The following is a 112,994-nucleotide window of genomic DNA, read 5'->3' as shown; positions in this document are numbered from 1 at the left end:
TCCCCGAGGTTGGCCTGCTCCAGTGCCCGCACCGCGTAGAACTGGAAGCGCAACGCCAGGCGAAAAGCACCATCAGCGGTCTGGTCGAGCAGACCGGCGTCGACCAGCGTCCGCAGCCGCTGATAGACGGCCGCGCGCTGGTCCCCCGTCGCGCGCACTACGTCCGGCAAGCGCATCGGTTTGGGGGATGCCGCGATGACATCGCAGACAGCCAAGGTCTTGAGCGTGGAAGAAAGTGCGCGAACTGGCATTGTATTCTATATTTATACAACGTATTCTATTATGATCGTGACGCACAGCGAGTCAAGCCGCCTGGCCTGCTCGTCAGGAGGGGTTGCGGTTAGCCAGCGGGACGGAGCGAGACGGGCGCTTCACGCACCCAGGTAGGCCTTGCGGACGTAGTCGTTGTTGCGCAGTTCGCTGGCTGATCCTGTCAGCTTGACGTGACCCACTTCGATGGTCAGGCCGCGTGAGGCCAGCTTCAGCGCCCAATTGACATTCTGTTCGGCCAGGATGACCGCCAGCTGCTCGCGCGACTGGATCTCGCGCAGCAGCTCGCCGATGCGCTGCACCATGACCGGCGCCAGGCCCAGCGACGGCTCGTCCAGCATCAGCAGCTTGGGCCGCGACATCAGGGCGCGTCCGATCGCCAGCATCTGCTGTTCGCCGCCGCTGAGGCTGCCCGCCATCTGCCGGAAGCGCTCGCGCAGGCGCGGGAAATAGGTCAGGACCTGCTCGAGCCGTTCCTGGATGTCGGCTTTGCGCAACGTGTGGGCGCCCGCCATCAGGTTCTCGTGCACGCTGGTGGCGGCGAAGACCCGCCTTCCTTCCGGCGACAGCGCGATGCCCTGCCGCACGATCGCGTGCGGCGCCAGCCCCGTGATGTCGTTGCCGGCAAACCGGATGCGGCCGGCGATCAGCCGCACCATGCCGAGGATGGCCATCAGCGTGCTGCTCTTGCCGGCGCCGTTGGCGCCCACCAGCGCCACGATTTCGTTGGCCTCGACGGTGAAGCTGACGTCGTGCGTCACCGCGACCGTACCGTAAGTGGCGCAGGTACCGTCGACCTCAAGCAGGCTCATGGTCGGCTCCCAGATACGCCTCGATCACCAGCGGGTTGGACGTCACCTCGCGCGGCGTGCCGATGCAGAGTGCGGTGCCGTGATGCAGCACCACCACGCGATGGCAGAGCTGGGCGATGAAACGCATGTTGTGATCAATCACGATCACGCTGACGCCGGCCTCCTGGATTCTCTTGATCATATCGGCGACCCGGTCGGCCTCTTCGGCGCTCAGTCCCGCCGCGGGCTCGTCGAGCAGGATCAGCTTGGGCGCCGACGCCAAGGCGACGGCGATGCCCAGCGCCTTCTGTCGGCCGTACGGCAAGTGCCGCGCCCGGGTGTCGCGCACATCGGTGAGCCGCAGGTCGCGCAGCAACGTCTCGACACGCTCGATCGTGCGTTCGCGCTGCCGACGATGGCCGGCGCCGCCCAGCACCGTCGACCAGAAGCCGGTGTAGGATTGCGTGAAGGTGCCGCGGTAGATGTTCTGCCACACCGTCCGCTCGCCATAGACGGTGGTCGACTGAAAGGTGCGTACCAACCCGCGCTGTACCAGCCGGTGGGCCGCCATGCCGGTCACCCGCTCCCCGGCAAACCGCACCTCGCCCGCGTCGGGCCGGGTCGTGCCACTGATGAGATTGACGGCGGTGGTTTTGCCGGCGCCGTTGGGGCCGATCATGCCCAAGATCTCACCGGCATTGACCGCAAAGGTCAGGTCGTGAACGGCCTTCAGCGCGCCAAAGGACTTACAGATGCCGCTGGCCTCCAGGATGGACGGCATCAGCGCCCTCCGCGGCGGCGGATTTTTCCAACCAATGTCGGCACGTCCAGCAATCCGCCCGGCAGATATTTCATCAGCAGGATCAGCACGACGCCGTAGAGCACCCACTGGTAGTCGACCCAGCTGCGCAACAATTCCGGCAGCGCCACGAGGAAGGCGGACCCGATGATCGGGCCCCACAGCGACCCCAGGCCGCCGATGACATTGATCACCACGAAGCGCAGCGACTCCGGGAAGGAATAGGAGATCGGCGAGACATAGTGCACGAAGCTCGCCTCCAGTGCGCCCTGCATGCCCACCAGGCCACAGGAGATCGTGAAGGTGATGACCTTCATGGCGAAGACCGGCATGCCGTTGCTGCGTGCCAGCGTCTCGCTTTCGCAGATGGCATCGATGGCATCGCCGAACTGCGAGCGCAGCAGCTGGCCGCACACCACGGCCGTCGCCAGTGCCGCGGCCAGCACCAGATAGTAGAAACTGGTCGGCGTGGTGAAGCCCGCGGGCGCGGGAATGGCGGAGATCCCTTCGGAACCACCGGTGATGGCAATGGCGTCGACGAAGATCTGGCGGGCGAATTCGCCGAACGTGAAGGTGAACAGCACGAAGAACACGCCCTTCAGGCGCAGCACCAGCGGTCCCACGAGCAGGCCCGTCGCGGCTGCCAACAGCGTGCCGGCCGCCGCCGCCAGCCACCAGTTCACCCCCAGCGATGTCGCGAGCAGCACGCTGGTGTAGCCGCCGATGCCCATGAAGGCGGCATGGCCGAGCGAGAACTGGCCCAGCCGCAGCACCAGATGAAGGCTCATGGCGCCGATCGCATACAGCGCCACCAGGGTCGCGATGTAAAGCAGGAAGGTCTCGCCCGTGACGTAGGGCAGGACCAGCGCCAGCGCCGTGACGATCACGGCCGCCCGCGGAATCCGCCACAACGTGAAGGGGCGCGCCGGCGTGTGGGTGTCGACGGTGGTCGTCATGCGACGCGCTCCGACCGACCCAGCAAGCCCTGCGGCCGCAGCAACAGCACCAGCATGATCACGGCAAAGGACGAAAGCTGCGCCGTCGCGGCACCGAAGTAAGTGGTGAGAATGCTCTCAGCCATGCCGAGGATAAGGCCGCCGACCGCGGCACCGGCGATGCTGCCTAGGCCACCCAGGATCACGACGGTGAAGGCCTTCACCAACGGCGCCGCACCCATGAACGGCGACAGCGAATAGAGCTGCCCGATCAAGCCACCGGCCAAAGCCGCCAGCGCCGTGGCAGCGAAGAAGGCGGCGCGATAGTGCGCCTTGGCGTTGATGCCCTGCGCCTCGGCAATCGGCAGGTCCTGCGCCACGACACGCATGGCAAGACCCGTCTTGGTGTAACGCATGAACAGGAAGAAGGCAGCCAGGGTCAGGCCCGCGACGGCCAGAACGACCAGCCGGTCGGCCGGCATCCGCAGCGGCCCGATCACGAAGACATCGGAATAGGTGGGCGGAATCGAGCGCTGGCTGACACCGAAGATGATGATGCTGAGATACATCATGACCATCGACAGCCCGAGCATGGCGACCATGCCCTGGTGCTCCTTCTGGTAGAAGGAGCGCAGGATCAGCTTCTCGACCACCAGCGACAGCGCACCGACGACCAGGGCACTGAGCGGCAGGGCGATCAACGGCGGCAGCGGCGTGAACTGCAGCAGGTAGTACATGACGAAACCGCCCAGCATCGCGAATTCGCCGTGGGCGAAGTTCACGATCCGCATGATCCCGAAGATGAGCGTGAAACCCAGCGCCATCAGGATGTAGATGGCGCTGACGTTCAGCCCGTTCACGAAGATCTGTGACAGAACAGGCAGTGAGAACATGCGGCAGGCTCCGAGCCGGTTTCCGGCACCCTGTCAGGGACGACAGCGCGGTTCAGTTGGCGGAAACCCGGGCCACGATCTCGGCCTTGCCGTTTTTGACCTGCTTGATCAGGAAGTTGATCATCAGCTGGTGGTCGATGCCGTAGGCTTCCTTGCCGCCCCATTTGACCGGCCCGAACAAGGTCGCGTAGTCCTCCATCTTGGTGAACTGGGCCTTGACCGCATCGACCTCCAGCGAGTCCGCGCGCCGCATCGCCTCGAAGATGATCTTGGTGGCGTTGTAGACCAGCGGTGCCCACGGGCTCATCGTGCCGGTGTATTTCTTGCGATAGGCCGCCAGGAACGCCTGGCCGGCGTCGGTGGTCGGATCGAAGAAGTCCAGCGAGATGAAGTTCTCGGCATGCACGCCGGCGATGGCGACGTTCTCCTCGATCGAGGGACCGCCGAGCTGCACGATCTGGCCGGTGAAACCGAGCTGGCGCGCCTGTTTCATCAGCAGGCCGGAGTCGGCCGGGACATTGGAGTCCAGATCGAGGATGTCGACGCCCTGCACCATCATGCGAGTCAGCAACGGCGCGAAGTCGGCGGTGCCGCGCTCGAATTTCTCGACGAAGGCGACGTCGAAACCGCCGGCCTTGTAGGCCTCGGTCAGGATCTGCACGACCTGCTGTCCGGTCGCATCGGTCGGCCCGATGATCGCGACTTTCTTGGCCGCCGGGAACGTTTTCTTGAGCCAGGCCACCATCGGCGGCGCGAACTCCTTGGTCGTGAGCGCCATGCGATAGTTGTAGGGCCGATCCGGTGAGAGAACCTTGGGCGAGAAGCCCGACGTCAGCGCCAGCACTTTCGATGGCGTCGTGATCGGCAGCATGCCGAGGATCGCCGCAGTGGCCAGGGGGCCAACGATGAACTTGACCTTGTCGGCATTGACCAGGCGCGTGGCCGCGGTCGCGCCGCCCTGGCCGGAATACTGGTCGTCGTACATGATCAGGCGCGGTTTGTAGATCTTGCCGCCGATCTTCAGCCCGCCGGCCTCGTTGATCTCATCGATCGCCAGCTGGATGCCGCGCTGAGTGGCGACACCCCAGTCCGTGGCACCGCCCGAGAGCGTCGAGATGCCACCGATCGGCAGATCCTCCTGGGCGACGGCGGGGCTTGCCGCTGCCGCGACGAACATCGCCAGCAGAAGCCGTCTGAGCATGATGGTCATGATCGTCCCTTGATCGTTGTTGCTTGATGGCCGCGTCTTTTCGCGATCGCGGCGGCCGCGCAGGTATGCTTCGGATCCCTAGAAAAGCTTCTAGCGGTGTTTTTTGCCGATCATGTCATAATGATTTTTTAGTCGCGGCATCATCGAGGTTTATTGTCACCGCGGCGCGCGGCGCCATGGAAACCGGTGCGTTGCGCATAACCAAGGCTGATGATCGTCATAAAAACATACTAATCGCGCCGCCCCGCAGCACGGTGCAAAGAAACCCGATCAGGATATGCTGCGGGCGGCCCGACTTCGGGAGACAGCCGTGCTGCACCGCACTTCGTCATCCAAGAGTGGATCCATGGACATCTTCACAATGGTCGTTCTCCGACGGCGGTTCGAAGCCATCATCGGAGAGATGATAAACGCGCTGTTCAAGTCCGGGCGATCGGGCGTCCTGAACACGGCGATGGATTTCTCGTGCAGCGTGACGGACAGCAAGTTCCAGTCCATCAGCCTGGCCATGGGTATCCCGGTCCATGTCGGCGCGATCGACCTGATCCCGCGCGTGATCGCCGCGAAGTTCGGCGACGACATCAAGAAGGGTGATTGTTTCGTCAACAACAGCGGCTATCTCGGCAACACGCATTGCGCCGACTTCACGGTGTGCGCGCCGGTGTTCGTCGACGACGCGATCGCCTTCTACGTGATCGCGCGCGCCCACCTGGGTGACATGGGCTTCCCGACGCCGACGACCTATGGCCCGCGCTCGCGCGACGTCTATGAAGAAGGCCTGATGCTGCCCTGCGTGCGCATCCAGAAGAACTATGTCGATGTTCCCGAGGTCATCGACATCTGCAAGGCCAACATCCGGGTGCCTGAGCAGTTCTACGGCGACTACCTCGCCGTGCTGGCCGCGGTGCGCACGGGCGAGGCGCGGCTGACGGCGTTGTGCGGGAAGTACGGCACCGACACCGTCAAGAATTTCGTCGACGAATTTCAGAACTATGCCGAACGCATGGCCGACCAGGCCATTCGTACCCTGCCCAAGGGCAAGGTCAGCAAGGAGGCGATGTACGATTCGGAGACCGACCTCTATCCCGACGGCATTCCGATCCGCGCCACCGTGGAGGTCGATCCCGACGCCGGCATGATCACGGTCGATCTGCGCGACAACATCGACAACCTGCCGCTGGGCATCAACATGACGGAGGCCACCACCACGGCCGCCTGCATGACGGCGGTGCTGAACGTGCTGGGCGCCGACGTGCCGCGCTGCACCGGCTCGTTCCGCCGCGTCAAGCTGCTGCTGCGCGAGGGCGCCGCGATCGGCAAGCCGCGGTTCCCCGCCGCGACGTCGGCGGCGACCACGAACCTGTGCCATGCGCTGATTCCCCACATCCAGTCGATGTTTGCCGAATTGCGCGACGATCTGGGCACCGCCTACGGCACCATCGGCCTGCCGGCGTCGTGCTCCGTCGTCAGCGGCGCCGACCATCGCCGCGGCGGCGCGCCGTTCGTCAACCAGGTGATCATGGGCTACTGGGGCGGCCCGGCCCTGCACGGCCACGACGGCTGGCTGACCTACGGCAGCGGCGCATCGCAGGGCATCCTCTGGCAATCGAGCGTCGAGGTCGTCGAGCAGCAGCAGCCGGTCCTGGTCGAAACCCTGGAGGTGCGCGAAGACTCCGGCGGTGCCGGCCAGTGGGAAGGCGCGCCCGGGGCGTACTGCATCATCCGGCCGCGCCAGGCGCCGGTGCGGTTCATGACGACGTCGGCATCGCGCCAACATCCGCCGGCTGGCGTTCGCGGCGGCCATGCCGGCGCGCCGATGCTGATCACGCGGGTGACGGCGTCAGGCGAGCATGTCTCGCTGCCGATCTCGGCGGACGAGACGCTCGTTCCCGGCGACCGGCTGCTGTCGGAAGGCTGCGGTGGCGGCGGCTTCGGCAACCCGCTCGATCGCACGCCGGCCGCCGTGCTGGCGAGTTTCCTGGCCGGGCGTATCTCGACGGCGCGGGCCCACGATGTCTATGGCGTGGTCTTTGCGGAAAACGGCTCCGATATCACCGTCGACGATGCCGCGACACAGGCGCGGCGCGGCCACCTGCGTGAAGGAATTGCCCGATGACCTGCCAGATCGCCGTCGATGTCGGCGGGACCTTCACCGATATCGTGCTGCAGGACGGCACCGGGCGCGTGCGCACCTACAAGGCACCCACGACGCCGGGCCGCATCGTCGACGGCATTCTCGACGGCGTCGAGCTGGTCGCGGCGGATCTCGGGCTCACGCGCAAGACGCTGCTGGCCGACTGTGCCAAGTTCACCTGCGGCACGACAGCGGCGACCAACGCGATCCTGGAAGGCACCTACGCCCGCACCGGCCTGATCTGCACGGCGGGCTTCCGCGACACGCTGCTGATCCGCGAGGGCGGCAAGCAGGACACCTATAACATCGCGATCGACTATCCGGCGCCGTTCATCCCGCGGCACCTGACGGCTGCCGTCACCGAGCGGATCAATGCCGAAGGCGGCATCGAGACGCCGCTCGACGAGACGAGCGTGCTGGCAGCGATCGACCGGCTGAAGGCGCAAGGCGTCGAGGCGATCGCCGTCGCCCTGCTGTGGTCGATCGCCAACCCGCAGCACGAGCGGCGCATCGGCGCTCTGCTCGACCAGCACTGGCCCGACGTTCCCTACAGCCTCAGCCACCGCACCAGCCCGACCTTGCGCGAATACCGCCGCACGTCGGCGACGGCGATCGACGCCTCGCTGAAGCCGCTGGTGCGCCGCACCGTGAACGAGCTCGAGGGACGGCTGCGCCAGGCGGGCCTCGCCGGCGTGCTGACCCTGGTGACATCATCCGGCGGCCAGACCGACGTCGATGAGGTCATGGACCGGCCGATCAACCTCTGCCTGTCGGGTCCGTCGGCGGCGCCCGAGTCGGCCCGCAGCACCATCCGCGCCGAGGGCGAAGCGGCGTGCAACGCCGTCGTCATCGATATGGGCGGCACCAGCTTCGACATCAGCATCATCAACGACTGGCAGATCCCGATGCACCGCGAGGGCGTGATCGACGGCCACGTCTTCGGCGTCGCCTCGGTGGCGATCAAGACGATCGGCGCCGGCGGCGGCAGCATCGCGCGCGTCGATGCCGGCGGCTTCATCCATGTCGGACCGGAAAGCGCCAAGTCGGTTCCCGGACCGGCCTGCTATGGCCGTGGCGGCATGCGCCCAACGGTGACCGACGCCAACCTCGCACGCGGCTTCCTTGACGCCGACAACTTCGCCGGCGGCACCATGACCTTGGCACGCGACCAGTCGGTGGCAGCGATCGAGGCGCACGTGGCCAAGCCGCTGGGCCTGTCGGTCGAAGAAGCGGCCGGCCTGATCGGCCTCACCGTCGAGCAGAACATGGTGGCGGCGATCGAGGACATCACCATCCGCCAGGGCATCGACCCGCGCGAGTACGTGATGGTGGCCGGCGGGGCGGCGGCCGGCCTGCACGTGGTGCCGATGGCCCGCGAGCTGGGTATCCGCAAGGTCTTCGTGCCGCCGGTAGCCGGCGTCCTCAGCGCCTTCGGCATCCTGGTCAGCGACATCAAGTCGACCTTCTCGCTGAGCGCGCCGACGGCGACGGACACGTTCGACTACGACAGGATCAACACCACGCTGGCTACGTTGAAGGCGCAGGCCGACAGCTACCTCGACCGCATGAAGGTCGCGGCCGACGCGCGCGAGATCCAGTTCTCCGCCGAGGCACGCTATCGCGGCCAGGTCTGGCAGCTGTCGCTGGATGTCGACATGGCGCAGATCCCTGACGCCGCCGCCCTGAGTACGGTGGCCGAGGCGTTTCACCGCCTGCACCAGAAACTCTATTTCGTGACCAGCACCGATCCCATCGAGTTCACCGAATGGACCGCCACGGCGATCGGCAAGCTGCCGGCGACCGCGGTCGATCACGGTGTCCAGGGCGGCGCTGGCGACGCACGGCCGGCCAAGGGCACGCGCGCGGTATTCATGCGCGAGCTGGGCGGCCGCAAGAGCATCCCCGTCATCGACGGCACGCGCCTGCGCGCCGGCGCCAAGGTCGAGGGCCCGGCCATGATCGACCAGCCGCTGACGACGATCGTCCTCTACCCGTCCACGACGGCAACGATGTCGAAGAACGGCGGCGTGTGGATCGACCTGCTGTGAACGCACGCGCACGGTGGTCGGGCCAGACGCTGGGACCGCGCGACTCTGTCGCGCGTCTTCGTCTGGGTGGGCACATGACGCGCCACGGAGTGGCGCGCCCCCAGCGTATGAACGAACTGCCTTAGCCAGCTTCTTCTGCCGGGAGCGCACCGCTATTCAGTCCTTGCCTACCATCAGGTCGGCGGCATCGGTCAGCCCACGCTGGCGCGCGGCTTGCTCGGCGGTCAATCCCTCGCTGTTTCTGATGGTCGGATCGGCGCCCTGTGCCATCAGGAACTCGGTCATCCGGACCGCCTGATCCTCGTCGTCGGGCAGCGCAAAAAGCGGCGTCTTCCCGGACTTGGGATGCACGGCATTCACCAGCACCGGCTCGGCCGCGAACAACGCCCGCAGCCTGTCTTCCATGCCGAGATAGACGAGAGCCGGCACATCGCGGCTGAGCGGTGCCAGGAATGCCGCCATGTCGTGCTGCCCGAAATGGCCGGCGAAGCTCAGGGCTCCGCCATATTGGGTCGTCGGTCGATCGACGTCGGCGCCGTGCGCGATCAGCAGCCTGGCGACCTCGATCGCGCCACTGCCGGCGGCGTTGTGAAGTCCACGCTGCTGCGTGGCGTCCGCGACATCGACCTCCATGCCCAGCTCGAGCAGCAGAGCGACGACGTCCGTCCGCCCCTGCTCCGCCGCCCGCAGCATGAGCGGCGCATGGCGCAGGTAGCCCGGATCGAGCGCCGCCAGCGCCCGGGCGTCGTCGCGATCCAGCCGCATGCAGGCCGCCTGGAACGCCGCCAGACCCTGCAGCGGCACCACGGGCGCGCCATGGCGCACCAGCAGGTCGGCCATGGCGACGTTGCCCGACACCAGTGCCTGTTCGCGCAGCGGACGCGCCGAGTAGGCGTGCACGCCACCGGCATCGGCGCCATGCGTCAGCAGCCACTGCGCGCGGCGCAGGTGGTTGTTCTCAACCGCGTTGCCCAGCAGATAGTCGAGCGCGCTGAGCGGCACCCGGCCGCCGATCTTGTCGGAAACGGCCCGCCACGGCGCCACCGCCCCACGCTGCTCGGCCAGCGCCCACAGGATATCCAGCCACGCGCTGTCATCGTGCCGCAGTGACGTGTTGTAGAGCGCCTGCGTGTCGAACGGATTGGCGCCGCGCTCGACCAGCAGGGTGACGAGCGCGACGGCGTGCGGATGCGGCGGCTGATCGCCCTCCCCCTCGCCGATCACGCCGGTCAGGACGGTGAACGGATTGTCCCAACCGTCGTTGAACGACACGTTGGGATCAGCGCCGGCATCGAGCAGCAGGCGCGCCACGTCGAGGGCATGCGCCGCGCTGCCGGGCAGCCGGGCATAGGCGAGATAGAGCAGCGGTTCCCACGCCAGAGGCCCGCCCCGGCGCGTGGCGGCCGCTGGATCGGCGGCAAGGCGGCGGCGACATTCATCGAGGTTGCCGGCAGCGACCGCCGCGTAAAGACTGTCCGCCGCGATGTCGGGCGACCGTGCCAGGATCCGCGCCGCCGCCGACGGATCGCCCTGCCACGCCGAACGCAACACGATCTCGAGGCGCTCGGCGCGCGAACGACGCGCCAGCGCCAGATCATCGAGTGCCGCCTTGAGGTCGGCCCATCCGGCAAGCCCATGCTCGCGCGCCAGCGCCAGCTGTACGTGGCGCAAGCCGGGCGTCGAGGGTGCGTTGGGCAGGACGGCCCGCAGGCGGTCGCGGGCACCGACGTCGCCGGCCTGCAGCATCCGAAGCCAGCGCTTGGCTTCTTTCTTGAGGGTCTCGAGCGTGGAAGCTGACGTGAGCGCGCGGCTCATGGAAACCTTCCTTCCGTATCGCCTGGCGTCCGCTGAAGCAGGCCGGAAGAAGGGCTTGAAAGAATCGCGTCCTTCGAATGGGTGGGAGCAGGCTCCCTTGCCGCGGACAGGTGGCGCCCCACAGCGCACTGGCCGGCAGACTGGGTGATGCTGCACACGTTGTCAACGACGCCGCCCGATACACACGATACGGCCGAAGCGAGCGGCGGCATCGCCGCGATACAGACCAACGCTAGGGTCTCGCCATCGGGCACCGGCGCCCATCGGATCGCGAGCATCACATGAAACGGTTCCTTGAAACGCTACTGGCCGTGGCTCTCTGTGTCGTCGCGCTGACCCTGGCCGTGACCCGATGGGACTTTGCAGCAGGCAGGCACCCATCCCAGCAACCGACGCCGGCCGATGCCGCAGCGGGTCGATGAAAGTGGCGACTTGAAGGCCGGCGACGCGAATTCGGTGCTGCCGATTGCAATATTCGCTTTGACCGTGATTGCATAATGCAATAGAAAGCCGGCCGCCGTGGCGTAGACAACGGTTACTTCGTCTGGATAACGACGGGGCTTCGGCCCCACTCCGTGGTCGAGTGTTCCCGGCACTGGTTTCAGGTGGATGGCGTCGACCATCCTCCATCATCGCTTCCGGCAGGTGGCGTAGTACGCGGATACTTCGTAACCAGAAGGTTGTGGGTTCGAGTCCCACTGTGCGGGAAACCGCATGTAGCTCAATTGGATAGAGCATCCGGCCCCCCGCATACGGTTGTTCCCCTGCCACATGGCGAGACGGATGACGACAATGGCCCGCACCAACCGCAAGCCGACGATCGCCGCCTTCACCGCCGAGGGCGCGCAGGCCTATGCGCACCTGACGCCGGAGCAGGCACTGCGGCGCAGCGTGCTGTCGTGCCTGCTGTGGGAGAAGGCGTTCTATTGCGACGGCGTCGAGATCTTCAAGCGCATCACGGATCTGGCCGCCCAGGTCGCCCCCGAGACACTGGCCGCGCTCGCGATCGAGGCACGCCAGCGCTTTCACCTGCGGCACGTTCCCCTGCTGCTACTGACCGTGCTGGCCCGCACCGGCGCCGGCTCGACCCTGGTCGCCGACACGATCGACGCCGTCATCACGCGCGCCGACGAGCCGGGCGAGTTCCTGTCGCTGTACGCGGTGCAGAACGGCGTCGCGCCGGATGCGCTGAAGGCCAAGCTGTCGGCACAGGTCAAGAAGGGCCTGGCGCGCGCCTTGCGCCGCTTCGATGCCTATGAGCTGGCGAAGTACGATCGCGCTGCGGAGATCAGGATCCGCGACGTGATGTTCCTGGTGCATCCCAAGCCGCGCGACGCGGAACAGGATCGCCTGTGGAAGCAGCTGATCGCCGGCGAGCTGCAGGCGCCCGACACCTGGGAAGTGGCGCTATCGGCCGGCCAGGACAAGCGCGAGACCTTCGAGCGGCTGATCCGTGACGGCAGGCTGGGTTACCTCGCCCTGCTGCGCAATCTGCGCAACATGGTCGCCGCCGGGTGCGATGCCACGCTGGTGCAGGATGCGATCACCGCTCGCAAGGGCGCCCAGCGTGTCCTGCCGTTCCGCTATGTCGCGGCGGCGCGCGCCTGCCCGCAGATGGAGCCGGCGCTGGACACCGCGCTGCTGGGCCACCTGTCCCAGGCGTCGAAGCTTCCGGGCAAGACCATCGTGGTGGTCGACGTCTCCGGCAGCATGGGCGCCCGCCTGTCCGGCAAATCGGACCTGGCGCGCTATGACGTGGCATCGGCACTGGCTGCGATCGCGCGCGAGGTGGCCGAGCAGCCGGTGATCTACGCGACGGCCGGCAATGACCACACGCGGGTCCACGCGACCCAGTTGGTGCCGGCGCGCCGCGGCATGGCGCTGGTCGATGCGATCTGGGCGATGTGCCAACCGCTGGGCGGCGGCGGGATCTTCCTGAAGCCGGTCATCGACTTCCTGCGTGCGCAGGAGAAGACGGCCGACCGGATCATCGTCATCACCGACGAGCAGGATTGCGCGATCGATGCCGGCGATTCGCCGCTGCTGGCCAAGCCGTTCGGCACGCACAACTACCTGATCAACGTGTCGGTGGAGAAGAACGGTATCGGCTACAAGCCGGCCTGGACCCACATCGACGGTTTCTCGGAGGCCGTCTTTGACTTCATCCGGGAACACGAAGCCACCCACGCCTGAAGAGCTGGTGCGGCTCGCCCGACAGGTGCTCGGCGGGGACGGCTGGGAAGGCCGCCTCGCCGCGCTGATGATCGTCGACAGTGCCACGGTCTGGCGCTGGAAGGTCGGCCGCTCGCCGATCCCCGGCGCCGTCCTGGTGGCCCTGCGCTGCATGGCCCGCGAACGCCAACGCCTCGCAGCCGAAGCGAAGCGGTCGCCCCTGAAGCGACCATAGCCGGACCTGGCACAGCACCGGTTGGTCACTTTCGAGAACCGGGGACAGACACCGACACGCTACCATGTTGTGGGCACGCGTGTCGGGGTGGCGATGAGCCCCGGATTGACGCTGCGCAAACAATCCCCAGCCCATAGCATCCCGGCTGCGCTGCAGGCTGTCACCCGGGTCCACCACGGGAATAGACTCCTGATTACAAGCCAAAGCGGTGGAGGATTCGATGGCGCTTGTTCAGTATAAGAACGACGCGGTTGAGAGCAGCCCGTCCGCACGGCGCGCCGAGCTCCTTGCGCGCTATCGCCAGCTGCGGGACATCAGCAAACAGCTTCATCACGACATCATCCGTTTTATGTCGGGAGACACCGTGCTGGATCGCGCGCGTCGACTGGGCCTGGCGCGAGGAAAGACGCTGCTCCTCGAAGAGATCGACGAGATGAACTACGTGTATGATCTTGCGATCCACACAGCAGTGCCGGGCCGCTCCCGGACAATCGATCGTTATGCCAGATCGACGTCGCTTGCCGCCGGTTCTGACGAGGCGCTGGTGCTTGAAGCGATGCGCACAGCCCGTTTCTCCATTCTCTCGATTGAACAGCCCCACGAGGTGGCCGGGCTGATCGCGACCGATCTGGTCCGCAAGACGACGGTATGGTTGGTCGATGTCGGACTCGAGCGCTCCCTTCCTGCTGGCTCGGCGCTTATCACCAGACTCTATACCTTGGGCGAATTCGCGATGACAGCCGGCGTCAGTGTGCCGCTCGACCCTGCCATGTTGCTGAACGTTCGGGCCGCACTGCCGTATCGGCTGGCTGAAACGCCGCTCACGGAATTGATCGACAGCCCGCGCTTTGCTGAAACGGTTTACCGCGCTGCTCTTCATGACGGGGTCATGGATCGCGTTCGCTATGAGGACGTATCCCGCGATCCCTAATCGCCAATAGAAGCGGCCGCCGCGTGGAACGGCCCCATCGCAAACGGCGACGACCTAACGACGTATGACCAGCGGCTGCGGATGCGGATGCGGATCAGGCCAGCGGTCGGCGGCCTGCTGGGCCCGGTGCAGGCCGAGAAAGCCCGACGCGAGCAGCATCGCGAAGATGAGTGCGATTGTCAGCCGCTGCGAGGCCATGGATATCTCGTCGTCATCGGAGAGCCATACGTCGGCATAGCCAGTACCATCCCCACGCGACAAGCAGCTGACAGCCAGCCACCATCCCAGGGCACCCGCCCCCGTCATGCCGACGTCAGCGGCCGGAAACGTCCTGGAGGGTTTGTCGGAATCCGGTCCGGTCGTTCGTCTACTCTCGACGACGTCACGCAACCGCCCGGAGCCGCCCCATGACACCCACCATCACCGCCTTCGCGCAGTCGCCCGACCGCGGCCGAGGTCTGGCGCGTGACATGGCAGTCCGCTGGGCACTTGAAGAAGTGGGTCAGCCCTACGACGTTCGTCTTCTTTCGTTCAGTGCGATGAAAGAACCCACGCATCGCGCGATTCAACCGTTCGGGCAGATTCCGACCTATCAAGAAGGCGATCTCACCCTCTTCGAGTCGGGGGCAATCGTGTTGCACATCGCCGAGCGTCACGCCGGCCTGCTGCCCGACGATGCGAATGGCCGGTCCCGTGCGATCACATGGATGTTTGCGGCGTTCAGCACGGTGGAGCCGCCGATCGTCGAGCGCTCCATGGTCCAATACCTTGAGCATGACAAGACCTGGTACGAGGAACGCCTGCCGCTTCTCGATGATCGCATCCACTACCGGCTGGGCGATCTTTCCAACCACCTTGGCGGTGCCGACTGGCTCGATGGCGCGTTCAGCGCCGGCGACCTGGTGATGGTGGCAGTGCTGCGCCGGCTGGGCAGCCTGGACATCCTGCAGAAGTATCCGAACCTCTCCGCCTATGTCGCCCGCGGCGAAGCGCGGCCGGCCTTCAAGCGCGCTTTCGCCGCTCAATTGGCGGTATTCACCGCCACATTGACCGGTTGATCCGTTTTCAACCCCTTCGCGGGTCGGAGCCGGCCCCCTTTCCGTCGTTGGAACTCACGCCGACACCGTGCGTATTCACCACGCTGGTCGGCGCGACCCGTAGCGCCGAAAGCTCGGCCGGGCACCCGTTGAGTTCGGATCCTCCGCGACGGGCCGCCCGGCCAACGCTTCGATCCAATGTCCCTGTCTCACGTTGTGCGCGCGTTCACCGTGGCGAGCCATGAACGCTGAGGATTGTCCCGCGCCAAGCTCCGGAACTCCCCTCTGCACTTGCCCGTTTCCCTGCCGGTCGGACGTCTGGACGGTCCCCAACCGGGCGCGCTGACCTGGTCCTGGCGCCCCATCTGCGAACAGGGGCGCTGGGACCAACTCCTGGGAGGCCTTCAGCCCGGCGTAACACCGCGCCGCGGCAACTTGAGCGGGGCCTCAAACCCGTTGCGCAATAGCGGCTCCGAGGGCCTGTACAATGGCCTTCTCGGAGGTCGGCTTCTCGATCAATGGGCGCGTGCGATGGCGTTCAGGAATGTGCTCCGGACGGTAGGCTGTCAGGAACACGAATGGAATACCGGCGTCTGCAAGAGCATCGGCCACCGGAAATGACAGGTCAGAACCCCGCAAACTGACATCCAGCAACGCTACAGTTAGTAGTGTCTGCTGGATTACCTTTAGCGCCTGGTCCACGCGCGTCGTGAGTAGTACCTGCCCGCAGCCTTCATCGTATAGAAGTCGCTCATAGGCCATGGCGAGCAACAGTTCGTCTTCAAGAACGAGAACCCGGGCATCGTGCAGCTCACTCATAGCAATGCCCGGCGCCGCTCACGCACGGGCATCCCTGGGTTAAGCGCAATCGTGCCATCGACTATCTACGGTATTGAGCCCTTGAAGTTCCATGGCTGGACCTCGGCAGCCAAACTGCCGGCCGATTCCGGAATGGCTTCGTGTCGGCGCAGCACTATAGAGCGTTGATGCCGATGATCGTGGCCCACACCGTGGCTGCCGTGAGGCCGAGCGAGAGGATGGCAGCAGCGATAGCCACCGTCAGTGCAAGGCCGTCCTCTTCGAGATAGGCCAGGGCGATCAGAATGATGACGAGGGCGGGAAGCACCTGGCTAAATGGTACAGGCGCCAGCAGCGTCAGACCCAGCAACAGAACGACACCGCCAACCACACGCTTGGTGGTTTGAGAGGGCGTGCGCCACCTCGGCTGGAGAATGGTTTCCAGCCAGCGCAAGACAGGCACCACACGATTCGTGAACAATGCCAAGCGGGCTGTCGGCACCCGCCGGCATGATAGCCACCGTGGAAGTGTTGGCGCTTCTCTCGCGGCAAGCATTTGAATTGCCGGCCATAACAGAAGCACGCCCGCAACGGGAGACAGGGCCGGGACGAGAGCAACGACTCCCAGCACCAGCATCACGAAACCAAACGACCGCCCCCGCAGCCGGCTCAGGAGCAATGTCAGCGGCATACTGCCGTCGGGCGTTCCAACGACAAGATCCTGCAGGACAACAGAAGTCGGGTGGCGGCCCCCGTCCCTCGCTTCATTTTCCATCTTGTGGTCAGCTCAAAGCCGGCTATCGACGCCCGGCCGGTTCTGCCCATACAACGGCGTCAAAGCCGCTTTGTTTCATACAAGGGCTACCGCCGCCGTCCATCATGAGGTCGGGCGTTCTGTCGGCCGTTGCGACCTCAGGGCGCGTCCAGGCCTTTGCAATCGTCGACAGCGACGCTCAGCGACGCAGCATGAGCAGCTGGGGACGGGGGTCGGGCCAGCGGTCGGCGGCCTGCTGCGCCAGATGCAGGCCGAAGAAGCCGGACGCCAGCATCAACGCGAAGACCAATGCGATTGTCAGTCGTTGCGCGCGCATCGATTGCCTCACAATCCCGGCAGCAATACGCGTGCTAAACACACACCATCCCTCGAAAGGGAGATAGAGGAGCAGCGTGGCGACCCGAAGCAATGCGCTATCAAGCAGCATTCGCTGCTTCGCTCTCTTTCTAGCACTTGTATTTCGTTAAGGAAACTGCGTTCCGCTCGAACGCTCGGATACTGCGACAGTCAGGATCGAAGAGCCCGCCGGGAATTCCCACGGCGAGCCAGATCTACACGCTTCTCCTGCTGCCTCGGCGCGGCGGAACTCGCGGTCATCTCGCCTGTTAGCTCCTTCGACCAATGCCGACCCAGGCGATTCGACATGAGGAGTTTCCAATCATGTGCCAAGCGGTCCGTCGACGACTTCGACTATCGGGTGGCACGGAATTGTCGTTCATCACGGCGGGTGAGACGTCTAAGCCGGCGGTGGTGCTCCTGCACGGCTTTCCCGGTTCGGCGAACTATTTTCGTGAGGTTGTACCCGCGTTGTCGCAGGCCGCGTACGTGATCGCGCCGGATCTGCCCGGTTTCGGTGAGTCGGACGTCCTGCCGTTGCCCTCGTTTCCCGCCATTGGCGAGGCCATCTCGGCGTTGCTGGACCGGCTCGCGGTCGGGCCGCGCTATATCTATCTCCATGACTTCGGCGCGCCGGCAGGGTTTCACGTCGCCATGCAGGCGCCGGAGCAACTCCTGGGCCTCATCGTTCAGAACGCCAACGCTCATCGAAGCGGACTCGGGTCGCAATGGGACCCGGTGATGGCCTTCTGGTCGCATCCAGACCCGGAAAACGAGGCGGCTTCGACCGCGCATCTGACACTCGAGGGCGTGCGCAACGGGTATCTCGGCGGGATGCCGCCGGATGTCGCGGCGCGAATCCCGGCCGCGATCTGGGAGGAGGACTGGCGGGTGATGCAGTTGCCGGGCCGGATGGAGACACAGCGAGCGCTCGTCAAGGACTATGGGAACTATGTCGCCCGGTTCGACGAAATCGCCGACTATCTCGTGCGCTGGCAGCCGCCTTCTCTCCTGGTCTGGGCGCGACACGACCCCTTCTTCGATCTCGCCGAGGTCCTGTCATGGATGCAGGCGCTGCCGAGAATGGAAGCTCATGTTCTCGATGCCGGCCACAAGCTGCTCGAGACGCACGCGGCCGCGGCCGTGCCGCTCATGCTCGATTTCATCAAAGAATACCCCGCGCGATAACAGGCGAGCCGCCTGGGTAACCAACTCAGATCTCCTCTCAGACGCGCCGATGGACCCGCTTCAGGAAATCGCGTGTCAGATCGACCGCCTCTGCGAGATTGGTCTCAAGCAGCCAGTGCCCGGCATCGAGCAGGTGGAGTTCCGCCTCGGGCACGTCGCGCAGATAGGCGCGCGCTGACTCCGCCGGCATATAGCCATCCTGTGGGCCCCACAGGATCAGCGTCGGCGGCGAGTGCTGTCGCAAGTAAGCCTGATAGCGCGGAAACCACGCGAGATTGTCCTTGAGGTCATAGATGATGCCCGCGGCAATCTCCCGGCGCCGCTCCGTCATGAGCGGCCAGTGCAGTTCCCAAAGGTCGGGGGAAATACGCTGGGCCAGTTCGGGACGGACGTCGTTCAGAAACTCATCCCTGAAATGATCCTTGGAGATGAACTCGCGCAATTTGCGAAGTCCCTGCGGCCGCTCCATTTTCCAGATGTCCTTGAGCCCGGCATACTTCGCCCCGAGCACGTCGTCGTAGATGTCGCCATTCTGGATGATGACCGCAACGATGCGACGTGGATCGCGCATCGCGAGCCGCAGGCCGATCTGTGAACCGAAGTCGTGCAGATACAGCGCAAAACGCTTCACGCCGAGCGTAGCGACAAAGTCCTCCAGAAAGGAGGCGAAGCCGTCGAAATCATAGGCGAACGCTTCGGGCGTGGCGCTATAGCCGCTGCCGGGGAAGTCCGGCGCGAGCAGCCGCCAGTCTTCGCCAAGGTGACGCATATAGTCCCTGAATTCGTATGAGGAGCAGGGATAACCGTGGGGAAGCAACACGGCGGGGGCGTCCGCCGGCCCCGCCTCGCGATAGAAGATATCGACGCTGCCGACGGTCGTTCTGCGATGGAATACGGGAACGGGCATTTTTGGCTCCGTGCTGCATCCACCGGCACAACGGCGGGCGCAACCGGCCGTTCCCTTGAGATGGTGCGCGCCCTCACCTAGCCAGGGTTGACCGGTGCTTCCGGCTGAAACCGTTTGCGATATTCGCCCATGGTGATGCCCGTCGAATCCTTGAACAGGCGGCAAAAGGAACTGGCATCGACATAGCCCACGTCGAAAATGATCTGCTGGATCGGGGCATCGCTCGCAACCAGCCGGTCGCAGGCAGCTGCGATCCGTGTGCGTTGGAGGTAGCTTGTCATGGGCTCGCCGCAGGCCGCTTTGAACCGGCGTTTAAAGTTGCGCGAACTCATGCCCAGAAGGCCGGCCATCGATTCGACGTCGATGTCGCGCCAATAGTTGGTTTCAAGCCATTCCTGCGCCCTCAGAACAGTCTTGTCGCCGTGGCCCTTGTGCGGTTCGAACGCCAGATAGGGTGACTGGCGGTCGCGGCCGGGATCGAAGACCAGCATTCGGGCGCACTGAAATGCGAGCGATGGATCGGCGAAACGCCGTATGAGGTGAAGGGCAAGATCGATATAGGACAAGGCACCACCGCTGCACACAAGGTTGCCGTCCTGCGTGACGAGTTCGCTCTCGCGCAGCACAACCTCGGGATAGCGCTCGCGAAACGCCTGCGCCGCGCGCCAATGGGTGGTCGCCACCTTGCCATTCAGAAGCCCCGCTTCGGCGAGCAGGAAGCTGCCGGTGCATGATGTCGCGATGCATGCGCCTCTTTCCGATTGCGCGCGCAACCATGGGCTCAACGTGTCCAGAGGCTCGATCCTGGAAGAGATGGCCGCGCGCGATAGGGTCGCGGGCATCACGGGGGCGAGCAGGATGACGTCCGCATCCGCTCCTGGCCCCAGACCGCCGCCGACAGTGATTGCCTGACCATTATAGCTGCGCACCGGCTTGCCATCCGCCGAGATGACGCGGACGGCAAACGGCACGGCCGATGCCGCGCGTTCGGAAGCGCAGGCATTGGCGCATGCAAAGACGTCCAGCAGGCCATGGACGGTCGAGCCGATGCAGCCGTCGACCGCCAGAATGACGACATCCGTTGCTTGGTCCATCATGGCCCATTCCACACATAATATGTCATATAGGCCACTATCGTCATCAAATGGACGCCGTCAAGTTGCGCCCCGACCTGACAGGAGATGCCCATGACGACGACCGATCACCCCACGCCGGCCCCTGAATCCTCTCCCCCTCCTGCCGAGATGATCCGGATCGCCAATGCGCTCGCCACGGCCAAGAGCCGCCAGGATATCGAGGCGGCGATGGACGTCTATCACCCGGATGGTGTGCTCGAAGCGCCTCCCCTGGGCTCGCGCCGCGCCGGCGCGACACAGATCCGGGCCGCACTGAAAGGCTTCTTTTCGCTCTTCCCCGACTATTCCGTGACCCTGGATGATCAGGCCGTCAGTGGCGACACGTTGATTGCCTGGGGGACGATCCACCTCACGCTTTCAGGCAATCCGGGAGGACAAACCCCCAATGGCGCGCGCGCCAGTGTTCCCGTCTTCATCCTGTTCCGCTTCAGGGACGGCCGCGTGATCTGGGAAAGCTTCAACTTCGACCTGGCAAGCCTCTGCCGTCAGTGCGGCGTTCCGCTCGCAGCCTTCCACCCCGCCCACTAAGCCCCCATCGTGCAGAAGGGCGCAGCCGATGATCGAATTCTATACCTGGAGCACCCAGAACGCGCGCAAGGTTTCCGTGATGCTGGAGGAGTGCGAACTTCCATACGTCATCAAGCCGGTAAACCTCCTCAAGCATCAGCAAAAGGATGATGCCTTTCTCAAGATCAATCCCAATGGGCGCATCCCGGCCATCATCGACCCTGAGGGTCCGGGCGGACCGGTCGTGGTCGCCGAAAGCGGCGCAATCCTCATCTATCTCGCCGAAAAGACCGGACGGTTCCTGCCGGCATCCGGGCCTGATCGTTATCGCGGCCTGCACTGGCTGATGTGGCAGATGAGCGGCGTTGGGCCGACATTCGGCAACCTTGCTCATTTTGTCGCGGCAACCAACCCCGAGAGCCCGCGCGTCAATGCCTACCTTCGCGCGACAATGGCGCCTGAGGTCTATTCCTATCCGCTCCGGCGCTTCACGAAAGAGACGGCGCGGTTGGTGTCGGTGCTTGAGTCACTCCTTGAAGGCCAGGCGTTCATGGCGGGTGATCTCAGCATCGCCGATTTTGCAACCTATGCCTGGTTCGAAAGCATATGGCCCGGTCTTCAGGCCCGTCAGCCCGCGATCGACAAGGACAACCCCAATATCGTCGCCTGGATGGAGCGCCTCGCCGCACGTCCGCGCGTGCAGCGCGGCATGGAATGCCTTGCATGGGGTGTCGACCTCGAGGCCGGCCCGTGAGCGAGCACGTTATGGCCGCTGCGAGAGTCCATTGATCAGGTGGTCGGCAACCACCCGAACGGAGGGCAGCTGCCCGCGACGATGCGGCATCAGCAGCGTCGTGATCACGCCACGCGCCGTCCAGCCTGGTAGAATGCGGACAAGCGCTCCGGATTCAATCAGCGGCGCGCAGAAGCTGCCCGCCAGGCAAGCCACGCCGAGCCCCGCCCTGGCGGCTTCCCGCAGGGACACGGTTTCGTTCGCGACATAGCGCGGCGATGGCGTGACCTCAGCAACCGCGCCTTCGCCGTCGCGAAGCGTCCAGACCCTGTCCGACGACGATGCCATGAGCCCATCGAGCCCGTTCGCTTCCTCGGGTCGAGACGGCATGCCCTTTTCCCCAATGTAATCGGCCGACGCGACGAGCCACGCGGGGTCGTAATGGATGCGACGCTGGACCAGATCCGTATCGGGCAACGGAGCGAAGTGGTTGCGGATGGCGATGTCGAAGCCTTCCTGCACGATGTCTACGAATCTGTCGGAGACGTCGAGCATGATACGAACCTTCGGATAGTCCATGGCGAGACGTGGAAGCAGGGGCGCCAAACGGAATTGAGCGATTGGCAGCGATGCCGTGATCCGCACGGTTCCGCTTGGCTCCGCCAGACGCCCCTTGATGACATGCTCCGCCGCCTCGGCTTCGATGAGCATCGCGGCGGCATGGCGATGAAAATCCTGACCGATCTCGGTCACGATGAAACTGCGCGAGGTCCTCTGGATCAGGCGCACGCCGATCGCCTTTTCCAACTCGGAGAGCCGTTTGCTGAGCGTGGACTTGGAGATGCCCAGCGCGCGACCAGCCGCAGCGAACCCGCCATGGTTCACCACCTGAACGAAAACGTGGAGATCATTGAGATTCAGCATCTGTCGCTCATCGTTCATATATATGGACGATAGGTCCACAGATAGCCCTCTACTGCTTCATCGTCCAATACTGCATCTCTTGGCGACCCACCACCATAGGGTGGGCCCAGAAAACGCCGACCACAGGAAGATGCACACGGACATGACCAACATCTCGATCCTCGGCCTCGGGGCCATGGGACAGGCACTGGCCGCCCGCTTTGTTCAACAAGGCCACACGGTCACGGTCTGGAACCGCACACCCGGCAAAGCCGCCGCCCTGGCAGCCCAAGGGGCGCGCGAGGTGACGTCCGCCGCTCAGGCCATCGCCGCGAGCGACGTCACCGTGATGTGCGTGCTGGACTACGCCGCGTCGGATTCGGTGATCAACGGCGCGGCTTCAGCGCTCTCCGGCCGCGCGCTGGTCAATCTCACGAACGGCACGCCGGCGCAGGCCCGCGCCGCAGCCGAGCGAACAGCGGGACTGGGCGCTGCCTATCTCGACGGCGGCATCATGGCGACACCGCCGATGATCGGCGGCGAACACGCGCTCATTCTCTACAGCGGATCGAAGGCGACCTTCGATGCGCATGCCGGTGCGCTCGAGGGGCTTGGCGTCGCGACCTATCTGGGTGCGGATGCCGGACTGGCGTCGCTGCATGACCTCGCGCTTCTCAGCGGCATGTATGGCCTTTTCGCGGGCTTCTTTCACGCCAGCGCGCTTGTCGAGTCCGAAGGCATCCGCGTGGGCGCGTTTCTCAAGCTCCTGGGCCCATGGATGACCGCGATGATGGGCGAGCTGCCCGGATACGCGGAGAAGATCGACAGCGGCAACCACGGCGTCAATGTGGTGTCGAACCTCGGCATGCAGGCCGCCTCTCTCACCAACATCCTCACTGCCACCAGCGAGCAGGGCGTCGCCACCGATCTGCTCGCGCCCATGCTGGACCTCTTCCGCAAGCGGCTCGGCGCCGGATTGGGAGACGAAGATATTTCAGGTGTCTTCGAGTTGATCCGGCGCAAGCGCGTTGCGGGCGGCTGAGTTGCCGTGGCACGGCCCGGCAAGCGTTGCGGCCCGACACAATACTAAAGGAACTGCTTGACTATTCACTGCGGCGACGATACTAAAGCGCATGCTTTACCAATCGCCGCAGCTCGACCGCGTCTTCCACGCGCTTTCCGACCCGACGCGGCGGGCGGTTCTTGATCGGCTCACACAAGGTCCCGCGTCAGTGAGCGAGCTGGCCGCGCCCTTCGAGACGACGCTGGCGGCGATCGTCCAGCACGTGCAGGTCCTCGAGGCGAGCGGCCTCATCTCCACCGAGAAGGTTGGCCGAACGCGGACGTGCTGCGTCTCCGCCGAGGCGATCGCGCGCGCCGAGCAGTGGCTCAGCGCGCGCCGGGCACTCCTGGAAGCACGACTCGATCGGATGGAGGCCTATGTCCTCAAATTGCAAGCAACGGAGAAAAAGCGTGGCAAGAGAGCGCACCGGAAGTAATTCGCCCCTCGAGTCGTGGGCACTCGATCGCGAGATCGTTCTCTCGCGTGTCATCGCCGCTCCGCGCGAGCTGGTGTTCAAGGTATGGACCGACCCGCAGCATTTGCCGAAGTGGTTTGGGCCAGAAGGCTTCAAGGTCGAAACGCACGAGATCGATATTCAAGTCGGCGGCCGGTGGCGATTCGTCTTCGTTGGTCCCGACGGCACGCGCTATGACAACCGCGTGGTGTTCCTGAAGATCGAACCGCCGCACCTGCTCGAAATGAACCACGGCGCCGATATCGATGACGATCCAAACCTGTTCAGAACGATCGTTACCTTCGACGAGCAGAGTAACGGGAAGACAGTCGTCACGTTGCGTCAGCTGCATCCGACCAAGGCGCATCGCGCTGGCGCGATCGGATTCGGGGCCGTCGAGTTCGGTTATCAGACCCTCGACAAGCTCGCAGGATATGCCGAAGCCCTGAAAGGCTGAACGGGGCCAAATCACCCCGGACCAACGCGCGCCTGCCCGCGCCGACGTTTCTGCCGTCGCGGGCTGGTGCGTCTGATCGCGAGAATCGCGGGTTGGGCGGCGTTTGGCACACCAGCGGAGGAGAGATGCCATGAGACGCTTGGTGGTTTGGAACGCGATGACGCTCGACGGTTACTTCGAGGGCAAGAGCCCGTGGGACCTCGGCTTCCATGAGACGGTCTGGGGGGACGAGTTGGAGGCGTTCTCGCTCGAGCAGGGCCGAGAGATCGGCACGCTGCTTTTCGGGCGGCGGACCTATGAGGGCATGGCCAGCTACTGGGCCACGGCGACCGGGGCGGTGGCCGACATGATGAACGCGGTCGAAAAGGCGGTAGCGACCCGTACGCTCGACACGGCGACGTGGAACAACACGCGGCTCCTGAAGGGTGATGCGGTCGAAGCGGTCAGGGGTCTCAAGGCGGAAGACGGCAAGGACATCTACGTGTTCGGCAGCGCGGATCTGCTCGCCGCGCTCCTTTCCGCCGGGCTCGTCGATAATTATCGCGTTTGCGTCGCTCCGGTGGTGCTGGGCGGCGGCAGTCCCCTCTTCAAGCCACAGGACCAGCAGGTCAAGATGTGCCTCGAAAGCACGCGATCGCTCAAGACCGGCGGGGTGATCCTGACTTATGCAGTGGGCGGGTAGCGAACGGGCCGCGACAGATCGGGCGCCATCACTTTCACGCGCAAAACCTCAGTGTCTCCACCAGAAGCGTAAAGGCCGACGAGGCGTGGCGCCGGTGCGGATAGTAGAGGTGGTAGCCCGGAAGATCGGGTGTGAACTTGCCGAGCACCCGCACCAGCCGTCCCCCGTCCAAGTGATGCTGGACCTGATCGAGCGGGAGATAGGCGAGCCCGTGGCCGTCGAGCGCGGCGTCGAGGATAAGGTCGATGGTGTTGAGAATCAGCGGCCCTTCGACCCGCACGCGAACATCGCGGCCGCCACGCTTCAGCCGCCAGCTATTGAGGGTGCCGGACGTCGGCAGCCGCAGATTGATGGCACGATGATCGATCAGTTGCGCTGGCGACGCGGGAACGGGGTGCGTGCGGAAATAGTCCGGCGCGCCGACGATCGCCATCGGGATGTCAGGCCCAATGCGCATGGCGATCATGTCCTTCGCGATCTCGCCGCCGAGGCGGACACCGGCGTCGAAGCGATCGGCCACGACGTCCGCCAACCCGTAGTCGATGATCATCTCGACCGTAATGTCGGGGTTGTCGGCAAGCAGCCGCTTCATCGCCGGCACGAGGATAGTCTTTGCCGCGTGTTCGACCGTCGTGAGGCGGATGGTGCCGGACGGCCGGTCGCGCAACCCGCCCAATGAGGCGATCGCGGCATCGAGATCATGCAGCATGGGACCGAGAGTCGCGATCAACCGCTCGCCGGCGTCGGTGGGCGCCACGCTGCGCGTCGTGCGCGACAAGAGCCGCAGCCCCAGCCGCTCCTCAATCCGCCGCACGATCTGGCTGAGCGCGGACTGCGCCATGCCGAGGCGGACGGCCGCCTTGGTGAAGCTGCGCTCTTCGGCGACCACGACGAAGGCGGCCAGATCGGCGATTTCGTCCCGCCTCATTTATCACCTCAATGATAAACCCAAGACAAATTGCCTGTCTAATCGACACAATCGCTGTGGCCTAGATTGCTGGCATCAGCAAGGGGGACTTCCCCCGCAATGGCGGCAGCGAGCCGCGAGACGGCGAACGAAAGGAACCGGAAATGGGCAAGATCAGCTTCGCCAATTCGAACAACAAGACCATCGCCATGTCAGCGGTGATCAATTTCCCGGCAGGCTTCGACGAGAAGAATAGCTATCCCGCCATTGTCGTCTCGCATCCCGGCGGCGGCGTGAAGGAACAGACGGCCGGCATCTATGCCAAGAAACTCGCCGAGCAGGGCTTCGTCACCATCGCCTACGACGCTTCCTATCAGGGCGAGAGTGGCGGCGAGCCGCGCCAGCTTGAAAATCCGTACATTCGTACCGAAGACGTCAGCGCGGTGATCGACTATCTGACTATGCTGCCTTACGTCGACAAGGGCCGCATCGGCGCGATGGGCATCTGCGCCGGCGCTGGTTACACCGCCAACGCCGCAATCCAGGATCGCCGCATCAAGGCGATCGGCACGGTCAGTGCCGTCAATATCGGCTCCATGTTCCGCAACGGCTGGGAGAACAACATCAAGTCCATCGATGCGTTGTCGCTGGTCGAGGCCGGCTCGAACGCTCGCACGTCGGACGCCAGTGGTGCGGCGGTCGCCATGATGCCGCTCGCGCCGCTGACGGAAAAGGACGCGCCGAACGAAGAACTGCGTCAGGCCTGGGAATACTACCATACGCCGCGCGCCGAATGCGCCACCGCGCCCGGCGTCGCGACATTGCGCAGCCTGAACCAGATCATCACCTACGACGCCTATCACATGGCGGACGTTTATCTGACCCAGCCGATTCAGATCGTGGCCGGTAGCAAGGCTGGCAGCAAGTGGATGAGCGACGACCTGTTCGATCGCGCCGCCAGCACCGACAAGTCCTTCCATATTGTCGAGGGCGCCAATCACATGGACCTTTATGACGGCAAGGCGTTTGTCGATGAGGCGGTGTCGGTACTCGCACCGTTCTTCAAGGCGAAGCTGGCGGGAGTCGCCGGCAGGGCACAGGCCGCGGAATAACGGAGCCATGCTTCCATCCCGACAGAAAAGGAGAACCTCATGGAAACCGTGAAGATTCGCAATCCCGGCATGTACTGGGACATTGCCGCCAACATCCTGCTTCCACCCGACTTCGACGCCGGCAAGCGCTATTCGGCGGTGGTTTCGAACCACCCCATCGGGAGCTGCAAGGAGCAGACCTCGGGCAACATCTATGGCGCGGCGCTCGCGAAGGCCGGCTTCGTGGTCGTCGTTCCCGACGCCAGCTTCCAGGGCGGCAGCGGTGGCGAACCGCGCTGGATCGAAGATCCCGAGCAGCGGGTGAAGGACTATCGCGACGTCATCGATTACGTGCAGTCTTTGCCTTATGTCGATCCCGAAAGGATCGGCGTCCTCGGCATCTGCGGCGGCGGTGGCTATTCGATCAAAGCCACGATCATCGATAAGCGGATCAAGGCGCTCGTCAGCATCACTGGCGTGAACTTCGGACGTCTGATGCGCGAAGGCTTCAGCAGTTTCGATCCCGTCCGCGCACTTAAAGGCATGGCGGCTCAGCGCACCGCCGAGAACGCAGGGGCCGATGAACTGGCCAACATCTTCCTGCCGGCCAGCGTGGATCAGGGAAAGGCCGCCGGCATCACCGACATCGATGTCCTGGAGGCGACCGATTATTACCGCAACCGTTGTCCGGCTGTAGGTTCGGGCACGCGAATGCTGGTTTCGCATGCCGCATCCGCGATCGCGTGGGATGCCTTCGCCTTCGCCGAAACGCTGCTGACCCAGCCAATGATGGTGGTATTCGGCGACAAGCCCGGCGGTTTCGGTGCCTATCGCGACGGCATGGAAATCTACGGCCGCGCCGCTTCGAAGGACAAGGAATTGGTCGTGGTCGAAGGTTGGTCGCACTACGACCTCTACGACAAGCCCGAGCCGGTGCGCCTGGCGCTGGAAAAGCTGGTGCCGTTCTTCAAGACGCATTTGAGCGATGCGGCCGTGGAAAGCCGGTCGCAGGCAGCGGAATAGGCGGCGTGCTTCTCTCTGCGGCGTGGCGCGGGGCTTCCGCGCCGCTTCGACCTTTTCACCGCCGAAAGCCGCTGTTTCCAGGCCTTTCCGCACGCGGGCTACTTCCGGCCCTTCACGCGGTCATAGTTTCGGTGGTTATCGGCGGCTTTGGAGGGCAATCGGCGGTCTGTGGCGCGCCCGAGAAGATTCGAACTCCTAACCTTCTGATCCGTAGTCAGATGCTCTATCCAGTTGAGCTACGGGCGCCTAGCCACAGCATCGCCTCGGCGCTGTTAAGGGTCGCCGTGCGAGGGGCGGAAACTACTCAAATCACCCCGCCGACGCAAGCGGCGACTGCGCCCCGGTGAACGGAAATCGGCGGTCCGGTGGCTGGTCGACCAGGCCCCACGATGTCGGGGTTCAAAGAGCTGATTCCGCCACATTTTGCGCGGTACGCTGGGTTCATGCTGACTCCCTGTCCCATCGACGTGTCTGTTCACAAACGATTCCGGAGAGCTCTCGGTGCCGCCGCGCTCCTGGCGGCGCTGGCAGCCTGCGCCGACGGCGGCGACCGTCCGCCCCCGGCGCTCGGCGGCGGCCGGACCGGCCCGGTGCGGGCCGACGGGACCGCGCCATCAGGGATCGTGGCCCAGCACGCCGACCGCCTCGATGCCTTGCGCCGGTCGACCGCCAGCGAAACGGAGGGCTACAGCATCGCGATCGCCGCCATCAATGGCCGCCTGCAGGCCGGTACGACGCCGGCCAATCGCGACCTGGTGGAACGCTGGAACGCAGCCCAAGGCCATCTCGACACGATCACCGCCAACCTCGGCCAGCTCGATGCGCTGGCAGCCCAGGTCAGACAACAGGTGACGACGGTCGCCGCTGTACCCGTCGCCACGCGCCCTGCTCCCGACCGCCGCGCCGCGCGCACCAGCGAGAGCGAGGCCGACCGCACGCGGCAGGAACTGCGGCGCCTGGCCGGCGAGATCGACGGCGAGATCGCCCGGCAGAGCACCTTCCTGATGACGGAACGACCGACCCTGGCGGCGCTGGGCTACGCGGTCAACGCCGGCCGCCCGGGCACCCTGCGCACCGCCGGTGGCGCTGGCCGCTGACGGCGCACGCCATTCCGGCTCTCACCGCCATGTGATCGCGTCACGTGCGACCGTTGACGCGTCGCCGGCGTACCCTGAAGGCAACGACGGGGGAGCGCGGCATGATGCGTCGAACCTTGATCGGCCTGTGGCTGCTGCTGGCACTGGGATGGGCCGGCGCGGCCGCGCGCGCCGCCGAACCACCGGATGCCGCCGACAGCGCCGCGATCCGCACCGTCATCGACAGCCAGATCGCGGCATTTCGCCGCGACGATGGCGCAGCGGCCTTCGCCCATGCGGCGCCCGCGATCCAGCAGATGTTCGGCACCGTCGATCAGTTCATGGCCATGGTGCGGGGCGGCTATCAGCCGGTCTACCGGCCGCAGGCCTATCGTTTCGGCGATATCAGCCTGGTCGGCGATCTGATCGTCCAGAAGGTGCATATCGTGGGTCCGGACGGGCGCGCCGTGACGGCCTTCTACACCATGGAGAAGCAGCCCGACGGTACCTGGCGCATCGCCGGCTGCGCGCTGGGCGCGCCGGAAGAGCAGTCGGCATAAGGCATGCACGCTGCGCGGGAAGGATAAGAGCCATGCGGCGGCCATGGTGGACGCCGCAAGGCCATACCCCTAGGGTCGGGCGGTAACCCAAGACGCCGCCACTGGCCATTTCCCCACGATGACCGATCGCTCCGCACCGCCGACCAGGGCGATCGTGCTGCTGGTCCTCCTGACCCTGTTATGGGGCACCAACTGGCCGCTGTTTCGCGTCGCGCTCAGCGAACTCTCGGTGTGGAGCTTCCGCACCCTGGTGGTCGCGATCGCATCGGCGGCCCTGTTCGCCGCCGCCAAGCTGCGCGGCGAGCGGCTCGCCGTGCCGCGCCACCTGTGGTGGCCGCTGCTGGCGGCCTCGATCGGCAACATGACGATCTGGAACATGGCCACGGCACTGGCCGTGGTCTACCTGCCATCGGGCCAGGCCTCGATCCTCGCCTACAGCATGCCGCTGTGGCTGGCGCCGTTGTCGGCGATCTTCCTGGGCCAGCGCTTCACGCTGCGCATGCTGGTTGCGATCGTGATGGGCGTTGCCGCCGTGGTCTTCCTGATGATTCCCAATTTCGGCGCCTACGCCGGCGCGCCGTTGGGCCTGGCCGCCGGCCTGGGTGCCGGCCTCGCCTGGGCGGTCGGCACCGTGATCGTGAAACGCACCAACTGGGGCGGCATGGGGCTGGCGCTCACGGCATGGCAGATGCTGCTGTGCCTGCCGCCGATCATCGCCGGCTTCTTCCTGTTCGACGGCGCCTGGCCACGCGTGAGTCCGCTGGTGATCGGCGTGTCGCTCTATATCGCGCTGATCCCGATGTCGATCGGCACGGCGATCTGGTTCACGCTGGTCCACCTGCTGCCGGCGCAGGTCGCGGGCCTGTCGTCCGTTTCCATCCCGGTGGTCGCCGTCATTGCCGGTGTGCTGCTGTTCGGCGAGCCGATGGGACCACTGCAGATCGCGGCACTCGCCTGCACGGTCGCCGCCTTGTGGCTGGCCCTGGTGCCGCCGCGCGCCGCCGCACCGGTGCGCGCCTAGATGATGGCGCCGCGCTCGCGCAGCGCCATGCTGCTGCTGCCGGCACTGGCCCTGCTGTGGGGCGGCAGCTGGCCGATGTTCAACCTGGTGCTGCGCGAACTCTCGGTATGGACGTTTCGCGCGCTGGCCGTGAGCGGCGCCGCGCTGCTGATGTTCCTGGTGGTACGCCTGCGTGGCATCCCCATGACCGTACCGCCGGGCCGCTGGCGGCCCCTGATCGCCGCTGCGCTGGGCAACATCACCGCCTGGTACCTGGCAGCGACGGCGGCCATTCTCTACATCCCGTCCGGCCAGGCCGCCGTGCTCGGCTACACCATGCCGCTGTGGGCAGCGCTGATCTCGATCACGTTCCTGCGCGAGCCGCTGACCGGCCGCGTGGCACTGGCCCTGGCATTCGGTGCCGGCGCCGTGGCGCTGCTGGCATGGCCCAACCTCACGCGGCTGGCCGGCGCACCATTCGGCATCGGCTTCAGCCTGCTGGCCGGCATCGGCTGGGCCTGCGGCACCCTGATCAACAAACGCACCGACTGGGGCGGGATGCATCCGCTGGCGCTGACAGCCTGGCAGCTCGCCATCGGCGCCGTGCCGATCGTGATCGGTGCCTTCGTCTTCGCTGATCTGCATCCCTTCCTGCCCAGCGTCACGGTCATGGTTGCCGTGGCGTTCCTCGCCTTCGTGCCGACGGCGATCGGCACCCTGATCTGGTTTCGCATCGTCGAGCTGCTGCCGGCGCAGGTCGGAGCGCTGTCATCGATCCTGGTGCCGATCGTGGCCATGACCGGCGGCATCATCGTGCACGGCGAACCGTTTGGCATCCCGCAGGCCGGCGCACTGACCTGCGCCGTGGCAGCATTGTTCCTTGCGCTCATCCCGTCATCGGCACGACGCACCTGATGCGCATCGGCGCCAGGCGGCAGCTGCTTTGGGCTCGAACGATACCGGATTGACAACAGGGGAAGCCCGGTGTGTGGTCGGGACAAGAAAGTCAGGGCGGGAACGGCTGGATGACCACCTCCGGGTTCTCAAAGCATGTGGCCCAGGTCTTGTCGGCCGCGGAACACAGGGCGGATGCCGACCCGCGGATCGCGGCGTCATGGCGTCGGTGCCTGGTCGACCATCGACTTGATCCAGCCCGCAGCGGACCACCCCACACGCTCACCGAAGCCGAAATCAGCCGCGTCCGGGAGCCGGTCGAAGAGCTGATCCGAATGGCGCTGCCGGAGCTCGAAGCGCTGGCCCGCGTCCTGCGCGAGGCGGGATATTGCGTCAACTTCGCCGACGTCAATGCGAACGTGCTCGTCAGCTATCTTCCCGGTGGCGACTACGAGACGACGTTCCGCGAGGTCGGCATCTATACGGGATCCAATTTCGCGGAAGCCTTCGAGGGCACGAACGGCGTTGGTACCGCCCTGGCGGAACAGCGTCCCATCCTGGTGCATCGCGACGAGCATTTCCGTGATCAGTGGAAATTCCTGACGTGTGCGGTAACGCCGCTGTTCGATCACCACGACCAGCCGGTGGGCGCCGTGAACATCAGCTCCTGTCGCGGCGATTTCGATCGCGCCGCGCATCAGCTCGCGTTTGCCATCACGTCGGAGGCGACATGGCGGATCCAGCACGCGATCTTCCGCAAGCGCTTCGATCACGCCTGGATCGCGACGCTGCCGGGAGACGACGGCCGGGGGTTGATCGCCTATGACGATGACCGACGCATCATCGGTGCTTGCCGCCGCGGCCGGTCGATCCTGGGTTTGACGAACGGCTTCGAGTCCGGCGTCGACCTATCGCGTTTCATCAGGCTGAGCGACGCCAGCATGCGGACGCCGAGCGCGGCCATCGAATTCCGTCGCGCCGATGGAACCTTGATCGGGCACGGGCACATCACGCCACCGGCCGCGCGGCCGGCCTTCGCGACGCGGTCGATTGAAGCCACGCCTCGACGTATTGCCGCCTTGAGCGCGCTCGCCGGAAGCGATCCGGCGCTGGCCAAGAGCGTCAAACGACTGACCGCGGTGGTGGACCTCGATCTGCCGATCCTGCTGCGCGGCGAGACCGGCACCGGCAAGGACGTCTTCGCGCGCGCCATTCACGCGGCGAGCAGCCGCGCCAACAAGAGCTTCGTCGCCTTGAATTGCGCCGCGTTGCCCGAAAGCCTGATCGATGCGGAACTGTTCGGATATGAAGCCGGTGCCTTCACGGGTGCCCGCCGCGAGGGCGCCAAGGGACTGATCGTCCAGGCCAGCGGTGGCACACTGTTTCTCGACGAGATCGGCGACATGCCGCTGGCGCTGCAAACGCGACTGCTGCGCGTCCTGGAGAATCGCGAGGTCTGGCCGCTCGGTGGACGAAAGCCGGTGCCCGTGGACATCCGCCTGATCAGTGCCACGAACCGCGATCTCGCCGCGATGGTCGAAGCGGGCGCTTTCCGATCCGACCTCTACTATCGACTCCTCGGTGTCGAGGTCAGACTGCCGGCGTTGCGCGAGCGATCCGACAAGGCCGACCTGATCGCACGCCTCGCGCGCGAAGAGGCACCCCATTGCCGCCTGTCCGCCGGCGCCCAGGCAACGCTGCTGTCGTACCCCTTCCCGGGCAACATTCGCCAGTTGCGCTACGCGCTGCGACTGGCCGGTGGCACGGCCGAGAATGGCCTCATCGAGGCGGCGGACCTCGACCTTCCCCCCGTGCCCGGCGGTGGTCGCGCCGAGCCGGATCACGGGATGGCCGAATACAACGCCATCGTCCAGGCCCTGCGCGACCATGGCGGACGCGTCGGCGACGCGGCCCAGGCACTCGCCATGAGCCGCGCCACCCTCTATCGCAAGATCAAGGGTCTGAAGATCAAGCTCGACAGCTAGAGCACGTTCCGCTGCGCTGGGAGCGCGGGCGGCGCCATTGCATATGGCACTGACCTCACCCTGAGGAGCGAGTGTAGCGAGCGTCTCGAAGGGTGGGCTATCACACAAACCGCGACTGCAGCCCATCCTTCGAGACGCCGGCTGCGCCGGCTCCTCAGGATGAGGTTGTGCGTGACGATATGCGGTTGCCTGGGAGCGCGGGGACGCCCGCGCTCCCGGGATGTCATGCCGCTTTCACCAGGTCGGCACCGAGATGCTTGAGGCGCGGCATCACCTCGTTCTTCAGCAGTTCGAGCGAACGGCGCCACGCGTCGGGCTTGTGCTTGTAGTCGAAGCCGAAAACGCACAGCACGCCGAAGCCACCCACCTCGCGATAGATGGTGTCGATCTTCTCGGCCACGGTCGCCGGTGAGCCGATGATCCAGTTGCGGCGCGCGCAATACTCCACCGTGATGTCGCTGTCCGGCACGTCAGGCGCATGCTTCAGATAGTCCTTGAAGCCGAAATTGCCGAGCAGCGGCAGGAAGTACTCGCGCATCATCCGGCCCATCATGTCGCCGGTCGACAGCTTCCAGGCTTCTTCGTCGGTATCGGCAACGAACACCTCGCGCACGAGCCGCCAGTCCCTGCGGTCCGCCTTGCGTCCGGCCTTGGCGGCGCCGGCTTCGACCGACTCCCAGTGGCTGGCGACATAGGCGGGATTGAGGTTGAGGCTCATCGGAATGAACCCGCGCTCCCCGGCCAGCTTCAAGGTATCGGAATTCTTGGACAGGCCGGCGACGCCGATCGGCGGATGCGGTGCCTGCACCGGCTTGAGGTGCGGCTGCAGGAGGTCGAACATCCGCTCCGGCTTCGACACGGTCCAGTACTTGCCCTCGTATTTGAACGGCGCCGGTTCGGACCACAGCTTGAGGATGATCTCCAGCGCCTCGCGGGTCATGTCCCGGTTCTGCCCGGACATGCCGTCGACATTGAACATCGCCCAGTCGCTGGGCAGGCCCGAGGCCGCGACGCCGAAATTCAACCGGCCGTTGGACAGGTGATCCAGCATGGCCACGCGATTAGCCAGTTCGGCGGGGTGATGGTAGGGCAACAGGAAGCCGCCGGGACCGATGCGCAGGTTCTTGGTTTGCAGGAACGCCTGCGCAACCAGGAGGTCGGGCGCCGGATGCGGCTCCCACGGCGCCGTGTGGTGCTCGCCGATCCACGCTTCCTGATAGCCGAGTTCGTCGAGCCAGCGCAGGACCTGCAGGTCCCAGTCATGCCCCTCCTTCAGTCCACACTCCGGTGGATGCGACGGCATCGTGAAGTAGCCAAGTTCCATCGTTTTCCTCCCGCTGTTGCGGCACGCCATGTGATGCGCAGGTGCGCACCCGCCTTGGTTGGCAAGTGTCGTGCCAGTCGGGAGCAACGGTGGAGGCACTGGATAAAGTGCTGATTCTTCTTCTCAATCGCGAGCCCGCAAGTCCGCGCCGATGGCGATCACCGTCTCATTCTCGTGAGACTGTCTCATCACCCGTGAGACGGCGGGATCGATGCGCGCGGCTCACCCCACACGCATCAGGCGCAGGCGCGGATCGAGCAGATCGCGCAGGCCGTCACCCAACATGTTGAGGCCCAGTACGGTGATCGCGATCGCGAGGCCCGGATAGATCGCCAGGCCGGGCGCGTCGTAGAGATAGGTCTGGGCGTCGTAGAGCATGCGGCCCCAGGACGGCACCGGTGGCTGCGCACCCAGGCCGAGATAGCTCAGGCCGGCCTCGGCAAGGATCGCGGTGGCGAACTGGATGGTGGCCTGCACCAGCAACACACTGGCGATGTTGGGCAGCACATGCCGCACGGTGATGGTGAACGGCCCCAGCCCCAGCGCCGAGGCGGCTCGCACGAAATCGCGTCCCCACATCGTCAATGCCGCGCCGCGTGTGACCCGCGCGAACACCGGGATGTTGAAGATGCCGATGGCGAGGATGGCGTTGGTGGCGCTGGCGCCGAACACCGACGTGATCAGGATCGCCATCAGCACAGCCGGAAAGGCGAACATCAGGTCGTTCATCCGCGAGACCAGCTCATCGAGCCAGCCGCGACGCGCCGCCGCCCAGGCCCCCAGGCAGACACCCAGCACCATGCCGATGGACACCGCGATCAGGCCGACGGTGATCGAGGTCTGTGCCCCCACCATGATGCGCGACAGCACATCGCGACCGCGATGGTCGGTGCCCAGTGGCCACGTTGCATCCGGCGGCTTGAGCTTCATCGCCATGCGCAGGTCGTCATATGGATGCGGCGTCCACACCAGCGACAGCAGCGCCGTCAGCGCCACCAGCAGAACCAGCGCGGCACCGATCAGGAAGCCGGTGTGGTGTCGCGCCCGCGACCAGAAGGCACTCATACGCTCACCTTGGGGCGCGGGTCGAGAATGACATAGATCACGTCGACGATCAGGTTCACGGCCAGAACCACTGCCGTCAGCAGGATCACCACGTTCTTGATCACGATCAGGTCGCGGTTGTTGATGGCGTCGAAGACCAGCTTGCCCACGCCGGGCAGGTAGAACACGGTCTCCACGATGATGGCGCCGGCCAGCAGGAAACCCGCCATCAGGCCGGCGATGGTGACGATGGGCACCAGCGCGTTGCGCAGCGCATGGCGCATCAGGACATCACGCTCGGCAACGCCCTTGGCCCGGGCCGTGCGCACATAGTCCTCGCGCAGCGTATCGAGCATCGACGAGCGCGTGACCCGCGACAGGATTGCGATCTCGGGCAGGCTGAGCGAGAGTGCCGGCAGGATCAGCGCATGCAGCGAGCCCCAGGCATCGGCGCCCCAGCCCGGAAAGCCGCCGGCCGGGAACAGCTTCAAGCCCACGGCGAAGATCAGAGCCAGCAGGATCCCGAACCAGAAGTTGGGAATGGAGATGCCGAGCTGGCCGAAGCCCATCACCAGCCAGTCCGACGCCTGGCCGCGCCGGGACGCGGCGAACACGCCCAACGGAATGGCGACGCAAAGGGCGAAGGATAGCGCCAAGGCACCCAGCGGCAGGGTGACGACGATACGGTCGAGGATCAGCTTCGACACCGGCGTGCCGTAGGCGTAGCTGTTGCCGAGATCGAACGTCAGCAGGCTGGCGATCCAGCGGATGTAGCGCTCATACACCGGCCGGTCGAAGCCCAGCTTGGCATGCAGCGCGGCTAGCGTATCGGGACGTGCCTCGGTGCCCAGCATCACCAACGCCGGATCGCCGGGCAGGACCTCCAGCACCAGGAACACCACTGCTGTGGCCAGCGCCAGAGTCAGGAGCGCGGCCACCAGCCGGCGCAGGAGAAAATCGAGCATGCACCGGTAAAATGCCGGCGAATGCCCGACGGCTCAACGTTTCATTGCACCCGAACGCTTCATTCGGCGGCAGCGGCGTAGGGCTGCTCCAGGGCCAGCCGCAGCGACTCGTGGAAATCGTGCAGGCCCTTCTCGTTGCGACCGAACACGACGTGGGTCTGCGCCCCGCTGTGGAAGCCGCGCTGGATGGTGCGCGCCATGGGAAAATCTTCGCTTTGCACCGTGTTGAAGGTGATGTCCCAGTTCTTGTCCCAGGTGGCACGATCGGCCTCGGCGACCTGCCGCTCGGTGGTGATCAGCCACAGCCGCACGATGCAGCGGTCGGGATCATTGCCGTCGGGAACCGAGGTCCAGAGTTCGAAGTGATCGCGGTTCCAGATCACGATGGCGTTGGGGAAGATGCGATGGATGACGATCACGTGGCGCGTGAAGTCGCCCGGCTGCATCGGCTGTTGGCGAACGGCGTCGTAGGAGGCGCGCGGCGCCAGGAAGCGGCCGTGACGACCGAACACGTCGTTCACGCCGCCACGCCCCTCGATGTAGGGCGCGATGGTTTTCGCGTGCAGGTACGGCACGTGGTAGATTTCGAGGAACGTATCGATCACCAGCTTCCAGTTCATCGCCTCGGCGAAGCGCTGGAAGCGGAAGACGCCGCCGCGGCCGATGTGGAAATCGGCCAGCATGTCGCCCACGGGCCCGAGGAAGGCATCGATGTCGACCGGATCCCCGACCATGGGGCCGAGCCACACCAGGCCGTGGCGTTCGGCGACCGGCACGGGTGTCAACCCGTGCTCGGCCCGGTCGATGCCGGTGAAGCCCTCCGCACCGGGCACGTGGCGCAACGCACCGTCGGCGCCATAGACCCAGGAGTGGAACTTGCACGTGAAGGTCGGCCGGCAGCCCGCCTCCTCGTCGACGACGCGCGTGCCGCGGTGGCGGCAGACATTGTGGAAGGCGCGCAGCGATCCATCGCGCTGGCGCACGATCAGGACCGAAACGCCGTCGAGCTCCATCGTGCGGAAGTCGCCCGCCTTCTCGAACTCGCTCGACGCCGCCACGATCAGCGGCTGCCGGCGAAACAGCAGGTCGCGCTCACGCGCCAGGTGATCGCGGTCGATGTAATGGGTAATCGGCTGTCGGTACTCGGCTGCCGCCGGGCCATTAGTGTTGGCATCGAGCGCAGCACCAACCCGCTCGCCGAGCTGCCGTTCGGTCTGGGCATCCATGTCGCCCTCCCTTGCTGATCGTCCAATCACCTATCTATCTAATATAAATTAGATTTCATGTCACCATAGGGCAATACCCCTGGGAGCGCGGGCCTCTGATCCGCATCAAGGTGAAAGTTTTGTTTTTCGCCCGACCTGATGCGGGCGAGACGCCCGCGCTCCCAGGAAGGCTACACCTTCCAGTAGACCGCCGTCATGTCGATCGCCGGCGTGGGTGAGTTGTCCCACATGCCCATCAGGTTCTTGTTCCAGACGCCGACCCGGACGAGCTGGAACAGGAAACCGTTCACGGCGTCGTCGGCGATGATCTTCTGCGCCTTCTTCAGGAGTTCGGTGCGCTTGGCGGGGTCGACCTCCTTCACCACGGCCGCCCAGTTGTCCTTGAAGGCCTGGGAGTTGTAGCCCCAGTAGTAGCCGTCGCGGCGATAGCGGTCCAAGTCGTTGGCCTCGGTATGGGCCACGATGGTGAAGTCGTAGTTGAAGTCCTTGAACACTTCCTGCAGCCATTGCGGCCACTGCAGCTGCGTGATCGTCAGCTTGATGCCGATCTTGCCGAGCTGGCTGACGATAATTTCGCCCGACCGCTGGGCGTAACCCACCGGCGGCAGCTTCAGGCTGGCCTCGAAGCCGTTGGGATAGCCCGCCTCGGCCAGCAGCTTCTTGGCCTTGGCGATGTCGAACGGATAGGTCTTGGTGAGATCGACATAGGCCGGATGGTGCGGCGGGAAGTGGCTGCCGATCGGCAAGGCGAAGCCGTTCTCGCCGGCGATCAGATCCTCGCGGTTGATGGCGTGCGCGATGGCCTGGCGCACCCGCAGGTCGCTCATCGGCTTCTTGGCGTTGTTGGTGGCGAGGATCGTCTCGCCCTCGGTCGAACCGATGACGACCGTGAAGCGCCCATCGGCCTTGATCTGGTTGACCTGCTCGGGCGACTGGAAGCCGGCGATGGTGTCGACGTCGCCGGCCTTCAACGCGTTGACCTGTGCCGCCGGGTCCTTGATGATCTTGAAGATCAGCGTGTTGAGCTTGATGGATCCGGGATCGCGATACGTCGGTGCCTTGACCAGGGTCACCGAGTCGCCCTCCTTGCGCTCCTTGAACATGAAGGGGCCGGTGCCGATCGGCTTGGTGCCGTTGGTGGCAGCGCTCTTGCGTCCCATGATGGCGGCATCGCCGATACCGACATTGTACAGGAAGAAGGCGTCGGGGCCCTTCAGCGTCACGCGCACCGTGGTGGGATCCACGACGTCGACGCTCTTGATGGTGGCGTAGAGCGATTTGCCAGGGGCGGTCGAATCGGGCGCCGACAGGCGATCAAGCGAGAACTTCACGTCGTCCGCCGTACACGGCTCGCCGTCATGGTACTTCACGCCGGCCCGCAGCTTGAAGACGAACTGCTGGCCGTCCTCCGACACGGTCCAGCTCTCGGCCAGGCCGGGAATGATGGCGCCCTTGCTGTCGATGCGGGTCAGGCTCTCGTAGATGTTCTGATAGGTGATCTCGCGCACCGCCGAGGCGGCATTGAGGTTGGGGTCCAGCACCGGCGGCTCCAGCGGCATGCCGATCACCACGACGCCGTCCTTGGCGCGCACCGGCGCCTGCCCCCACGCCTGCGGCGCTGCGCCCAGCAGCGCCAGGGCACTGGCCCCGCCGAGAAGTCCGCCCAGCTGCCGGCGGGTGAAGTCGCTCATCTATGCCTCCATCTGACGGTGCCGTCTCCAGGCGCGGCCATTCCGGACGCCGACCATAACAAGCCGCTCGCAGGCGGCCAATGGGATGGCTTCTTTTGGACCGCGCACGTGGACGCGCGCATTCGCCCGAAGCGTCAGCGCAGGGCGACCATGATGCGCGCGTGGACGCGCGCGGTCCAAAAATCAACGCCCGAACATCTCCTGCCAGCTGGGGAAGCCGCCCAGCGTACGGGCGTGGTAGATCGCGCGTGCGACGGCCCGGGCCAGGCAGTCGGCAGCCAGGGTGCCCAATTCGGCGATCATCAGGGGATCCATCGTCTGCCCCAGCTGGCCGGTGGCCAGCGCGAAGACGGAGTCGCCATCCTGCGGCGTATGCACGGGCCGGATGGCACGCGCGAGCCCGTCCTGGGCCATCACGGCCAGCCGGCGGCAGGTCGCCTTGTCGAGCCGGGCATTGGTGGCGACCACCGCGATGGTGGTGTTGCCGCGCGGGTCATCGGCTGCGGCCTCGGCCGGCCTGACATCATCGTGCGTAAGCTCGCCGCGACGATGCGAGACGCGCAATTCCAGGCCGCGCGGTGGCGGCGGCAAGCCGCCGAACTCGCTGCCCTGCTCCAGCGCCCAGGCCCAGAACTGCGGCAGGTCACCCATGGTCGTGAAGCCGCGGGCGTTGACGGCGACCAGGGCGCCGACCTGCAGGCCGCTCTGCACGTCGACCGCGGACGCACTGCCCAGCCCGCCCTTGAGGTTGCCGGCCTTGGCGCCCAGGCCGGCGCCGGCGTTGCCCAGGGCGAAATCCTTGGATGCGGCTGCCGTGGCGGCATGCCCCAGCTCGCGATAGGGCGGCCAGGCCCAGTCCTTGTCGCCGCCGTTGAGCAGGTCGAACAGGATCGCGGTCGGCACGATGGGCACCGCGATCGGCCCCACCGGTATGCCGCGCCCGTGCTCGCGCAGCCACTTCATGACGCCATCCGCCGCCGACAGCCCGAATGCCGAGCCGCCCGACAGCGCAATGGCATCGATCGCGTCGACCCGACACACCGGATCCAGCAGATCGGTCTCGCGTGTGCCCGGCGCGCCGCCGCGCACGTCGACCGCGGCGCAGGCCGGCTGCTCGCACAAGACAACCGTGGTGCCCGATCGCACGCGATGATCGTCGGCATTGCCAACCAGGATGCCATCGACGTCGGTGATCAGGTTGCGCGGGCCGGGTTGCAGCATCGAGACCTCATCTGTAGGACGCATCGCGCGCCCACGGCATCATGCACAAGAGCACCGGTTGCGAACACCCGCGAAGCAGCGCAGGCTTGCGGCAACCTGATCCGGAGCCACCATGATCGCGTCGCGCGTCGGTCTGCTCAATGCCAGGGCGCTGATGCGCCGAACCCTGCTGATCATCGGATGCGCCATCACGCTGCTGCCGACCGCAACGACGGCACGCGAGCCGCAGACGTTGGCGAAGACCCAGATGGTTGCCGCGGCCAACCCGATGGCGAGCGACGCCGGCCTTGCGATCCTGCGCGCCGGCGGCTCGGCGATCGATGCCGCCATTGCCGTGCAACTGGTGCTGGGTGTGGTGGAGCCACAGGCCTCGGGCATCGGCGGCGGCGGTTTTCTGGTCCACTACGATGCCCGCAGCTTCCAGGTGACGGCATGGGACGGCCGCGAGACGGCACCCGCGGGCGCGCGCGACACCATGTTCCTGGGCGGCGACGGCAAGCTGCTCTCCTTCCCGCAGGCCGTTGTATCGGGGCTGTCGGTCGGCGTGCCCGGCGTGATGCGCATGCTGGAGGAAGCACACCGCCGGCACGGCAAACTGCCGTGGCATGACCTCTTCACGCCCGCCATCCGGCTGGCCGAGAATGGATTTCCAGTACCACCGCGCCTGGCCAACGCGCTGGCCACGGAGACGGCGCTGCGCAACGACCCGCAGGCCCGCACGATCTATTTCAATGACGACGGCTCGCCGAAGAAGCGCGGTGATACCATCCGCAATCCGGCGCTGGCCGCCACGATGCGCCTGCTGGCCGAGCACGGCGCCGACGCGCTGCATGCCGGCCCACTGGCGGCCGAATTCGTCGCCGTCGTCCAACGCGAGCCGCGGCCGGGCACGATGACTCTGGAGGATCTTGCCGCCTACCGGCCGCTGGAGCGCACGCCGCTGTGCCGTCCCTATCGCGACTGGACCATCTGCGGCATCGGCCCGCCTTCGTCAGGGCCGCTGGCGGTCCTCCAGGCGCTCGCCCTGTTGCGGCGTTCGACAGGACAAACGCTGTTCGCCCATCACGTCGCCGAGGTGAGCCGTCTCGCCTTTGCCGACCGTGACCGCTGGGTGGCCGATCCCGGCTTTCTGCCCGTGCCCGTCGATGGACTGCTGGATGGCGCCTATCTCGACAAGCGCGCACGCCTGCTGAGCGATGATCGCAGCATCGGCAAGGCCAAGCCGGGATTGCCGCCCGGCACCGCCAGCACCGACATGCCGGCGGTGCCCGAAAAACCGCAGGGTGGAACCAGCCACATGGCCATCGTCGATCGCGACGGCAACGCCGTCTCGTTCACGACCACCATCGAGGCGTCGTTCGGCGCCCGCCGCAGCGTCGGCGGCTTCCTGCTGAACAACGAGCTGACCGACTTCAACCTGTCACCCGTCGACGAGGGACGGCCGGTGGCCAACCGGGCCCAGCCCGGCAAGCGGCCACGCTCGTCGATGACACCGCTCATCGTGCTGGACCGCGATGGGCGCTTCGTGCTGGCCATCGGATCGGCCGGTGGCACGCGGATCATCGGCGACGTGCTGCAGACACTGCTGCACGCACTCGACGGTCCCGACACGCTGCAGCAAGCGATCGCCACGCCGCGTCTGCTCAACCGCAACGGCGCCACCGAGATCGAAAGCCACGCCGATGCCGATCACCTCGCCGGCGAGCTGCGCGCGCGCGGACACGAAGTCGTCATTGCCCCGCATCAAGGTGGGTTGCATGGCATCCGCGCGCGCTATGATGATGTCGGCAGGTTCCTCGGCTATGAAGGCGGTGCCGATCCCCGACGCGACGGCGTCGCCATCGGCGATTGAGCCGCCACGGCGCATTGATGTGCATTGTTTCGCCTTCGACATTGGGATGAGGGCACGCTAGTAGAAACCTGGATTTTGTCTTCGTACGTCCATAGAGCGGCCTTCGGCCGGAGTCGTCATGTCGAAATACCCCAGTGTCCTGATGCGCGCCGGCGAAGATCGCCGTTTGCGGCTGGGCCATCCGTGGGCCTTCTCCAACGAGATCCTGATGGAGCCGGCGACCAAGGCGCTGGCGCCGGGCTCGCCGGTGGTGCTGCGGGCCGCCGGCGGCGATGCGCTGGGCATCGCGACATTCAATCCCCACTCGCTGATCGCAGCGCGTGTCGTCTGCGCCGATGGCGATGCGCGGCTGGATCGCAGCCTGATCGAGAGCCGCCTGGCCGCCGCCCTGCAGTTGCGGACGCGCCTCTACGGCGGCGTGCCGCACTATCGCCTCGTGCATGCCGAAGCCGACGGCCTGCCCGGGCTGATCGTCGATCGCTATGGCGATGTGTGCGTGGTGCAGACCAACACCGCCGGCATGGACCGTCTGACGAACGATATCCTTGCCGCGCTCGACGCGGTCGTTGCGCCGGCGGCGGTGCTGCTGAAGAACGATTCGCCGGCACGCAAACTGGAAGGCCTCGAGCTCGAGACCCGGATCCTGAAGGGCGAGATCGCCGGCACGGTCGACCTGATCGAGAACGGTGCCCGCTTCGTCTGCGATCCGGCCGGCGGCCAGAAGACCGGCTGGTTCTTCGACCAGCGCGACAACCGCGCCATGGTCGCCGCCTTCGCCGCCGGCGCGCGCGTGCTCGATACCTATACCTACGCCGGCGGCTTCGGCGTGCTGGCCGCCGTCAACGGTGCCGCCGAGGTCCACATGGTCGACCGCTCGCAGCCGGCGCTCGACCTTGCCAAGCAGGCGGCGGAGGCCAACAGCGTCGGCGCGCGCTGCCGCTTCACGCGCGCCGAGGTGTTCGACGAGCTGGCCCGGCTCGACAAGCAGAACGAGCGCTTCGATGTCGTGATCTGCGATCCGCCGGCGTTCGTGAAGAGCCGCAAGGACATCAAGCCCGGCGCCCAGGGCTATCGCAAGATGACGCGGCTGGCCGCACCGTTGGTCGTGCCCAGTGGTCTGCTGTTCGTCGCGTCGTGCTCGCACCTGGTCGATCCGACGCTGTTTGCCGAGCAGGTCAAGCGCGGCCTGCACGATGCCGGCCGCGAGGCCCGCGTGCTGCGCGCGACCGGCGCCGGCATGGACCATCCGGTGCATCCCAGCCTGCCGGAAACCGCCTACCTGAAGGGGCTGTTGCTGGCGTTAGATTAGCGTTCGATGGTTGTTTCAATCTGTTCAAGCTTCAAGGGATGACCGCAGCGCCGCTGCCGGCCACCGGCCTTGATCTCCGCGGACGACGCGCCTGGACCCTGATATGGGGCGTCGCAATCGCCCAGCTGATCTCCTGGGGCACGCTCTACTACGGCTTCGCCGTGCTGGTGGTACCGATGGAGCGCGAGCTCGGGTGGTCGCGCCCCGACCTCAACGCCGCACTGTCGATCGGATTGCTGACGTCGGGTCTGTGCGCGTTCGGCGCCGGCGTCTGGATCGACCGCAACGGCGCCCGCGGACTGATGACCCTGGCCTCGATCACGGGCGCGGTGTTGCTGGCGGCGTGGTCATGGATCGGCGCACTCGCGGCGTTCTATGTGCTGTGGGCCCTGATCGGCGTATCGATGGCCGGAGCGTTGTATGAGCCGGCCTTCGCCGCCATGACCCGCGTCTTTCCACGTGACTTCCGCCGCGCCATTACGGCACTGACGTTGGTCGGCGGATTTGCCAGCACCGTGTTCGTGCCGTTGAATCAGGGGCTAATCGACCGCATCGGCTGGCGTGATACGCTGCTGGTCATGGCAGCCTGCAACCTGCTGTGCGCCGCGCTGCACTGGTTCCTGCTGCCACCGCTGGCAGCCACCGAACAAGCGCGCAACGTATCGCGCGACCGCACCGCCTTGCGTGCCGCGCTGCACCGGCCGGCGTTCTGGGGGCTCGCGGTATGCTTTACCGCGCTCAGCCTGGTGTTCACCGCTGTCGTCTTCCACCTGATGCCACTGATGCTGGAGGGTGGCCTGTCGATGGCGACCATCGTCAGCGGCTATGCCGTCATCGGACCGATGCAGGTCGCCGGCCGCCTGCTCTTCGTGTGGTTGTCGCGCTCCTTCTCGACGCGGCTGCTCGGCACGGTGTCGTTCGCCCTCTATCCGGTTGCCATCGCCGTCCTGATGCTGCCGGCCAGCGGCACCTCGCTGATCGTCTTCGCCGTCCTCTACGGCCTGCCCAACGGCATCGTCACCATCGTGCGCGGCACCATCGTGCCCGAACTGTTCGGTGCATCCGCCTATGGCGCCATCAGCGGCGCGCTCGCAACGCCGAGCATCCTGGCCCGCGCCGCCGGGCCGTTCCTGATGGCGTTGCTGTGGTCGGCCTCGGGCGACTACCGCCTGGCAACCTGGACGCTGCTGGGCCTGTCGCTGGTCGCGGTCGTTTTCTGGTTCATCGCCGTGTCGGGACGCCGGGGCTAGTATCCGGAATCACGCGTCACTGATACAGCTGTCATCCCGAGCGCAGCGAGGGATCTTCTGCAAGAGACGCACGGGTGCGCCTGCATCAAGAGATCCCTCGCTGCGCTCGGGATGACAGTCCCGAGTCACACTCGAGCGATAGCGGGGGCTAGGCCCTGGGCCGCAGCGGCAGCGTGAACCGGAACGTGGCGCCGGTGGCGCCGTTGGCGGCCAGCGTGACGTCGCCGCCATGAGCGCGCACCAGTTCACGGGCGATGGCCAGGCCAAGACCCGACCCGCCGGGTCGGCCGCCGGCGGCAAACGGACGGAACAGGCTCGCTTCGACATGCACCGGCACGCCGGGCCCATCGTCGGCCAGGTCGACGATGATGCCGTCGACGGTGCGCTCGGTGCAGATCGTCACGCCACGCGCGCCCGCCTCGAAGGCGTTGCGGCCGAGATTGAACACCACGCGGAACAGCAGGCTGCGATCCGCCGTCACGATCAGCGCCGGATCGACGTCGTTGCGCCAGTTGCGCAGCATGTTGGGATCGGCCGACTCGCCCTGCTCCAGCAGCTGGATGCCGACTTCGTCGACCAGGTCGGCCAGCTCGAACGCCGCCGGCTTCGGCGTCGGCCGGCCGCGGGCGTAGCTCAGGGTATCGGCACACAACTTCACCGCGCGATCGATGGACGCGAACATGATCGGCGCCAGTTCGCGTATCTTGGCATCGTCACTGCGCGCCAGCTTGTCGGTCAGCAGCTGCGTGGTGGCCAGCATGTTGCGCAGATCGTGGTTGATCTTGCTCATGGCCGACCCGAGCTCGGCCAGCCGGTTCTTCTGCAACAAGGCCGAGCGCAGCTCGCGCTGCATGATCTCGAACTCGCGATCGACAATGCCGATCTCGTCGGCCCGGCGCACCGGCAGCGGCTTGATGGTCTCGTCCTCGGGATTGCGGCGAAACGCCACCATCTCGGCCGAAACGTGCTGCAGGGGACGCACGATCAGCCAGCGCAATGCGACGTAGAGCAGGCCGGCGGTGAAAGCGGCGATGATGATCGACAGCAGCAGGATACGCTGAGCATAGCCGTACATGGCGATGCGCAGCGGCAGTTCGTCGACATAGACGTGGACCTGGAATGACGGCATGCGGCTGGAGCGGCCGCCGACCCGCAGTTCGTAGCTGCCCGACCGGGTCATCGCTTCCAGCGCATCCCAGATCAGCTCCATGACACTGGCGTCGAACAGCTCGACGGCGTCGGCCGCCTCCGGCACGCCGGGCGGCATCAGTACGCGCTTGGGCTTGCCCGGTTCGATCACGGTCACCGCATCGACCCGGGCATGATTGAGCAGCGTGCGCGCCAGCCGTTCGTCGACCATGTTATCGGGCGTGGCATCGAGCGCCAGGGTCGCCAGAGTCCCCGCCTCGATCCGCTCTTCCAGCCAGGTCAGGCGAAAACGCGCGATCGAGGGCAGGAACAGCGCCACTTCAGCCGTCATCACGGCCACGACCACCAGCGCCAGGATCCGGGGTGACAGACCGAATCCCAGCCAGCGCCATCGCCGGCGCGGCTCGACGAGGGGCGTCGGACGGGCGGTATCGGTGCTCGCCATGCCGGACGGACAGTAGCGGAGCGCGGGCGCGGCGCCTAGGCCGCCGACAAGGGGTGACCGGCGATCATCCTTGGCATCCCGGCGGATCCCGGACAGGCTGCGGCAATGTCCCTGACCGATCCCACGGGCACACTGATCATCGTCGATGTCCAGCTGGCCATCGACAATCCGTCCTGGGCCCTGCACGGCCCGCGCAACAACACCCAGGGCGAGGCCAATATCGCGCGCCTGCTGGCCGGCTGGCGCCAGACCGCACGTCCCATCGTCCATGTGCGTCATGATTCGACAGAGCCGCACTCCACTTACCGACCAGGCGGTCCGGGACATGCGTTCAAGCCGCAGGCCATGCCGCTGCCCGGCGAAACCGTGGTCGGCAAGCGTGTCAACAGCGCCTTCATCGGAACCGATCTCGAGGCGCGCCTGCGGTCCGTCGGTGCGCAGACACTGGTGATCTGCGGCGTCATCACCGACAATTCGGTCGAGGCGACGGTGCGGGTCGCCGGCAATCTCGGCTTCGACGTCTGGCTGGCCGAGGACGCGTGCTGGACCTTCGCACGTCGCGACCGCCGCGGCCGCGTCTGGCCGGCCGAAGACGTGCACGCGCTGACGCTGGCGATCCTCGACGGCGAATATTGTCGGATCGCGACGACAGCGGAGATCCTGGCATCGATCGGCGCGGCTTGATGTCTCTTCTCCCCGCCTGCGCGGAGAGAAGGGCTACCACAGCCGGAACAGCCACCCGACGATACGCCGGGTGCGGGCCGAGAAGAGCCAGTCGGTGAAATAGGCGCCGGCGGCGCGCTTGTTGATCTCGCCCAGCGTCGGATAGGGCACGATCATCTGCGCCACCGCACCGATCTTCATCTTGCGCGACAGAGCCAGGCACCAGACCTGGATCAGCTCGCCCGCGCGCGCACCGACGATGCCGGCGCCCAGCACGCGGCCGCGCCGGTCGGTGATGATCTTGGCCAGGCCCTCGGTCTCGCGTTCGGCCTGCGCGCGATCGTTCTCATGCAGTTTCCAGCGCACCACGCGCACGCTCTCGCCATGCGCGGCGCGCGCCTGCGCCTCGGTCATGCCGACTTGCGCCAGTTCCGGATCGCTGTAGGTGCACCACGGCAGTGGCACGGCGCGGACGTTGATGGGCAACCGGAACAGCGCGTGCCTGATCACCAGCGCCGCCTGGGCACCGGCCATGTGGGTGAACGGCGTCAGGCCGTTGACGTCGCCGATGGCGTAGACGCGCGGGTTGGTGGTGCGCAGCTTCTTGTCGACGGTGATTCCCTTGCGCGTCGCGGCAATGCCGGCCTTGTCGATGTCCAGTTGCTCGATATTGGGGGCACGTCCGGCGGCGACCAGCAGGTGCGAGCCGACCAATCGTTCCTCGCCGCCATCCGCCGCAATGACAGCAGCCATGCTGGCGCCATCGCGCTCGATCCGCTCGATCCGTACCTGTTCCCGGATATCGATGCCTTCGGCGACCAGCCGCCGTCGCACGACATCGACCAGTTCGGGATCGTCGTTGCCCATCAGCCGGGCCGCTTCGAGCACCGTCACGCGCGCACCCAATCGGCGATGCGCCTGCGCCATCTCGACGCCGATCGGCCCGCCGCCGACCACCAGCAGATGGTCGGGCCGGATGCGGTTGTCGAACAGGGTCTCGTTGGTGAAATAAGGAACGTCGGCGAGGCCCGGGATCGGCGGTGTCGTGGGCCGCGAACCGGTGGCCACCACGAAGCGCCGCGCGCGGATCAGGGTGTCGTCAGCCATCAGCTCGTCGCGCGAGACGAACCGCGCCGTCGCCTTGATCACCTGCACACCCAGGCCTTCGAAGCGCTCGACCGAATCGTTGGGCTCGATGGCGGCGATCACGCCGCGTACGTGATCCATGGTCGCGGCGAACGCGATCGTCGGTTCGACGGCCTGCACCCCGAAGCGGGTGGCCTGGCGCATGGTCTGCGCGGCGTGGGCGGCGGCGATCAGCGACTTGGAGGGCACGCACCCGTGATAGAGGCAGTCGCCGCCCATCTTGTCGCGCTCGACCAGCACCACTTTCAGCCCGAGCTGGGCAGCGCCGGCAGCCAGCGACAACCCGGCCGAGCCGGCGCCGACCACGCAGATATCGCACACCAGCCGGGCCGTCACCGGCGCGCCTCGCGCGATGTCTTCCAGCGGTCGTACAGCATCGGCACCAGCGACAGGCACGCCAACGCCAGCAGCGGCAGCAGGATCTGCGGCTCGAACACCAGCTTCAGGTCCGGCGTCTCGTTGCGATCCAGCACGCCGCCCAGACCGGCGCCGACGCTGCAATAGACGGCCGTGCCCGGGATGATCCCCACGAACGTGGTGAGCGCGTAGGTGCGCAGGGGCACCTTGAAGATGGCGGACGCGATGTTGACCAGCCAGAACGGAAAGACGGGCACCAGCCGCAGGAACACCAGGTAGCTCGCGGCATTGCGCCGGAAGCCGCTTTCCATGCGTCCCAGGAACGAATCGGCGCGGGCGCGCAGCAGGTCGCCCGCCGCACTACGGGCAGCCAGGAATACCGCGATGGCGCCCGAGGTCGCGCCCAGGACGGTGAGCCCGGTGCCCGTCACGGCGCCGAACAGCCAGCCCCCGACCAGAGTCGCCAATGACGCCAGCGGCAGGGAAAAGGCCACCAACGCCGCATAGAGAACGACGTACAGCAGGGCCGCAAGCACGTAATGCTCGCTCACCCATGCCGCCAGCGCAGCGCGGTGCGTTCTCAGCGCCTCAAAGGTCAGGACTTTATGCAGGCCAACAGCAAAAAATAGAACCAACCCGGCCGCCAGAACGAGCAGCGGCAACCACCGGCGCCAGCGGGCGACGGTCGGCTGCCGAGCGTCATCGGTGTCGCGCGCGGCCATGGTCTTCGTGTCGCACCTCTGGGCGAGCCGGGCCAATCCTGGTGTCCGGGCTCCTATTCTCCGCCGGTTATAGGCACTGTCACCGCCCCTGTGCGACTCACGCCGAGGTGAGCCGCCCGTGACCGCCACAGGGCAGCCGCTCTCCGTTGACTTCCCGGCCGCCGCCCCGTATAGCCTGCGCCACTTTCGACCGCCCCAGCAGCCTGTCGCCGGATCCCGGTGATGGGAGGCGTGCCGGGCGGTTGTCGCTTTTTTGCCGGTGCGCCTCAGGCGAAACCGCACGAACAGGGAGTTGCGCTGTGAAACGCACTTACCAGCCGAGCAAATTGGTGCGCAAGCGCCGTCACGGCTTCCGCAGCCGCATGGCCACCGTCGGTGGCCGTGCCGTGATCGCCAACCGCCGGGCCAAGGGCCGCAAGCGGCTGTCGGCATAAATCGCGCGCCGGGACGATCCCCGCGCGATGTGCCCCTGACCCGCTCCCACCGACGGCCGCCAGCATGCCGGCCGCAGCCCAAACGCCATCTCTCCAGCCTGACCTGCCGGCCCGGCCTTGCGGGGTGCGTCGCCGTCTCGGCCGCCTGCCGCAACGGGCCGATTTCCTGCGCCTGCAAGCGAAAGGCCGCAAGCAGGTCACCCCGGCCTTCATCCTGCAGGCCGGGGACCGGCCATCCGGGATTGCGCTGGGCAAGGACCCCCGCGTCGGGTTTACCGTCACCAAGAAGATCGGCAACGCCGTCATTCGCAACCGTGTGCGTCGCCGCTTGCGGGCGTTGGCACGGGAGATCCTGGTTCCTGTCGCGCGGTTCGACCTCGATTACGTGCTGATCGGCCGTCACGACGCCCTGCGCCGCGACTACGCCGCCATGGCCGATGACCTGCGTCGCGCCCTGCGCCGCTTGAAAGCCGAGAACCCGGAGAGCCCGGCATGACGTCGCCATCGTCATGGCTCGCCAGCGCGGCCACCCTGCTGCTGCGCGGTTTCATTCGTGCCTGGCAGCTGGTGCCGTCCTATTTCTTTCGCGGCGTCTGCCGGTTCGAGCCCAGTTGTTCGCACTACGGTGCCGAGGCCGTGACGGTCCACGGGCCGATCAAGGGCGGCTGGCTCACGGTCAGGCGCATTTGCCGCTGTCATCCCTGGGGTGGTCTGGGCTATGACCCGGTGCCGCCGCCAGCCCGCGCGTCCGGCCGGTTGCCTGCCGCACCGCCGCGCACGCCGCGCCCCCTCGAGTTCTGACGGATTTTCGCTATGGATCAGCGCAATCTCATCCTCGCCATCGCCCTGTCGATCGCGATCATCCTGGGATGGCAGGCGCTGTTCACGCCCAAGCCACCGCCGCCAGGCCCACAACAGCAGCAAGGGCAGCCGGGGCAACCGCAGCAGCCGTCGCCCGGCACGCCAGGCGTACCGGTGCCGTCCGGCCCGGCCGGCGCACCTCAGGCGCCTGCCGCCACGCGCGAGGAAGCGCTGAAGGACTCGCCGCGCGTGACGGTCAAGACGCCGCAGATCGAAGGCTCGATCGCGCTGCGCGGCGCGCGCATCGATGACGTACTGCTGGTCAAGCACCATACGACCGTCGAGAAGAACAGCCCGCTGGTGACACTCTTGTCGCCCGAGCGCATGGTCAACGGGTACTACGTGCGCTACGGATGGTTCAACGCCGCCACCACCGCGGTCAAGCTGCCGGACGCCGACACGCTTTGGGCAGCGGACAAGACGACGTTGGGTGCCGACCAGACGCTGGTGCTGAGCTGGGACAACGGCGAGGGGACGATCTTTCGCCAGAAGATCACGATTGATGCGAACTTCATGTTCACCGTGGCGATGTCGGTGGAGAACAAGTCCGACAAGCCGCTGTCGCTCTACCCGTTCGGCCTGGTCACGCGCCAGGGCGAACCCAAGACCGAGGGCATCTACCTGCTGCACGAAGGCCCGTACGGCGTCTATGACGAGGTCCTGAAGGAATTCTCGTGGTCGGATTTCAAGGACGGCAAGAAACAGTCCCTGCAGACGACCGGCGGCTGGCTCGGCTTCACCGACAAATACTGGATGGTGACGCTGGTACCGGACCAGAAGACCCGGGTCGCCACCGAGATCAGCCAGAGCACCGACGGCGGCAAGAAGTACCACGCGCTGTTCCGTAACGAGACCGCGGTGAGCGTGGCCCCCGGGGCCAGCAGCGAGACGACGGCCCAGCTGTTCGCCGGCGCCAAGATCGTGAGCCTGATCGACCAGTATCGCGAGAAGTTCGGCATCACGCGCTTCGACCTCACGATCGACTGGGGCTGGTTCTGGTTCCTGACCAAGCCGCTGTTCTGGCTCCTCGACTATCTGTTCGGCCTGATCGGCAATTTCGGCGTCTCGATCCTGGCGCTGACCGTGCTGGTCAAGGCGGCGTTCTTCCCGCTGGCCAACAAGTCCTACGAGTCGATGACCAAGATGAAGGCGCTGCAGCCGGAGATGGAGAAGCTGCGCACGCGCTTTGCCGAAGACAAGATGGCGATGAACCAGGAGCTGATGAAGCTCTATAAAAGCGAGAAAGTGAACCCCGCCGCCGGCTGTCTGCCGGTCCTGCTGCAGATCCCGGTGTTCTTCGCGCTCTACAAGGTGCTCTACACGACCATCGAAATGCGCCACCAGCCGTTCTTCGGCTGGATCAAGGACCTGGCGGCGCCCGATCCGCTCACCATCCTGACCGGCTTCGGCCTGTTCCACTGGCAGGTGCCGGAGCTGCTGCACGTGTTCAACATCGGCATCTGGCCGCTCATCATGGGCGTCACGATGTATCTGCAGCAGATGCTGAACCCGCAGCCGGCCGATCCGGTGCAGGCCCGCATCTTCCAGTTCCTGCCGATCATGTTCACCTTCATGCTGGGGCAGTTCGCCGCCGGTCTGGTGATCTACTGGGCCTGGAACAACACGCTCTCGATGGCCCAGCAGTACGCCATCATGCGCCGCCTGGGCGTGCCGGTTTCCTTCGGCGCCAAGGCTCCGGCGCCGGCGACAACACCGGCACCGGCCGCAGCGACATCCAGCGGCAAGACCACCAATTCCAAGAACAACAATTCCAAGAACAAGACGTCCAAGAAATAGCATCCGCAGAGGCACCGATCCGGCAGGCAGAGCATGATCACGCTGGGAGAGATCGCACGCGGCGTCGGCGGCGCCGTGCGGCTGATGAAAGGCGACCTCTCCGGCCTCGCCCTGCTCGACCGCAGCCGTGAGGGATTCTGGCGCTCGTTCCGACCCGCCGTCCTGCTGGCGCCGCTCTACGCCTTCTACCTGATGATGATCTATGACGGCGCTACGACGGCGTCATCAGATCTGCGCGTGGCGGTCGCCGAAGGCCTGCGCTACGTCATCGAGTGGACGTTGTTTCCGGTCGTGCTGCTGGAGCTCAGCCGTCTGATGGGCCGCGCGCCGCGCTATATCGGCAGCGTGGTGGCGCTGAACTGGGCCAACATCCCGCTCCTGATCGGCGTCGTGGCGTTGGCGGCGGCCACCCGCCTGGTGGCGCCCGACCTGGTCGGCGCCGTCGAGCTGGTGATCCTGGTCGCCACCTTGGTGCTGGTCACCCGTATCCTGCGCTTCACGCTCGACGTGCCCTGGATGCCAGCCGTGGCGCTGGCGGCGCTCAATCTCTGGCTCAGCCTGATGCTAGGCCTCATCGTCAACGGCATCATCGGTTTCCGGTTCACCGACGGCAGCGTCTGACGGCGCCTCGTAGCGCACATCCGTCAGGTAGAGTCCATCGGGCGGCGCCGTCGGACCACCGCGCTCGCGATTGCACGCCATCAGCGCCGCCGTCACGTCATCGGGCGTCCATTTGCCTTCGCCGACCAGCCGCAGCGTGCCGACCATGATGCGCACCTGATTGTGCAGGAACGAGCGCGCCGCCGCCTCGATGCGGATCTCATCGCCCGTGCGCGAGACGTCGAGGCGATCGAGCGTCTTGACCGGGCTTGCCGCCTGGCAGGCCGCCGAGCGGAAGCTGGTGAAGTCGTGCCGACCCAGCAGGCGCGCGGCACCCAACGCCATGGCCGTCGCGTCGAGCGGCACCGGGACCAGCCAGACACGGCCGGCGTCGAGCGCCAGCTTGGCGCGGCGATTGACGATGCGATAGAGGTAGCGCCGGCCCGTGGCCGAGAAGCGCGCGTGGAAATCGGCTGCTGCCGTCGCGGCGGCGACGACGGCCACCGGATGCGGCTTGAGGTGATAGTTCAGCGCATCGCGCACTGTATCGGCGCGCGTGTCCTTGGCGATGTCGACATGGGCCACCTGCCCCCGGGCATGCACGCCGGCGTCCGTGCGGCCGGCAGCCTGCACATGGGCGCGCTCGCCGCAGAAGCGGTATACCGCCTCCTCGACCGCCTGCTGCACCGACAACCCGTTGTCCTGCCGCTGCCAGCCCACGAACGGCCCGCCATCATATTCGAGGGTGAGCTTGTAGCGCGTCACCGCATGGCTCATCCCGCTGGCCGCATGGCCGGCGTATCGGCGGGCGGCGGCAGCACCGTGCCGGCGAGCGGAAAGCCGCGCGCGAAGGCAGCACCGTCGACCGGACCCTTGCCGGGCCGCTGCAGGCGCAGCAGGCGGATACCGCCCACGCCGCACGCCACGGTCGGCACGCCATCGCGCGCGATGGCGACCGTGCCGGGCGCACCCGCGGCCAGCGCCAAGGTCGCGCTCAGCACCTTGATGCGTTCCGTGCCGCCACCCGGCGCCGGCGCATCGAAGTATGTCCCCGGCCAGGGATCGAAGGCGCGCACCTGACGATCCAGTTCGGCCGCCGGCCGCCGCCAGTCGAGCGCTCCCTCCTCGCGCTGCAGCTTGTGCGCATAGGTGACGCCGTCCTCCGGCTGCGGCACGGCTTCCAGCGTGCCCGCCACCAGGCCATCCAGCGCCGACACGATCAGCCGGGCACCGAGCGTCGCCAGGTCATCGTGCAATGCGCCCGCCGTGGTGTCGGCCCGGATCGGCACCTCCTCGGCCAGCAGCATGGCGCCGGTGTCGAGGCCTTCGTCCATGCGGATGATGGTGACACCGCTCTTGTCGTCGCCGGACAGCAGCGCGCGCTGGATCGGCGCCGCACCACGCCAGCGCGGCAACAGCGAGCCATGGATGTTGAGGCAGCCCAACAGCGGCGCCTCGAGAAAGCTCTTGGGCAGGATGTGGCCGTACGACACCACCACGCCGGCATCGAGGTCGAGTGCCTTGAAGTCCGCCGCCGCCTCGTCGGTGCGCAACGTGCGTGGCGTCTGCACGGCAAGCCCCAAGGGTTCGGCCAGCCGGTGCACTGGCGTCTTCTGCTCCTTCTGCCCGCGACCCGCCGGCTTGGGCGCGCGCGTGTAGACAGCCACCACTTCATGGCCGGCATCAATCAAGGCCTGCAGGGCGGGCACGGCGAAATCGGACGTGCCGAGAAAGGCGAGTTTCATGGGGGCGTTATAGGCCGCGGAGCCAGTATGCGGCAACGCACAGCCGCCGTCCCGCACTTGCGGCACCATCGCACCCGTCTTCGTCCAGGTTGGCACATGGCAAAGCGGTAGCCGCCCGTCGTCTATCCGCACGATCATGCGCCGTTTCCGACGGCAGTTCGGCGTCCGTCGGGCTTGAATGACGCGGGTGTTCCGACCGATGCTCTCGCCGCACGACCCAGCGACATTTGGAGATCGCGTATGCCCACGCTCAAACTTCCCGACGCCGAGATCTACTACGAAGTCCATGGTTCGGGCTTCCCGCTTCTGCTGTTCGCGCCCGGGGGCCTGCGCTCGCAGTTGACGTACTGGCGGCACAGTCCGGCCGATCCCAAGGCGCCGGCGGCGTGGATGGACCCGATGGCGACCCTGTCGGACCGCTTCACGGTGGTCGGCATGGATCAGCGCAATGCCGGCCAGTCGCGCGGCGCGGTGGCGGCCGATCATGGCTGGCACACCTATGCCGCCGATCACTTGGCACTGATGGACCATCTGGGCTTTCGCCAATTTCACATCATGGGCGGCTGCATCGGCGGCAGCTTCTGCCTGAAGCTGTGTGAGGTGGCGCCCGATCGCATCACCGCCGCCGTGCTGCAGAACCCGATCGGCATGCACGAGAATCGCGCAACCTGGGCAGCGGCAGTCGACGGTTTCAGCAAGACCATGCGTGAGCGCGATCCCAGCCTGGGCGAGGATGTGATCCAGAGCTTCGGCCACAACATGTTCGGTGGCGACTTCGTGTTTTCGGTCAGCCGCGATTTCGTGCGCGGCTGCCGCACGCCGCTCTACCTGCAGCCCGGTACCGACACGCCGCATCCGGCAGCAACCAGCGCCGAGATCGAGAGCCTGGCGCCCAATCTCGAGGTGCAGCAGGACTGGCGCGGCCCGACTCACATGGCCGAATCGATCCGCCGCGTCGGCGCCTTCCTCGATCGCCATACGCCGACCCGCTGAGCCAACGGCCCGGTAGGTTTGTCTCTGCCGGGCCGAGCCGGCTTCCCAGTCGTCAGCCTCACGCCGTCCCTGTTGACACGCCGCGCTATATTCACGCAGATATAGCGAGCGGGTTACCGCTTCGTCAGCAGGCCGACCGGGGGGATGACGGCGTGCGCCAAGAGCTAGAACATTGGGTTTCCGCGCGATTGACACGCGCGGCGCGCCGTCTTGTCATGACGCGACTGGGGCGCATTGCCGCCGCGATGATCGCCGCTGTCGCGCTGCTGGGTGTCGCGCCCGCCATCGCCGAGAATGACCGGGTCGTCGTCGTGACCAGCTATCCGGAGGTCATGACCACGCGCTTCGAGCAGGCGTTTGAGCAGGCACATCCCGATATCGACCTGCAGATCGTCTGGAAACGCGCCGGCGATGCGCTGGCAGCGCTGAGCCAGCCCGATCAGGACGGTATCGACGTCTACTGGACACCCGCGGCGGAGAATTTCCTGGCGTTGCGCGCCCAGCAGGCTTTCCGGCCGCTGACGATCGATCGTGCCGTGCTGCCCGGCCGCATCGACCGTCAGGCGCTATCGGATCCGCAAGGCTACTTCGAGGCCTTCGAAGTGGCGGGCTACGGCCTGGCCGTAAATCCCGACGTCATCGCCGCGCGCGGGCTGGCGTTGCCCAAACGCTGGGAAGACCTGGCGGCACCGGCTTACGCCGGCCTGGTCGTGCTGCCCGTGCCCGCGCGCGTGGGGTTCGCGCCGGCGCTGTATGACATCATCCTGCAGGGCGCCGGGTGGGATGCCGGATGGCGCTTGCTGTCGCGCATCGCCGCCAACGGCCGGCTCGACACGGGCCTGGGCATGATCGACGCCGTGGCCACCGGCGACGCCGCCGTCGCCATGGCGATCGACTTTCCCATCCGTGCCGCCATCGCCAAGGGGCGCCGCATGACGCTGGTGTACCCGCAACCGACGGCGTTCCTGCCGGCGCACGTCGCCGTCACGGCACGCGCCCCGCACGCCAAGGCGGCGCAGACCTTTGTTGATTTCCTGTTGTCCGCGCCGGGACAGCGGTTGCTGACGCATCCCGATATCCAGCGCTATCCCGTGCGACCGGATGCCTATGCCGGCGGCCCGCCCACCGCCGTCAATCCCTTCGAACTGCCGCCGGGTACGACGGTCGCTTATGACGGCGATCTCGGCGCCCGTCGCCGCGAGCTGATCTCTGCCCTGTTCGATGCCGCCATCACACGGCCGCACGGAGGCCTGCCGGCGCTCTGGCGCAGCATCGGACAAGCCGAAGACGCGCTCGCCCGCTCGCCCGATGGGCATCGCCAGTCGTTGCTGGATGAAGCGAAGGCATTGGCCGGATTCGTGCCCGTCGCCAGCGCCGAAGCCGTCGATCCTGCCGCTCTCGATCAGGTCCGCCAGGATCGCGCACGCCCTGCGTGGGATCAGCGAATCGATGATGCCCATCAACGGGCGCGCGCTCTGTTGCGACAGATCATCCCTGAAAAATGACGCAACGACGCAGCGGGACCTGGCGTGCCGTCATGGCCGGCGCGGCGTTGGCCGTGGCAATCGACAGCGGTGATGTCGCAGCCCAGGTCGGCCGTGACGCGTTCGCCCGGCCGGTGGCCACGTTATCGGATCGGGAACGTGCCGTCTTTCGCAACGGAGAGAGCCTCTTCCATCAGGCCTGGCTGGTGGCACCCTCGCGTGAACAACCCGACCTCGACGGGCTGGGCCCGCTGCACAATCGGCTGTCCTGTATCGCCTGCCATATCGGCAATGGCCGCGGCGAGCCGCCGCGCGGCGCACCCGATGTGATGCGCTCCATGGTCGTCCGATTGAGCATTCCCGGTCGCAACGAGCATGGTGGCCCGCAACCGCATCCCGCTTACGGCGATCAGCTCAACCCCGACGGCATTCCCGGCGTGCCCGGCGAAGGCAAGGCGATACTGGTGTGGCACGAGTTCGTCGAAATCCTGGCCGACGGCACGCGCGTACCGATGCGCCGTCCCGAGCTACGCTTTCGCGACCTTGCCTACGGACCGCTTGATGATGACGTCCTGACATCCGTGCGCATCGCACCGCCGGTCTTCGGCATGGGTCTGCTGGAAGCGGTACCGGAAGCGGCGATCGTCCGTCTCGCGGCGACACAAAGCAGCGGTGCCGACGGCATTCGCGGCCGCGTCAATCGCGTCTGGGACACTGTGGCAGGCACGCATGTCGTCGGGCGGTTCGGCTGGAAGGCCAACCAGGCCGGCCTGCGCCAGCAGGTGGCGGCAGCCTTTCGCGACGATCTCGGCATCACGTCCAGCATGCGCCCGAACGAGAACTGCGCGGACGCGCAGGCTGCATGCCGCGCCGCGGCGTCGGGTGGACGGCCCGAATTGTCCGACGGCCAACTCGATGCCGTGATGCTCTATCTGCGTTCACTGGCGCCGCCGCAGCGCCGCGGGATCGATCATCCGCGCGTACGCCAGGGCGAGGCACTGTTCGCCACAATCGGCTGCGCGCGCTGTCACGTACCGACCTTGCCCGTCGCCGCAGGCAACGGCGTCGCAGGCGCGACGCAGATCCATCCGTACACCGACCTGCTGCTGCACGACATGGGCGACGGCTTGGCCGACGGGCGCCCCGACTTCGCCGCCGGTCCTCGCGACTGGCGTACGCCGCCGTTGTGGGGCCTGGGGCTGACGGCCATCGTCGGCGACCAGGCATCGTACCTGCATGACGGCCGCGCCCGCACCGTGATCGAGGCGATCCTCTGGCACGGCGGCGAAGCCCAGGCTTCCGCCGACTCCTTCCGCGCGCTGACAGCGATCGAGCGCGACGCGCTCCTGGCGTTTCTCAACACGCTCTAGCAACAACGTCCATCCTCAGGGGGAAATCGGGGCATGCGTTATATACGGATAGCTATAGCGACAGCGCCAGCGGCTGTCACGGCAGGTCTGGCCATGGCGGGCACGGCGTGGGCACAGCAGGATGTCTTCACGCTGGGCACGATCGCGGTGCACGGCGACAAGAACAACGGTATCGGCGCCGGCAGCGTACTGTCGAACGAGGAGATGTGGCGCTTCGACAAGAAGACGCTCGATGACGCCGTGAACATCATTCCCGGCGTCACGGCGTCGAGCACCGGCGGCAGCCGCAACGAACGGCTGATCTACGTGCGCGGTTTCGACCGCTTCCAGGTTCCGCTGTCGATCGACGGAATCCGCATCTACCTGCCGGCCGACAACCGGCTGGACTTCGGTCGCGTCCTGACGCCGGATCTGTCGGAGATCCAGGTTTCCAAGGGCTATGTCTCGGTGCTCGACGGCCCCGGCGGCTTGGGCGGCGCGATCAACCTGGTGACCCGCAAGCCGACAAAGCCCTTCGAGGCGGAACTGCGCACCGGCCTCTCGCTCGGTCCCCAGGGCGGCTACAATGGCTGGAACGGCTACGCCATGGCCGGCACACGACAGGAGCGCTTCTACGCTCAGGTCAGCGGCGCGGTGCTCGACCAGGACCACTGGACCCTGTCCGACAGCTTCCGGTGGCGCGCCAACGAGAACGGCGGCGCACGCGCCAACTCCAAGACCAATGACTGGCGCGTCAACGCCAAGATCGGCTTCACGCCAAACGAGACCGACGAATACTCGCTGAGCTTCACGCGCCAGTCAGGCAGCAAGGAAGCGCCGCTGCACGTCTCCGATCCCGTGGCGCAGCAACGCTACTGGCGCTGGCCTTACTGGGACATCCAGAATATCTATTGGCTGTCGAACACACGGATCGGCGATGCGTCGTACGTCAAGACCCGGCTGTTCTACAACACGTTCAAGAACGGCCTGTATTCCTATGACGACCCGGCAATGTCGCGGCAGACGCTGGCCCGCTCGTTCCGCAGCATCTACGACGACTGGGCCTGGGGCGGCAGCGTCGAGGCGGGCACCGACCTCATTCCCATGAACACGCTAAAGGTTGCGTTCCATTACCGGCGGGACAACCACCGCGAATACCAGCGCCTCTACGCACCGACACCATTCCGCGAACCGTGGCAGACGACGACCGAAGATACGGGCTCAGTGGCGATCGAGAATACGTTCCATGCCACCGACAAATTCGATCTCGTCGCCGGCTTCAGCTATGACTGGCGCCATCTCAGCAAGGCGCAGGACTTCACCGGCAGCGGCGCCACCGGGCAATTCATCAACTACCGGCGCCGCAACAACGATGCTTTCAACTGGCAGACGGCGGCAATCTACCGCTTCAGCAATACGGCGCGGCTCTATGCCAGCGTGTCGTCCCGCACGCGCTTTCCCACGATCTTCGAACGCTTCAGCACGCGTTTCGGCGGCGCCACGTCGAACCCCAACCTGAAGGCCGAACGCGCCATCAACTACGAGGTGGGCGGCGGTGTCGACATCGCGCCGCGCACCCGCCTGACAGGCGCGCTCTTCTACAGCGACGTCAAGGACATGATCCAGTCGGTGCCGATGGTGGTGAACGGCACGGCGGTAACGCAGAGCCGCAACGTCGGCGATGGCAAGTACTATGGTTTCGAGATGGCGCTGATGTCGGACATCACATCGAACTGGCGCGTCGGCGGCAACTACACGCTGCTGAAGCGCGAGATCACCGCGCCAGCCGACCCGCTGCTCAAACCGATCGGCACGCCGACGCATCAGCTTTTCCTGTACACGACCTGGCAACCGATCGAAGGACTGAGCCTCACGCCGAGCATCCAGGTCGCCAGCAGCCGCTGGACGGTCAACACCGCCGGCACCCGCTACTACAAGACCGGGGCCTACGCCGTGGTCAATCTGCAGGCCGAGTACGCCATCAACGCCAATGTACGGACCATCATCGGCATCCGAAACTTCTTCGATCAGAACTATACGCTGGTCGATGGATTTCCCGAGCCTGGCCGCAGCATCTACGGCAGCGTCAGAGTGACATTCTGATCGGGTGGTGATGGTCGGCAGGTCATCTGGTAGATTACCCGGCTTCGCTGGCAACGACCCGAGAACCTGCCGACCTCATGCGCTTTCAGCTGCGACACACCACGACGTACCGCTACGCCAAGCCGGTGGCCTTCGGGCGGCATCGGCTGATGTTGCGACCGCGCGACAGCCACGAAATGCTGCTGCACGATGCGGCGCTGACCATCAGTCCCGCCCCGAGCCAGACGATCTGGCAGTATGACGTGTTCGGCAACAGCATCGCGCTGGTCGACTTCGCCGAGCCTGCCGATGCGCTGGCGATCGAGAGCACCCTCGACGTCGAGCGCTTTCCGCTGATCGCCACGCAGTCGATGGTGTCGGAGCACGCCCGCAACCTGCCGCTCGCCTATTCGGCCGATGAGATCCGTGACCTTGCCGGCCTGCAGGAGCGGCACGTACCCGATCCGGAGCATGCCGTCGATCTGTGGGCCAAGGGCTTTCTCACCGGGAGCGCCGAGGATGCGCCCGGGCTGCCCGAGACCTTGCCGGTGCTCAACGCCATGGCAGCGGCGATCAAGAGCAACTTCACGTACCTGGCGCGCGATGCCTACGGTACCCAGTCGCCGCTGGAAACGCTGAGCGCCAGCAGCGGCACGTGCCGCGATTTCGCCTACCTGATGATGGAGGGCGCCCGCAGCCTCGGCCTCGCGGCGCGTTTCGTCAGCGGCTACATCTACGATCCCGGCCGCGACGAGGCCACCGATGCCCAGGCGGTGACGGGCGGCGGCGCCACCCATGCCTGGACCCAGATCTATCTGCCCGGCGCCGGCTGGATGCACTTCGATCCCACCAATGCGCTCACCTCCGACGGCGAGCTGATACCGGTCGCCATCGTGCGCGACCCGGCGCAGGCCTCGCCGGTATCCGGGTCGTGGGAAGGCGCCGCAAGCGATGCACAGGGACTCGAGGTCGAGGTAACCGTCACGCGCCAGGCTTGACGGCCGCCAGCCGACGAAACTTTTCCGGGGCGCGCAGCGTTGGTTCAGGGACGACAGATGAGGCCGCCATGTCCCTCCCCGAAGAACCACCACCCCGCCCGCAAAAACCGCCCCCCAAGCCGCCCGGCGACCCGCCGAAGCCCAAGATCAAGGATCCGCCGCCCGAGCCCCGTGGCGGCGACAGGCCGGGCGAGACCCCGGTGGAGTTGCCGCCGCGAGACCCGACCCTGCGCAAGGTTGGCCCTGAAGATGAAGACCGGCGATTGCTGCCGGACGAGAAGCGGCCGCGCGGCATTTCGCCCTAGGCGCTCGTTGTCCGGAGCAACACGAGGAATTGCGGTGTTCGCTAAGCAGCGGCTTCGACCTGCCGCCGAGTTCGGGCCTTCAGGCGTGACAGCGATACCGGCGTGATGCCGATATAGGCCGCAAGGTCGCGCTGCGACACGCGGGTCAGCAGCCAGGGGCGTTCGGCGACGGCCTGTGCCAGGCGATCGGGTGGCGTCAGCGTGAGCAGCGTGCGTTCGCGCTCCGTGAGGTTCCGGGTCGTATCGTAGAGCAGCAAACCAATGCACCGTGCCCACAGCGGCTCGGACTTGGTGAGCTGACACACAGGACCGAAATCCAGGCAGTCGACCACTGCGTCTTCGCAGGCAACGCCATCGTAGGCTGCCACCGAGTCACCACCAGCCAGCGCACCGACGCAGGCCGCGATCTGGCCTTCGGCGATGAAGTCGCGCACGCGCTCGACGCCATCTTCGGACACATAGGCAAACTTGATCACACCGGCTCTCACCAGGAACACGCCTGACACCGGTTCGCCCGCGTGAAACAGCGCCTGCCCCTGTGCAACACGCCGGCTTGTGATGGTGCCGCGCAGGCGCTGCGCCTGCGGCAGCGTGCTGCGCACGCGCGCCTCGAAGATGTCGATCAGATCAAGAGCGGGATCGTAGACGGGCTTCATGGGAGACCACCGTCCGGCAAAGTGACCAGCGTTAACAAAGGATAATGTCGCGCCCGACCGACCGCCATAGTCTGCCGCCACGCTCCGCAACAACCCGAGGCTGCAGCCATGCTCACCTGGAAAATCGGCGACGTCACCATCACCAAGCTGGTCGAGTTCGAAGGCGTGCTGCCGACAGGCACGCCGGGCTCGATGCTGCCTGACGGCAACCCGGCGGCGATCCAGGAGATCACCTGGCTGGTGCCGCATTTCGCTACGCCCGACGGCCAGGTCAAGGGCAGTGTGCACGCCCTGCTGGTCCAGACGCCGTCGCAACGCCTGATCGTCGACACCTGCATCGGCAACGACAAGCCGCGTGCCGCACCGATGTTCAATATGCTGCAGACAGGATTCCTGCGCGACCTGGAGGCCGTCGGCTGGCGGCGCGACAGCGTCGATGCCGTGCTGTGCACGCACCTGCATGTCGATCACGTCGGCTGGAACACGGTGCTGGAGGGTGGTCGCTGGGTCCCGACCTTTCCCCGCGCACGCTACTACATGGGCCGCCGCGAATTCGAGCACGCAACCGCGGAAGCCGCGGCCGAGGGAGATCGCGGTCACGGCGGCGCCATCCTGGCCGACTCCGTGCAACCGATCGTCGATGCCGGGCTGGCAACCTTGGTCGACATGGATGCACAGATCGCGCCGGAGATACGGCTGATGCCGACACCCGGCCACACGCCGGGCCATGTCAGTGTTGTGATCGAATCGCAAGGCGCACGGGCCGTGATCACGGGTGATCTGATGCACCACCCCTGTCAGCTTGCCCGGCCGCACTGGTCGTCGGGCTTCGACACCGACCAGGATGCCTCGCGCCGGACACGTCAGGCCTTCCTGGCGCAGTTCGCCGACACGCCGACGCTGGTGATCGGCACGCACTTCGCCGGACCGACCGCCGGCCGTATCGTGCGTGATGGTGAGGCGTATCGGCTGGCCGTGTAGGCCCGCGGACCTAAAGCGCCGACGCGTGCTCGATTTCCTTCGTGGCAGGATCGGGAGCGCCGTCGCGTTCCTTTTCCTTCCGGGCCTTGACCAGCTTGCGCAGGATCATGGAGCGCTTGAGGGCTGAAATCTTATCGATGAACAACACACCGTCGAGATGGTCGATCTCGTGCTGCACGCAGGTGGCGAGCAGCCCGTCACAGGCCAGTTCCTGCTGCTCATTGTCGCGGTCGAGATAGCGGACGGTGACGCGCGCCGGCCGGACGACGTCGGCGTAGTGCTCCGGCACCGAGAGGCAACCCTCGTTGTAGGTCGCGTCATCGTCGGACACGTCGATGATCTCAGGGTTGGCCATGAACAGCGGCCCGACGATGGTATCCTCGCGCTCGATCTCGAGCACGATCACGCGCTTGAGCACGCCGACCTGTGGCGCCGCAAGGCCGATGCCCGGGGCGTCCTTCATCGTCTCCAGCATGTCGTCCATCAGCTGGCGGATCTCGGCGTCGACCGCCTTGACCGGCTGGGACTTCTTTTTCAGGCGCGGATCGGGCGCCGTCAGGATCGGCAACAGGGCCATCGGAACCATTCGTCAGCAAATTCCGCCACTTAGGTATGGCGCCCGGTACCCGTCGTCAAGGCGACCCAATATCCCTTCCGCGCATGCGGGAAAGGCAGCAAAAAAGCCTGGAATGGACCGTTTCGCCGCCTGTCGGTGGGATACCTGGCCTTATTTCCGCTTCACCATGGTGCCAACACCGGACTCGGTGAAGAGCTCCAGCAGCAGGCTGTGCGGGACCCGCCCGTCCATGATCACGGCGGCTTCGACCCCGGCGTTCACCGCATCGATGCAGTTTTCGATCTTGGGGATCATGCCGCCGGAGATCGTCCCGTCGGCAATCAGCGCCCGGGCTCGCTCGACATTCATTTCCCGGATCAGCTGCTTGTCCTTGTCGAGCACGCCGGGCACGTCGGTCAGGAAGTAGAGCCGCTTGGCTCGCATGGCGCCGGCGATGGCGCCGGCGGAAGTGTCGGCGTTGATGTTGTAGGTCAGCTCGTCGTCGAGCCCGAAGCCGATCGGCGCCACCACCGGGATCACGTTGGCGGCGGCAAGCTGCTCCAGCACCATGACGTTGATGCGTGCCGGCTCGCCGACCTGTTGCAGGTCGACCTGGAGCAGCTCGCCGGTGCGCGGGTCGCGCATTTCGCTGACCTTGCGCGCCAGGATCAGGTTGCCGTCCTTGCCGCAGATGCCGACGGCGGTACCGCCGCATTCGTTGATGTCGGCCACGATCGCCTTGTTGATGGAGCCCGCCAGCACCATCTCGACGATCTCCATGGTGGCGGCGTCGGTCACGCGCAGGCCATGCACGAAGCTGCTCTTGATGCCGACCCGCTCCAGCATGCGGTTGATCTGCGGCCCGCCGCCATGGACCACGATCGGGTTCATGCCGACCTGCTTCATCAGCACGATATCGCGCGCGAAGATGTCGCCCAGATGCGGGTCGGTCATGGCGTGGCCGCCGTACTTCACGACGATGTTGGCGTCGGTGAGACGTCGCATGTAGGGCAGGGCCTGCGAGATGGTCTCGGCCATGCGGATCAACCGCTTCTGCTCCCTGCTCTCCGGCTGCATCGGTTCGGCCATCGCCGCCCCCGTCCTCGCTGATCGGAAAAAGCCCTCGACCCGGGCGGGCGAGGGCGTCACCGGCCGGACCATAACCAAGCCGGACCGCCACGCCAAGCGGCGTGACGCGGATTGGGCGCAGATGACGGATAGCGCCGCTGCAGCGGGCGCGCGATGGTGTCGCCCACCACCGTCACGATGCTGTCATGCCCACACGAAACACCCCCCTCCCCGACCGCCTTGCCGCTCTCGACTGGACAGCCATCGGCGGCACGCTTGATGCCCAAGGTGTCGCCACGACCGGGGTCGTGCTGAGCCCGGCCGAATGCCGCCAATTGGCGGCGCTGTACGAACAGGGACCCGGCTTCCGCAGCCGAGTCGTCATGCAGCGCCACGGTTTCGGCCAGGGCGAGTACCGCTACTTCGACCGGCCGCTGCCCGAGACCGTCCAGCACCTGCGCGAGCACGCCTATCCACCCCTGGCCCGGGTCGCCAACCGGTGGCAGGAGGCCCTGGGGATCGAGCAGCGGTTTCCGTCGACCCTCGCGGCATGGCTGCGGGTCTGCCATGACGGCGGGCAGGCCAAACCGACGCCGCTGCTGCTGAAGTACGGCGCGGGTGACTACAACTGCCTGCATCGCGACCTTTACGGCGACCTGGTGTTTCCGCTGCAGTTCACGGTCCTGCTGAGCGATCCCGATCAGGATTTCACCGGCGGCGAGTTCGTGCTGACCGAACAGCGTCCGCGCATGCAGTCGCGCGCCCACGTGGTGAATTTGTGCCAGGGCGAAGCGGTGATCTTCGCCGTGAATGAGCGTCCCGTACGCGGCTCCCGCGGCTGGTACCGCACCGCCATGCGCCATGGCGTCAGCACGATCCGCAGCGGCCAGCGCCTGACCCTGGGCGTGATCTTCCACGACGCGGCGTGACATCTTCCCTTCCCCGCTTGCGGGGAAGGTGGCCGAAGGCCGGATGGGGAGCCGACGTGGTCTTGGTCGCGAAATCTCGTTGGGTCCCCTCCGCCCCTTCGGGGCACCTCCCCACTCACATGGGGAGGAAAGAGTCGCCTTGCGCACCGTCATCAAGCCCACTATGTGTCCGCCTGCGTCCCTGGTTGTCCGGTGACGCCCCGACCGTGTGACTGGCGAGTTCCGTGCGATGCGCACGGCAAGGTGGCGTTTACCACCGGGGAGCACGGAGATCGGGCATAGCCGCTCGCCTGGGCATGTTTCCGACCGACGCCTGTGCGTCAGGAGGCTGCCCATGGACCATCACCGCCACCTGCTTGCCACCCACGATCCCGAGATCGCCGCGGCCATTGCCGGCGAGGAACAGCGCCAGCGCGACGGCGTCGAGCTGATCCCGTCGGAGAACTACACCTATCCCGAGGTGCTGGCGGCACTGGGCACCGTGCTGACCAACAAGTACTCGGAAGGCTATCCTGGCCGCCGCTATTACGGCGGCCAGCAGTACACCGACCGGATCGAGAACCTTGCCCGCGATCGGGCGCGGTCACTGTTTCGCGCCGAGCACGCCAACGTGCAGCCGCTCAGCGGTTCGGCGATGAACCAGGCTGCCTATCTCGCCTGCCTGCAACCCGGCGATACCGTGCTCGCCATGGACCTGTCGCATGGTGGCCACCTGACCCACGGCGCGCCGGTGTCGCACATGGGCCGGCTGTTCAACTTCGTGCGCTACAAGACCCAGCACAACCAGCAGGGTGCGATCGACTACGACGGGCTGATGGCCGTGGCACAGGAGGTGCGGCCGAAGATGGTGCTGTGCGGCTTCAGCTCCTACCCGCGCGAACTGAACTATGCCGCCTTCCGCCGTATCGCCTCTTCCGTCGGTGCCCTGGCGATGGCCGACATCGCCCATATCGGCGGCCTGGTCGCCGCCGGCGTACTGCGCAATCCGCTCGACGACGGCTTCGACATTGTCACCACGACGGTGCACAAGTCGCTGCGCGGCCCGCGTGCCGGCCTGATCCTGTGCCGTGCCGCGCATGCCAAGGCGATCGACGCCTCGGTATTCCCCGGCCTGCAGGGCGGCCCGCACATGCACACCATCGCCGCTACCGCGGTGGCGTTGCGCAAGGCGGCCGAGCCGGCATTCCGCGACTATGCGCGCCAGACTTTGGCCAACGCCCAGGCCCTCGCAGCGGCGCTGCTGTCGGAGGGTATCGGCCTGGTGACCGGCGGCACCGACAACCACCTGCTGGTGCTCAACACCATCGACAGCTTCGGCCTCGACGGCAGCCGTGCCGAAGCGGTGCTCGATCACATCGGTATCACCGCCAACAAGCAGGTGGTGCCGGACGACCCGCACCCGCCGCTACGCCCCAGCGGCCTGCGCATCGGCACGCCTGCTGCCACGACGCGCGGCATGCGCGAGCCCGACATGCACGCCATCGCCGGCTGGATGGTCCAGGCGTTGCGGCATCCGGACGACAAGGCGCTGCAGGCGCGCCTGGCAGACGAGGTTCAGACGTTCTGCCGGCGATTCCCACTGCCGGGCGTGGCCGCGTAACGGCCTGGGACTCACACCAACGACGCCAGCTCCGCGCGCAGCTCGGCGATACCGGCACCGGTCTCGCTGCTGCTGGCGATCACCTGGGGATGGGCGGCGGCATGCTTGGCCGCCGCTGCAGTCGCATCCTTGATCGCCTGTGCGATAGCCGACGGCTTCAGCAGATCGGCCTTGGTCAGCACCAGCTGATAGACCACGGCCGCCTTGTCGAGGTTGGTCATGGTCTCGCGGTCAGAGTCCTTGACGCCGTGGCGGGCGTCGATCAACAGGCAGATGCGCTTGAGCGTCGGCCGGCCGCGCAGGTAGGCCGTCGCGAGGTCCTGCCAGCTCTGCTTGAGGCTCTTGGAGACCTGGGCAAAACCGTATCCCGGCAGGTCTACCAGCGTGAGCCGGCCGCCGAGATCGAAGAAGTTGAGCTGCCGCGTGTGGCCGGGCTTGGACGACACGCGGGCCAGGGTCGAGCGGCCGGTGAGCGCGTTGACCAGGCTCGACTTTCCGACGTTGGAGCGACCGGCAAAGGCGATCTCGGGCGTGCTGAACGGCGGCAGCGAGTCGACGGACGCAGCGCCGGCAACAAAATCGCACGGCGCTGCGAACAGGCGGCGGCCGGCTTCGATCTGCTCCGGGTCGTAAGGGCTGTCCGCGCTCATGCTCTGGCCTGGACGAAATACCGGTCGAGCATCCGCTCGTAGACGCGGGTGAGCGCCTGCAGGTCGGCGACGGTGCTCTTCTCGTCGACCTTGTGCATGGTCTCGCCCACCAGGCCGAACTCGACCACCGGACAGGCGGCACGGATGAAACGCGCATCCGACGTACCGCCGGTGGTGGACAATTCCGGATCAACGCCGGTGATGTCGCGCACGGCGCCGGCGATCAGATCCGACAGCTCGCCCGGCGGCGTATAGAACGACTCACCCGAAACCTGTGCCTGAAGCTCGTAGAGGCCGTTGCCGCCGACCTGCTCGTTGGCGCGGTCGAGGCGCTCGCGCAGGTGGGCCAGCAGCGTCTGCGATGTCCACAGATCGTTGAAGCGCACGTTGAAGCGCGCCTTGGCAACGCCGGGCACGACGTTGGTCGCCGGGTTGCCGACATCGACCGTCGTGACCTGCAGCGAGCTCGGCTGAAAGTGCGTGCTGCCGCCATCCAGCGGCGTGCCAATCAATGCCTCGATCAAGCGGGCGAGGCGATGGATGGGATTGTCGACCCGATCGGGATAGGCGACATGGCCCTGGATGCCGCGCACCGTGAGCTCGACGTTGACGCTGCCGCGGCGGCCGATCTTCATCATGTCGCCGAACCGTTTCGACGAGGTCGGCTCGCCCACCACGCACAGATCGACGGTCTCACCGCGCTCGGCGAGCCGGCGCAGCATCTTGACCGTGCCGTTGACAGCGGGCCCCTCTTCATCACCGGTGATCAGGAGGCTGATCGAGCCGCCGAATGACGGCCCGCGCCGGCGCAGGAACGACGCCGCGGCGCAGGCGAAAGCCGCGATGGCGCCTTTCATGTCGACGGCGCCACGGCCGAAAACATAGCCGTCCGACAGCTCGGCCGCGAACGGCCCGATCGTCCACGACGACAGGTCGCCGGCCGGCACCACATCGCTGTGGCCGGCAAAGCAGAAGTGCTTTCCGCCGGTACCGACGCGGGCATAGAGGTTGGCAATGTCGGGCGTGCCGGGCTCGCTGAAGTCCATGCGCTCGCAGCCGAAGCCCCGCGACGACAGGCGATCCTCAAGCAGCGCCAGCGCGCCGCCCTCATCCGGCGTCACGCTGGGGCAGCGCACCAGCGCCCGCGTCAGTTCGACGACGTCGGGCGCGCTGTTGCTGAGGGCATCGGGCATGGCGGTGTCATCTACCTCCGTGAGCCCCTCTCCGCCCACGCAGTGGGGGGAGAGGGAGGGCCCCATGCGAAGCATGGGAGGGTGAGGTGGGTGGTGCAACAGGCGAGGTGCTTACAGCGAGCATCACGCCCGGCCCCAACACCCACCTCACCCACCCACGCCTGCGGCGCGGGTCCCCCCTCTCCCCCCACTGCGTGGGCGGAGAGGGATCTAATCGCGCAGCAGCTCGTTGATCGACGTCTTCGAGCGGGTGCGCTCGTCGACCGTCTTCACGATCACCGCGCAGTAGGTCGATGGCCGGTTGGGACCGCCCGGCAGGTTGCCCGGCACGACCACCGAGTAGGCCGGTACCCGGCCGACATGGATCTGGCCGCTGGCGCGATCGACGATCTTGGTGGTGGCGCTGATGAAGACACCCATCGCCAGCACGGCCCCGGTTTCGACGATCACACCCTCGACGACCTCGGAGCGGGCACCGATGAAGCAGTTGTCCTCGATGATCACCGGGTTGGCCTGCAACGGCTCGAGCACGCCGCCGATGCCGACGCCGCCCGACAGGTGGCAGTCCTTGCCGATCTGGGCGCACGAGCCGACGGTCGCCCAGGTGTCGACCATGGTGCCCGATCCGACATAGGCGCCGAGATTGACGAAGCTGGGCATCAACACGACGTTGGGTGCCACGTAGGAGCCGCGGCGCACGATGGCGCCCGGCACGGCGCGGAAGCCGGCCTTGGTGAAGCGCGCGGCGTCCCAGCCGGCGGTCTTCAGCGGCACCTTGTCGTACCAGGGTGCCCCGCCGATGCCGGGAAACACCGCACCACCCTCCATCGGCACGCTGTCGTAGAGCCGGAACGACAGCAGCACCGCCTTCTTCAGCCACTGGTTCACCACCCATTCGCCGCCGACCTTTTCGGCGGTGCGGAACGTGCCGTCGTCGAGCCCGGCGATCGCCGCCTCGACGGCGTCGCGCACGGCGCCCTTGGTCTTGCTGTTGACGCTGTCGCGGTTGTCCCAGGCGGTTTCGACAGCTTGCCTCAGTTCGGCGGCACTCATGACTTCTCCCTTTCGACGACGGCGGACCATAGCGGGCGCGGCCGATCCGTCAACAGCCACCCCAGGAAACGACGAAGGCCGCCCGGAAAGGGCGGCCTTCGCGAAGGATGCGTCACGCGTGGGCGACGCTCAATGCGCGTTGGCCCAGACCTTGCGTTTTACCGCGTACATCATGCCGGCGAAGATCAGCAGGAACAGGATCACGCGCACACCGGTGCGCTTGCGTTCCTCCATCTTCGGTTCGGCCGCCCAGGCCAGGAACGTCACCACGTCGCGTGACATGGACGCCAGATCGTTCTTGGCGCCGTCGACGTAGGTGATCTGGCCATCGTTCAGCGGCTTGGCCATGCCGATCTTGTAGCCCTGCTCGCCGGGGTGGAAGTACTTGTTGAAGCTCTTGCCGTCCTCGAGCTTGTAGTCCTTGGCTAGGCCGAGCGCCGCCTTCTCCGGGGCTGGGAGTTTGTCGACGTCCTCGACGTAGCCCTGCAGCAGCGAGAAGACGTAACGCGCGCCGTTGGGCCGAGCCTTGATGATCAGGCTCAGATCGGGCGGCGCCGCGCCGCCATTGGCGGCCGCGGCCGCTGCCTCGTTGGGGAACGGCTTCTTGAAGCGGTCGGATGGCTTGCCCGGCCGCTCGATGGTCTCGCCCTTGTCGTTGACGTCGTTGACCTGCACGTCGGCGGCGATGCCCTTCACCGCCGCCTCGCTGAGGCCGAGGTCCATCAGGTTGCGATAGGAAACCAGCGACAGCGAATGGCAGGCTGAGCAGACTTCCTTGTAGATCTGGAAGCCGCGCTGGGCGGCGCCGCGATCGTAAGTGCCGAACGGCCCCTCGAAGGAGAAGGTCGCCGGCAGCAGCGCCGGACCATGGCCGCCTTCAGCCATTGCCGGCGCCGCCGAGGCCGTGAGCAGCGGCAGGATAAGAGCGCCGGTGGCGAACAACTTGCGCATCGTGCGATCCCCCTTACCTGGCCACAGCCGGCTTGAGCACTGAGTCGGCGATGCTGGCAGGCAAAGGCAGCGGCCGTTCGATCTTGCCGAGGATCGGCAACAGGATCAGGAAGTGGAAGAAGTAGTAGGCAGTCGCCAACCGGCCGATCCACAGCAGCGGGATGTGCATGCCGCCGACCTTCAACTCGGCGTCCGCCGCGTTGCCGCCGACCCAGCCCAGGATCAGGCAGACGATCAGGAACAGCCAGAAGAACCACTTGAAGGTCGGACGGAACCGTGCCGAGCGCACCTTGGCTGTATCGAGCCAGGGCAACAGGAACAGCACGCCGATCGAGCCGAACATCGCAATCACGCCGCCCAGCTTGTCGGGAATGCTGCGCAGGATGGCGTAGAACGGCAGGAAGTACCATTCCGGCACGATGTGCGCCGGTGTCTGCAACGGGTTGGCCGGGATGTAGTTGTCGGCCTCGCCGAAGAAGTCGGGGGAGAAGAAGACGAACGCCGCGTAGATCGTGATGAAGATCACGACCGCGAAGCCGTCCTTGGTGACGTAGTACGGGCTGAACGGCAGCGTGTCCTGCGGACCCTTGGGGTCGATGCCGATCGGGTTGTTGGACCCGGCGACATGCATGGCCGCGATGTGCAGCACCACGACGCCGACGATGACGAACGGCAGCAGGTAGTGCAGCGAGAAGAAGCGGTTCAGCGTCGGGTTGTCGACCGAGAAACCGCCCCACAGGAAGGTCACGATATCGTTGCCGATGACGGGGATGGCCGAGAACAGGTTGGTGATGACAGTGGCGCCCCAGAAGCTCATCTGGCCCCACGGCAGCACGTAGCCCATGAAGGCCGTGGCCATCATCAGCAGCAGAATGACGACACCCAGGATCCACAACAGCTCGCGTGGGTTCTTGTACGAGCCGTAGTACATGCCGCGGAAGATGTGGATGAAGACGGCGATGAAGAAGAACGACGCGCCGTTCATGTGCATGTAGCGGATCAGCCAGCCCTGCGGCACGTCGCGCATGATGCGTTCGACCGAATTGAAGGCGTGGTCCACGTGCGGCGTGTAGTTCATCGCCAACACGATGCCGGTGGCGATCATGGTGATCAGCATCACCATGGCGATGCCGCCGAAGCTCCACCAGTAGTTAAAATTCCGCGGCGTGGGAAACACGCCGTACTCGTGGTGCATGAACGTGAAGATCGGCAGCCGCTTGTCGATCCACTTGATGACCGTGTTGTTGAAGGCCGGCGGTACGCCTTGCGTCGAGGCCATGTCCAGTTCCCCTCCGGCCCGCTCAGCCGATCTTGACGGTGGTGTCGGTTGCAAACGTATACGACGGCAGCTCAAGGTTCTTGGGTGCCGGTCCCTTCCGGATACGTCCCGACGTGTCGTAGTGCGAACCGTGGCACGGGCAGAACCAGCCGTTGTAGTCGCCGCGCGGCTCGCCTTGCGCCGTGCCGAGCGGAATGCAACCCAGATGCGTGCAAACGCCGATCAGAATCAGCCACTCGTCCTTGCCCTTCTGCACGCGCGTGGCGTCGTCCTGCGGATCGGGCAGCGTGTGCCAGTCGACGTCGCGGGCCGCCTTGATCTCCTCCGGCGTGCGGCGACGGACGAAGACCGGCTTGCCGCGCCAGCTCACCTTGATCGCCTGGCCGACCTGGATGCCGTTGAGCGACAGCTCGACTGAGGCGAGCGCCAGCACATCGGCGGCGGGGTTCATATTGTTGAGAAACGGCCATGCCGTTGCGGCAACCCCCACCGCACCGGTGGCGCCGGCCGCAACGAACAAGAAATCACGCCGGGTCACACCGTCGCCGTGACCGGCGCCGCCTGGCATCGTCGCCGATTTGCTGGAAGTTGCCATCAGAACTTGTCCCCAATCGCGGACGGGCGGACCGCCCGGAAAAAGCGGCCGTAATGAAGCGGAAAGCCCCTCTCGGTTCAAGGGTTTGTTACCCGCACCCGAGTGACGTTTCGCAGCGCACATGCGGCAGGATGACGCACGATCATGCAAACATCACGAGAGATGCCCGCACAAGTCATGCAGCCGCGCCGCCTGCGGCGTTTAGACCGCCGCGCGGCGGTCGCCAAGCGGGCGTGATGTCGCTGATGGGGACAGGCTGGTGCCGGTGCCCGCCGCGCGATAGACGAGCCGCCCATGAACCTCGCCCTCTATCAGCCGGACATCGCGCCCAACGTCGGCGCCATGCTGCGCCTCGCCGCCTGCCTCGGCGTGAGCGTCGATCTCATCGAACCCTGCGGCTTTCCCGTCGACGATCGCCGCCTGCGGCGAGCCGGCATGGACTACATCGACCACGTGCGGCTGGTGCGCCACAGTTCGTGGGACGCGTTTCAGCGGACGCGCGGGCCTGGCCGCCTGATCCTGCTGACGACGGCGGGCGACCACCAGTTCCCACAGTTGGCGTTCCGCGCCGATGATACGGTGATGGTGGGCCGCGAAAGCGCCGGCGTGCCGTCGGATGTCCACGCCGCCGCCGATATCCGCCTGCGGCTGCCGATGCAACATGGCCTGCGCTCCCTCAATGTGACCCTCGCCGCGGCAATGGTATTGAGCGAAGCGCTGCGCCAGACAGACGGATATGCTGCACTGACATGACCGCCCAGACACCCGCCGCCAACCCCGACCGGAGCCCCGTCGCCCAGCCATCACCGCTGGGCAGCGACATCGAGAGCCGCAAGCAGGCGGCGCGCGCCTGGTTCGAAGGGCTGCGCGACCGCCTCTGCGCTGCCTTCGAGACCCTGGAAGACGCGTTGGCAGGCACCTTCCGCGAGTTGCCGCCCGGACGCTTCGAGCGCAAGGCATGGCAGCGCGCCGGATCTCCCGACGATCACCAGGATGGTGGCGACCGCGGCGGCGGCATGATGTCGATCATGCGCGGCCGCGTGTTCGAGAAGGTCGGCGTCAACGTTTCCACCGTCCACGGCGAATTCTCGCCCGAGTTCCGCCAGCAGATCCCCGGCGCGGCGCAGGATCCGCGCTTCTGGGTGTCCGGCATCTCCCTGGTGGCGCATATGCGCTCGCCGCACGTGCCGGCGGTGCACATGAACACCCGCTTCGTCGTCACCACCCGGGCCTGGTTCGGCGGCGGCGCCGACCTGACGCCGATCGTCCCCGACACCGGCGACACCGCCGCTTTCCACGGCGCCCTGCGCGGCGCCTGCGATCGCTTCGATCCTGCCTACTACCCGCGCTACAAAGCGTGGTGCGATGACTACTTCTTCCTGCCCCACCGCGGCGAGCCGCGCGGCGTGGGCGGCATCTTCTACGACTATCTCGACAGCGGCGACCGCGACCGCGATTTCGCCTTCACCCGCGCCGTGGGCGAGGCCTTCCTCGACATCTACCCCGCCATCGTACGACGCCATCAGGATGCCCCGTGGACCGAGGCGGAGCGTGAGCATCAGCTGCGCCGCCGCGGCCGCTATGTCGAATTCAACCTCCTGCATGATCGTGGTACCCGGTTCGGCCTGATGACCGGCGGCAACACCGAGGCGATCCTGATGACCATGCCGCCGGAAGTGAAGTGGTAGACCGCCTACCCGGCTTTACCCTCGCCACCGCCACGCGGTAGACTGCCATCAGGCAGTTTTTGCGTGGGAGGCATGGATGAGCTGGACACGGCGTGCGCTGACGGCAGCGCTGATCGCGACGACCCTCGCCGCCGGCGGCGCGGCCCTGGCCGCCGATGATCCGGTTAAGCCCGAGAAGCACCCGATCGAGCCGTTCGTGGGCGTGTATGCCGGCACGGGCGTGTCCGAACTGGTGGGCGGCAAGCAGTCCAAGGTGACGCAGCGCGACTACGACGTCGACGTCGCCAAGGACGGCGACAACTTCAAGGTGATCTGGTCGAGCATCGACTTCCGGGTCAACGACGGCCAGACCAACCCGAAGGCCCAGAGCCAGACCGTGGTGTTCCAGCCGACGGTGAACGGCAAGCTATTCAAGGGGCCGGAAGCCGACCTGATGCAGGGTCAGACCCAGTACTGGTCCAGCATCGACGGCAACGCGCTCACGGTCTACTCACTGACCATCAGCGAAAGCGGCGGCTACATCCTCAACGCCTGGACCCGCACGCTGCAAGGCAAGAACCTGCTGCTGGCCTTCCGCAGCACGGTCGATGGCGCGATCCGTCGCACGGCAACCGGGACCTTGGCCAAGAAACAATAACCAGCATCGATCGGTCATGAACGGCCCGCCGCATCGGCGGGCCGTTTGCGTATGGCGATGACCAAGCCGCACAGCCAGGGCAGCACGAGCTGCGCCAACAGCAGGATCGGCCACGGCGCGCCGTCCAGCAGCGCGTAGCGATCGAGGATCGCCTCGACACTCTCGCCGTAGGTGAGGCGGCCATAGACAGCGTCGAGCACCACTGTCGAGGTCGACCACAGGAGGCCGGCGACCAGCGCCCCGGCTTGCCAGGCCGGCCCCACGGTCCGGCGCGCATGGATCACGGCCATCAGCGCCACGTAGGGCAGCGGCAGCAGGACCTTGTACCAGGCCGCGTCGCGCGGACCGATCGCGGTGGCAATCAGCGTGTCGCCGATCGTGTGGTTGGCGACCAACAACACCGCGGTCGCCAGCCACAACACCAGCGCCAGCCCGGGCCGGATCATGCGCCCTCACCCAGATCGACGCGGCGACGCAACTCGGCCAGACAGGCGGCGCGATCGGCGGCGAAATCGTTGTCGATCCACCAGCCCTCGACGGCTGCCACCAGCGCGCCCACGCGGCGCCCCGCCGGCACGCCGGCCTTCAACACATCGCCGCCCGAGATCGGCAGCTCCGGTGGCGTCCAGGTCGTGGCCAACCGATAGGCTTCCCGCCATCCGCTATCCGCCAGCCGCATCAGGCGATCGACGTAGAGCGCGTTGCCGAGATGGTAGATCTGGCGGCGCATCATGGCCGGACCGTGCGCGACGTCGATCACCGGATCAATGGCCAGCATGACGGTCAACCGCAGAGACTCCTGCGTCGACAGCCGCAGGCGCTTGCCGATCACCGTGGCGTCTCCCGCCGTGCCGATGATCGCCGCAAGACGCCGCAGCCCATCCGACATCGCTGCCGCGCGTTCATTGGCAACGACACGCTGCAACAGCGCCGTGCCGTCATACTCGGGCAGCCAGTGCGCAAACAGGCCGCTGGCCGCCATCGTTTCGATCGTGCCGGCGGGATCGGCCGCCTCCAGCAGCTTCAGCAGTTCCTTGCGCACGCGTTCGGCGGACAGGTTGCGCAGCTTGTCGGCGGCCGCACGGCACGCCGCCAGGCCCGCAGCGTCGACCGGCGCCTGGCCGTACCAGGCGTAGAAGCGGAAGAAGCGCAGGATGCGCAGCACATCCTCGTCGATGCGAACGGCGGGGTCGCCGACGAAACGCACGCGGCCGGCGGCCAGGTCGCCACGCCCGTCGAAGAAGTCCCACAGGTTGCCCGACGCATCGCCGAACATGGCGTTGATGGTGAAATCGCGCCGCGCCGCATCGGCGCGCCAATCGTCGGTGAACGCCACGACGGCGTGGCGTCCGTCGGTCTGCACGTCACGACGCAGGGTGGTGATCTCGTAGGGACGGCCACCGGCAACCGCTGTGATGGTGCCGTGCTTCAGCCCGGTCGGAACCACCTTGATGCGCGCCCGTTCCAGGGCCTTGACGGCCGCTTCGGGTGGCCGATCGATGGCAAGATCGACATCGACGACAGCCTTCGCGCACAACGCATCGCGCACGCAGCCGCCGACGAAGCGCGCAGTGATACCGTCGTGCGCGAGCGCATTCAGCATGCGCTGGGTGCGCGGATCGCGCATCCATGGTTGGACATCGAGGCGGCCGTTAGGGCTCATGATGACTCTACCGTTCCCCCGGAAGGTGAGGGGTAACTGCTGCCCAGCAGCCCGCCCTTGCGGTCATCGATGAAATACAGCGACAGCACGCCCACGATGGCGAGCAGCAGGCCCGCGATCAGCAGGTTCGTCCACGGCAGGTCCTGCCACGCCGGCAGCGTGCCCTTGAGCTTGCGCTCGCGCTTGACGGCGACGGCCCATGCCCACAGGAAATAGAGGACGATCGGTCCGACCAGGGCGAGGACCAGAATCAGCGCGGCGCGCATGGGTTCACTCCGGCGTATCCGACAGAATCCGCCACAAGTTCTTGAGCATGCCGGCGGTGGCACCCCACACGTAGCGCTCTCCGTAGGGCATGGCGTAATACCGCCGCTCACGGCCCTGCCACGTGCGCGAATGGACGTGGTGATTGGCCGGATCGAGGAAGAAGTCCAACGGTACCTCGAAGATGTCCGCGACTTCCCGGGGATCGGGTTTCAGCTCGAACGGCGGCGCCACGAACCCGACCACGGGCGTGATCAGGAACCCGGTGCCGGTCACGTAGTTATCCAGGGAGCCGATGACATCCACATGATCGCGACCGACGCCGATTTCCTCCTCGGTCTCCCGCAGCGCCGTGGCGATGAGATCGGGATCCTCGATCTGTCGCCGGCCGCCGGGGAAGGCGATCTGGCCGGCGTGGCTGGGCATGTCGGCCGTGCGCTGTGTCAGCAGGACAGTGAGGCCGGTAGCGTGATCGACCAGCGGCACCAGGACGGCGGCCGGTCGCAGGTTTTCGGGCGGCCGGTCGGCGTTGTTCAGGGCAAAATCGCTGCCGACATAGGGCGGCGGCACCACCCGGCCGGCGGCAATCGCATCGTTGCGGGCTTGCAACCGCCGCCGCACGTCATCACGTGTCATTGTCATGCCTTCGCCTGATTCCCGCGGTCCCATAGTCGTGATACCCGCGCAATCGTCATTTGATGGATGGCGCGTGGTTTGCAATTTTCCATCTGATCGTCCGCGTGCAGTTTTCGGCGTCGAGTGCGATACAGTTCCCTGATCACCTGACGTGCCGCGACGCCGACGGCGTCCGCCCAGAACCCTGGAGTCTCCGCGTGCAAACCGACCTCCCGCCCCCGTTCACCGGCGCCCCTACCGATCCCGAAGCCGTGCTGCGGGACATCGAGGCGCTGGGCGGCAAGCTGCGTGCCGTCCGCGACAGCGTCGGCAAGGTCATATATGGCCAGAGAGACGTTATCGATCAAACACTTATCGCGCTCCTCTCGGGCGGCCACCTGCTGCTGGTCGGCCTGCCGGGCCTGGCCAAGACCAAACTGGTCGAGACCCTGGGCACTGTCCTGGGCCTGGATGCACGTCGCGTGCAATTTACACCCGACCTGATGCCGGCCGACATCCTGGGGTCGGAGGTGCTCGAGGAGGACGCCGCCGGCCGCCGCGCCTTCCGGTTCATCCCGGGGCCGGTGTTCGCCCAGCTGCTGATGGCCGACGAAATCAACCGCGCCAGCCCCCGGACCCAGTCGGCCCTGCTGCAGTCGATGCAGGAATACCACGTGTCGGTGGGCGGCAAGCGCCATGACCTGCCGCGGCCGTTCCACGTGCTGGCGACCCAGAACCCGCTGGAGCAGGAAGGCACCTACCCCCTGCCCGAAGCACAGCTCGACCGCTTCCTGTTGCAGGTCGACGTCGGCTATCCCGACGAGGCCGCCGAGCGCCAGATGATGATCGTCACCACCGGTTCGCGCCAGCCGCAGGCCGAGCGCGTGCTGACCGCAGCCGACCTGCAATCGGCCCAGGCGCTGATCCGCCGCGTGCCCATTGGCGACAAGGTCGTCGATGCGATCCTGACCCTGGTCCGCGCCGGCCGCCCCGACAGCACCGACCTCGACGACATCAAGAAGCATGTCGCCTGGGGCCCCGGCCCGCGCGCCAGCCAGGCTCTGATGCTGGCCTCGCGGGCGCGCGCCGTGCTGCAGGGCCGCCTGGCGCCGTCGATCGACGATATCGTCGCGCTGGCCGGCCCGGTGCTGCGCCACCGCATGGCGACGAACTTCGCCGCCCGCGCCGAGGGCGTTACCGTCGACAGCGTCATCGGCAAGCTCTGCGCCAAGCTGGCGTAAAGGCGCTCCATGGCCGCTGCCGCCACCTCCTCTCTCACCGACGCCGCCCGGCTCGCCTCGGCGCTGCCGCCGCTGCTGGTCGCTGCCCAGCGCGTGGCCTCGACCGTGATGCAGGGCGTGCACGGACGGCGGCGTGTCGGCCAGGGCGATGCCTTCTGGCAGTTCCGCCAGTACCGGCCCGGTGACGCCATCAACCGCATCGACTGGCGCCAGACCGCCAAGAGCCGCGCGGTCTATGTCCGCGAGACCGAGTGGGAGGCGGCCGCCAGCGTCTGGCTGTGGCGCGACGGCTCGCCGTCGATGGACTTCGCCTCGGGCCGCAATGTTCCCAAGAAGAAGCATCGCGCCGAGGTGCTGCTGCTGGCGCTGTCGACCTTGCTGGTCGATGCCGGCGAACGCGTCGCCCTGCTGGGCGGCAACGATCGCCCTTCGTCGGGCCGGGCGGTGCCCCGGCGGCTGGTCGGCACACTGAGTGACAATGCCCTGCTGGGCGCCAACGAAAGCACGCCGCCGCGCGTGCCGCTGCCGGCGCACGGCCACGTGGTGCTGATCGGCGATCTGCTCGACCCCCTGGAGCAGATCGAGGCCGTCGTGCGCCACTATGCCGCGCACGGCGTTCACGGACATTTGGTGCAGGTGCTCGATCCGGCGGAGGAAGACCTGCCGTATGATGGGCACGTGAAGTTCTCCGGACTCGAGCGCGAGGGCGACCACACGATCCGCAAGGTCGAGGCCGTCCGCGAGGCCTATCAGGCGCGCCTGGTGGCGCAAAAGGAAGGACTGCAGCGCATCGCACAATCGGTGGCCTGGACCTGGCGCCCGCACCGCACCGATCGTTCGCCCGAAACGGCGCTGCTGTCGCTCTACATGGCGATGGCGGATACCGGGAGGCGGGCGTGAAGGGCCGGTTGTTGTTTTTCCTCCCCCACTGCGTGGGGCAGGGAGTAACGTCATGCTGAGCCTGGGCGCCCTGGCGTTCGCCACGCCGTGGATGTTGTCGCTGCTGGTGGCGCTGCCGGTGATCTACTGGCTGCTGCGGCTGCTGCCGCCGGCGCCCAAGCTGGTGCAGTTCCCCGCCATCCGCCTGCTGCTGGGGCTGGAGCCGCCGCAACGGACGCCCGTGCGCATTCCGCTGTGGCTGCTGATCCTGCGCCTGCTGCTGGTGAGCCTGCTGATTCTCGCGCTGGCCCGGCCGCTGCTCAACCCGGCGGCCGAGTTGGGCGGCCAGGGCCCGCTGGTGCTGGTGATCGACGACGGCTGGGGCGCGGCGCCGAACTGGAGCGTGCTGCAACGCCACGCCGAGCGCCTGACCGAGCGCGCCGAGCGCGCCAACCGCCCGGTGGCGATCGTGTCGACCGCGCCATCGGCGTTGGACGAAGCCCAGGCCAAGCGCGGCCTGCTGCGGCCCGAGGAAGCGCGCGCGGCGCTGCGGGCGCTGAAGCCCAAACCGTGGCCGACCGACCGCAACGCTGCCATGGCCGAGCTCGAGAAGCTGCGCCTGCCGACGCCGGTCCATATCGTCTGGCTGAGCGACGGCCTGGACAGCAAGGATCTGCGCAGCGCCGCCGAGCGGGCGCTGAAGATGGGCTCGCTGGAAGTCGTGCAGCCCGAGTCGTCGCGCGTCGCGCTGGTCCTGCTGCAGCCGGAGGCCGGCGGACGCGAACTCAAGGTCAAGGCGCTGCGCGCATCGGGCGACGGACCGCGGCGCATCGCGGTCCAGGGCTCGGACGACCGCGGCGCCATCGTGGCACGCACCATGCTGGATTTCGCGCCCACCGCCACCGAGGCGACGGCCACCATCGACACGCCGACCGAATTGCGCAACCGCATCGCGCGGCTCGACATCGAGGGCCAGTCGAGCGCCGGCGCCGCCGTCCTGCTCGACGAACGCTTCCGCCGCCGGCCGGTGGGCATCGTGGGCGAGCGCCAGACCGCGAGCGGCCAGCCGCTGTTGCAGGAGGTCTTCTTCCTGGAGCGCGCGCTGGAGCCCTATGCCTCGGTCACGATCGGCGATCGCGCCGCGCTGCTGGGCCAGCGCATGGCGATCCTGCTGGTCCCCGACGGCGCCTCGCCCGGCCCCGAGGATCGCGCGGCGATGGCGGACTGGATCGAGAAGGGCGGCGTGCTGGTGCGTTTCGCGGGGCCGCGGCTGGCGGCCACGGAAGACGACACCCTGATACCGGTGAAGCTGCGCCTGGGCGACCGCGCGCTGGGCGGCGCCATGAGCTGGGGCCAGCCCGCGACCCTGGCCGAGTTCCCGGCCACCAGCCCGTTCGCCGGCCTGACGGTTGCCCCCGACGTGCGTATCCAGCAGCAGGTGCTGGCCGAACCCGGTCCCGACGTCGCCGACAAGACCTGGGCGCGCCTGACCGACGGCACGCCGCTGGTCACCGGCGAGAAGCGCGGCCAGGGCTATCTCGTGCTGGTGCACACCACGGCCAACACCGGCTGGAGCAACCTGGCGCTGTCGGGCATGTTCGTCGACATGCTGCAACGACTGGTCCAACTGAGCCGCGGTGTCGCCGGCGACGGTGTCGCCCAGCAGCTGAAGCCGTGGCGGGCCCTGGATGGCTACGGCAAGCTGGTGGCGCCGGCGCTGGGCACCCTGCCGCTGCCGCCGGATGCCCTGCAGACGTTTCGGCCGCGGCCGGTGACGCCGCCGGGCCTCTATGGCGATCAGTCGGCGCAGGTAGCGTTCAACCTCGGCGGGCGCGTCGACGCACCGGCCCCGCTCGGCAGCCTGCCCGGCGGCGTCGCCACCGACCGGCTTTCCGAGGAAGGCGAGACCGATCTCAGCCGCTGGTTCCTGGCCGCGGCGCTGGCACTGCTGCTGCTCGACTTCCTGATCGCGCTGCTGCTGCGCGGCCTGTTGCCGATGCCGGGGCGTCGCCTGGGCCGTGCAGCGACCGCCATCGTGATGGCGGTCGGCATCGCCGCTGGCGCGACACCGGGCGAGGTCCAGGCGCAGCAGCCGCAGCCCAAGCCGGCGCCGCAGCCCAAGCCGGCGCCGCAGTCCAAGCCGCCGCAGCAACAGCCCACACCGCCGCGACCGCAACCGCCGCCGCAAGCCAAGCCCGCCGACGATGCGATCCTGCGCGCGACCCTGGAAACACGGCTGGCCTACGTGATCACCGGCAACCGCGAGGTCGACGAGGTGAGCCGCGCCGGCCTGGAGGGCCTGGGCGAGATCCTGCGCGCGCGCACCTCGGTGGAACCGGGCGAGCCCATCGGCGTCGACATCGAAAAAGACGACCTGCGGCTCTATCCGTTCGTCTACTGGCCGATCACGCCGGACCAGCCGGCGCTGTCGACGGCCGCCGCCGCCAACGTCGACCGTCACATGAAATCGGGCGGCATCCTGTTCTTCGACACGCGCGACCAGCACATCACCCTGGGCCGCGGCGGCACCAACGTCGACCTCAAGCGCCTGCTGCGCGCCGTTGACGTGCCGCCGCTGGTCGCCATGCCGCAGGATCACGTGCTGACCAAGTCGTTCTACCTGCTGTCCGACATGCCGGGCCGCTGGGCCGGCGGGCGACTGTGGATCGAGGCCGGCAACGGGCGCATCAATGACGGCGTCGCCGCCATCATCGTCGGCGCCAACGACTATGCCGGCGCCTGGGCCATGGAGTCGGCCGGACGCGGCATGTTCCCGGTGGCGCCCGGCGGCGAGAACCAGCGCGAGATGGCCTACCGCTTCGGCGTCAACGTCGTGATGTACGCGCTGACCGGCAACTACAAGGACGATGGCGTTCATCTGAACGATATCATGCAGAGGCTGCGTCGATGACCTCCAGCGCCAGCATCGCCTTCGATCCGCTGCTGCCGTGGGAAGTGCTGCTGCTCTTCGGCGTGATCGGCATCGTGATCGCCGTCGCCGGCCTGATGCGCCGCGCCACCGGCGTGCTGTGGCGCATCGCCGCCGTCGCCGTCGTGCTGGCGGCGCTGGCCAACCCGTCGCTGGTCGAGGAAGAGCGCCGCGGCATCGACGACGTGGCACTGATCGTGGTCGACGACAGCGACAGCCAGTCGATCCATGACCGCCGTGCCCAGGTCACCGCCGCGCGCGAGGCGCTTCGCAAGCGCCTGGGCACCTTGCAGGGCCTGGAGATCCGCGAGGTGGTGCTGCCGCCCAACAGCCTGCAGCTGGGCAGCGAGAGCCTGGGCGGCACGCGCCTGATCGGCGCCCTGCGCAACGCCCTGGTCGACATCCCGCGCGAGCGGCTGGCCGGCATCATCCTGATCACCGACGGGCAGGTGCACGATGTGCCCAACCCGATCCCGCCCGAGCTGGCGACGGCGCCGACGCATGTGCTGCTGAGCGGGCGCAAGAACGAGGCCGACCGGCTGCTGGTGCTGGAGCAGGCGCCCAAGTTCGGCGTCGTCGGCAAGAGCGTCACCGCCAAGTTCCGGGTCGACGATTCGGCACCGGGCGCCAAGGGCCCGGCCCCGGTCAGCATCACCGTCGGCAGCGAACAGCCGCTGCGGCTGAACGCACCGATCGGCCGCACCATCGAGGTCGAGATCCCGATCACCAACGGCGGCGCCAACGTCGTGCAGGTCGAGGTGGCGCCCGGCACGCAGGAATTGACCCTGGAGAACAACCGGGCGCTGTTCGTGGTGAACGGCGTGCGCGATCGCCTGCGCGTGCTCTTGGTCTCGGGCGAGCCCTATCCCGGCGAGCGCGCCTGGCGCAACCTGCTGAAGGGCGATCCCGCCGTCGACCTGGTGCATTTCACCATCCTGCGCACGCCGTCGAAGGACGATTTCACGCCGACGCGCGAGCTGTCGCTGATCCAGTTCCCGATGCGCGAGCTGTTCGACCTGAAGCTGAAGGAATTCGACCTGATCGTGTTCGATCGCTACGAGACCGGCTCGATCATCACGCGCGAGTACTTCGGCAACATCGCCAACTATGTACGCGGCGGCGGCGCGCTCTTGCTGTCGGTGGGCCCGGTCTATGCCACGCAGCGCTCGATCTACCGCACGCCGCTGGGTGCCGTGCTGCCGGCGCCGCCCGCCGGCGACGTGATCGAACGCGGCTTCAAGCCCAAGCCCACCACCCTGGGCGATCGCCATCCGGTGACCGCCGAGCTGCCGCAGGCCGGTGCTCCGGCGCCGATCGATGCCCCGGCCGACATCCAGCGCCAGGAGCCGAGCTGGGGTCGCTGGTTCCGCCTGGTGCCGGCGCGCGCCGAGAAGGGCGTCACGGTGCTGTCGGGCGCCGACGACAGGCCGCTGGTGGTGCTCGACCGCGTCGGCGAGGGCCGCGTGGCGCAGATCCTGTCGGATCATCTGTGGCTGTGGAACCGCGGCATCGAGGGCGGCGGGCCGCAGGCCGAACTGGTGCGCCGCGTCGCGCACTGGCTGATGAAGGAGCCGGACCTCGAGGAGGAGGCGCTGCGTGCCAACGCACACGGCGGCCGCATCGAGATCAAGCGCCAGACCTTGGCCGACTCGTTTTCGCCGGTGGTGATGACGGCGCCGGACGGCTCGAGCCGCACCATCACGCTGAACACCATCGCGCCCGGCCGCGCGACGGCCACCATCCAGGTCGACAAGCCCGGCCTCTACAAGTTCGACGACGGCAAGCTCAAGACCGTGGCCGCGGTGGGCAACCCCGACCCGCTGGAGTTCTCCGACGTGCGCGCCACCGCCGCCAAGATGAAGCCGCTGGCCGACGCCGCGGGCGGCGGCGTGATCTGGCTCGCCGACGTGCCCGATCCCGATGTCCGGCGCGTCGCGGCCAACCGCATCGCCTATGGCGACTCGTGGATTGGTCTGCGCCGCAACGAGAGCTACGCCGTCACCGGCGTGAACCGCTATCCGCTGTTGCCCGGCCTGGTGATCGCGCTCGCCTTCCTGCTGGGCATCGGGCTCGCCTGGTTCCGCGAGGGCAAGTAGACGCTTCTCACCGCGTGGCCTTGGTGTGAGCAAAGGTCGCGGCAGAAAGGGCAGATACGGCCAGAAAGTCGTTTCTGCGGCTGATCTCCGTGGGTTGGCGCCCTGCCGGCCGATGGGCCAGCGGACGGCAGATAGCGGCCAGTAACGGCCAGAAAGGCGATCGGTCATGGCCGACGCCTCGACAGAGTTCTCCGCCGGCGACGCCGACCACAAGGAGCGAAACGGCACGTGCTTTCGCTGGGAGCGCGCCGCTCCAGTGGCGCATTGGCGCGGACGCCAAATCATGATCTGGCCCTTCGGGCCAGTGCGCCACTGGAGTGGCGCGCTCCCAGCGAAGACGCCCGTTCAGTCCGTCCCAGGACTGCCCCGGCGGCAGGCGCGCTTCTCGCGCCTCATTCTTATATTATATTCTTTATAAAAGAACAATCAGAATCTGCAGGGCCGGCCGCCGCTATTTCAGCACTGCCTGGATCTCGGCCTTGGAAGCCATCTCGCGGGCAGTCTTGCCGGACTGGCTCTTGAGGGTCCTGTCGGCACCGGCTTTCAGCAGCGCCTGCACGACGGCCGCATCCTCATCGGCCGAGGCTGCCATATGCAACGGCGTCCAGCCGTCATAGTCGCCGCGCGCGTTGACCTGGGCACCTTTGGACACCAGCAGATCGATCATCGCTGCGGGGCCGAAATAAGCCGCCGTGTGCAGCGGTGTCCATCCTTCCTGGGTCTTGAGGTTCACATCGGCGCCGCAGGCGATCATCGCCGTGACTACGCCCATCTTCCGGTCACGCACGGCGATCGAAAAATTCGTGTCGCCGCCCGAATCACGGCCGGCCGGATTGAGCTTCCGGCATTCCGCTGCCGACGGCGGCGCTGCAGTGGCCGACGGCGCCGTGAGCATGACGCCCATCAGCACCAGCGTGCATCCCGTAACTGCATACCGCCACGCTGCGGCCACTGTTTTCGTGTTTTGCATGACCATGACTCGAACCCTGCTTGCGATGCCGACGCGTCAGCGTCCTAGCACACGGCATCGCTGCTGCCAGTGCGTCACAGCGCGGCCGATCTGGAACGCTCGCCGCATCCACGCCACAGCGTGACAGAGGAGCCTGTCGTGGAACCACGGTGCAGATGCCGTCCGCTCTTCTCCCGGGTTTCCCCGGCCGGCGTCCTTCTTGCACTCATCGTGGCGGGCTGCTCGGCGGACTCGCAGGATCGTGTCGAGGCTGAGGTGAATCGGCTGGTGCAACCGGGGATGCCGCTCACCACAGCAGCATCGGCACTGACCAGCGCCGGGTTCACGTGCGGCAGCAACGATCTGGCATACATCGAGCCGGCAGATGTGCTCTGCACGCGCGAACGAAGCCACCGCATCTTGGCAACCTGTATTCATCGCGTTTTCATTGTCGGGAACGCTGCGAAGGTCGCTCGCGTGAGCGTACCGCCGCCCCTCTGTGCCAGCCTGTAGTCGTCCAGGCCCACCACCGCCCACGAGCCGTATCACACGGCAGCAACGCACATCGGATCAACTGGCCGACTGCTGGATCGTTTCAGCGCCCTGATTCAGGTCCACGCTGGGTGCGATTTAGACCTCTGGGTGTTGAACGGCAGGCATAGTTCTACTGGCTCGATGCAAAACAGATTGGCGCATCGCGGCGTTCATTCCATGCAATGGGGTCGGCCTGACCATTCTTCCTTTTCCCCGGGGCAGGCCGACCCCCTTATTTCTTTCCTCGGCCTTCGTCGTTGCCGGGCTTGAGAGCGGCGCCGCCGTGTTGAAGTTCACGGCGGCAGGGGGGCGCGGCAGGCGACGAGCGACTTTCCGCCGTGATGATCTGAAGACCGCTGAAAGATTCCTCGCGGCGCTCGAAACGATGGTGACCAGCCAGCGCAGCGCCGGCCGGATCGACTTACATGCGCTGTCAGTCCGTGTCCGCCGCGCTACGCCGGCTTGGCGCCGCTTCTGGCCGGTGTGCTCCTTGAGACACGGCGTGACGGCGCCCGCGCCTGGCGTCTCGACGGCGATTTGATTCGTTGCGTCTTGTCATTGCTCGCCACGGCCAGCATTTCGTCGAACAGCACGTCCCACGCCTTCTGGTTCACCTCCATCAAACCCAAGGCCCTGAGCAGGAAGGCGCCTTCGCAGGCGAGAAAAGCCACCGCCAATTTCCTGTGCGCCGGGTTCGTCAAATCCAGCCGCGCCATTCGCTTGTTGTACCAGTCGCGTGTGGCGGCAACCTGATCGGGCGCTTCCAGCAGGGCCGTCATCATGACGGCGGCGCGCGAGTGATCGGCCTCGTCGCTGTCCTGCGTCACGGCCAGATGCGCGTCGATCTCCGCAGCCGGTGACGGGTCGGGGCCGGCACGATCCCTCACCTCGACCTCGAACACGTCACTCCAGCGCGTGATCATGGCCCGGATCAGGTTCTCCTTGGTGCCAAAGCAGTATTGAACCCCACCCTTGGTGATGCCTGCCGCCTTCGCCACCGCGTCGAACGTCAGCCGCGACGCACCCACCTGCATCACGATCGCCTCCGCGGCGTCGAGAACCTTGTCGCGATCGATGCTGCGCGGCCGTCCTGCCATTCCACCCCTTCAATTTCAATACGTACGTATTTATATAGGTGCGGCAGGGCACGCCTGCAACGCGTTTGTTACTGAAGGATCATGCTCCATGTCGTCCGGCAGCCGTTGGCTGGTACTGGCTGTTGTTTCCAGTGCGCTCTTCCTGATCGTCGTCGATATGACGGTGCTCTACACCGCGCTGCCCACGTTGACCCACGACCTTGCCGCCACGGCGATCGAGAAGCTCTGGATCGTCAACGCCTATCCGCTGGTGGTCGCCGGCCTGCTGCCCGGTCTCGGCGCATTGGGCGACCGGCTGGGCCACAAGCGCATGTTCCTGAGCGGCCTGGCTGTCTTCGGACTCGCATCGCTGGGCGCCGCCTTTTCGCCGACCGCCGCGATGTTGGTCGCGGCGCGCGTGCTGCTGGCGGTCGGCGCGGCGATGATGATGCCCGCCACGCTGTCGTTGATCCGCCTGACGTTCACCAATGACAGGGAGCGCGCCTTCGCGATCGGCATCTGGTCAGCGGTCGCCTCGGGCGGCGCGGCACTGGGGCCTGTCGTTGGCGGGGCGCTGCTTGAACATTTCTGGTGGGGCTCGGTCTTCCTGATCAATGTGCCGGTGGTGATCGTGGCGCTGATGGCCGGCGCGGCACTGATCGCGAGCCGTCCGGGCAACAGCAATCAGCCCTGGGATCTGGTCGGCTCCATCCAGGCGATGATCGGACTGATCGGCCTGACCTACGCCGTCAAGGAGTTCGGCAAGCGCGACCCGTCCTGGCTGGCTGCTGGGATCGCGTTCGCCGTCGGCCTTGCTGCCATGACCGTCTTTGTGCACCGCCAGCTGAGCAGCCGGACGCCCCTGATCGACTTTTCACTGTTTGCCAATCCCCGCTTCTCGGCCGGTGTCGTGACGGCGCTGGTCGCTTCGGCGGCCTTGATCGGAATCGAACTGGCTTTCAGCCAGCGGCTGCAGCTGGTGCTTGGCCTGTCGCCCCTGGAGGCCGGGCTGTTGATCCTGCCGATCCCGCTCGCCGCATTCGTCGCCGGGCCGCTCAGCGGCCTGGCGCTGCCCCGCATCGGTGCCGAACGTCTGCTGTGGTCCTCTCTGCTGCTGATGGGCGCGGCTCTTGGCGTTTACCTTGTCACCTTCCAGGGTGCGCAATGGATGTGGGTCACCGCCATGTCCGCCATGGGGGTTGGCGTCGGCGGCGCGATGACGGCGGCATCGGGCGTGATCATGCTGTCGGCGCCCGAGGAGCGCGCCGGCATGGCGGCTTCCGTCGAGGAAGTCTCCTACGAGCTGGGCGGCGCGCTCGGCATCGCCATCCTCGGCAGCCTGATGTCGGCCCTCTATACCCGAGCGCTGGTTCTTCCCGAGGGGACCACATCGCGGGCGCGTGACAGCCTGGATGAAGCGCTTCTCATGGCGGAACAGCTGCCGGCCGCGCAAGCGGGCGAACTGACGACCCTCGCCCGCGCCGCCTTCGATCAGGCCTTTGTCGGCGTCGTCGGCGCCGCCGCCGCCCTGCTGATCGTCGTCGCGCTGATCGTCTGGCGCAGGACCAGGACAGCGTGACAGCGCCGTGTCGGCAAAACCGCCGCGCACCCATGAGGAACGCGAGACGACTCCGAATTGGACTGATCTTCAGCCGGCAAGCGCGTGGTGGTGGATTATCATCACGACACACGCATATGTTGTTCGTGCTGGGGCTGCAAAATGAAAGAGTCAGATCATCGGCGAGCGGCCCTGTTGAAACGCGCACGGGCTCTTCGACGACTGATCCAGAAACAGCGCAGCGACGGAACACCGACCGCATTCACCGAAGCCTTACTCAAGGAGGTCGACGACGCCTTGGATCTGTCAACGACACAGCGCGCACGGGGCTCAGGTGCCGCGCCGCCGCCGGACCGCCGGGCTCGCCGCCGCACACGTTCGACACGTTGAACGCACCTTGGCCACGTCAAATCGGTGTGATCGAGCGGAACTTCGGCGGGTGGTCGTTGGGGCGGCGCGGCTGGGCGCGCGCCAGCACCTCGATCAGGCGACGGCGGGTGTCGCGCGGGTCGATGACGTCGTCGATGCCGAAGCCTTCGGCGCCGCGCAGGGCGCCCACCCGCGTGCGGGTCTCGTCGATCATCTGCTGGCGGCGGGCCTGGGGATCTGCTGCGGCCTGGACCTCCTTGCGGTAGGCCACATCGATGGCGCCTTCGATCGACATGGCGCAGATCTCGGCGCTGGGCCAGGCGAACGCCGCGTCAGCCGAAAAGCTGCGGCCACCGCACATCGCGAAATAGCCCAGCCCATAGCCCTTGCGCAGCACCACCGAGATGCGCGGCACGCTGGCATGGCCCCATTCGTAGATCAGCTTGGCGCTGCGGCGACCCAGGTTGGTGCGCTCGGCACCGGAGCCGATGGCGAAGCCCGGCACGTCGATGAACGAGATCAGCGGCAGGCCGAAGGCATCGCACAGCGCGATGAAGTGGGCGCCCTTGTCGCAGGCATTGGCGTCGATCATGCCGCCCAGGCGCAGGGCCTGGTTGGCGATCAGGCCGACCGGCCGTCCATCCAGCCGCGCGAACGCCGTCACCAGGTTGCCGGCAAAGGTCGGCTTGATCTCGAACACGCTGCCGGTGTCGGCGATCAGCGCCAGAACCTTGCGCACGTCGTAGGCCTTGCGGGTGGAGACCGGCACGAGATCGAGGATGGCATCGCCGACGGGCCCGGCCGGCTGATCGCATGATGTGATCGCCGCTGCCGCGCGCGCATTACCGGGCAGATAGGACAGGAAGCGACGCGCCGCGGCGAAGGCTGCGTCCTCGTCGGTGACACCCAGATCGGCGAGGCCCTGCTTGTCGACCTGGATCTCAGCGCCGCCCAGCGCCAGCGTGTCGATGTCCTCGCCGGTCGCCGCCTTGACCAGTGCCGGGCCGGCCAAGCCCATGGTCGACAGCCCGCGCACCATCACGACGAAGTCGGCGAGGCCGGCGTAGTTGGTGGGACCGGCAAAGCCGGCGCCCAGCATGAGCGCCACGACAGGAATCCAGCCCGAGGCGCGCGCCATGTCGTGGAACATGCCGTTGGCATGAGCGAAATGGCGTGCGTCCTGGCCGTCCTGGATGCGATGGCCACCACCGTCCAGGATGAAGACCAGCGGCAGGCCCGACGTGACGGCGATCTGCACGGCGCGCCGTGTCTTGGCACTGCCCAGCTTGCCGATGCTGCCACCGAAGACCGAGAAATCCTGCGACAGCACCATGACCGGCCGGCCATCGATGCGGGCCGTGCCCACCACCACGCCGTCGGCCGGCGAGCGGGCTCGGTTGTCGGCACCGCTACCCTGCTCGTCATCCTCGGCCACCAGTCCGCCGATCTCGGTGAAGGAGCCCGGATCGACCAGGCGCGCCACGCGCTCGCGCGCACTCAGCTTGCCGCGCGCATGCAGCTTGTCGATGGCGGGGGCACGGGCCGAGTCGTCGAGCGTCGCGCGGGCGGCGGCGATGCTGTCGATCAGGTCGCGCATGGTCTTGTCGGGGTTTGTCATCGATGCCTCTTGAATCTCTCCCCACGCAGTGGGGGAGGTGGCCGTTTCGGTACTTCGACGCTTTGCGTCGAAGTACCTGAGCCGGAGGGGGAGCCCACGTGGTCCTCGTGACATGGACCACGTCGGCTCCCCTCCGCCCTTCGGGCACCTCCCCAGCAAAGCTGGGGAGGAAGATTGACGTCAATGCGTTGTGGCGCCCGCCGCAGCCAGGGCCTTGGCCTTGGCGCTGGCCATGTTGTAGGTGCGGTGCATCATGATGCGCTGGGCGTTCAGCCCGCCGCCGGCCTGCAGGGCGACCACGAACTGCCAGCCGCCATAGGCGTCGGCCGTGAGGTCGCGGATCAGGTTGTAGACCCGCATGCGCGTCTCGGCCTCGACGCCGGGCACGCTGCGCAGGTACTTGCGCAGATACTGGCCCGATTCCTCGTTCCTGAAATCGGCTTCCAGCGGCAGGGTGATCACCAGGCCGCCGCCCAGGTCGTGCACGTAGCGCATCATCTGGTGGTAGTTGGCGGCGTAGTAGTATTTGGCGACGTTCACCGCCAGCACGTTGGGATGGATCATGCCCGACGGCGTGCGCTCGTAGTGGCTGCAGGCATAGTCCAGGCTCATGCGCAGCATCTCGGCGTAGCTGATCAGCTCGGCCACCGAATTCTGCGCGATGGGATCGCGATCCTTGCCCTGCTGCTCGGTCACCAGCTGCGCCAGACCGACGAAAATCTCAGCCATGCGCACGGCTTCGACCAGCCCACCGGTGCGCTCCCACAGGCCCAGCGACTGCGCGAAGATGCTGGCGAGCTGCACCTCGCCGGCGAGGAACACGCGATCCCACGGCACGAAGACGTCGTCGAAGACGACGAACCCCTCGGGGATGCTGTGATGGGCGCTGGCCGGGTAGTCGAACTCATTGAGCTCGGCCGGCGCGAAGCTGCGGTTGATGATCTTGACGCCCTTGGTGTTGACCGGGATCGAAAACGACACGGCGTAGTCGGTCTCGTCCTGCCGCATGCCCTTGGTCGGCATCACCACCAGCTCGTGGCACAGCGAGGCGCCGGTGATGTGCAGCTTGGCGCCGCGCACCACGATACCCTCGTCCGTGCGCTTGACGATGCGCAGGTAGAGGTCGGGATCGTCCTGTTCGTGCGCCTTGCGCTTGCGGTCGCCCTTGGCGTCGGTGATCACCTCGGCGGCGCGCAGGTCGTTGTCGCGCGCATGGCGGTACATCGCCTCGATATTGGCGGCGTACTGCGGGTTCACCTTGGCGACCGCGTCCTTGACGCTCATCAGCGCCATGTAGACGCCGCTCACCAGACCGACGATCGAGGTGTGATACATCAGCTCGACGCGCTGGGCGAGATCGGCCTCGCTGCGCGGTACCTGGAAGATGCGGTGCGCACGCTCGCCGTTCTCGGCCACGAAGCTGCGCAACGCGGCGACCTTGGGGTCGTCGTACATATAGTCGCGCGATGCCACGGCGATCGGCACGCGAAAGCGTGGATGGGTGGTGATGTCGTCGATGCGCTCGCCGTCCCAATAGGTGACGCGCCCGTCGCGCAGGCTGGCGACATATTGCTCGGCGGTCTTCAGGCCCATCGTTTCCTCCTGTTCATTCCCTGGCTTCTACACTAGCATAACATAACTTATCTTATGGTCTGGCAATGACAAGCCGACAACGGATCCGGCGCAACGGCCGCCTCAGCCGACTAGACTGGCTCGAAGCCGGCCAGGAGATCCTCTGCGAAAACGGCATTGCCGGCCTGAAACTGGCGGCGTTGACGAAGCACCTGCGCGTCTCGACCGGCAGCTTCTATCACCACTTCACCGACTTCGAGGCCTACCTGAGTGCGCTGGCGGAGCACTTCACCGCCGACCAGGTCAGGGACGCGCTGCGGCAGGCGGCCGACGCCGATCCCCTGGCCCGAATGCGGCGCATCCGCAGCCTCAGCATCAAGACACGGCTGTTCCGGCTCGACTCGGCGATGCGCATCTGGGCCGCCACGGATGCCCGCGCCGCCGCGACCATGCGCAGTGCAGAACGCATCGTGCTGGCGTTCCTGGCCGAGGCCTTCCGCGACCTGGGCTACCCGCGCCACGAGGCGGCATTGCGCGCCCGCATCCTGCTGTCGACCAACGTGGCCCGCATCGAGGCCGCCTCGCCGCCGGCCGGCAAGCGTTTCTTCAAGGAGACGCTGTCGTTCCTGACGCGCGATGCACCGACGTTGTGAGAAGGTTCACCATAGAGGCACAGAGAGCACAGAGGGACAGAATGCGCGCCCTGGGAGCACGGCAGGTCTTCTCTGTGTTTCTCGGTGCCCTCTCTACTACTGACTTCCAGAATCGTCGCGCGCTGCGATGATTCTCCTTGCGGTGGTCCGGCCAGTGAATGCCGTCCTGGCGACGGCTGGGACCGCGCCGCTCCAGCGGCGCTCATGATCCGCCGCTGCGCGTCGGGGCGTCGCTGGAGCGACGCGGTCCGACCCGTCACTAGCGCCATCACGCACTCGCTTCGCCACACTTTGGTTGCGGCCAACGGCTGCGCTGTGCCGCGCTAGCACCGACGATCAGAGAAAGGTGATTCGCTGCCTGCTGTCGTCCCGAGCGCAACGAGGGACCGATGCACCGCACGCCATCTTCAGAAGATCCCTCGCTACGCTCGGGATGACAGTCCTGGTCCGTATCAGTCGCAGCTCGAGAGGGGGCGGGCGACTTCTTCCAGGGGGCGGCATTCGGACTGGATGCCGAGAATCAGCTCGACGATGGCGGCGATCACCATCAGCACACCGCCGAAGATGTAGCCCCACATCACCTCGGTGCGCGAGCCGGTCTCGATCAGGGCGCCGAACAGGGCCGGACCACCGATGCCGCCCAGTGCCGTGCCGAAGGCGTAGAAGATGGCGATGGCGATGGCGCGCACTTCCAGCGGGAAGCTCTCGCTGACGGTGAGATAGGCCGAGCTGGCGGCGGCCGAGGCAAAGAAGAAGATCGCGGTCCAGGCGATCGTGAGGCCCACCGAGTCGAGCATGCCCTGCTGGAACAGCAGGCCGCTGATCGCCATCAGGATGCCGGAGATGGCGTAGGTCGCCGCGATCATGGTCTTGCGGCCGATGGTGTCGAACAGCGAGCCCAGCAGCAGCGGCCCCATGAAATTGCTGATGGCGAACGGCAGCATGAACCAGCCGACGTCACCCGAGGCGATGTTGTAGAATTTGGTGAGGATCAGCGCATAGGTGAAGAAGATGGCGTTGTAGCAGAAGGCCTGCGCCGCCATCAGCGTAATGCCGAGCGTAGTGCGCCGCGGGTAGCTCACGAACAGCGAGCGCGCGATCTGCATCATGTCGACGCGATGGTCGCGCCATAGCCGCAGCGGCGGGCCGACCACCGGCGGCAATGGTCCGCACTGGCGCTCGACGCGCGCCTCGATACCGCGCACCACGCGGTCGGCTTCCTCGGGCTGGCCGTGCGTCATCAGCCAGCGCGGGCTTTCGGGCAGGAAGCGGCGCAGCACGATCACGACCAGGCCGATCACGCCGCCGATGATGAAGGCGCCGCGCCAGCCCTGCTCGGCCGACACGCCGTCGAGGTTCAGCGCGACCAGCGAACCGGCCGCGCCGATCGCAGCACCCAGCCAGTAGCTGCCGTTGACCACGAGATCGGTGTAGCCGCGGCGGCGGGCCGGGATCAGCTCCTGGATCGCCGAGTTGATGGCGGAATATTCACCGCCGATACCGGCGCCAGCGATGAAACGGAAGGCGGCGAACGACCAGAAATCCCAGGCGAAGCCGCTGGCCACCGTCGCCAGCGCATAAACCAGCACGGTAAGGGTAAAGAGTTTCTTGCGCCCCAGCCGGTCGGTGAGATGGCCGAAATACAGGGCACCCAGCACCGCCCCGGCCAGGTAGGCGCTGGCCGTCAGGCCGATCTCGGTGCTGGAGAGACGCAGCGAGGGACTTTCATGGATGGCGCCGGACAACGCGCCGACCAGGGTCACTTCGAGCCCGTCCAGGATCCAGGTGACGCCCAGCGCCGTGATCACCAGCCAGTGAAAACCGCTCCACGGCAGGCGGTCGAGCCGTGCCGGCACGTCGGTTTCGACGATCGCACCCTGGGTTTGCGTGCCCTGGGCGTGCGTGGTGGCAACGCGTTCCTGCACTGATCCCCTGACGGCAAGAGTTTCCCGCCTTCATATCAGGCGAAAGCAACTTTTCTGGCCCGGATGCGGGCCGAAGGCCCAGGCTCCCGGGCCATTGGACGCTAACGCAGCCCCAGACCAATGGTTCCCGCCCTATCGCCACCGCCGGGCCCAGCGCTCGGCCCAGTCGTGCAGCGGCAGCATCAGCCGCAGCAGGGACTGGCCATCGGCGGTGAGGCAATAGCCGGCGTCGGTCAATTCCACGAGGCCGGCAGTGCGCAGATCCGCCAGCCGGGCATTGAGCACCGAAGGGCTGACGTCATCGCACGCCGCGCGCAGGGCGCGGAAGCTCAGCGCCTCGCCGCGCAGTTCCCAGATGATGCGCTGCACCCACCGTCGGCCCAGCAGGTCGAGCAGCGCCATGATCGGTCGGCCGGTGGTCGAGCCGCGGACCGGCCGGCCGGGCACGGGCGTGGCGACGCGTTTGGTCGAACGGGCGGCGGACATGGCCGCAGATTATGTCGCGTCACCCCCTTGCGCTACGGAAAACGTATCGCTACGTTTTCCGTAGCAAACAGCAAGGAGACCGCCATGGCCGATCCGCGCATCGCGCCGCTCGAACCACCCTATCCGGCCGAGGCACAGGCCGCGTTCGACCGCATCATGCCGCCCGACATGACGCCGCTGGTGCTGTTCCGCACGCTGGCCACCTGTCCGCGCATCTGGGAGAAGTTCCGCGCCGGCTCCCTGCTCGACAAGGGGCCGGTGCCCTTACGGCTGCGCGAGATCGTGATCGACCGCGTCTGCGCCCGCTGCGGCAACGCATACGAATGGGGCGTGCACGTCGCGATCTTCGCCGAACGTGTCGAGCTCACCGCCGAGCAGCAGCGGGCCACGGTGCGGGACGGCGCCGATGCCGCGTGCTGGGCCGAAGACGAGCGCGCCGCCATCCGCCTGGCCGACGAACTGCACGACACGGCGGCGATCTCGGACGGCCTGTGGACGACGCTGCGCGTGCATTTCAGCGACGCGCAGATCCTCGAGTTGATCGCGCTCTGCGGCTTCTATCGCACGGTGTCATATTTCTGCACCGGCCTGCGCCTGCCGCAGGAGCCGTGGGCGGCGCGGTTTCCGGATTGACGTCTTCACCTCTCCCGCGAGCGGGAGAGGTCGACGCGCGCGCAAGCGCGCGGTCAGGTGTATCGGCCTTCGGCCGATACACCGAGGTGAGGGATTAAGGACGAGGCACCTCGTCCTTGGGCCCTCACCTTCCCATCGCGCTACGCACGATGGGCCCCTTCCTCTCCCGCGAGCGGGAGAGGAGATCAAAGATGGATCGGCTTGTCCCAGGCGGCGAGCGCGGCTTCCTTCATGGCCTCGCTGACCGTGGGGTGTGCGTGGCAGACGCGGCCGATATCCTCGGCCGAGGCGCTGTATTCCATCGCCAGCACCGCCTCGGCGATCATGGTACCGGCCTCGGCGCCGAAGATATGCACGCCCAGCACGGTGTCGGTGGTCTTGTCCGACAGCACCTTCACGAACCCATCGGTGCGGTTGTTGGCGCGGCTGCGCGGATCGGCGGTGAAGGGATACTTGCCGACCTTGTAGGCGACGCCGGCGGCCTTGAGCTGTTCCTCGGTCTTGCCCACCCAGGCAACCTCGGGCTGGGTGTAGACCACGGACGGCACCTTGTCCCAATCGACATGGCCCTTCTGGCCGGCGATGGTCTCGACGCAGGCAACGCCGTCCTCGCTCGCCTTGTGCGCCAGCATCGGACCATCGATCACGTCGCCGATGGCGTAGATGCCGGGCACGCTGGTCTGGAAATGGCCATCGACGGCGATGCGGCCGCGATCGGTGAGTTTCACGCCGACCTTGTCGAGACCCAGGCCCTCGACATAAGGCCGCCGGCCGATGCAGACCAGCACCACGTCGACGGTCAGCTGCTCGGCGGCACCACCCTGCGCCGGCTCGTGCGTCACGACGATGCCGTCCTTGCCCGGCACAACGCCGGTCACCTTGCGCCCGAGCTTGAACTTCAGGCCCTGCTTCTCCAGCGCGCGCTGGAAGTGCTTGGTGATCTCGTTGTCGACGCCGGGTGCGATGCGGTCGAGGAACTCGACCACCGTCACCTCGCTGCCCAGGCGGCGCCAGACCGAACCGAGCTCCAGCCCGATGATGCCGGCGCCGATCACGACCAGGCGCTTGGGTACGGCCTGCAGTTCCAGCGCGCCGGTCGACGACACGACGGTCTTTTCATCGATCGTCACGCCGGGCAGCGGCGCCACCTCGGAGCCTGATGCGATCAGGATGTGCTTGGCCTCCAGCGTCTGCGTCACCGCACCATCGTCGCCCAACACGGCGACCTTGCCCGGCGCCTCGATACGGGCGGTGCCGGTGAAGGACGCCACCTTGTTCTTCTTGAACAGGAAGGCCACGCCCTTGGTGGTGGCGCCCACCACCTCATCCTTGCGCTTCAGCATCTGCGCCAGGTCGAGCTTCACGTCGCCGACGATGATGCCGTGCGTCTTCAGGTCGTGCGTCGTCTCCTCGAGCACGTGCGAGGACTGCAGCAGCGCCTTGGACGGGATGCAGCCGACATTGAGGCAGGTGCCGCCCAGGGTGGCACGCTTCTCGACGCAGGCCACTTTCAGGCCCAGCTGCGCGGCGCGGATCGCCGACACGTACCCGCCGGGGCCGGCACCGATGACGACGAGATCGTAGGTTTCGCTGGCCATGGCTTGGTCCTTGGATCATCCCTTCTCCCCGCGCATGCGGGGAGAAGGTGGCGCGCAGCGCCGGATGAGGGGCTTGGCGGTCGTCTTGAGGGTCCCGGTCGTGGCCGTCACGTTTGCATCGGCATCGCGAAGCCCCTCATCCGCCTCAGGTACTTCGACGCAAAGCGTCGAAGTACCGTAACGGGCACCTTCTCCCCGCCTTCGAGGGGAGAAGGACATCACACCTCCAGCAGCAGGCGCTCGGGATCCTCGATGCACTCCTTGACGCGCACCAGGAAGGTGACCGCCTCGCGACCGTCGATGATGCGGTGATCGTAGGTGAGCGCCAGGTACATCATCGGCCGCACCTTGATCTCGCCGCCCACCACCATCGGGCGCTGCTGGATCTTGTGCATGCCCAGCACGCCCGACTGCGGCGGGTTGAGGATGGGCGTCGACATCAGCGAGCCGTAGACGCCGCCGTTGGAGATGGTGAAGGTGCCGCCGCTCAGCTCGGCGATGCTGAGCTTGCCGTCGCGCGCCTTCTTGCCGAGTTCGGCGATGCCCTTCTCGACGCCGGCGAAACCCAGCGCATCGGCGTCGCGCAGCACCGGCACCACCAGCCCGGCAGGCGTGCCCACCGCGACACCGATGTCGTAGTAGTTCTTGTAGATGACGTCGTCGCCGTCGATCTCGGCGTTGACGGCCGGGATCTCCTTCAGACCGGCCACGCAGGCCTTCACGAAGAACGACATGAAGCCCAGCCGGGCGCCGTGCTTCTTCTCGAAATCGTCCTTCAGGCGGTCGCGCAGCGCCATCACCGCCGTCATGTCCACCTCGTTGAAGGTGGTCAGCATGGCGGCGTTGTTCTGGGCGTCCTTGAGCCGGGTCGCGATGGTCTTGCGCAGGCGCGACATGCGCACCCGCTCCTCGCGCTCGGCCCGCGGACGCGGTCCCGACGGCGCGGCCGGTTTGGCGGCGGCCGGTGCCGGCGCAGACGCACCCGAGGCCAGGAAGGTCACGACATCGGCCTTGGTGACACGGCCGTCCTTGCCGGTCGCCGGAACCGCGGCTGGATCGAGATTGTTGTCGGCGACCAGTTTGCGCGCCGCCGGGCCCGAGGCCGCCAGGTTGGCCGGTGCCGCCGGTGCGGGCGCTGCCGCCGGCGGCGGCGATGCAGGCTTGGTGTCGGCCGCCGGCGCGGCGGGCTTGGCGGCCGGCGCGGCGGCCCCCGCGCCAGCCTCGATCAGGCAGAGCGTGGCGCCGACCGGGACCGTGGTTCCTTCCGGCGCCAGGATCTTGCCCAGCACGCCGGCCGAGGCGGCGTTCACCTCGACCGTCACCTTGTCGGTTTCCAGCGCGCAGAGCGCCTCGTCGACGGCGACCGCCTCGCCTTCCTTCTTGTACCACTGCGCCACGGTCGCTTCGGTTACCGACTCGCCCAGCGTGGGAACCTTGATCTCGATCGCCATGATGATCCTCTAGATATCGTCCTGCGTGCAGCGACGGACCTGCGGTGCGCCAATCAAATGCGACGGTACGTTTGCGACAAAAGAGTTTCACCACAGAGACACAGAGAGCACGGAGGAACACAGAGGAGAGAAGAGACCGCGCGCCGCTGGCGCGCTGACATGTTTCTCTGTGTCACTCTGCGTCCTCTGTGTCTCTGTGGTGACGTTTTTCGCTATGCACGGGACGATGGTTGCTCACTCGACCGTCAGTGCGCGGTCGACGAGTTCGGCTTGTTCCTTGGTGTGGTTCTTCAAGAGGCCGGTGGCCGGCGACGCCGACTCCTTGCGACCGATATAGACCGGGCGCTTGGCCTTGATGTCGAGGTCGGTCAGCACCCGCTCGATGCGGCGATCGATGAAGTGCCAGGCCCCCATGTTCTCGGACTCCTCCTGGCACCACACCACCTCGGCGTTGCGATAGCGGCGCAGTTCCTTGGCGGTGGCGGTGAAGGGGAACGGATAGAGCTGCTCGACGCGCAGGATCGCGACGTTGTCGATCTTGCGGTTGCGGCGCTCGGCCACGAGATCGTAGTAGACCTTGCCCGAGCACAGCAGCACGCGGCGGATCTTGGCGTCGGCGGCGATCTTGTCAGTCTCGGGCAGCACGCGGTGGAAGCTGCTGGTGCCCGCCATGTCCTCCAGCCGCGAGATGCAGTCCTTGTGCCGCAGCAGCGACTTGGGCGTCATGATCACGAGCGGCTTGCGGAAGCTGCGGCGCACCTGGCGGCGCAGCGCGTGGAAGTAGTTGGCCGGCGTCGTGATGTTGCAGACCTGCCAGTTGTCCTCGCCCGACAGCTGCAGATAGCGCTCCAGGCGGGCCGACGAGTGCTCGGGCCCCTGGCCTTCGTAGCCGTGCGGTAGCAGCAGCACGAGGCCCGAGAAGCGGAACCACTTGCTCTCGCCCGGGCTGATGAACTGGTCGATGATGACCTGGGCGCCGTTGGCGAAGTCGCCGAACTGCGCCTCCCACAGCACCAGCGCGTTGGGCTCGGCCAGGGTGTAGCCGTACTCGAAGCCCAGCACGCCGGCCTCGCTCAGCGGGCTGTCGATGACCTCGTAGTGCGCCTGCTCGGCGGGCCGGATGTTGTTGAGCGGCACGTAGCGGTTGTCGTTGACCTGGTCGACCAGTACCGAATGGCGCTGCGAGAAGGTGCCGCGGCCGGAATCCTGGCCCGACAGCCGCACCGGCGTGCCCTCGACCAGCAGGGTGCCGAAGGCGAGCGCTTCGGCGGTGGCCCAGTCGATGCCCTCACCGTTCTCGATCATCTTCCGCTTGTCTTCGAGCTGGCGCAGGATCTTGCGGTTGGTGTCGTGATTTTCCGGCCGCTTGGAGATCGCCAGCCCGACTTCGCGCAGCAGGCCGATGTCGGCCGCGCTCTCGCCCTTGCGGTCCTCCTCGCCGGGCGCGATGGTCATGCCCGACCACTTGCCCTCCAGCCAATCGGCCTTGTTGGGCTTGAAGGAGGCGGCGGCGGTGAACGAGTCGTCGAGCTTCTTGCGGAAGTCGGCGACCATGCCGTCGACCTCGGCCTGGGAGACGACACCCTCCTCGACCAGGCGCTTGGCGTAGACTTCCTGCACCGAGGCATGCTGGCCGATCGCCTTGTACATCGAAGGCTGCGTGAACATCGGTTCGTCGCCCTCGTTGTGGCCGTGGCGACGGTAGCAGAACATGTCGATGACGATGTCGCGCTTGAAGCGATGGCGGAACTCGACCGCGATGCGGGCGGAATGCACCACGGCCTCGGGATCATCGCCGTTCACGTGCAGGATCGGCGCCTGCACGATCTTGGCCACCTCGGTGCAATACGGCCCCGAACGGGCGTAGGTCGGCGACGTGGTGAAACCGATCTGATTGTTGACCACGAAATGCACCGTGCCGCCGGTGCGGTAGCCCTTCAGGTCGCTGAGATCGAGGCCCTCGGCGACCAGGCCCTGGCCGGCGAACGCGGCGTCGCCGTGCATCAGGAGGCCCATCACCGAGGCGCGTTCCTTGTCGTGACGCTGGTCCTGCTTGGCACGCACCTTGCCCAGCACCACGGGGTTCACGGCCTCGAGGTGCGAAGGGTTGGCGGTCAGCGACAGGTGCACGACATTGCCGTCGAACTCGCGGTCCGACGAGGCGCCGAGGTGGTACTTCACGTCACCCGAGCCGCGCAGCTCCTCGGGGTAAGAGGCCTTGCCCTGGAACTCGGAGAACAGCGCCGTGTAGTTCTTGCCCAGGAAGTTCACCAGCGTGTTCAGCCGGCCGCGATGGGGCATGCCGATCACGACCTCTTTCACGCCCAAGGTGCTGCCGCGCTTGACGATCTGCTCCAGCGCCGGGATCAGCGATTCGCCGCCGTCCAGCCCGAAGCGCTTGGTGCCGACGAACTTCACATGCAGGTACTTCTCGAGGTGTTCGGCCTCGATGATGCGCTGCAGGATCGTGCGGCGTCCCAGCTCGGTGAACTCGGTCTGGTTCTCGATGTTCTCGATGCGCTCCTGGATCCAGGCCTTCTGGTCGGGATCGCCGATATGCATGAACTCGACGCCGATCGGCCCGCAATAGGTCTTCTGCAGGCGCGACATGACCTGGCGCAAGGTCGCCTGATCGCCCAGGCCGAGCACGCCGTTGATGTAGATCGGCCGGTCCCAGTCGTTGTCGCCGAAGCCGTAGGTCTTGGGATCGAGCTCGGGATGGTAGGGCTTGGGCGTCAGGCCCAGCGGGTCGAGGTTGGCCTGCAGGTGGCCGCGGATGCGGAAGGCGCGGATCAGCATCAGGGCCCGCACCGAATCGAGCGCCGCCGCCCGCACCTGGTCCTGCGAGATCACCGGCTCGGCCGCGGCGTGGCCGTTGGCCGTCAGATTGACGTTGGCGGCCAGCGGCCGCATGTCGGCGTCGGCGACGCCGATCACCTTGGTTTCCTTGGGCGCCCAGCTGGCGCCAGCCGCTTCGCGCAGCAGGGCCGGCTGCTCGGCGGCCAGCTCGTCGAACAAGGTGCGCCAGCTTTCATCGACCGAATTGGGATCCCGGGCGTAGCGCCCGAACAGCTCTTCGATGAAAGCCGCGTTGGCGCCGTACAGGAAGGAAGTCCGTTCGGCCTGTTGCATGACGACCTCTCGTCTGGAATCCCGGGAGCGCGGGCGTCCCGCCCGCCTCATGAAGCGGGCGGGACGCCCGCGCTCCCAGGTCTACTTGCCCATCGCCTCGAGCATGCCGGTGCCCAGCGCGGCCGGAGAATCGACGACGTGGATTCCGGCGGCCCGCATGGCATCGACCTTGAACGCGGCGGTGTCATTACCACCCGAAATAACGGCACCAGCATGGCCCATGCGGCGGCCCGGCGGCGCGGTGCGGCCGGCGATGAAGCCGACCACCGGCTTCTTCGTGCGGCTGGCCTTGAGGAACTCGGCGCCCTTGACCTCGGCATCGCCGCCGATCTCGCCGATCATGACGATGCCCTCGGTCTCCGGATCGCGCACGAACATGTCGAGGCAATCGACGAAGCTGGTGCCGTTCACCGGATCACCGCCAATGCCGATGCAGGTGGTCTGGCCCAGGCCGGCGGCCGTGGTCTGCGACACCGCCTCGTAGGTGAGCGTGCCCGAGCGCGACACGATGCCGATCTTGCCGCGCTTGTGGATGTGGCCCGGCATGATGCCGATCTTGCATTCGCCGGGCGTGATCACGCCCGGGCAGTTGGGGCCGATCAGGCGCGTGCCCGAACCGGCCAGCGCGCGCTTCACGGCCACCATGTCGAGGATCGGGATGCCCTCGGTAATGGTCACCACCAGCGCCACGCCGGCGTCGATCGCCTCCAGGATGGCGTCAGCCGCGAAGGCCGGCGGCACGTAGATCACCGAAGCATTGGCACCGGTCGCCTCGACGGCTTCCTTGACGGTGTCGAACACCGGCAGGTCGAGGTGCTTGGTGCCGCCTTTGCCCGGCGTCACGCCGCCCACCATCTTGGTGCCGTAGGCGATCGCCTGCTCGGAGTGGAACGTGCCCTGCGAGCCGGTGAAGCCCTGGCAGATGACTTTGGTGTTCTTGTCGACCAGGACGGCCATTACTTCGCCTCCCGCACGGCCTTGACCACGGTCTCGGCGGCCTCGCCGAGATTGTCCGCCGACAGGATCGGCAGGCCGGACTCGCGCATGATCTTCTTGCCCAGTTCGACGTTGGTGCCTTCCAGCCGCACCACCAGCGGCACGTGCAGGCTGACCTCGCGCGCCGCCGCCACGACGCCCTCGGCGATCACGTCGCAGCGCATGATGCCGCCGAAGATGTTGACCAGGATGCCCTCGACGTTGGGATCCGACAGGATGATCTTGAACGCCGTGGTGACCCGCTCGCGCGTGGCGCCGCCGCCGACATCGAGGAAGTTGGCCGGCTCGCCGCCATAGAGCTTGATGATGTCCATGGTGGCCATCGCCAAGCCGGCGCCGTTCACCATGCAGCCGATGTTGCCGTCGAGCTTGACGTAGTTGAGGTCGTGCTTGGTGGCCTCGAGCTCGGCCGGGTCCTCTTCGCTCTCGTCGCGCAGCTCGGCGAATTCCTTGTGGCGGTAGAGCGCGTTGTCGTCGAGGTTCACCTTGGCGTCGAGCGCCATGACATCGCCGCCGCCGGTGACGATCAGCGGGTTGACCTCGACCAGCGAGCAGTCGAGCTCGACGAACGCCTTGTAAAGGGCGCCGATCAGCTTCACCGCCGTGTTGATCTGCTTGCCTTCCAGGCCCAGCGCGAAGGCGACCTGGCGGCCGTGGAACTGCTGGTAGCCGGCGATCGGGTCGATGGCGACCTTGACGATCTTCTCGGGCTGCTCGTGCGCCACCTTCTCGATGTCCATGCCGCCCTCGGTCGAGGCGACGATGGTGACGCGACTGGTGGCGCGGTCCATCAGCAGCGACAGGTAGAGCTCGCGCTTGATGTCGCAGCCTTCCTCGATGAAGACCCGCTTCACTTCCTTGCCGGCCGGGCCGGTCTGCTTGGTGACCAGGACCTGGCCCAGCATGGCCGCCGCCTGCGCGCCGACATCGTCGACCGACTTCACGACGCGCACGCCGCCCTTGCCGTCGGGATCGTTCTTGAAGCGGCCCTTGCCGCGGCCGCCGGCATGGATCTGCGATTTCACCACGTAGACCGGACCGGGCAGCTTGCGGGCCGCCTCGACCGCCTCCGCCGCCGTGTACGCGACAAATCCCTTGGGGATCGCCACGCCGAATTTCGCGAGCAATGCCTTGCCCTGGTATTCGTGGATATTCATGGAAACCTGGTCGGCGGGTTGAACGGAAACGTCATGTTGAGCCGTCACTCGGCAGAAGGAAAACGCCTAAGTCTCTTGTGACAACCCACCCCAGACGCTGTTGAGCGTAGCACTATACCCTTACGGCGCAATGTCAACCAGAACCCCTGCCATCGCGATCGCCAACGAAAAACCCCTGCCCATCAACGATGTAGCAGGGGTCTGACGAAAGCCTTGGCGGGATGGCGGGCGGCTCAGCCGGCGGCCACGATCTTCTTGGTGGCGTCGACCAGGCCGCGCACGGCGGCCACCGACTTGTCGAACATCGCCTTTTCCTCGGCGTTCATCGACACCTCGACGATCTTCTCGACGCCGCCGGCACCAATGATCACGGGTACGCCAATATAGAGGCCCTTGATGCCGTATTCGCCGTTCAGCAGGGCGGCGCAGGGCAGCAGGCGCTTCTTGTCCTTCAGGTAGCTCTCGGCCATGGCGATCGCCGAGGCGGCCGGCGCATAGAAGGCCGAGCCGGTCTTCAGCAGGGCGACGATCTCGCCGCCGCCGTCGCGGGTGCGCTGCACGATCTTGTCCAGGCGCTCCTGCGTGGTCCAGCCCATCTTCACCAGGTCGGGCAGCGGGATGCCGGCCACCGTCGAGTAGCGCACCAGCGGCACCATGGTGTCGCCGTGGCCGCCCAGCACGAAGGCGGTGACGTCCTCGACCGAGACCTTGAACTCCTCGGCCAGGAAGTAGCGGAAGCGCGCCGAATCGAGCACGCCGGCCATGCCCACGACGCGGGCCGCCGGGAAGCCGGTGACTTCCTGCATCAGGCCGACCATGGCGTCGAGCGGGTTGGTGATGACGATGACCAGGGCGTTGGGGGCGTTTTCCTTGATGCCCTTGCCGACGGCGCCGATGACCTTGGCGTTGATGCCGATCAGGTCGTCGCGGCTCATGCCGGGCTTGCGCGGCACGCCGGCGGTGACGATGACCACGTCGGCGTCCTTGATGTCGGCGTAGTTCGAGGTGCCGCTGTAGCCGGCATCGAACTTCGCCACCGGCGACAGTTGCGCGATGTCGAGCGCCTTGCCCTTGGCGACGCCCTCGAAGTCGGGAATGTCGAGCAGGACGACATCGCCCAATTCCTTCTGGCCGGCGAGCAACGCAAGCGTGCCGCCGATCTGGCCGGCGCCAATCAGCGCGATCTTCCTGCGGGCCATATCGATCTCCTTCGGTCTGCTGAGGCGGCGCTAGTAGCGCGATTCCCCCACACCGGCAAGCACAGCGCCGATGCGGAAAAAATGGCCAGAATTCCCTTCCCCGCAACGCGGGAAGGTGCCCGAAGGGCAGATGGGGACCCGACGTGGTCTCTATTACCAAGATCGCCACGGATCCCCTCCGCCCTTCGGGCACCGCCCCACTGCGTGGGGAGGATCAAACGGGAAACGCTTTCAGATGGGCCAACAGCATGTCGTTCACCTTGTCGACGAGCTGATCGGTGATGAAGTGACCGATGCCGGGCAGCACCTCGAAGCGGAACGGCGCGGTCACGAATGCAGCGGTACCCTCGGCCGCCATGCGGCCCACCGTCGCATCGGCGTCGCCCCAGAGATAGAGCGTCGGCACCGTGATCTTGCCCAGCGACGCCCGCAGCTCGGCCTGGGCGCGATACCACGCCAGCGCCGCCTCCAGCGCCGCCGGCGTGCCCAGCACCGCGAGATAGTCGGCTGCCGCCTCGGGCGGTACACCGGCCTCGGCCAGGCTGTGGCGCAGCCGGCGCGCATCGTCGGCCAGCAGCAGGCCCGCGGTTTCGGCGCTGAGGAAGGCGCGGTGGTGGCGCGAGCGGTGCTTCTGGTCACCGTCGGACGCCTGCAGGGCCTGCACGAAGGCCGACGGGTGCGGCCGCGACAGGATGGTGAGCGAGGCCAGCCGGTCGGGGTGGCGGTCGGCGACGCCCCAGGCCACCTGGCCGCCCCAGTCATGACCCACGAGGTGGAACCGGCCCGCGGCCTGCCCGCAGGCCGCCGCCAGTGCGATCACGTCACTGATCAGTTTGTCGTAATGATAGTTCGTCAGATCGGTCGGGTCCGGCCGCGCACCCGGCGAGTAGCCGCGCTGGTCGGGCGCCACGGCACGATAGCCGGCCGCCGCCAGCGCCGGCAGCTGGTGCCGCCACGTATGTCGCGATTGCGGGAAGCCATGCAGCAGCACGACCAGGGGACCGTCCGCCGGTCCGTCGATCCAGGTGTCGAAGACGAGACCGCCGGCCGTGGCGATACGCTGCAATTCGGGCATGCCCTTCTCCGCGTGCTGATCGGGACCGTATCCTGAAAGGACACATGGCTGAAACGATGTTGCTTTTAGGCTGATGCCGAGGGGGAGGCATCATCGCATGGCTGTCAACGCAACGCGGCGCATCGCTGCCGCGCTGGTATTGCCGGGGTTTGTATCCGGCGCCCTGGCCCAGGCACCGGCGGATCCGGCACCGCCGCCACCGCCCTCGATCGCGCCATCGCTGGGGACCCTTGGCGACCCCGGCGGCGTGCGCGCGACGCTGCGCGAGAAGGGCATCACCTATGGCCTGAGCTACACCGGCGAGGTGTTCGGCACCGTGCGCGGCGGCCTCAAGCGCGGCACGGTCTACGAGGGCAAGCTCGAACTGCAGGTCGACATCGATCTTGCGACGCTGGCGGGCCTGTCCGGTCTGGCGTTCCACGCCAATGCCGTCCAGCTGCACGGCCGCGGCCCGACGCGGCGGCTGGTCGGCAACCTGATGACGACGAGCAGCATCGAGGCGCTGCCGGCGACCCGGCTGGTCGAGCTGTGGCTGGAGCAGACGCTGTTCGACGGCATGCTCGCCGTGCGCGCCGGCCAACTGGCGGCGGACAGCGAGTTCATGGTCAGCGACACCGCGTCGCTGTTCATCAACGGCACGTTCGGCTGGCCGACCACCACCAGCGCCAACCTGCCGGGCGGCGGCATCTCCTATCCCTGGGCCACGCCCGGCGTGCGCGTGAAGCTGGTGCCGGCGCCCGGCGTCACGGTGCTGGCGGCCGTCTTCAACGGCGATCCGTCCGGCGGCGGCAGCGGCGAGCCGCTGCGCCACAACCAGCACGGCATCCGCTTTCCGCTGCACAACGCACCGTTCTTCATCGGCGAGGCGTCGTGGGCCTACAACCAGGACAAACAAGGATTGCCGGGCACCATCAAGGCCGGCGGCTGGTACCACGCCGGCCGCTTCGATGACCGGCGGTTCGCCATCGACGGCCTGGCGCTCAACGATCCCGCCGGCTCAGGCATCGCGCGCCGGCATCGCGGCAACGGGGGCTTCTACGCCATCGTCGACCAGACGCTGTGGCGCACACCCGACAGCGGGCGCGGCATCGCGGCCTTCGCGCGCGTCTCGACCAGCCCGGGCGATCGCAACGAGGTCTCGTTCTATGCCGACGGCGGCGTCAGCTTCAAAGGCGTGCTGGCGGCGCGCCCGGACGATATCGCCGGCATCGCCTTCGGCTACAGCCGTCTCTCGCGCGGCGCCCGCGCCCACGACCGCGATGACCGTGCCCTCGCCCCCTCGGCCCCGATCCGATCCGGCGAACTCCTGGTCGAGGCGACCTACCTGGCGCAGATCGTGCCGGGATGGAGCGTGCAACCCGATGTCCAGTACATCCGGCGGCCGGGCGGCGGCACCGCCCATCCGACCCACGCGCCGCGCCGCATCAAGGATGCCGTGGTGATCGGCCTGCGCACGACGATTCAGTATTGAATGACTTCCCTGGGAGCGCGGGCGTCTCGCCCGCATCAAGGCGAAAGTGTTGCTTTTGCCTGACATGAGCGGGCGGGACGCCCGCGCTCCCAGGGAATAACGCTCAAGCCTTGCCGGTGGCCGGCACGCCGTTCTCGTTGAACCACGCCGTGGCGCGCTTCCAGGCGTCCTCGGCCTGCTCCTTGCGGTAGGACGGGCGATAGTCGGCGTTGAAGCCGTGCGGCGTGTCGGGATAGGTGTGGATGGTCGACTTGGTCGCCGCCGGCGTGCCGGCCGCCTTCAGCGCGGCGCGCATCTGATCGACGGTGTCATTGGGAATGCCGCTGTCGGCGCCGCCATAGAGGCCCAGCACCGGCGCCTTGAGATCCTTCGCGATATCGACCGGATGCTTGGGCAGCAGCTCGCTCGCCTGGCCGACGACGCGGCCGTACCACGCCACGCCGGCCTTCACGCCGGGGCTGTGCGCCGCATAGAGCCACGTGATGCGGCCGCCCCAGCAGAAGCCGGTGACGCCGAGCTTGGCGGTATCGGCCTTGCCCTCGGCCTTGGCGAACGCAACAGTCGAGTCGAGATCGCCCATCACCTGCGCGTCGGGCACCTTGCTGACGATGTCCTTCATCAGCGTCTGGATGTCGCTGACTTTGGTGGCATCGCCCTGGCGGAAATAGAGGTCGGGCGCGATGGCGTACCAGCCGGCCTTGGCGAAACGCCGGCACAGGTCGGCGATGTGCTGATGGACGCCGAAGATCTCCTGCACGACCAGGATGGTGCCGAAGCCCTGGCCGGCGGCGGGATGCGCGCGGTAGGCCGCCATCTCCTTGCCGTCCGATGTCTTGACCTTGACCTCGCCGGCCACCAGCCCGTCGGTCGGTGTCGTGATCATGGTCTGTGCCTGGACCGGCTGCACCGCCAGCGCGAAGCCCGCGCCGAGGCCGACCGCGGCCGGCGCGCCGATGAACAGGTCGCGCCGCGAGACGCCGGTATCTGCCGTTACGAACGAACGATCGCCATCCATGAACGCACCCCTCTTGTTCTCCCGGGTTGCCCGGGACTCCCATAGCGGACCGTAGGGTGCCAGACGCCGGTGCGTCATCACAATCCGGCGAGTGCCTGCAGTTGCGGTTTCCTGGCGGTGACGACACCCGCCCGGCGCCCAGGGCATGGTTGCCGAGCGCCGGCCGCGCTTGACGCTCGGCCGGGCCGCTGCCCAGGATCACAACTTGGCTGATGCAGGAGCCCCGTCATGAGCCCGGTTGCCGCCGTCAAGTCATCGCCGTCCGTGCGCGAACAGGTCAGCCGCGAGGAATGGGATACGCGCGTGAACCTCGCCGCGCTCTACCGCCTGGTGGCGCACTACAACTGGACCGACCTGATCTTCACTCACATCTCGGCGCGCGTGCCAGGATCGCACGATCATTTCCTGATCAATCCCTACGGCATGATGTTCCACGAGATCACTGCCTCGTCGCTGCTGAAGGTCGATCACGAGGGCACCATCCTGCTGCCCTCGCCCTATCCCTTCAACAAGGCCGGCTTCGTGATCCATGGCGCGGTGCACATGGGCCGCCCCGACGTCGAATGCGTCATCCACCTGCATACGCGCGACGGCGTTGCGGTCGCAGCGCAGCAGGACGGTCTGCTGCCGCTGTCGCAGCACGCCATGTTCTGCCTGCCCTACCTCAGCTACCACGACTATGAAGGCGTGGCGCTGGACTATGCCGAGCGCGAGCGGCTGGTCGCCGACCTCGGCGACAAGAAGCTGATGCTGCTGCGCAACCACGGCACCCTGGCGGCCGGCCATTCGATCGCCGATGCCTGGCTCAGCATCCACAACCTCGAGCGCGCCTGCTCGATCCAGATCGCCGCCATGGCCGGCGGCGCGGCACGGCTCAACCTGCCGAGCCAGGCGGCGATCGACACAGTGCGCACGCAGGTGACCCGCAACGCCGGCGTACAGACTGGCTTCGACATGAACACGCTGGCCTGGGATGCCATGCTGCGCATGATGGACGCCAAGGACCCGAGCTACCGGAACTAGAACGACCCCGGTGCGCGGGCAGGAGGCCCGCGCTCCGGGGTCACTCGGCGAGCAGCGCGTTCATGTGCTCGACGGCGTCGGCGAAGTCTTCCTTGAATTCCTGCACCACGGCGCCGGCCGACTTCACGCTGTCGACCAGGCCGACGCCTTGGCCCACGAAGTAGCTGACGAGCTCACGCGCCCGCGGGTTGCCGGCGGCCGCGGCTCGATCGATCGCGTCGAAGGCATCGCGGCTGACCAGGGTCTGCAGCGGCATCGGCAGAGCGCCCGGGCTGTCGGGCGAGCGGTCCCACGCCTCGGTCCAGGCCGAACGCAACTGTCGGGCCGGCTTGCCCGTGCGCCCGCGCGATCGCACGGTGTCGCGCGACGAGGCCTCGATCATCTTGTCGCGGAAGATTTCCGTGGTCTCGGCCTCCGCCGTCGCCAGCCACACCGAGCCGGTCCACACGCCGGCGGCGCCCATCGCCATGCACGCCGCCATCTGGCGTCCGGTCATGATGCCGCCGGCGGCCAGCACCGGCACATCGCGGATGCCCTTGATCGCCTTGAGCACCTCCGGCACCACGACCATGGTCGAGACCTCGCCGCAGTGGCCGCCAGCTTCCGTGCCCTGCACGACCAGGATATCGACGCCCGCCGTCACCTGACGCACCGCATGTTCCCGGGCGCCGACGAGCGCCGCGACGGGAACGCCGTGCTGCTTGCCCATGTCGATCATTTCCGTCGGCGGGACGCCCAGCGCATTGGCGATCAGGCGAATGGGATGACGGAACGCGGCCTCGAGCACGGCCAACGCCCGCTCCTTGTCGAAGGGCTGCGGCTGGTCCTGCGCCACATCGGCCGTGGTCAGCTTCACGCCGTGCTTTTCAAGCAGATCGCGGGTGAAGTCGCGATGGCGCTGGGACACGCGGCTTTCCAGGCTCTTCCAGGTGACGTTCTTCTCGCCCGCGGTCGCCATGTTTTCCGGAATCAGCACGTCGAGGCCATAGGGCTTGCCGTCGACATGGTCATCGATCCATTGCAGCTCCTGATGGATCGTCTCGGGCGAGTGACGGGCAGCGCCGAACACGCCGAAACCGCCGGCGCGGCTGACCGCGACAACCACATCGCGGCAGTGGCTGAAGGCCACCAGCGGGAAGTCGATACCCAGCATGTCGCAGATCGGGGACTTCATGGCGATGGCACTCCGAACAGGTTGAGATCATTCTTGGCGACGACATCGAC

Annotated in this window: 105 protein-coding genes, 1 tRNA gene and 1 riboswitch (1 of these 107 cut by a window edge); of the genes, 50 read left to right on the top strand and 56 right to left on the bottom strand. The window is 66.7% G+C overall.

Annotated features, from left to right (window positions below; translation table 11 throughout):
• The 6 genes from FQU96_RS05190 to FQU96_RS05165 all read right to left on the bottom strand — a co-directional run.
• On the bottom strand, positions 1–251 hold the 5' portion of the coding sequence (locus FQU96_RS05190; protein ID WP_146539739.1) for an IclR family transcriptional regulator. It extends 466 nt beyond the left edge of the window; only the first 251 of its 717 coding nucleotides appear in the window; its start codon is at positions 249–251; its stop codon lies beyond the left edge, outside the window.
• A 120-nt stretch (positions 252–371) separates the two neighbouring features.
• Positions 372–1,082 carry an ABC transporter ATP-binding protein gene (locus tag FQU96_RS05185; RefSeq protein ID WP_146539738.1) on the bottom strand — a complete coding sequence of 237 codons (711 nt, stop codon included), beginning with the start codon at positions 1,080–1,082 and terminating at the stop codon, positions 372–374.
• Positions 1,069–1,842, bottom strand: a complete 774-nt coding sequence (locus tag FQU96_RS05180) for an ABC transporter ATP-binding protein (RefSeq protein WP_146539737.1) — start codon at positions 1,840–1,842, stop codon at positions 1,069–1,071. Before FQU96_RS05180 ends, FQU96_RS05185 begins: the two co-directional genes overlap by 14 nt.
• Positions 1,842–2,816, bottom strand: coding sequence for a branched-chain amino acid ABC transporter permease (locus tag FQU96_RS05175; protein WP_146539736.1), 975 nt, complete (start codon positions 2,814–2,816; stop codon positions 1,842–1,844). Before FQU96_RS05175 ends, FQU96_RS05180 begins: the two co-directional genes overlap by 1 nt.
• On the bottom strand, positions 2,813–3,688 hold the full coding sequence (locus FQU96_RS05170; protein WP_146539735.1) for a branched-chain amino acid ABC transporter permease: 876 nt from the start codon (positions 3,686–3,688) through the stop codon (positions 2,813–2,815). The genes FQU96_RS05175 and FQU96_RS05170 overlap by 4 nt, the downstream gene beginning before the upstream one ends.
• A 52-nt stretch (positions 3,689–3,740) precedes the next feature.
• Positions 3,741–4,898: an ABC transporter substrate-binding protein gene (locus FQU96_RS05165; RefSeq protein ID WP_146539734.1), complete on the bottom strand. Its 1,158-nt coding sequence runs from the start codon at positions 4,896–4,898 to the stop codon at positions 3,741–3,743.
• A 346-nt stretch (positions 4,899–5,244) separates the two neighbouring features.
• On the opposite strand from FQU96_RS05165, the gene FQU96_RS05160 reads away from it, so the two are divergent.
• Both FQU96_RS05160 and FQU96_RS05155 read left to right on the top strand, forming a co-directional pair.
• Positions 5,245–7,014, top strand: coding sequence for a hydantoinase B/oxoprolinase family protein (locus tag FQU96_RS05160; protein WP_146539733.1), 1,770 nt, complete (start codon positions 5,245–5,247; stop codon positions 7,012–7,014).
• Positions 7,011–9,080 carry a hydantoinase/oxoprolinase family protein gene (locus FQU96_RS05155; RefSeq protein ID WP_146539732.1) on the top strand — a complete coding sequence of 690 codons (2,070 nt, stop codon included), beginning with the start codon at positions 7,011–7,013 and terminating at the stop codon, positions 9,078–9,080. Before FQU96_RS05160 ends, FQU96_RS05155 begins: the two co-directional genes overlap by 4 nt.
• Before the next feature lie 156 nt (positions 9,081–9,236).
• On the opposite strand, the gene FQU96_RS05150 is transcribed toward FQU96_RS05155, so the two are convergent.
• The gene (locus FQU96_RS05150) at positions 9,237–10,895 is read right to left on the bottom strand and encodes an ankyrin repeat domain-containing protein (RefSeq protein ID WP_146539731.1); all 1,659 of its coding nucleotides are present in this window, start codon (positions 10,893–10,895) and stop codon (positions 9,237–9,239) included.
• A gap of 302 nt (positions 10,896–11,197) precedes the next feature.
• Complete coding sequence (locus FQU96_RS05145; RefSeq protein ID WP_146539730.1) at positions 11,198–11,518, bottom strand: hypothetical protein; 321 nt, start codon at positions 11,516–11,518, stop codon at positions 11,198–11,200.
• Positions 11,519–11,687: 169 nt separating this feature from the next.
• On the opposite strand from FQU96_RS05145, the gene FQU96_RS05140 reads away from it, so the two are divergent.
• The 3 genes from FQU96_RS05140 to FQU96_RS05130 all read left to right on the top strand — a co-directional run bounded on the left by FQU96_RS05140 (position 11,688) and on the right by FQU96_RS05130 (position 14,233).
• Positions 11,688–13,088 carry a TROVE domain-containing protein gene (locus FQU96_RS05140; RefSeq protein WP_146539729.1) on the top strand — a complete coding sequence of 467 codons (1,401 nt, stop codon included), beginning with the start codon at positions 11,688–11,690 and terminating at the stop codon, positions 13,086–13,088.
• Positions 13,089–13,095: 7 nt separating this feature from the next.
• Complete coding sequence (locus FQU96_RS05135) at positions 13,096–13,302, top strand: hypothetical protein (RefSeq protein WP_146539728.1); 207 nt, start codon at positions 13,096–13,098, stop codon at positions 13,300–13,302.
• Between the two features lie 220 nt (positions 13,303–13,522).
• Entirely contained in the window at positions 13,523–14,233 is a 711-nt protein-coding gene (locus FQU96_RS05130) for a hypothetical protein (protein WP_146539727.1), read from the top strand.
• Between the two features lie 54 nt (positions 14,234–14,287).
• Here FQU96_RS05130 and FQU96_RS42105 read toward each other — a convergent pair whose 3' ends face one another.
• On the bottom strand, positions 14,288–14,431 hold the full coding sequence (locus FQU96_RS42105) for a hypothetical protein (protein WP_178130313.1): 144 nt from the start codon (positions 14,429–14,431) through the stop codon (positions 14,288–14,290).
• Between the two features lie 209 nt (positions 14,432–14,640).
• Here FQU96_RS42105 and FQU96_RS05125 point away from each other — a divergent pair, with 209 nt between their 5' ends.
• Complete coding sequence (locus tag FQU96_RS05125; RefSeq protein ID WP_146539726.1) at positions 14,641–15,291, top strand: glutathione S-transferase family protein; 651 nt, start codon at positions 14,641–14,643, stop codon at positions 15,289–15,291.
• A gap of 426 nt (positions 15,292–15,717) precedes the next feature.
• Here the strand turns inward: FQU96_RS05125 and FQU96_RS05120 are convergent, their stop codons facing one another.
• The 3 genes from FQU96_RS05120 to FQU96_RS05105 form a co-directional block, all read right to left on the bottom strand.
• The gene (locus FQU96_RS05120) at positions 15,718–16,089 is read right to left on the bottom strand and encodes a response regulator (protein ID WP_146539725.1); all 372 of its coding nucleotides are present in this window, start codon (positions 16,087–16,089) and stop codon (positions 15,718–15,720) included.
• 154 nt (positions 16,090–16,243) lie between these two features.
• Entirely contained in the window at positions 16,244–16,843 is a 600-nt protein-coding gene (locus FQU96_RS05115) for an exopolysaccharide biosynthesis protein (RefSeq protein ID WP_146539724.1), read from the bottom strand.
• Positions 16,844–17,021: 178 nt separating this feature from the next.
• Positions 17,022–17,270 (bottom strand): hypothetical protein, encoded by a 249-nt coding sequence (locus FQU96_RS05105; RefSeq protein WP_146539723.1) that lies wholly within the window; start codon positions 17,268–17,270, stop codon positions 17,022–17,024.
• A gap of 281 nt (positions 17,271–17,551) precedes the next feature.
• Between FQU96_RS05105 and FQU96_RS05100 the strand changes: the two genes are divergently transcribed.
• The gene (locus FQU96_RS05100) at positions 17,552–18,367 is read left to right on the top strand and encodes an alpha/beta fold hydrolase (protein ID WP_255467852.1); all 816 of its coding nucleotides are present in this window, start codon (positions 17,552–17,554) and stop codon (positions 18,365–18,367) included.
• Positions 18,368–18,404: 37 nt separating this feature from the next.
• Here the strand turns inward: FQU96_RS05100 and FQU96_RS05095 are convergent, their stop codons facing one another.
• Complete coding sequence (locus tag FQU96_RS05095) at positions 18,405–19,274, bottom strand: alpha/beta fold hydrolase (RefSeq protein WP_146539721.1); 870 nt, start codon at positions 19,272–19,274, stop codon at positions 18,405–18,407.
• Positions 19,275–19,351: 77 nt separating this feature from the next.
• Positions 19,352–20,371, bottom strand: a complete 1,020-nt coding sequence (locus tag FQU96_RS05090) for a GlxA family transcriptional regulator (RefSeq protein ID WP_146539720.1) — start codon at positions 20,369–20,371, stop codon at positions 19,352–19,354.
• A gap of 90 nt (positions 20,372–20,461) precedes the next feature.
• On the opposite strand from FQU96_RS05090, the gene FQU96_RS05085 reads away from it, so the two are divergent.
• Together FQU96_RS05085 and FQU96_RS05080 are read left to right on the top strand one after the other, a co-directional pair.
• Positions 20,462–20,938 (top strand): ester cyclase, encoded by a 477-nt coding sequence (locus tag FQU96_RS05085; RefSeq protein ID WP_218574599.1) that lies wholly within the window; start codon positions 20,462–20,464, stop codon positions 20,936–20,938.
• 28 nt (positions 20,939–20,966) lie between these two features.
• Entirely contained in the window at positions 20,967–21,671 is a 705-nt protein-coding gene (locus FQU96_RS05080; protein WP_146539719.1) for a glutathione S-transferase family protein, read from the top strand.
• 9 nt (positions 21,672–21,680) lie between these two features.
• Here the strand turns inward: FQU96_RS05080 and FQU96_RS05075 are convergent, their stop codons facing one another.
• Positions 21,681–22,574 (bottom strand): LysR substrate-binding domain-containing protein, encoded by an 894-nt coding sequence (locus FQU96_RS05075; RefSeq protein WP_146539718.1) that lies wholly within the window; start codon positions 22,572–22,574, stop codon positions 21,681–21,683.
• Positions 22,575–22,704: 130 nt separating this feature from the next.
• Here FQU96_RS05075 and FQU96_RS05070 point away from each other — a divergent pair, with 130 nt between their 5' ends.
• The 4 genes from FQU96_RS05070 (at position 22,705) to FQU96_RS05055 (ending at position 25,209) form a co-directional block, all read left to right on the top strand.
• Entirely contained in the window at positions 22,705–23,595 is an 891-nt protein-coding gene (locus FQU96_RS05070) for an NAD(P)-dependent oxidoreductase (protein WP_146539981.1), read from the top strand.
• A gap of 91 nt (positions 23,596–23,686) precedes the next feature.
• Complete coding sequence (locus FQU96_RS05065) at positions 23,687–24,052, top strand: metalloregulator ArsR/SmtB family transcription factor (protein WP_146539717.1); 366 nt, start codon at positions 23,687–23,689, stop codon at positions 24,050–24,052.
• Positions 24,027–24,527 carry an SRPBCC family protein gene (locus FQU96_RS05060; RefSeq protein WP_255467851.1) on the top strand — a complete coding sequence of 167 codons (501 nt, stop codon included), beginning with the start codon at positions 24,027–24,029 and terminating at the stop codon, positions 24,525–24,527. Before FQU96_RS05065 ends, FQU96_RS05060 begins: the two co-directional genes overlap by 26 nt.
• Positions 24,528–24,657: 130 nt before the next feature.
• On the top strand, positions 24,658–25,209 hold the full coding sequence (locus FQU96_RS05055) for a dihydrofolate reductase family protein (RefSeq protein ID WP_146539715.1): 552 nt from the start codon (positions 24,658–24,660) through the stop codon (positions 25,207–25,209).
• Between the two features lie 34 nt (positions 25,210–25,243).
• Here the strand turns inward: FQU96_RS05055 and FQU96_RS05050 are convergent, their stop codons facing one another.
• Positions 25,244–26,137, bottom strand: a complete 894-nt coding sequence (locus FQU96_RS05050; protein ID WP_146539714.1) for a LysR family transcriptional regulator — start codon at positions 26,135–26,137, stop codon at positions 25,244–25,246.
• Between the two features lie 143 nt (positions 26,138–26,280).
• Between FQU96_RS05050 and FQU96_RS05045 the strand changes: the two genes are divergently transcribed.
• Both FQU96_RS05045 and FQU96_RS05040 read left to right on the top strand, forming a co-directional pair.
• Positions 26,281–27,228, top strand: a complete 948-nt coding sequence (locus FQU96_RS05045) for an alpha/beta hydrolase (RefSeq protein WP_146539713.1) — start codon at positions 26,281–26,283, stop codon at positions 27,226–27,228.
• 39 nt (positions 27,229–27,267) lie between these two features.
• Entirely contained in the window at positions 27,268–28,230 is a 963-nt protein-coding gene (locus FQU96_RS05040) for an alpha/beta hydrolase (RefSeq protein ID WP_146539712.1), read from the top strand.
• Positions 28,231–28,399: 169 nt separating this feature from the next.
• Here the strand turns inward: FQU96_RS05040 and FQU96_RS05035 are convergent.
• Positions 28,400–28,476: transfer RNA gene (locus FQU96_RS05035), tRNA-Arg, on the bottom strand.
• A 197-nt stretch (positions 28,477–28,673) separates the two neighbouring features.
• On the opposite strand from FQU96_RS05035, the gene FQU96_RS05030 reads away from it, so the two are divergent.
• The 5 genes from FQU96_RS05030 to FQU96_RS05010 all read left to right on the top strand — a co-directional run bounded on the left by FQU96_RS05030 (position 28,674) and on the right by FQU96_RS05010 (position 33,745).
• Complete coding sequence (locus FQU96_RS05030) at positions 28,674–29,327, top strand: hypothetical protein (RefSeq protein WP_146539711.1); 654 nt, start codon at positions 28,674–28,676, stop codon at positions 29,325–29,327.
• A 101-nt stretch (positions 29,328–29,428) separates the two neighbouring features.
• The gene (locus tag FQU96_RS05025; RefSeq protein ID WP_255467850.1) at positions 29,429–29,866 is read left to right on the top strand and encodes a DUF4864 domain-containing protein; all 438 of its coding nucleotides are present in this window, start codon (positions 29,429–29,431) and stop codon (positions 29,864–29,866) included.
• A 118-nt stretch (positions 29,867–29,984) separates the two neighbouring features.
• A complete protein-coding gene (locus FQU96_RS05020; RefSeq protein WP_146539710.1) occupies positions 29,985–30,887 on the top strand; it encodes a DMT family transporter in 903 nt (300 codons plus the stop codon).
• Positions 30,888–31,781 carry a DMT family transporter gene (locus tag FQU96_RS05015; RefSeq protein ID WP_146539709.1) on the top strand — a complete coding sequence of 298 codons (894 nt, stop codon included), beginning with the start codon at positions 30,888–30,890 and terminating at the stop codon, positions 31,779–31,781. It begins immediately after the preceding gene.
• A 110-nt stretch (positions 31,782–31,891) separates the two neighbouring features.
• Positions 31,892–33,745, top strand: coding sequence for a sigma-54-dependent Fis family transcriptional regulator (locus FQU96_RS05010; protein ID WP_146539708.1), 1,854 nt, complete (start codon positions 31,892–31,894; stop codon positions 33,743–33,745).
• Positions 33,746–33,968: 223 nt separating this feature from the next.
• On the opposite strand, the gene FQU96_RS05005 is transcribed toward FQU96_RS05010, so the two are convergent.
• The 6 genes from FQU96_RS05005 to FQU96_RS04980 form a co-directional block, all read right to left on the bottom strand.
• The gene (locus FQU96_RS05005) at positions 33,969–35,069 is read right to left on the bottom strand and encodes an LLM class flavin-dependent oxidoreductase (RefSeq protein ID WP_146539707.1); all 1,101 of its coding nucleotides are present in this window, start codon (positions 35,067–35,069) and stop codon (positions 33,969–33,971) included.
• Between the two features lie 222 nt (positions 35,070–35,291).
• Positions 35,292–36,134, bottom strand: coding sequence for an ABC transporter permease (locus tag FQU96_RS05000; protein ID WP_146539706.1), 843 nt, complete (start codon positions 36,132–36,134; stop codon positions 35,292–35,294).
• Positions 36,131–37,078 carry an ABC transporter permease gene (locus FQU96_RS04995; protein ID WP_146539705.1) on the bottom strand — a complete coding sequence of 316 codons (948 nt, stop codon included), beginning with the start codon at positions 37,076–37,078 and terminating at the stop codon, positions 36,131–36,133. The genes FQU96_RS05000 and FQU96_RS04995 overlap by 4 nt, the downstream gene beginning before the upstream one ends.
• A 59-nt stretch (positions 37,079–37,137) precedes the next feature.
• Positions 37,138–38,304 carry an aromatic ring-hydroxylating dioxygenase subunit alpha gene (locus tag FQU96_RS04990; protein ID WP_146539704.1) on the bottom strand — a complete coding sequence of 389 codons (1,167 nt, stop codon included), beginning with the start codon at positions 38,302–38,304 and terminating at the stop codon, positions 37,138–37,140.
• A gap of 170 nt (positions 38,305–38,474) precedes the next feature.
• On the bottom strand, positions 38,475–39,995 hold the full coding sequence (locus tag FQU96_RS04985) for an ABC transporter substrate-binding protein (RefSeq protein WP_146539703.1): 1,521 nt from the start codon (positions 39,993–39,995) through the stop codon (positions 38,475–38,477).
• Positions 39,996–40,178: 183 nt separating this feature from the next.
• Positions 40,179–41,216, bottom strand: coding sequence for a P1 family peptidase (locus FQU96_RS04980; RefSeq protein ID WP_146539702.1), 1,038 nt, complete (start codon positions 41,214–41,216; stop codon positions 40,179–40,181).
• A 112-nt stretch (positions 41,217–41,328) separates the two neighbouring features.
• Here FQU96_RS04980 and ggt point away from each other — a divergent pair, with 112 nt between their 5' ends.
• From ggt to FQU96_RS04965, 3 genes are all read left to right on the top strand, one after another.
• Positions 41,329–43,068, top strand: a complete 1,740-nt coding sequence (gene ggt / locus FQU96_RS04975) for a gamma-glutamyltransferase (RefSeq protein WP_218574598.1) — start codon at positions 41,329–41,331, stop codon at positions 43,066–43,068.
• Positions 43,069–43,186: 118 nt separating this feature from the next.
• Positions 43,187–44,377 carry a class I SAM-dependent rRNA methyltransferase gene (locus FQU96_RS04970; RefSeq protein WP_146539701.1) on the top strand — a complete coding sequence of 397 codons (1,191 nt, stop codon included), beginning with the start codon at positions 43,187–43,189 and terminating at the stop codon, positions 44,375–44,377.
• Between the two features lie 38 nt (positions 44,378–44,415).
• Positions 44,416–45,627, top strand: coding sequence for an MFS transporter (locus tag FQU96_RS04965; protein ID WP_146539700.1), 1,212 nt, complete (start codon positions 44,416–44,418; stop codon positions 45,625–45,627).
• Positions 45,628–45,775: 148 nt separating this feature from the next.
• On the opposite strand, the gene FQU96_RS04960 is transcribed toward FQU96_RS04965, so the two are convergent.
• Complete coding sequence (locus FQU96_RS04960; protein WP_146539699.1) at positions 45,776–47,221, bottom strand: HAMP domain-containing sensor histidine kinase; 1,446 nt, start codon at positions 47,219–47,221, stop codon at positions 45,776–45,778.
• A gap of 105 nt (positions 47,222–47,326) precedes the next feature.
• Here FQU96_RS04960 and FQU96_RS04955 point away from each other — a divergent pair, with 105 nt between their 5' ends.
• On the top strand, positions 47,327–47,905 hold the full coding sequence (locus tag FQU96_RS04955; protein WP_146539698.1) for a cysteine hydrolase family protein: 579 nt from the start codon (positions 47,327–47,329) through the stop codon (positions 47,903–47,905).
• A gap of 33 nt (positions 47,906–47,938) precedes the next feature.
• Here the strand turns inward: FQU96_RS04955 and FQU96_RS04950 are convergent, their stop codons facing one another.
• On the bottom strand, positions 47,939–49,366 hold the full coding sequence (locus tag FQU96_RS04950; RefSeq protein ID WP_146539697.1) for an NAD(P)/FAD-dependent oxidoreductase: 1,428 nt from the start codon (positions 49,364–49,366) through the stop codon (positions 47,939–47,941).
• Entirely contained in the window at positions 49,363–50,109 is a 747-nt protein-coding gene (locus FQU96_RS04945; protein WP_146539696.1) for a TVP38/TMEM64 family protein, read from the bottom strand. Before FQU96_RS04945 ends, FQU96_RS04950 begins: the two co-directional genes overlap by 4 nt.
• A gap of 299 nt (positions 50,110–50,408) precedes the next feature.
• On the opposite strand from FQU96_RS04945, the gene rpmH reads away from it, so the two are divergent.
• The 5 genes from rpmH to FQU96_RS04920 all read left to right on the top strand — a co-directional run bounded on the left by rpmH (position 50,409) and on the right by FQU96_RS04920 (position 53,822).
• Entirely contained in the window at positions 50,409–50,543 is a 135-nt protein-coding gene (rpmH, locus tag FQU96_RS04940) for a 50S ribosomal protein L34 (protein ID WP_119262629.1), read from the top strand.
• 124 nt (positions 50,544–50,667) lie between these two features.
• The gene (gene rnpA, locus FQU96_RS04935) at positions 50,668–51,039 is read left to right on the top strand and encodes a ribonuclease P protein component (RefSeq protein ID WP_146539695.1); all 372 of its coding nucleotides are present in this window, start codon (positions 50,668–50,670) and stop codon (positions 51,037–51,039) included.
• Positions 51,036–51,344 (top strand): membrane protein insertion efficiency factor YidD, encoded by a 309-nt coding sequence (gene yidD / locus FQU96_RS04930; RefSeq protein ID WP_146539694.1) that lies wholly within the window; start codon positions 51,036–51,038, stop codon positions 51,342–51,344. Before rnpA ends, yidD begins: the two co-directional genes overlap by 4 nt.
• Before the next feature lie 12 nt (positions 51,345–51,356).
• Complete coding sequence (gene yidC / locus FQU96_RS04925; protein WP_146539693.1) at positions 51,357–53,201, top strand: membrane protein insertase YidC; 1,845 nt, start codon at positions 51,357–51,359, stop codon at positions 53,199–53,201.
• A gap of 33 nt (positions 53,202–53,234) precedes the next feature.
• Positions 53,235–53,822 (top strand): hypothetical protein, encoded by a 588-nt coding sequence (locus FQU96_RS04920; protein ID WP_146539692.1) that lies wholly within the window; start codon positions 53,235–53,237, stop codon positions 53,820–53,822.
• Here FQU96_RS04920 and truA read toward each other — a convergent pair.
• Positions 53,766–54,566, bottom strand: a complete 801-nt coding sequence (gene truA, locus FQU96_RS04915; protein WP_146539691.1) for a tRNA pseudouridine(38-40) synthase TruA — start codon at positions 54,564–54,566, stop codon at positions 53,766–53,768. The two genes, FQU96_RS04920 and truA, sit on opposite strands and share 57 nt — an antisense overlap.
• 8 nt (positions 54,567–54,574) lie before the next feature.
• A complete protein-coding gene (gene fmt / locus FQU96_RS04910) occupies positions 54,575–55,546 on the bottom strand; it encodes a methionyl-tRNA formyltransferase (RefSeq protein WP_146539690.1) in 972 nt (323 codons plus the stop codon).
• Between the two features lie 240 nt (positions 55,547–55,786).
• Between fmt and FQU96_RS04905 the strand changes: the two genes are divergently transcribed.
• The 6 genes from FQU96_RS04905 (at position 55,787) to FQU96_RS42100 (ending at position 62,757) form a co-directional block, all read left to right on the top strand.
• Positions 55,787–56,539, top strand: a complete 753-nt coding sequence (locus tag FQU96_RS04905) for an alpha/beta fold hydrolase (protein WP_146539689.1) — start codon at positions 55,787–55,789, stop codon at positions 56,537–56,539.
• A gap of 215 nt (positions 56,540–56,754) precedes the next feature.
• Positions 56,755–58,044 (top strand): ABC transporter substrate-binding protein, encoded by a 1,290-nt coding sequence (locus FQU96_RS04900; RefSeq protein WP_146539688.1) that lies wholly within the window; start codon positions 56,755–56,757, stop codon positions 58,042–58,044.
• Positions 58,041–59,393, top strand: coding sequence for a di-heme oxidoredictase family protein (locus FQU96_RS04895; protein ID WP_255467849.1), 1,353 nt, complete (start codon positions 58,041–58,043; stop codon positions 59,391–59,393). Before FQU96_RS04900 ends, FQU96_RS04895 begins: the two co-directional genes overlap by 4 nt.
• Positions 59,394–59,486: 93 nt before the next feature.
• Positions 59,487–61,475, top strand: coding sequence for a TonB-dependent siderophore receptor (locus FQU96_RS04890; protein WP_146539687.1), 1,989 nt, complete (start codon positions 59,487–59,489; stop codon positions 61,473–61,475).
• 77 nt (positions 61,476–61,552) lie between these two features.
• Positions 61,553–62,452 carry a transglutaminase family protein gene (locus tag FQU96_RS04885; protein ID WP_146539686.1) on the top strand — a complete coding sequence of 300 codons (900 nt, stop codon included), beginning with the start codon at positions 61,553–61,555 and terminating at the stop codon, positions 62,450–62,452.
• Between the two features lie 68 nt (positions 62,453–62,520).
• Positions 62,521–62,757 carry a hypothetical protein gene (locus tag FQU96_RS42100; protein WP_178130312.1) on the top strand — a complete coding sequence of 79 codons (237 nt, stop codon included), beginning with the start codon at positions 62,521–62,523 and terminating at the stop codon, positions 62,755–62,757.
• A 41-nt stretch (positions 62,758–62,798) separates the two neighbouring features.
• Here FQU96_RS42100 and FQU96_RS04875 read toward each other — a convergent pair whose 3' ends face one another.
• Complete coding sequence (locus FQU96_RS04875; RefSeq protein WP_146539685.1) at positions 62,799–63,413, bottom strand: Crp/Fnr family transcriptional regulator; 615 nt, start codon at positions 63,411–63,413, stop codon at positions 62,799–62,801.
• A 108-nt stretch (positions 63,414–63,521) separates the two neighbouring features.
• Between FQU96_RS04875 and FQU96_RS04870 the strand changes: the two genes are divergently transcribed.
• Entirely contained in the window at positions 63,522–64,394 is an 873-nt protein-coding gene (locus FQU96_RS04870; protein ID WP_146539684.1) for an MBL fold metallo-hydrolase, read from the top strand.
• Between the two features lie 10 nt (positions 64,395–64,404).
• Here FQU96_RS04870 and def read toward each other — a convergent pair whose 3' ends face one another.
• Together def and argB are read right to left on the bottom strand one after the other, a co-directional pair.
• Positions 64,405–64,971 carry a peptide deformylase gene (def, locus tag FQU96_RS04865; RefSeq protein WP_146539683.1) on the bottom strand — a complete coding sequence of 189 codons (567 nt, stop codon included), beginning with the start codon at positions 64,969–64,971 and terminating at the stop codon, positions 64,405–64,407.
• A 150-nt stretch (positions 64,972–65,121) separates the two neighbouring features.
• Positions 65,122–66,027: an acetylglutamate kinase gene (gene argB / locus FQU96_RS04860; protein ID WP_146539977.1), complete on the bottom strand. Its 906-nt coding sequence runs from the start codon at positions 66,025–66,027 to the stop codon at positions 65,122–65,124.
• A 197-nt stretch (positions 66,028–66,224) separates the two neighbouring features.
• On the opposite strand from argB, the gene FQU96_RS04855 reads away from it, so the two are divergent.
• Both FQU96_RS04855 and glyA read left to right on the top strand, forming a co-directional pair.
• The gene (locus FQU96_RS04855) at positions 66,225–66,947 is read left to right on the top strand and encodes a 2OG-Fe(II) oxygenase (protein WP_146539682.1); all 723 of its coding nucleotides are present in this window, start codon (positions 66,225–66,227) and stop codon (positions 66,945–66,947) included.
• Between the two features lie 198 nt (positions 66,948–67,145).
• Positions 67,146–67,250: riboswitch (ZMP/ZTP riboswitch) on the top strand.
• A 31-nt stretch (positions 67,251–67,281) separates the two neighbouring features.
• Complete coding sequence (glyA, locus tag FQU96_RS04850; RefSeq protein ID WP_146539681.1) at positions 67,282–68,547, top strand: serine hydroxymethyltransferase; 1,266 nt, start codon at positions 67,282–67,284, stop codon at positions 68,545–68,547.
• Positions 68,548–68,558: 11 nt separating this feature from the next.
• On the opposite strand, the gene yihA is transcribed toward glyA, so the two are convergent.
• The 6 genes from yihA to petA all read right to left on the bottom strand — a co-directional run bounded on the left by yihA (position 68,559) and on the right by petA (position 74,268).
• Positions 68,559–69,197 carry a ribosome biogenesis GTP-binding protein YihA/YsxC gene (yihA, locus tag FQU96_RS04845; protein WP_146539680.1) on the bottom strand — a complete coding sequence of 213 codons (639 nt, stop codon included), beginning with the start codon at positions 69,195–69,197 and terminating at the stop codon, positions 68,559–68,561.
• Positions 69,194–70,390: a succinyl-diaminopimelate desuccinylase gene (gene dapE, locus FQU96_RS04840; protein ID WP_146539679.1), complete on the bottom strand. Its 1,197-nt coding sequence runs from the start codon at positions 70,388–70,390 to the stop codon at positions 69,194–69,196. Before dapE ends, yihA begins: the two co-directional genes overlap by 4 nt.
• A gap of 210 nt (positions 70,391–70,600) precedes the next feature.
• Positions 70,601–71,443 (bottom strand): 2,3,4,5-tetrahydropyridine-2,6-dicarboxylate N-succinyltransferase, encoded by an 843-nt coding sequence (gene dapD, locus FQU96_RS04835; RefSeq protein WP_146539678.1) that lies wholly within the window; start codon positions 71,441–71,443, stop codon positions 70,601–70,603.
• A 129-nt stretch (positions 71,444–71,572) separates the two neighbouring features.
• On the bottom strand, positions 71,573–72,394 hold the full coding sequence (locus tag FQU96_RS04830) for a cytochrome c1 (protein WP_146539677.1): 822 nt from the start codon (positions 72,392–72,394) through the stop codon (positions 71,573–71,575).
• Between the two features lie 13 nt (positions 72,395–72,407).
• Entirely contained in the window at positions 72,408–73,673 is a 1,266-nt protein-coding gene (locus FQU96_RS04825) for a cytochrome b N-terminal domain-containing protein (RefSeq protein ID WP_146539676.1), read from the bottom strand.
• A 22-nt stretch (positions 73,674–73,695) separates the two neighbouring features.
• Entirely contained in the window at positions 73,696–74,268 is a 573-nt protein-coding gene (petA, locus tag FQU96_RS04820) for a ubiquinol-cytochrome c reductase iron-sulfur subunit (protein ID WP_146539675.1), read from the bottom strand.
• 294 nt (positions 74,269–74,562) lie between these two features.
• Between petA and FQU96_RS04815 the strand changes: the two genes are divergently transcribed.
• The 3 genes from FQU96_RS04815 (at position 74,563) to FQU96_RS04805 (ending at position 76,593) form a co-directional block, all read left to right on the top strand.
• On the top strand, positions 74,563–75,021 hold the full coding sequence (locus FQU96_RS04815; protein ID WP_146539674.1) for a tRNA (cytidine(34)-2'-O)-methyltransferase: 459 nt from the start codon (positions 74,563–74,565) through the stop codon (positions 75,019–75,021).
• Entirely contained in the window at positions 75,018–75,956 is a 939-nt protein-coding gene (gene hemF, locus FQU96_RS04810) for an oxygen-dependent coproporphyrinogen oxidase (RefSeq protein WP_146539673.1), read from the top strand. Before FQU96_RS04815 ends, hemF begins: the two co-directional genes overlap by 4 nt.
• Before the next feature lie 76 nt (positions 75,957–76,032).
• Positions 76,033–76,593, top strand: coding sequence for a hypothetical protein (locus tag FQU96_RS04805; RefSeq protein WP_146539672.1), 561 nt, complete (start codon positions 76,033–76,035; stop codon positions 76,591–76,593).
• A 14-nt stretch (positions 76,594–76,607) separates the two neighbouring features.
• Here FQU96_RS04805 and FQU96_RS04800 read toward each other — a convergent pair whose 3' ends face one another.
• Genes FQU96_RS04800 through FQU96_RS04785 form a run of 4 tightly spaced genes read right to left on the bottom strand, consistent with a single transcriptional unit; the run spans position 76,608 to position 79,162 of the window.
• Positions 76,608–77,039: a hypothetical protein gene (locus FQU96_RS04800; protein WP_146539671.1), complete on the bottom strand. Its 432-nt coding sequence runs from the start codon at positions 77,037–77,039 to the stop codon at positions 76,608–76,610.
• Positions 77,036–78,256, bottom strand: a complete 1,221-nt coding sequence (locus FQU96_RS04795) for a CCA tRNA nucleotidyltransferase (RefSeq protein WP_146539670.1) — start codon at positions 78,254–78,256, stop codon at positions 77,036–77,038. The genes FQU96_RS04800 and FQU96_RS04795 overlap by 4 nt, the downstream gene beginning before the upstream one ends.
• Positions 78,253–78,522, bottom strand: a complete 270-nt coding sequence (locus FQU96_RS04790; RefSeq protein ID WP_146539669.1) for a hypothetical protein — start codon at positions 78,520–78,522, stop codon at positions 78,253–78,255. Before FQU96_RS04790 ends, FQU96_RS04795 begins: the two co-directional genes overlap by 4 nt.
• A 4-nt stretch (positions 78,523–78,526) precedes the next feature.
• On the bottom strand, positions 78,527–79,162 hold the full coding sequence (locus tag FQU96_RS04785; protein ID WP_178130311.1) for a CoA pyrophosphatase: 636 nt from the start codon (positions 79,160–79,162) through the stop codon (positions 78,527–78,529).
• 191 nt (positions 79,163–79,353) lie between these two features.
• Here FQU96_RS04785 and FQU96_RS04780 point away from each other — a divergent pair, with 191 nt between their 5' ends.
• The 4 genes from FQU96_RS04780 to FQU96_RS04765 are packed head-to-tail and all read left to right on the top strand — an operon-like array spanning position 79,354 to position 86,280.
• Positions 79,354–80,376 (top strand): MoxR family ATPase, encoded by a 1,023-nt coding sequence (locus FQU96_RS04780; RefSeq protein WP_255467848.1) that lies wholly within the window; start codon positions 79,354–79,356, stop codon positions 80,374–80,376.
• Positions 80,377–80,385: 9 nt separating this feature from the next.
• Positions 80,386–81,276, top strand: a complete 891-nt coding sequence (locus FQU96_RS04775) for a DUF58 domain-containing protein (RefSeq protein ID WP_146539667.1) — start codon at positions 80,386–80,388, stop codon at positions 81,274–81,276.
• A gap of 52 nt (positions 81,277–81,328) precedes the next feature.
• A complete protein-coding gene (locus tag FQU96_RS04770; protein WP_146539666.1) occupies positions 81,329–84,166 on the top strand; it encodes a DUF4159 domain-containing protein in 2,838 nt (945 codons plus the stop codon).
• Positions 84,163–86,280 carry a hypothetical protein gene (locus tag FQU96_RS04765; RefSeq protein WP_146539665.1) on the top strand — a complete coding sequence of 706 codons (2,118 nt, stop codon included), beginning with the start codon at positions 84,163–84,165 and terminating at the stop codon, positions 86,278–86,280. Before FQU96_RS04770 ends, FQU96_RS04765 begins: the two co-directional genes overlap by 4 nt.
• Before the next feature lie 451 nt (positions 86,281–86,731).
• Here FQU96_RS04765 and FQU96_RS04760 read toward each other — a convergent pair whose 3' ends face one another.
• Both FQU96_RS04760 and FQU96_RS04755 read right to left on the bottom strand, forming a co-directional pair.
• On the bottom strand, positions 86,732–87,250 hold the full coding sequence (locus tag FQU96_RS04760; RefSeq protein WP_146539664.1) for an ankyrin repeat domain-containing protein: 519 nt from the start codon (positions 87,248–87,250) through the stop codon (positions 86,732–86,734).
• A gap of 965 nt (positions 87,251–88,215) precedes the next feature.
• On the bottom strand, positions 88,216–88,860 hold the full coding sequence (locus FQU96_RS04755; protein ID WP_146539663.1) for a TetR/AcrR family transcriptional regulator: 645 nt from the start codon (positions 88,858–88,860) through the stop codon (positions 88,216–88,218).
• Positions 88,861–88,948: 88 nt separating this feature from the next.
• On the opposite strand from FQU96_RS04755, the gene FQU96_RS04750 reads away from it, so the two are divergent.
• The gene (locus tag FQU96_RS04750; protein ID WP_146539662.1) at positions 88,949–90,418 is read left to right on the top strand and encodes an MFS transporter; all 1,470 of its coding nucleotides are present in this window, start codon (positions 88,949–88,951) and stop codon (positions 90,416–90,418) included.
• Positions 90,419–90,803: 385 nt separating this feature from the next.
• On the opposite strand, the gene FQU96_RS04745 is transcribed toward FQU96_RS04750, so the two are convergent.
• Positions 90,804–92,384 carry an acyl-CoA carboxylase subunit beta gene (locus tag FQU96_RS04745; protein ID WP_178130310.1) on the bottom strand — a complete coding sequence of 527 codons (1,581 nt, stop codon included), beginning with the start codon at positions 92,382–92,384 and terminating at the stop codon, positions 90,804–90,806.
• Between the two features lie 180 nt (positions 92,385–92,564).
• Positions 92,565–93,977 (bottom strand): 4-hydroxyphenylacetate 3-hydroxylase N-terminal domain-containing protein, encoded by a 1,413-nt coding sequence (locus FQU96_RS04740; RefSeq protein ID WP_146539660.1) that lies wholly within the window; start codon positions 93,975–93,977, stop codon positions 92,565–92,567.
• Between the two features lie 65 nt (positions 93,978–94,042).
• Here FQU96_RS04740 and FQU96_RS04735 point away from each other — a divergent pair, with 65 nt between their 5' ends.
• Positions 94,043–94,609 carry a TetR/AcrR family transcriptional regulator gene (locus FQU96_RS04735; RefSeq protein WP_146539659.1) on the top strand — a complete coding sequence of 189 codons (567 nt, stop codon included), beginning with the start codon at positions 94,043–94,045 and terminating at the stop codon, positions 94,607–94,609.
• Between the two features lie 452 nt (positions 94,610–95,061).
• On the opposite strand, the gene FQU96_RS04730 is transcribed toward FQU96_RS04735, so the two are convergent.
• Entirely contained in the window at positions 95,062–96,534 is a 1,473-nt protein-coding gene (locus FQU96_RS04730) for an MFS transporter (protein WP_146539658.1), read from the bottom strand.
• Positions 96,535–96,666: 132 nt separating this feature from the next.
• Positions 96,667–97,020: a helix-turn-helix domain-containing protein gene (locus tag FQU96_RS04725; protein WP_146539657.1), complete on the bottom strand. Its 354-nt coding sequence runs from the start codon at positions 97,018–97,020 to the stop codon at positions 96,667–96,669.
• Positions 97,021–97,104: 84 nt separating this feature from the next.
• On the opposite strand from FQU96_RS04725, the gene FQU96_RS04720 reads away from it, so the two are divergent.
• Positions 97,105–97,653, top strand: a complete 549-nt coding sequence (locus FQU96_RS04720) for a carboxymuconolactone decarboxylase family protein (RefSeq protein ID WP_146539656.1) — start codon at positions 97,105–97,107, stop codon at positions 97,651–97,653.
• A gap of 185 nt (positions 97,654–97,838) precedes the next feature.
• On the opposite strand, the gene lpdA is transcribed toward FQU96_RS04720, so the two are convergent.
• The 7 genes from lpdA to FQU96_RS04685 form a co-directional block, all read right to left on the bottom strand.
• Entirely contained in the window at positions 97,839–99,251 is a 1,413-nt protein-coding gene (gene lpdA, locus FQU96_RS04715) for a dihydrolipoyl dehydrogenase (RefSeq protein WP_146539655.1), read from the bottom strand.
• Between the two features lie 218 nt (positions 99,252–99,469).
• On the bottom strand, positions 99,470–100,702 hold the full coding sequence (gene odhB / locus FQU96_RS04710) for a 2-oxoglutarate dehydrogenase complex dihydrolipoyllysine-residue succinyltransferase (RefSeq protein ID WP_146539654.1): 1,233 nt from the start codon (positions 100,700–100,702) through the stop codon (positions 99,470–99,472).
• Between the two features lie 234 nt (positions 100,703–100,936).
• On the bottom strand, positions 100,937–103,834 hold the full coding sequence (locus FQU96_RS04705; protein ID WP_146539653.1) for a 2-oxoglutarate dehydrogenase E1 component: 2,898 nt from the start codon (positions 103,832–103,834) through the stop codon (positions 100,937–100,939).
• 81 nt (positions 103,835–103,915) lie between these two features.
• Positions 103,916–104,791, bottom strand: coding sequence for a succinate--CoA ligase subunit alpha (gene sucD / locus FQU96_RS04700; protein WP_146539652.1), 876 nt, complete (start codon positions 104,789–104,791; stop codon positions 103,916–103,918).
• A complete protein-coding gene (sucC, locus tag FQU96_RS04695; RefSeq protein ID WP_146539651.1) occupies positions 104,791–105,987 on the bottom strand; it encodes an ADP-forming succinate--CoA ligase subunit beta in 1,197 nt (398 codons plus the stop codon). The genes sucD and sucC overlap by 1 nt, the downstream gene beginning before the upstream one ends.
• A 233-nt stretch (positions 105,988–106,220) precedes the next feature.
• Complete coding sequence (mdh, locus tag FQU96_RS04690; RefSeq protein ID WP_146539650.1) at positions 106,221–107,186, bottom strand: malate dehydrogenase; 966 nt, start codon at positions 107,184–107,186, stop codon at positions 106,221–106,223.
• A gap of 214 nt (positions 107,187–107,400) precedes the next feature.
• Positions 107,401–108,261, bottom strand: coding sequence for an alpha/beta fold hydrolase (locus tag FQU96_RS04685; RefSeq protein ID WP_146539649.1), 861 nt, complete (start codon positions 108,259–108,261; stop codon positions 107,401–107,403).
• A gap of 97 nt (positions 108,262–108,358) precedes the next feature.
• On the opposite strand from FQU96_RS04685, the gene FQU96_RS04680 reads away from it, so the two are divergent.
• Positions 108,359–109,732, top strand: a complete 1,374-nt coding sequence (locus tag FQU96_RS04680) for a carbohydrate porin (RefSeq protein ID WP_146539648.1) — start codon at positions 108,359–108,361, stop codon at positions 109,730–109,732.
• 103 nt (positions 109,733–109,835) lie between these two features.
• Here FQU96_RS04680 and FQU96_RS04675 read toward each other — a convergent pair whose 3' ends face one another.
• Positions 109,836–110,747 carry a dienelactone hydrolase family protein gene (locus tag FQU96_RS04675; RefSeq protein ID WP_146539647.1) on the bottom strand — a complete coding sequence of 304 codons (912 nt, stop codon included), beginning with the start codon at positions 110,745–110,747 and terminating at the stop codon, positions 109,836–109,838.
• Between the two features lie 228 nt (positions 110,748–110,975).
• Here FQU96_RS04675 and FQU96_RS04670 point away from each other — a divergent pair, with 228 nt between their 5' ends.
• Positions 110,976–111,770 carry a class II aldolase/adducin family protein gene (locus tag FQU96_RS04670; protein WP_146539646.1) on the top strand — a complete coding sequence of 265 codons (795 nt, stop codon included), beginning with the start codon at positions 110,976–110,978 and terminating at the stop codon, positions 111,768–111,770.
• Positions 111,771–111,810: 40 nt separating this feature from the next.
• On the opposite strand, the gene FQU96_RS04665 is transcribed toward FQU96_RS04670, so the two are convergent.
• Positions 111,811–112,944 (bottom strand): nitronate monooxygenase, encoded by a 1,134-nt coding sequence (locus FQU96_RS04665; protein ID WP_146539645.1) that lies wholly within the window; start codon positions 112,942–112,944, stop codon positions 111,811–111,813.
• Positions 112,945–112,994 lie beyond the last annotated feature (50 nt).

Source organism: Reyranella sp. CPCC 100927, from assembly GCF_007859315.1.
GTDB lineage: Bacteria > Pseudomonadota > Alphaproteobacteria > Reyranellales > Reyranellaceae > Vineibacter.
This window is presented reverse-complemented; position numbering and strand designations above follow the sequence as displayed.

Bases quoted from the DNA above. Each gene is read 5' to 3' on its own strand.
- FQU96_RS05185 (WP_146539738.1), bottom strand. From the start codon at position 1,082: ATGAGCCTGCTTGAGGTCGACGGTACCTGCGCCACTTACGGTACGGTC.
- FQU96_RS05180 (WP_146539737.1), bottom strand. From the start codon at position 1,842: ATGCCGTCCATCCTGGAGGCCAGCGGCATCTGTAAGTCCTTTGGCGCG.
- FQU96_RS05175 (WP_146539736.1), bottom strand. From the start codon at position 2,816: ATGACGACCACCGTCGACACCCACACGCCGGCGCGCCCCTTCACGTTG.
- FQU96_RS05170 (WP_146539735.1), bottom strand. From the start codon at position 3,688: ATGTTCTCACTGCCTGTTCTGTCACAGATCTTCGTGAACGGGCTGAAC.
- FQU96_RS05165 (WP_146539734.1), bottom strand. From the start codon at position 4,898: ATGACCATCATGCTCAGACGGCTTCTGCTGGCGATGTTCGTCGCGGCA.
- FQU96_RS05160 (WP_146539733.1), top strand. From the start codon at position 5,245: ATGGACATCTTCACAATGGTCGTTCTCCGACGGCGGTTCGAAGCCATC.
- FQU96_RS05155 (WP_146539732.1), top strand. From the start codon at position 7,011: ATGACCTGCCAGATCGCCGTCGATGTCGGCGGGACCTTCACCGATATC.
- FQU96_RS05150 (WP_146539731.1), bottom strand. From the start codon at position 10,895: ATGAGCCGCGCGCTCACGTCAGCTTCCACGCTCGAGACCCTCAAGAAA.
- FQU96_RS05145 (WP_146539730.1), bottom strand. From the start codon at position 11,518: ATGGTCGACGCCATCCACCTGAAACCAGTGCCGGGAACACTCGACCAC.
- FQU96_RS05140 (WP_146539729.1), top strand. From the start codon at position 11,688: ATGGCCCGCACCAACCGCAAGCCGACGATCGCCGCCTTCACCGCCGAG.
- FQU96_RS05130 (WP_146539727.1), top strand. From the start codon at position 13,523: ATGGCGCTTGTTCAGTATAAGAACGACGCGGTTGAGAGCAGCCCGTCC.
- FQU96_RS42105 (WP_178130313.1), bottom strand. From the start codon at position 14,431: ATGGCCTCGCAGCGGCTGACAATCGCACTCATCTTCGCGATGCTGCTC.
- FQU96_RS05125 (WP_146539726.1), top strand. From the start codon at position 14,641: ATGACACCCACCATCACCGCCTTCGCGCAGTCGCCCGACCGCGGCCGA.
- FQU96_RS05120 (WP_146539725.1), bottom strand. From the start codon at position 16,089: ATGAGTGAGCTGCACGATGCCCGGGTTCTCGTTCTTGAAGACGAACTG.
- FQU96_RS05115 (WP_146539724.1), bottom strand. From the start codon at position 16,843: ATGGAAAATGAAGCGAGGGACGGGGGCCGCCACCCGACTTCTGTTGTC.
- FQU96_RS05105 (WP_146539723.1), bottom strand. From the start codon at position 17,270: ATGCTGCTTGATAGCGCATTGCTTCGGGTCGCCACGCTGCTCCTCTAT.
- FQU96_RS05095 (WP_146539721.1), bottom strand. From the start codon at position 19,274: ATGCCCGTTCCCGTATTCCATCGCAGAACGACCGTCGGCAGCGTCGAT.
- FQU96_RS05090 (WP_146539720.1), bottom strand. From the start codon at position 20,371: ATGATGGACCAAGCAACGGATGTCGTCATTCTGGCGGTCGACGGCTGC.
- FQU96_RS05085 (WP_218574599.1), top strand. From the start codon at position 20,462: ATGACGACGACCGATCACCCCACGCCGGCCCCTGAATCCTCTCCCCCT.
- FQU96_RS05080 (WP_146539719.1), top strand. From the start codon at position 20,967: ATGATCGAATTCTATACCTGGAGCACCCAGAACGCGCGCAAGGTTTCC.
- FQU96_RS05075 (WP_146539718.1), bottom strand. From the start codon at position 22,574: ATGCTGAATCTCAATGATCTCCACGTTTTCGTTCAGGTGGTGAACCAT.
- FQU96_RS05070 (WP_146539981.1), top strand. From the start codon at position 22,705: ATGCACACGGACATGACCAACATCTCGATCCTCGGCCTCGGGGCCATG.
- FQU96_RS05065 (WP_146539717.1), top strand. From the start codon at position 23,687: ATGCTTTACCAATCGCCGCAGCTCGACCGCGTCTTCCACGCGCTTTCC.
- FQU96_RS05055 (WP_146539715.1), top strand. From the start codon at position 24,658: ATGAGACGCTTGGTGGTTTGGAACGCGATGACGCTCGACGGTTACTTC.
- FQU96_RS05050 (WP_146539714.1), bottom strand. From the start codon at position 26,137: ATGAGGCGGGACGAAATCGCCGATCTGGCCGCCTTCGTCGTGGTCGCC.
- FQU96_RS05045 (WP_146539713.1), top strand. From the start codon at position 26,281: ATGGGCAAGATCAGCTTCGCCAATTCGAACAACAAGACCATCGCCATG.
- FQU96_RS05040 (WP_146539712.1), top strand. From the start codon at position 27,268: ATGGAAACCGTGAAGATTCGCAATCCCGGCATGTACTGGGACATTGCC.
- FQU96_RS05030 (WP_146539711.1), top strand. From the start codon at position 28,674: ATGCTGACTCCCTGTCCCATCGACGTGTCTGTTCACAAACGATTCCGG.
- FQU96_RS05025 (WP_255467850.1), top strand. From the start codon at position 29,429: ATGATGCGTCGAACCTTGATCGGCCTGTGGCTGCTGCTGGCACTGGGA.
- FQU96_RS05020 (WP_146539710.1), top strand. From the start codon at position 29,985: ATGACCGATCGCTCCGCACCGCCGACCAGGGCGATCGTGCTGCTGGTC.
- FQU96_RS05015 (WP_146539709.1), top strand. From the start codon at position 30,888: ATGATGGCGCCGCGCTCGCGCAGCGCCATGCTGCTGCTGCCGGCACTG.
- FQU96_RS05010 (WP_146539708.1), top strand. From the start codon at position 31,892: ATGACCACCTCCGGGTTCTCAAAGCATGTGGCCCAGGTCTTGTCGGCC.
- FQU96_RS05005 (WP_146539707.1), bottom strand. From the start codon at position 35,069: ATGGAACTTGGCTACTTCACGATGCCGTCGCATCCACCGGAGTGTGGA.
- FQU96_RS05000 (WP_146539706.1), bottom strand. From the start codon at position 36,134: ATGAGTGCCTTCTGGTCGCGGGCGCGACACCACACCGGCTTCCTGATC.
- FQU96_RS04995 (WP_146539705.1), bottom strand. From the start codon at position 37,078: ATGCTCGATTTTCTCCTGCGCCGGCTGGTGGCCGCGCTCCTGACTCTG.
- FQU96_RS04990 (WP_146539704.1), bottom strand. From the start codon at position 38,304: ATGGATGCCCAGACCGAACGGCAGCTCGGCGAGCGGGTTGGTGCTGCG.
- FQU96_RS04985 (WP_146539703.1), bottom strand. From the start codon at position 39,995: ATGAGCGACTTCACCCGCCGGCAGCTGGGCGGACTTCTCGGCGGGGCC.
- FQU96_RS04980 (WP_146539702.1), bottom strand. From the start codon at position 41,216: ATGCTGCAACCCGGCCCGCGCAACCTGATCACCGACGTCGATGGCATC.
- ggt (WP_218574598.1), top strand. From the start codon at position 41,329: ATGATCGCGTCGCGCGTCGGTCTGCTCAATGCCAGGGCGCTGATGCGC.
- FQU96_RS04970 (WP_146539701.1), top strand. From the start codon at position 43,187: ATGTCGAAATACCCCAGTGTCCTGATGCGCGCCGGCGAAGATCGCCGT.
- FQU96_RS04965 (WP_146539700.1), top strand. From the start codon at position 44,416: ATGACCGCAGCGCCGCTGCCGGCCACCGGCCTTGATCTCCGCGGACGA.
- FQU96_RS04960 (WP_146539699.1), bottom strand. From the start codon at position 47,221: ATGGCGAGCACCGATACCGCCCGTCCGACGCCCCTCGTCGAGCCGCGC.
- FQU96_RS04955 (WP_146539698.1), top strand. From the start codon at position 47,327: ATGTCCCTGACCGATCCCACGGGCACACTGATCATCGTCGATGTCCAG.
- FQU96_RS04945 (WP_146539696.1), bottom strand. From the start codon at position 50,109: ATGGCCGCGCGCGACACCGATGACGCTCGGCAGCCGACCGTCGCCCGC.
- yidD (WP_146539694.1), top strand. From the start codon at position 51,036: ATGACGTCGCCATCGTCATGGCTCGCCAGCGCGGCCACCCTGCTGCTG.
- yidC (WP_146539693.1), top strand. From the start codon at position 51,357: ATGGATCAGCGCAATCTCATCCTCGCCATCGCCCTGTCGATCGCGATC.
- FQU96_RS04920 (WP_146539692.1), top strand. From the start codon at position 53,235: ATGATCACGCTGGGAGAGATCGCACGCGGCGTCGGCGGCGCCGTGCGG.
- fmt (WP_146539690.1), bottom strand. From the start codon at position 55,546: ATGAAACTCGCCTTTCTCGGCACGTCCGATTTCGCCGTGCCCGCCCTG.
- FQU96_RS04905 (WP_146539689.1), top strand. From the start codon at position 55,787: ATGCCCACGCTCAAACTTCCCGACGCCGAGATCTACTACGAAGTCCAT.
- FQU96_RS04900 (WP_146539688.1), top strand. From the start codon at position 56,755: ATGACGCGACTGGGGCGCATTGCCGCCGCGATGATCGCCGCTGTCGCG.
- FQU96_RS04895 (WP_255467849.1), top strand. From the start codon at position 58,041: ATGACGCAACGACGCAGCGGGACCTGGCGTGCCGTCATGGCCGGCGCG.
- FQU96_RS04890 (WP_146539687.1), top strand. From the start codon at position 59,487: ATGGCGGGCACGGCGTGGGCACAGCAGGATGTCTTCACGCTGGGCACG.
- FQU96_RS04885 (WP_146539686.1), top strand. From the start codon at position 61,553: ATGCGCTTTCAGCTGCGACACACCACGACGTACCGCTACGCCAAGCCG.
- FQU96_RS42100 (WP_178130312.1), top strand. From the start codon at position 62,521: ATGTCCCTCCCCGAAGAACCACCACCCCGCCCGCAAAAACCGCCCCCC.
- FQU96_RS04875 (WP_146539685.1), bottom strand. From the start codon at position 63,413: ATGAAGCCCGTCTACGATCCCGCTCTTGATCTGATCGACATCTTCGAG.
- FQU96_RS04870 (WP_146539684.1), top strand. From the start codon at position 63,522: ATGCTCACCTGGAAAATCGGCGACGTCACCATCACCAAGCTGGTCGAG.
- def (WP_146539683.1), bottom strand. From the start codon at position 64,971: ATGGCCCTGTTGCCGATCCTGACGGCGCCCGATCCGCGCCTGAAAAAG.
- argB (WP_146539977.1), bottom strand. From the start codon at position 66,027: ATGCAGCCGGAGAGCAGGGAGCAGAAGCGGTTGATCCGCATGGCCGAG.
- FQU96_RS04855 (WP_146539682.1), top strand. From the start codon at position 66,225: ATGCCCACACGAAACACCCCCCTCCCCGACCGCCTTGCCGCTCTCGAC.
- glyA (WP_146539681.1), top strand. From the start codon at position 67,282: ATGGACCATCACCGCCACCTGCTTGCCACCCACGATCCCGAGATCGCC.
- yihA (WP_146539680.1), bottom strand. From the start codon at position 69,197: ATGAGCGCGGACAGCCCTTACGACCCGGAGCAGATCGAAGCCGGCCGC.
- dapE (WP_146539679.1), bottom strand. From the start codon at position 70,390: ATGCCCGATGCCCTCAGCAACAGCGCGCCCGACGTCGTCGAACTGACG.
- dapD (WP_146539678.1), bottom strand. From the start codon at position 71,443: ATGAGTGCCGCCGAACTGAGGCAAGCTGTCGAAACCGCCTGGGACAAC.
- FQU96_RS04830 (WP_146539677.1), bottom strand. From the start codon at position 72,394: ATGCGCAAGTTGTTCGCCACCGGCGCTCTTATCCTGCCGCTGCTCACG.
- FQU96_RS04825 (WP_146539676.1), bottom strand. From the start codon at position 73,673: ATGGCCTCGACGCAAGGCGTACCGCCGGCCTTCAACAACACGGTCATC.
- petA (WP_146539675.1), bottom strand. From the start codon at position 74,268: ATGGCAACTTCCAGCAAATCGGCGACGATGCCAGGCGGCGCCGGTCAC.
- FQU96_RS04815 (WP_146539674.1), top strand. From the start codon at position 74,563: ATGAACCTCGCCCTCTATCAGCCGGACATCGCGCCCAACGTCGGCGCC.
- hemF (WP_146539673.1), top strand. From the start codon at position 75,018: ATGACCGCCCAGACACCCGCCGCCAACCCCGACCGGAGCCCCGTCGCC.
- FQU96_RS04805 (WP_146539672.1), top strand. From the start codon at position 76,033: ATGAGCTGGACACGGCGTGCGCTGACGGCAGCGCTGATCGCGACGACC.
- FQU96_RS04800 (WP_146539671.1), bottom strand. From the start codon at position 77,039: ATGATCCGGCCCGGGCTGGCGCTGGTGTTGTGGCTGGCGACCGCGGTG.
- FQU96_RS04795 (WP_146539670.1), bottom strand. From the start codon at position 78,256: ATGAGCCCTAACGGCCGCCTCGATGTCCAACCATGGATGCGCGATCCG.
- FQU96_RS04790 (WP_146539669.1), bottom strand. From the start codon at position 78,522: ATGCGCGCCGCGCTGATTCTGGTCCTCGCCCTGGTCGGACCGATCGTC.
- FQU96_RS04785 (WP_178130311.1), bottom strand. From the start codon at position 79,162: ATGACAATGACACGTGATGACGTGCGGCGGCGGTTGCAAGCCCGCAAC.
- FQU96_RS04775 (WP_146539667.1), top strand. From the start codon at position 80,386: ATGGCCGCTGCCGCCACCTCCTCTCTCACCGACGCCGCCCGGCTCGCC.
- FQU96_RS04770 (WP_146539666.1), top strand. From the start codon at position 81,329: ATGCTGAGCCTGGGCGCCCTGGCGTTCGCCACGCCGTGGATGTTGTCG.
- FQU96_RS04765 (WP_146539665.1), top strand. From the start codon at position 84,163: ATGACCTCCAGCGCCAGCATCGCCTTCGATCCGCTGCTGCCGTGGGAA.
- FQU96_RS04760 (WP_146539664.1), bottom strand. From the start codon at position 87,250: ATGCAAAACACGAAAACAGTGGCCGCAGCGTGGCGGTATGCAGTTACG.
- FQU96_RS04755 (WP_146539663.1), bottom strand. From the start codon at position 88,860: ATGGCAGGACGGCCGCGCAGCATCGATCGCGACAAGGTTCTCGACGCC.
- FQU96_RS04750 (WP_146539662.1), top strand. From the start codon at position 88,949: ATGTCGTCCGGCAGCCGTTGGCTGGTACTGGCTGTTGTTTCCAGTGCG.
- FQU96_RS04745 (WP_178130310.1), bottom strand. From the start codon at position 92,384: ATGACAAACCCCGACAAGACCATGCGCGACCTGATCGACAGCATCGCC.
- FQU96_RS04740 (WP_146539660.1), bottom strand. From the start codon at position 93,977: ATGGGCCTGAAGACCGCCGAGCAATATGTCGCCAGCCTGCGCGACGGG.
- FQU96_RS04735 (WP_146539659.1), top strand. From the start codon at position 94,043: ATGACAAGCCGACAACGGATCCGGCGCAACGGCCGCCTCAGCCGACTA.
- FQU96_RS04725 (WP_146539657.1), bottom strand. From the start codon at position 97,020: ATGTCCGCCGCCCGTTCGACCAAACGCGTCGCCACGCCCGTGCCCGGC.
- FQU96_RS04720 (WP_146539656.1), top strand. From the start codon at position 97,105: ATGGCCGATCCGCGCATCGCGCCGCTCGAACCACCCTATCCGGCCGAG.
- lpdA (WP_146539655.1), bottom strand. From the start codon at position 99,251: ATGGCCAGCGAAACCTACGATCTCGTCGTCATCGGTGCCGGCCCCGGC.
- odhB (WP_146539654.1), bottom strand. From the start codon at position 100,702: ATGGCGATCGAGATCAAGGTTCCCACGCTGGGCGAGTCGGTAACCGAA.
- FQU96_RS04705 (WP_146539653.1), bottom strand. From the start codon at position 103,834: ATGCAACAGGCCGAACGGACTTCCTTCCTGTACGGCGCCAACGCGGCT.
- sucD (WP_146539652.1), bottom strand. From the start codon at position 104,791: ATGGCCGTCCTGGTCGACAAGAACACCAAAGTCATCTGCCAGGGCTTC.
- sucC (WP_146539651.1), bottom strand. From the start codon at position 105,987: ATGAATATCCACGAATACCAGGGCAAGGCATTGCTCGCGAAATTCGGC.
- mdh (WP_146539650.1), bottom strand. From the start codon at position 107,186: ATGGCCCGCAGGAAGATCGCGCTGATTGGCGCCGGCCAGATCGGCGGC.
- FQU96_RS04685 (WP_146539649.1), bottom strand. From the start codon at position 108,261: ATGCCCGAATTGCAGCGTATCGCCACGGCCGGCGGTCTCGTCTTCGAC.
- FQU96_RS04680 (WP_146539648.1), top strand. From the start codon at position 108,359: ATGGCTGTCAACGCAACGCGGCGCATCGCTGCCGCGCTGGTATTGCCG.
- FQU96_RS04675 (WP_146539647.1), bottom strand. From the start codon at position 110,747: ATGGATGGCGATCGTTCGTTCGTAACGGCAGATACCGGCGTCTCGCGG.
- FQU96_RS04670 (WP_146539646.1), top strand. From the start codon at position 110,976: ATGAGCCCGGTTGCCGCCGTCAAGTCATCGCCGTCCGTGCGCGAACAG.
- FQU96_RS04665 (WP_146539645.1), bottom strand. From the start codon at position 112,944: ATGAAGTCCCCGATCTGCGACATGCTGGGTATCGACTTCCCGCTGGTG.